Here is a 107,121-nt window from a genome sequence, read left to right as displayed (position 1 = left end):
ATGTCAGCCCCCAAGCAGGGTTTTGGTTGCAGTGGTCGCAGGAGTGCCCAGCGCGCCACCCAGAATCGTGCTCGAGATACCAGCCATCCGCGCACGGCGGCGGCGGTCCTCGTTGAAGCTGTCAACGTTCTGAGCGTCGTTGCTCTCGATGTCCTTCATCTCAGTGGTCTGAGTCTTCGGCGCTTCAGTGGCGCCAAGCACAGCATCACTCAAGCCAAGCGTTGCAACGCTGGCCACCTTCTTGACTACTCCGCCCATGGCGTGTGTCCTCAGCTAAATGGGTCGTACGTGGATTGGTGCGAGCCGCCTTGAGATGGCTTGCACTGGAAACGCTGACGTGCATAGCGCCGCATCATGTAGGCGTAGCGAGACGCCGAGAGGATGTCATCGTTCAACTTAACGATCCTTCCCAGTTCGTCGCGGTGATAGCTCATCTTCTCGTCGAAGAAGTCGCTCAAGTGACTGAACACTTTCCAGCGACCGGTAGTCATACGCTCGTACATCTCGACGAGACCAGCCTCAACGCCAACACCGCCACCCGGCCAGGTCGCATGCTCAGGAAGCATCTGCCAGCCTGCGTCTAGATACGCGGCGCGTTGCTGCACCCCAGACGACTTCTCAGACTGCAAACCGTCGCTCGGCCATGCTGTTGGCACGTGCTGGGCCCAATGCTTCACAGAACCCCATGCAGTGCTAGGCGTGACCTTGGATTTCTTCCAGGCTTGCGCGACATACACAATGTCAGCTTCGAGATCGATCCACAGTTGCACATGCGCCTGCGGGTGATCCCAGCCGAAGTCCATGCCATTGATCACCCAGAAGTGATCTGGGCATGGGAATGGTGCGCACTTGATCTCGTCATCGCCGAAATCGAATATCAGGCCAGTGCCGAGCAATGGTTCGCCTCGTGTGCGCATATCTCTCTGCCAAGCCGGGTAAGCTGCCAACAGTTCGCGCTTGATCTTCTCGGAGAGGTGAGGAGCGTCATCCCACGTTGCGCGCTGGATGTACTGGCCTTCGCCTGGGTCGTCCATGAACTTCACGACAAGTTCAGTTCGCCCGTTCTCGGGGGTGAACGTCAGTATTCCTCGTCCACCACGACCTCCATCACCGGTAGCAGTGCGGGTTATGACCTGCGGGTAAATCTCTTTGTCTTCTGGCTCTTCGTCGATGTGATACCAGTCGACGCTATCGCCCATGATCGCGTGCTGGCCTTGGCTATATGACCAGAACTGGACCGTAGAAATGCCTCCAGTCGCATGCCTGACACGCACCTCACGCATCGCGCCACTGGTTCCAGTTGCAGAGCGCCAGTCAACGATTCTATCAGCGGGGATTAACCCCCCGGTCCATGTACCACCCTGGAACCGACCGAACAACGGACCTTGCAACAGATCCCTAGTCTTCTCCATTGAGTAGCCAAGCAACCAGCACAATGGAGCGTGGTTGAACTTGTGCCCCTCCCAGTCACTGGGATAGTCGCCCAGCAAATGCGCTGCATCAATGGTAAGCCCCGTCCGAGTCTTGCCTACCCGGTTCGCCGCCATCAACATGCACGATGTGTTATCAGCGGTAGCCTTGTTGAACTTACGCTGCCAGTCGTAGAGAGTCTCGAACTGGAGTTTGAATTGTCGCTGCGCCTCTCGCCTGGCTCTTTCCTCAAGTAGCGACAGAAGCTCTAGCTTACGAATCCTCTCGGCTGAGAGCTTCGATTCTCCGCTGGATCTCTTCATCACTCATTTCCGCCATCTTGATCTGGCCAGAATGCTCAAGGTCATGCTTGTCGCGCCACTCATCAGGGCGCCGGTTCTTCAGCCAGAAGATTGCAGCGGTAGTGTCGGGGGCATAGTGCTTGACGATGGGCGTCTCAACGATTGCGCCATCTACAACGCGGATATCCGTGTCGACATGGCTGAATCCCATTGCTCGGTGGTACAACGCATCAACCACTCGAGCGTCAGCAACGTCCTTGCCAATTTTTATGGCATCCGAAAAGGCTTCGTGCTGCACCTTCCACAGATTGAACGTAGAGAGGGAGACCCCGAACGCTTCAGCCATCTCGGCATTAGTCGCGCCCAGCTTTGCCAATGCCCGAGCTGTCTTGACGTACTCGGGCTTGTACTTAGTAGGACGACCGATGCTCATGACTTACTCCCCGGTAGCTTCCGGGCTGGTGGTGGTTTCGGGAGCGGGCTGTACCGGATCAACCGGAGCGTTCACAACCGCAGGAGTGATGCGCATCCACAGGAATTCACGAAACACGCCAACCACTCGCCCGGCATCAGAGTGCAGATGCAGGCCGTTAGCATCGATGAAGTGGGTGGCAGCTTCCGCTTGGTGGACGATGCCATCGGAAGTCTTTACTTCGTACTTGCTCATTGTGCGTGTCCTTTACGGATGTATTCCTGTAGGGCCTTGATCAGCGCTTCTTTTCGCTCAATTCCGGCTCGGAGATCTGAAACAGTTTGTCCATCAGCGGGAGCAAGCTCGGCTCTTCCTGCATCAGAGCCTGGGGCGGCTCCGGGATGCTGCACTGGACAACTGGCTTTGACGTACACCCGGCGAGCACCAGAAGCGATGTCAGCGCGAAGCTGATCGTTTTGAGCGTTTGCACTCTTCACTGCCTCTAGATAGGTGCGCTCGATGGCGTTGCCGGCTTCTACGCGGCGTTGATAGTCACTTGCCTGTGCTTTGGCTTGCTCAGCGGAGGCGCGGTACTGGTCGCGCTCGTTGCTTAGGACGCTCATGCGCCAGGCTGCCGCGGTACCTGCCAGCAAGACAGCCAGCACACCCACTGCAACGAGCAGCCACTTAGTCATCTTTCCCGTCGATGCGACGACCAACCTTGAACATGAACGTTGGCTCTTGGCCGAGCATGGAATTCACGATGCCCTCGATGTAGGAGAAGAGGTCAACGACAAATTCAAAGGGCGCCCACTTGGTGAAAACCAGGGGGCAATCGCTGTCCACATCACCCATCCACATGGGGATGCCGTAATAGCTGCCGTGGTGGGATGCGCCAATCTTTTGCGCCTCGGCCTTAGTGGTAAATCCAAGCATGATCAGCCCTCAACAAGAAATCTTCCCCAGGACGAGCCCGGACACGTGGATCCAGAAGAGAGCCGACCAGCCCAGGACCATCAAGACGTGCCAGATGACTCCACCGACTGACCACTCATCAATAACGAGGTAGGCGTTCCGTGCGATCACAGCGAGGATGAGGATCGCGCCGAGCCATTCCATCACTTCACGTTCTTGAAAAAGATGTGGCCGCCGATCTGCGTTGTCTTGGTCGCAGACTTTGCCCAAGCGGGCTCTTTCACGGCCTTGGGCGCGTAGTAGTGAGTAGCGCCAAGCGTGGGGTCTTTCTCATGCCCTTCTACAGCGGCAATAGCGGCTTCGCGTGCTGCGGTGTACTGATGACCTGGGATAGCCTTGCGGCCTCGCATGTATGGGGCATTCGGATCGTTGGCATTCCAGCACGAGAACTGCCACGGCTTCAGGCATACAGTCTCTATGCTGTTGCCCCACCAGCCGCCAATGGATGCCCGATTGAGGATCACCCAAGCTACGGCGATCATGCCTTCCCTTCCCTCGCCGCGGGCCTCACCCCAAATTGTTTTGGCGAGGGTGTCGAGTGCGGAGGGAGAGATGTTCACTGCTTGTCTACCTTCGAGTTGACGTAACGCTCAGCTACTGCGCGGATCTTCTCCACGCCGAGGAAGCCAACGAAGCCGCCAGCAAAGGCAGCCATGTTTTCCGGCAGATTGAAATATGTCAGGAGAGGAACGATGGTCAGCGTAACGAGGCCACAGAGCGCGCCTTCCATCAGCGCTTGTCGACGAGTTCCACCGCCATAGATAACACGTGTGACCGCGACCACTACCGACAACGCCAGGGCGTAAAGCTGCGGCGACACAGTGGTCAGCCACGCCAATGCCGCTGACCAGAAGTTCGGGTCCTTTTCAGGCATCTTCATAGTCTCGGACTACCCGGTGAGGGGCTACAGGTGAATAAAACGCCCGCGGGGCTGCGGGCAAAGGCGCCGCTGGGGTGCAGCGCTGATGGGGATCAGTACCAGGCGGCTTAAAGCTCAACCTGGCAGCCTCCGAAGAGGACTTTAATTTGGCAGTCACCGGATAAGCCGGCTCACTTGGGTCTTACTGCCATCAGTCCCTAAGAAGGGTGCATGCGGCCGGATCTGAACCCGGCATGAGAGCGTGGTTTTTACATGGGTACGTCGCTCTTCTACCCATCTCATCGCATCAGCTGCGCATTCGCATGCATAAACAAAAAGCCCAGCGCTAGGCTGGGCTCTGAATCTCATGCGGTAAAACCGCAAAATACCCTGTATTTATACCTCTAAGCAGGAAGAGATGCAATATCTACTTGTAAAGATTTCATTATTCCAGAGACCCCGGAGTCTTGAGCAGATTCAACAACGTCTAAGACCAAATCCTCTGCTCTGAACCACTCACCATGACTGTGATACGCCTCAAGCCTCTTATGCAGAAATGCTTCAAGATCACCAAAAAATCTTACACAAGCGAGCAAATTAAGAACTGCTGGAGATCCGCTGCGCAAAGAGCTTAGACGTTTATTAACATCCAAAGCCTGACCTATCTTGATAAGCCTATGCTGGGGCGCAAATATGAAGTAGATGTTGGTAGTCGCACGAATGGCTCGAACCATCCTCATTTTTTGCTCTGGAGTGAGCTTTAGACGTTCTCCATTTTCTGCCCTTGTTTCTAGATCAATCATCTCCTGAAAGTCGCTGAACATTCGCTGAGAAAGCCCATAAAATCTTGAATATCCTTGAATTGATGGGCCTTTGCATATCCAGTTATCGGAAGCAACACTACGCGACATCACGATAGTAGGCCCCCATGAAGTCAGAGATGTAGCGACGAAGCACGGATTTCTCTATGGAGATATCCTGCCAAAGGTAAACGCGCTTGATGATTTTTCGTGTTGACTGATCGCACCGTGAGATAGCTCTGTCGACCGCAAGACCAGTTTCGTCATCAAGAATCGGAGCGCTTCGAACGCTAGCCTTTTTATCTAGGCTCGTTCCCATGAATTCGCTCTTGACCCAGCGCGCCCATTCGATTAGTAGCCAATCAGCGTAGTGGAAGTCACTGTCAGTAATCATGCTGCTTCCCCTTCCAACATGTCAGGACTAACCGTGTGCCGTGCCACTTCGCCGTGCTCTTTGTGTAGAACCACGCACTTCATGTTCTGCCGAGCGCGATAGCCGCCGCTGTGTGCGTAGCTGTCTGCCGGAGCCAAGGTGTTGAACGACTCGACTACACAGCCAGGGAACTCTTTTTTGCTTTCGTGGTGGATGTGGCCGGTGTACCAATAGCGATGGATTGTCTCGCCCCAATCCTTCGCGCGGTCGGTAGCCATTACTCCGGGCAGCACGTGAGCTTTAGCTGTGTGACCGTGATGCATGCCGATGAGAGTCTTGCCCCAGCGGTAGTAGCTAAACACGCTCGGCGAGGTTTCCACCGTCACGCGCGGCTCTTTGCTGTAGAGATGGGCAAACAGCCGGCTGAGCCAGACCGCACCCGTTTCGTCGTGATTGCCGATGACGTGGACGACGTGGACATAGCGGTGTTTCTTGAGCGCCGATTCGACGACCTGACGCATTGCCAGGATCAGCACGTCGACCATCTTGGCATAGCGGCTGTCGGCGTCCAGGTGATGGCCTGAGCGTGGAGTTACCGCAATCATCGAGTCATAGTGCGCGGCATCGCCCAGGTTGATGATCAGCGCGCGCTCGGTCTTCGGCGCAGCATCGACGAGTGCCGCCATGGCCTGGCAGTGAATGCGCTCAGCAATCGACAGATCCCAATCCCTGCCGCATTCGTCGCCCCAGATGTATTCGCCGAAGTGAGGATCACCTATTGGGTATACAGTCATCAGGTGATCGACGTGCTTCCCGCGGGCCTCTTTAGGCACTACGACAGGAAGGTCTTTCACCGCAGCTTTGCAGGACGACTCGAACAGTTCGCGCTGACGCTCCTCGTCCACGGTCGACTTAACCCACTGGAGAACGGGCTTGCCTTCTTTGTAGAGCGTCGATGCACCCTTCAGCATGTACCCGTCCGGAACAGCATGGTGCAGGTCATGCGCAGGACTCCAGCCTTTGCGCACAAGAGCCGCTCGCCGCCGCTCGATCTGCCGCTTGCTGACATCGAAGTGCTTCGCCGCCTGGGAGTTCGTCATGCTCTTCAGGACTTCGATGAGATCATCATCACTGAAACTGCGAGTGGACATCAGGCGTTCTCCTGCTCGAGTGATTCGGCTTTCAATGCTGCATAGGCAACGCAGTCCTCTGCGCTATCGGGATGGAATGAAGGGTTTTGCCACTGCCGCACGTCCTTCAGGATTTGGAGAAGAAGCCAGCCTTCACTTTCCCTAATCGAGTGACCAGTAATCGCGTTGAAGGCTGACACGGCCTTACCCATGGATCGTTCCCCCTCGGGCTTGTCGTACTGCTTTCCACGCTCAACCATGAGAGCTTGTGCTTTCGATAGGTACTCGTCTGCTCGCATCACATGCCCTCCCGGACAAGCTGGAAAAAGTCCTCTGGCTCGATGGCAGCCCAGGATTTGCAAGGCAGCCATGAGTCACTGAGGTCTGCCAAATCGACGTAGACGGTCCAGCCGCGGCGATTCACCTTCACGGCCAATGCCGGCTTCGACTTAGCTCGCTGGGCCTGGTCAAGGGTCTGAGTCCACATGCCGAGCAGTTCTTTGCGCCCAGGCACGTTTGCTCGCGCTTTGATCTCAAGCGCCCAGCCATCCAAGCCGCTCAGATCGTGTCCGCCGTTACGCGATTGTTCGAGGTTGCGCTCGACCTTGATACCGAGGTGTTCGAAGCAAAGCCTAGCGAAGTCCAACTCTACGCGGGCGCCCTTGGCGCGGGAGTTGGTCATGCCCCGTCCTCCGGCTCCAAGACCACGCCGCCATGCTGCAGGTCGGCGATGACCTCCATCATCTTGCCGAGCATCATCCAGGCAGGAACGCCCTTCTCCTGCGCATCTACAACGCAGGCAAGGACGTTACCCTCGAATTCCTCGGCGGCTTCAATCACTGCGTCCGCCTTGCGTTTGAATTGCGCGACTTCGTTCATCCCCGCGCCCTCGCTTTGTGCTTGTTTGCCATAGCCGCTAACCATTGCAGTTCGTGCGGCCTTATGGCCCATGACCATTTGCTTATCGGAGTCTTGATGAGCATTCGCCGCTCGGTTCCTACCAAATGGACATTCCCATCGCTGTACTGAAGCAGCATCCCAGGCTTAACGACGTTGGGTGCCCCCTCGTTCCACTCGACGTTTGTGATCTTCATGCCGCGTCCTCCACGCCAATTAGCTGATGCACCAGCGCAACCAGCGCGGCCTCAGTACCAAAGCGCTCAATGAATCTCTGTTTGTCTTGGTGAATGCTCGGAACTGCCGGATGCATCGTTCCACGATGGTGAGCAGGACATAGTGGTATGCCCCGGCGATGCGCTGAGCGTTGGCCGATCCCCGCCCCGTCACGCGGGTGGTGAATCTCCGCAGGCGTTCCAGGCGTGCCTTGGATGTAGCAAGCGATGCAGCCCAATGCCGAAGCGCTGGAGAGGTATTTCTTGTCGGCCTTGTTCACGCCTCCACCTCCTTCGCCTTCTGCTGCTCGGGATGGAAGTCGCCGCGAAGGGGAAGCAGCCATGACTCGGGGCAAGCTCCGACAGTAACCAGGCGCTCGAAACCAAAGGCTGTAGTGGTGACCAGCCCTTCGTGCTGAATGACCCAACACAAAAGTCGGTTAGGATTTGAAATCTTTGCGCCGCGTCCGCAGTCGATAATCTCTTCAGAGGTTGACTGAAGTAGCGTCACAACCTTCCCAAGGTTCTCCTCATGGTTAGCCTTGATGATCATGGCGGGATCGCCCGCCTTGAACTTGCTCATGCGGCCTCCTGAATCATCAGCGGCCACCCTTGCTCCGCGGCCCATGCTTCGATCTTGGTCATGTAGTCGCCGAACTCAGCGACACTGAGCGTAGTGGTGCTGATCCCGCGCTTCCCGCCACCAGGCAGGTCATCCCAGCCGATAAAGGTCTGCTTGAAGTACTCAGCCCATGCTTCTGGCCCGTACTGGCGCCCATCCAGCCAAGCCACGGCAGACAGATCACGGAGTAGCGCGTGGTACCGCTTGTTCTGCTCGACGGAGCGCTTCGACTTGAGGGGGCGCAGAACCAGTTCGTAGCCACCCTGTGCCTCTTTCATCAGTCCCTGGATGAGGTTCCAGGCCGCAACGAAAGCCGGACGGATGCCAGCGTCGCCTTGGATGCGGAAGGTTCGGTCAGCCATTGCTCACCTCCGGCAGCCAGAAGTCGACAACAGTCACTACGTCGTTTCTCTGGAATCCCGGATATACCCGGCACATCTCGGCAAAGAGGCCTTCGACGGTACGGCAAGACGGATCGTGCTCCTGGCGAAGCATGTGATCGCGCAGTTGATTGAAGTGGTATCTAACCGACTTCAGTTCGACCACAACGCAGGCAGTGCCAATCCGCACGCCAGCCAATCGTTCTTTGCTCCATTTGCTACCGAGCCGAACAGTGGTGTTCCAACCAGAATGAAAGACAGGGTTTTGAAACTGAAGCTCTTTTGGCTGGTTTCCAGCTCTCTCAAGCAAGCTCGACCAGCATTCAGCAGCGGCATCCTCCGCGCTGTCGCCAACGCTTCCCATGTCGAAGTTCGCCAGCATGCTTAGCGCTTCACTGGAAAGCTCGCGCGGCACCAGAACCCATTCGCCTACGCACACAGTCACCTCGGTTTTCTGCGTATCAGCCATAACTCCCCCCCATCCGCTCAATCATCACGTCATTGCGCGCAGTGCAGACCGCCTCAGTCACCGGATCGCAGTCGTACACACCGATCAGTTCGCCGTTTACGATCTCGCCGTCGCGGCATTGCTGCTCGGCTTCGCGCCATGTACTGGCCTCAACTTGCCGACCGTAGGTGCGCATTCCTTCCATGCGCAGGAGTTCGAAGGTCTTCATTCAGAACCCTCCAAAACTCGGTCATGCTTAATCAAGGCCTTTGTCTTGTGCTCTATTCCCGTCTCGCAACTTTTTCGGATTAGGTTCCATCTTGAATCGAGGATGTATCCACGACTTTGAGCAGTAAGCACACCAAGCGCCTTGTAAACACGACTCGGAACGTCACGACCGCACTCTTCCTGGATGTGCATGCAGTTCAGGCAAACTCTTTCTTGGTATGCCTTCCCTGTGCTAGATACCTTGACCTGGAAAGCGAACGCGCACATAGGCGCGCCGCACCGATCACAAATGTATTCAAGCCCCATTACTTAGCCCCTCTTCGCCTGGTACTGCGCCTGCCGGATCTTGCTGCACTTCACGTGGCTTCCATGAGCCCGGGACTTTCCGCAGATGTCGCAAGCGCTCGGGAGTTGCAGGCCTTCGGTAGTGATCTTTCCGTTGTTTGCCTGGGTCATTGGTGACTCCTTGCCAGAGTTGCGCGCAGTTCGTTGAGCGCGGCTTTGCCGATCTCTGGCGTTCTGATCGATACGGATTCGGGTAGAGCTTTCGGGATCTGGCGCAATGGCTGACCGGAGACAATCATCCGAACAGTCGCTTCGTAGTTGCGCTCGAACAGCTTCCTGCTACGCTCCTCGGAGAGGTTCGTCAGTTCGTAGAAGCCGGTCATCGTTGCCGCGTGATACACCGCTTGATGACTCCAGCCTCCAGTGAAAGCTGGGTGTGCCTTCCGGGCAGCTTCCAGATAGGCCTTCTCTACGCTGGGCAGCCCCAGATGTTCAGGACTCGGGTTGCACCACTTTATGAACTTGCCGACGCTGGGCGCGAAGTCGCCGCCAGAGGCCCGGCATTGCTGAATGCCATAGCGGATCTGCTCCAGATTGTTCAGACCTGCGTCCATGAACGCCTTGATCCAAGTGCGCTTTGCCTTGGCAATCGCCTCAGCGGTTGGCCACGCCTGCCGCCAGGCCGGGAAGATCGATTGAAGCTCGGAGAACAACTGGTTCACGACGCTTACGGTTGCATCGTCAAGCTCACGCGGAGCCTGCACCTGACTCGGCGCGGTCGACATTGCTTGCGGGATCAAGCTGCCGGCGCGTTTCATCAGAACAGATCCTGTTCCAGGCCTACGGCCCAGGAGGTGTCATTGGCGTCGTATGCGGGGACCGATTGAGGCCCTGAAAAACTCCGAGTTGAGTTCTTCAGCCAGTCGACTTCTACGGTCTGCCACCCCTTCGACACCATGGTTTCGACCGCGTATTCAGCGGTGAAGCCGGCGTCCTTGCACTTTGCCAGGGAGTTGTTCAGACGCTTCCAGGCCGTAGGGGTTAGCGCGGCACGCTTTGCCTTGCGGGTCGTTATCCAGTCCGCCAGGAGTTGCTCAGGGATGCTATGCGGGTTGTCGGACAGGAGATCGGCCAGACCAAACGCTTTAGCCTTCGCAGGTTTTTCTTCGACAGGCTTCGCGGGCGTAACAACTCCGTTAGGAGTTGTATTGTCTTTACTGTCTTTATAGTGTGCCGAAATTGGCACTACTTTTGTGCCGTTTTCGGCACTCTGTGCCAAATCCTTTGTGCCGTTTTCGGCACACACCTTTTCATCGATCTTCCACTCAGAAACGGGAGAGAAACCGATTGGACCTTTAGATCCTCCAACCCGGTAAATCACACGCTGACGCAGAAGCTCACAGAGCATCCTAGAAACATGCTCACGACGGATTCCGGACATGTCAGCAATCACCGAAGCAGTGATACGAGACTCGTCTTGATTGAACCCAGCAGTTAGGCGATGCACAGCCAAAGCTACTCGAAGTTCACGCCCAGAAAGATCAGCCCCAATGAGGGCCTCGTACAATTCGTTGTCCATCCGGGTGAACCCCCTGGACTTGTCAAGCTGAACAATATTTGTCATCATCGTTTCCGTTCTGTAGTTGAATCAGCCGGGCCGCAATCCCGGCTTTTTTCTGTCTTCAGATAGGGCTTGTCAGGCCCTCTTCAGTCCCTTCGCCGAAATGGCTGGACTGTTCCCCTGGTGTTATTTGGTCTGGTCTTGCGCGCTAGCTGCTGTTCCAGAAAATCCGCCAGGGCCTCTTCAGGGGTGACCCCCTTCTCTTCAGCTAACCTCACCAGGCACTCATAGGCCTTCGGGCTAAGCGTCGTGCTGATATGTGCCATCGGCCCCTCTCAGGGCCTTCAGGCCACGGTTTGTTGTTCGCTATCGTTCTCTGCCAGGCGTTCCAATGCGGCCTCAACAAGATCACGGACCAGAACCGCTTTCTGAGTGCGGTGGAAACGAGCCAGGGCGCCGATGAGTTCGTAGGTCGTCTCATCGACGCGGAGCTTGATTTCCCGGTCCTTCAGGTGGCTAGGGTTGTCGTACATCTGGTGGATTTCCTTATGCGGCCTTGGGTTTTTTCGGCACCTTCAGGGCGCCACGGGTCAGTTTCTCGATCTCGTACTGGCGGAGCAGAGGGATTTCTTCGCCCCACTGTTGAACCGCTGCGTAAGAGATCCCCAGCGCGGCGGCGAGCTTGGATTTGCCGCCGAAGTGGTTGATCGCTTCGGTCTTGGTCATGTGTTTTCTCCTGAAGACACGCCGTTATGAAAGCATACTTACACTATTTTGTGCAAGGCAAAGAAACCATGCTTCTACGGTCTGCTTATAGAGTTCCGGCATGAACATAACCGACCGTATAGAGCTGCTCCTTACGAGCAGAGGTGTGCCCAAGCGACAGATCAAGACGACCTTGAAGGACGTCTGTGGGATCTCATACCCAGCAGTCAGCCAGTGGTTCAGCGGCAAGACGAAGAGCATCCGAAACGAGCACCTCATGGCCATTGCCAAGGCCTACGGGTCGTCTGTCGACTGGCTGATATCTGGGAAAGGAGAAATGCTGGACCCAGGAGCGGAGCGCGGGATAGAAAAAACCACACAGAATAAAAGTGAAATATCCGAGATCAACGTCTACCCTCAGACCTTTACGGCTATCCCTGTAATCAGTTGGGTTTCTGCCGGAAATTGGAGTGAGGCCATAGACTTGTACGCAATCGGCGACGCAGAGGAATGGATGCCCTGCCCGGACAGGATCGGTCCGCGGGGCTTTGCTTTGCGGGTAGATGGTGATTCCATGACGAGCCCTTACCCAGGCTCGGAGAGCTACCCCAAAGGGACAGTGATTTTCGTAGATCCCGACGTCGAGGCGCAGAGTGGTGATCCCGTGATCGCCAAGCTACACCCCGACAACGAGGCGACTTTCAAGATGTTCGTGAGGGAGTCGGGCCGGCTGTATCTGAAGCCGCTCAACCCTCAGTACCCGCTGACCGAGATATCTGAGGATGTTCAGATCATCGGGGTGATCATCGGTTCGTACATAACCAGAAGGTAAGCCGCCCGTCAGAAAGCAGCCCGCTATAAGCGGGCTTTCTTTTGCCCTTAAAAAAATCTGTAAGAGGACTTGCATGTATGTGTAAGCATGCTTATAGTTCACTCAACGCCGCAGAACACCGCGGCAACAAGCCGGAGACTCACCGGCTAGCACGGAGGACGCGAAACCCTCCCCGGCCCCGCAAGGCGAAAGCATCAAGCGGGATCGACCGGCCCCGAAAGGGGAAAACGATTTCTCAGATGCCCTTCGCGAGAGGGGCATCGAAGAAGTCAACACGCCCTGGAGGGCCAGACGATGAGCCTCGAAGAACTGTTTAAAACTGCACAGCAAGCCGGAAACGCCCCGGAGCGTGTTTCTTCCGATAAGCGCGATGCGTTCGTCTACATGGACGTTATCTCTTCTGAGTATCGCAAGCAGGCGGCCAAAGAGAGCCGCCGGTAAGTCAAGCAGGTAATAGCGCCTTCGGGCGCTTTAACAGGAGCTGAGTATGGAATGCGAGAAATGCGGACTGTGTGAAGAGCAGGTGCGACTGGCTCAAGCGAGAGAAAGAGAGGCAATTGCAGAGGCAGCAAAATACAGGACTCTTTGGGAAGCCAGCGCATCATGCCTTTCCGCAAATCAGTCAAAAATAAAACCGCGCGGGGCTGACGAATCGAAGCTGCTGGAAATCGCTAGGCAAGCAGACCACGGTCAATTCTGGAGCGGAAAAACGAAAGGCTGGATCGCCTAACCACCACGCCCCGGTTCGCCGGGGCATCAACGAACACCAGCCTTATGGCTGTATCGGAGAGTGGTCTGGCCGCACAGCGCTAGGGGTATAGCGTGTGCTGCGGGTACTACCTGATTCAGTTCAGAGTCACGCCGCCAGATGACCCAATCCAGCCGGACAGAGACTCAGCACCGGCCAGACCACTCCCCCATACAGCCAATTACCAGCCCCCGGGCAAGAGAGGAATCCATGCCAGACCTTGGCGAGTTCGCAGCGCTGTTCGTTGTCCTGTTTCTGACTATCTATTGGTGAGGTGAGAGATGAGTTACACGAAGAAAGACTATTACGCTGAATGTCTTATTGATGCTTTTGATTCGGCAGGCATTGAGGCAACTAGCGAACAGATCGCTGCGATTGCGCGCGATGTTGAACTCGCGGTAGAGCATCAAGGCATGGCTTTCTACGAGCCACCTGCATCTGATCGCTACAACGAGATAGAGCGCGAGTGGAAGAAAAAGTACGAAGCTCTGGAGAAGGAGTTTGAGCGCTACACACATAACGCAGAAACGGCGGTTCGACTTGCACTTCGTCAGCACCGTGACGCAAATGTCTCCATCGGTGAGTACGGCGAAGTGTACCGCCACGATGGCAGAACAACGCAGATTCAATGACCAAGGCAACCGCCTAACCGCGCCCTGGCGCATACACACACTGGAGGCGAGATGAGCGAGTGGAAAACGATTGATAGCGCTCCAAAGGATGGCACCAAGTTTCTTGGTTATTGCCCAGATTACGGCGTGAGAGAAACTCACATGCGAAAGTACACGGAGGGGAGTATCGGCTATGCGACATGGCAGCGCGGTGATGGCCCCCTGAACGCTGGGTGGGATTGGTTTGATCCAATACATTCATCAATTTTCAACTGGCGCCCAACGCACTGGATGCCACTCCCAGCGCCTCCAGCCGACTGACTTCCCCGGCAAGGACGCCACCCTTCAATGGGGATGAGTATCGCATGCGAATAGCGGTAATAGCTTATTGGCAGTGACCAATTAAGCCGCCGGTGAAACTCCGGCCATCCCCACCCTTTCTCCACCAAACCGGAGGCCGTATGAGCCAAGAGTTCTTCACTGCTGTCTTTCAAGTAAAGGACAGTGAGCAGTTTAAAGAATTAGCAAAACAGATCACTGAGAGTCTTGCAGAAGAAAAAGAACTTAGCGGATCCATTGTTACTGCCGCCGGCTGGGGTGACGAAATGACCGCCGCCGACAACATGCGCGCATGGCTGGATAACCGTGGCGAGGACACTGAGTCCATCGAGCGCGGTGAGGCCTAAAACGTAAATCTAAATGGGGATGAGTAAGCGGGCCTGCCAAGGCGGGCGTACGAATAGCGGCGAGTCGGTGTCTTTCTAGGCGATTCTCCACCGATGACGCCGCTGTCGACGTTTTCCACCGCTTGCCTGGCTGGCATCCAGGCCATCCCCACCCTACCCCTCATTAGCCCGGCAAGTCCGGGCATTTTTTCGCCTGTATGCGCATGCGCCCTGAACGAATCGTCTTCGGGAGCGGGGCTTATGACGAGGCCTACGACTCTTAGGGCGCAGCCGCATGCACGCGAACGCGAGGTGAGACATGAACATAGCAGCACTAGCCAACCGCAAGCCTCCATCAGCAGAGGACCCGATGGAACTCTGGCTCGCCTCGGACGAGTACGCAAACTGGAAGCTCGATGCTGTGGAGTCGCTACTCGGCGACTGCGATGTTGACCTGCACAGCAAGGGATTCTGGAGCAGCAAGTTGAAGGCCGACCTGCTGCGCGAGGAGATTCACAAGATGCTGATCGACTTGTTGCAGAACGACCGAGAGCGCCTGCTGGCTACGGTGATCATGGCCGTAGCCGACCGCCGTCCCTGCGATGCCCTTGCGAACCTGCACAACTTCTTCCCGGAAGGCGATGCAGCCGAAGCCATAAAGGCGCTTGCAGAGCCAATCGCCGCAGGCTACGCAGCAGAAGCCCTTGCACAGTATCAGGAACAGAACATGGAGGACGCAGCATGAGCATTGACTGGAGCAAGGCACCGGAGGGATGTATCGGAGCATTCGCCCGTATCATAGGTAATCAACGAACTGCATTCTTTGTATTTTCTAAGCGTCCATCTGACTATATGAGCAGAGAAGGATACGAGGGAGAAGGCGAGGATGGTTCCTATCACGTGTTCTCTGAGTTTTGGGAATGGATAGATAAACCATGGGACGGCCAGGGCCTGCCGCCGTTAGGCATCGAGGCCGAGGTCATCTGGGACAGCACGGATGTTGCGTACTATCGGGCCAAGATCCTCGCTCACGACGAGGACCGCGTCGTGTTCCGCTGGTGCGAAGGCGAAAGCAAGGGGCAGTACGGGTCATATGCTGTTCTGAACTTCGGAATTCTCCCGACTTTCCGTCCGCTCCGCACTCCCGAGCAGAGCGCCGCCGAGGAGAGGGAGAAGGCGATTAACCAGATGATTTCTGATGCTGGATACGTAGATCCGAAGATTGGCACGTTTGTGGCGATGCGCAATCTCTACGACGCCGGCTACCGCCGACAGGAGTCATCCACATGACCATCACCATCGACCTGACCAAGGCCGCCCTAGTAACCATCTTCGGCGGCTTTTTTGTGGGCAGCGTGTTCATGTTCGCCGTGGCGTTTGTTGAGGTAGCGGGGCTATGAAGCGCGCACCAGTCGATTTACTCCGCAAGGCCATAGAGGCCGCCCAGGTGCTCAAAAATACGGGCGTTCTGTTCGTGCCCATGCCTGTCCTTAGCCAAGAGGACCATGAGCAGCTAACCAGTGAAATGCTGGCTCGGCTGACAAAGCTTGAGGAGGACGAGGAATGAACCCACGCCGCACAGCAATCTTGCTAGGCAGCCTCTTCGGCGGCCTGCTGTACCTCTTCATCCTGGCAGCCGGCCCGATCTGGGGCGGAATCATCACCGCAGAATCTACGCACCTGTCCGCAGCAGGCCCATAGGGGATAACTGCGGCCTCCCCAGCGGGCGGTGGGCGGCATGAAGAAAACACCCGCAGCAGCGGCTTCTAGCGCAACGCTATTCATCCCGCGGGGGTGACGCTGCCGAGTGGCGCCGTAAGCGCCTTTCCCCTTCTACCTGGAGAACGATATGACTCCCGAACAATTCATCAAGCTCGCCATCCTGCAAACCACTGCGCGCTGGGATGGAACTGATATCCCCAGCGACCTGACTGCCGAGCAAGTTGAGGCTCGGTATGAAGAACTGGTTGAGCAAGGCGCTCACTGGGACGCCAAATATGATGTTCGGTGCGGATGTGTTGAGACGAACATTGAGCCCGACTACTCACGTCATTACGAGTCGAAGTCAGTCGCCGCAAAGATTAATGGTCGGTGGGTCGGCTGGACCTACTGGTATGGCGGCGGGAAGCACGGCGAACCAGAAGCTATAGACTGGATGGATCAGGCGTATTTCCTTGACTGCACCGAGGAAGAGAGGGTCGTGACCATCAGAACTTTCAGCAAGCTGGAAGCGCTAACCGCCTAACTCCTCCCTTCACTGGCTGCGCATGCGCGGCCTACTCCTGATACCGAGGTACAACCGATGAGCAACGCAGTTGCACAGCGGCAGGAAAGTGCTGCCGTAATTCAGGCCGGCGAGTCGGCCACCATCCTCCAAGTTATCCAGCGCGCCGCCGCAGACCCTCAGTGCGACATCGAGAAGATGGAGCGCCTGATGCAGATGCACGAGCGATTCCAGGCCAGACAGGCAGAGCAGCAGTACACCGAGGCGCTAGCTGCAATGCAGCAAGAACTGCCCGCAATTGCGGAGCGTGGAGACGCGAATGGCCGCTACAGCTACGCACTCTGGGAGGACATCAACGAGCGCCTAAAGCCGATCCTGGCCAAGCACGGATTTGCCCTGACATTCCGCACCCCGCGCAATGAGAAAGGCGTCGAAGTTGAGGGCGTCCTCAGTCACCGCGGCGGTCACAGCGAGCGAACCTCGATGCTGCTTCCGGCAGACACCAGCGGCAACAAGAACGCCGTCCAGGCCGTCGCCAGTTCCGTCAGCTACGGAAAGCGCTATACCGCGGGCGCTTTGCTGAACTTCACCACGCACGGCGAGGACGACGATGCGTTCACTGCCGCAGCAGCGGAGAACGACTATGAGCGCCTCGTAAAGCAATACCAGGCGAGCGTGGACGCTATCAAGCTGGGGATCATGGAGGGCGACTACAGCACTGCCGCTGAAGAGTGGTTCACCCTGGACGAAGAAACAAAAACCAAGCTGTGGAAGGCGCCCAGCAAAGGCGGATGCTTCACAACGAAAGAACGAGAAATCATGAAGTCCAGCGAGTTCCGCAAGGCTTACTACGGAGAAACTGAAGCATGAGCCAGAAATACGATGTTGTTGCCACCGTTGGCCAGTACGAGAAAGACGGCCAGGTCAAGTACCTGAACCGAAAGGTCGGCGTGATCGTCAGCACGCAGAAAGGGTACCGGCTGAAACTCGATGCGTGCTTCAACCCGGCAGGTTGCCCGCAACGATCAGACGATGGCGGAGTCTGGCTTGCGCTGTTCGAGCCGAAGAAGGATCAGCCTCAACAACAGCAGAGCGCGCCTCGACAAGCTCAGGCTAACGACAGCTTTGACGACGATACCCCGTTCTAAATCAATAAGTTACTCGAAATTAAAGGCCCTCAATAGGGCCTTTTCTTTTGCCCGGAGAAAGCCATGAACACCGATCTTGCACCCGTTGAAATCTATATCCCGGCAGATGCTTGGCTGAAGCCGGTAGCAGTTCCGCACAGCATGACGCATGAGGATATCGACCGACTGGTTTCGGAGTTCATGTCGTCGGGAGGGGCCATTAAGGAAATCCCGGTAGGAGTATCCGGAGACTCGGCTCCAGCAATGTTCAACGGACGTATCCGTTCTATGGGCAAGCAAACCGCCCAGGAGATCAAGGACGAACCTTTTGTTGCTGCTCTGGATGTTCTGCTCGATTGCTGCCCGGACCGCAAGGGAGCCGCCGACGCGCTTGGTATCCGGGATTACGTGCTTCAGCGCCTCCTTTCGAACTACTTCGGGCGAGACAAACGGGCGGACAAGATCCGTGCACCGGAGCGAAAAGACTGCCGCCAACGATTCAAAGTCATCCGAGACGAGCAGTGGAAGCTAGACCACGGGCAGATCGCAAAGATCGACGGCGTGATGGTCAAGCGCTGCTCAGCCTGTCGTGAGACGAAACCTGTTACTGAGTATCACGCGAAGAAGGACTCGCACGCTGGAATCTGCACCCGATGCAAGGCATGCGTCGCAATCGAGAAGGCTGCCAAGAAGCATGGGACGCAAGATGAAAAAGCAGCGGCTTGAGTTCCCCGAATCGACAGACGAATACCGTGAGGGCGTCGAAGCACGCGACCGCGGCGAACGTCTCCATGCCTGCCCATACGGACTGCACATGCTCTATGAGCGGTCACTTTGGCTCGCAGGACACCACGACAGAGACATGGGCATAGCCCCGAGGGTAGCAGCATGAGCATGCACGAACACGGCTGTTTCGCCGACAGCTACCAGGTCCGACATATCAACGCGCAGTGCGTCGTCGGAAAGGTCTTCCGGCACAAGCCAACTAATCGCAGATACATCGCTGTTCTCGAAGCCGGCGGATCAGTTGAGCTTCAAGAAGCCAGCGGGCACAGCACGTACACATCAATCGATGCGCTCGGCAATGCTGAGGTGTGGGAGAGCTTGAAATGAGCATGGAATTGAACAAGGAATCGGTAGAGCAGGCAGAGGCGGAGCGGCCGGAGGTTGTGGCGTACTTCGACCGAAACTATCCAAGCACCGGCGATGCCTTCATCTGGTCGAACTATGAGGGAAGCCCATACGAGCCAGTGATGACCGTCGCCCAGCATGAGCGCATCGTCGTAGCTGAGAAAGGCAAGACCGCAGCGGCAATGCTAGAAAGTCACCGTCAGTTTGTTCGCCAGTTCGAAGAAGGCACAGCCGAGTTGATCGCCCAGCGCGACGCCGCCCTGGCCAGGGTCGAACAGCAAGAACGCACCATCGCCGGCATGAACGAGGCGCATGCGAAGTTGGCGGGTTTGTATGAAGCCGCCCAGGCTCAGCACAGCGTGCCGGCAGCGTGGTACTACGATGCTCCCTCGCAAGTTGAAGCGGCAATCATCGATATCCGCGGCATGTGGGGCGAGGATGACTGCCCTACTTACGAGGACGTGGCTTCCGCATTGCGCCGCCTGCTCGCCGCCGCGCCCGGCAAGGAGGTAGGTCATGAGTGAGGTGAAGAAGATCAGCCCGGTTGGAAATATTTATGGCTGGGAAGAAAGCCAATTCGGGGAGTTCGTCCTTAGCCAGGATTACGACGCCCTCGCCGCAGAGGCCCAGGCGCTCAGGGATGAGCGAGACAGCCAGCAGCGCGTCGCCATCAATGCGATGGAAGAACTGGAAGCCCTGCGCGCAAGGGTGGTGGTTACGCCTGCCCTACGCGATGTAAGCGCGTCTGTCGATCCAGAATACCGAGCATCTGCCACTGGCTATAACTTGGCTTGCGCTGATATGGAAAGCCTCAACGGCCTGACGGTCAGCGAGGGGCTGCTGCGGCGTATCAGCGATCTGTTCCCGGCTGACATGGGAGATGACGGATCAGGCCGCGCCGGTTGGTTTCCGCATGTGCGCGAGACGGTTGCAGAGCTCCGCGCCCTGCTCAACCAGGACAAGGAGAACGGCAATGGCTGACGCACTGAGACCGCTTGCCTGGGCAACTATCTACAGCCGCCCTGGCAAAGAAGATATCGTCGAGATCGGAGATGCAAACCCAGTGCAGGAGCGCATGGCCGATAGCTTGGGGTTGCAGCACCGGAGGGTCCAGCTTGTAGAGATTCCCGCAGGCCATGTGGTGGTCAGCGAGGGGCTGTTGCGCAGGCTGTGTGAGCCACTGCTTTCGCATGCTGATTACGTCGTAGCTCGCAACGAACTCCGGGCCCTGCTGAGCGAGCAAGAGTAACCCTCTGATTTCCCTCCGATGCCGGGATTCCGGCATCGACTCCCAACAACGAAACCAACGCATCCGACCACCGGAGGACCAACCGTGGACAACGACAACGAAACCATATTGGCAGTGATAGTCATCGTTCTCTTCGTCCTGGGAATCTTCCGGGTCGTCGGGGATATGCAGGAACTCTACAGGCAGACCGAGTTGAAAGGACAGGAGTTGAGCAGATGGAGCAAGCAGTGAAACGATTCCCGCTCACAAGAATGCTATTGCGCTTCACCCTCTGGCTGGAGAAGAAGATGCACAAACAGGAAGACTTCTCGCTGAACGACCCAGAGTGGAACGAACTTCAGAACAAGGTCAACGCGATGAAGCGAGACATGAACAAGGCGATCCACTCAGAGGAGTCCTGATCGTGCCTGACATGAGAGACGAGTTTGAAGCGTGGGTTCGGACTCAAGTGCCTGAGCCATCCCTCGCGACGGTTCTTGCGTATAGCGCCGGCAACGATTTGTACCTCAACACGCACATTCAGGGGCGCTACGAAGGTTGGAAAGCCAGCCGCGCGGCTCTGAGGGTGGACCTGCCGAGAGTCATATTCGACGAAGACCTTCAAGCTTATCGAGATGAGTGCGTCGAAGCCCTCCAGCAAGCCGGAATCGAGGTGAAGTGAATGAGCCATCTCGCGAAACTGAAGGCCATCCGAAAGAAGCTGCGACAGAAAGCCTCCTGCGAATGGAAGCGTGTCGGAAACGACACCAGCCATTACGAGGGAACGAAGAAGGGATTGGCCATTGCTTACGACGAGGCATCCAACCTTGTCGATCGACTCATACGGGAGATGGAGGAACAGCCATGACCGACACCAACAAGCTGAAGGAGCTGGCGGAGAAACTGGCTCCGGCCTATCAGGAGCCCTGGGAGAGCCACAGGCACAGCGCTTCAGCCGTGACGGTTGGAGCTGTGGGCGAAGACGGCGAATACAGCGACTTCATCGACGTGCGCATCAGCGATTACTCGGCGTTCGACGAGCATGATGATGAGCTTGGTCAATGGATCGCCGCCGCCAACCCCAAGACCGTCCTCGCCCTGCTGGACGAGATCGACAGGCTCAAGGCGGAGAACGAGGCGCTGCGCAAGTTCTCTGCCGAAGCATATCAAGTGCTCGGCGCTCTGGACGCACCGGAGAATGTACTGGACAACGCTTCCGATGCGGCCAATGGAGTACCGCTGCGACACGAAACGCTACTGCCGTTCTTCGCTGAAGACTATGAGGCGCTGCGCAAGGATGTAGAGCGGTATCGGTGGCTGCGGGAACGCGACCTGGAAACGATCAGCCGCGGCGGGGTATTCGCAGGGATGACCCCGAAAAACATAGTCCTGAATCTGGAAGACCTGGACGCTGAAATCGACGCAGCCATAGAAGGAGCCAAGCAATGATGGAACCTGAAATCATCCATGTCCCTGAACTTGCCAAGCTGCTGGGGCGCACAGAGTCATCAATACGCAGCGCGATCCAGGCGCGCCCCGACTGGTTACCCCCATACTTCAAGCAGGGCATACGGGTATGCTGGAGGCTAGAGAGCGTGCGCAAGTTTCTGCGCGACTACGAGGCTGGAGAGCACAAGGCTCCGAAGGTGGGAAGGCCGAGGCGAGAACCTCCGAGGCTGGCCAAGGTCGGCTAGCCCAGCTTGTCGGCCAGAGCATGAGGCGAAAGGTGGGTGTAGCGTTTGAGCATGGCCAGTGTCTTGTGCCCTGTGATCGCCGCTACCTCCATCATAGAGAAACCCCGCTCAAAGAGGCGCGACGTGGCCTCATGTCGGAGGTCGTGGAAGGTAAGGCCGCTCACGCCCGCGGCCTCGCAAGCCTTGGGGAAGTAGTTGCTAACGGTGTTCGGTGCAAGGCTGAACACCTTGCCATCAATCCGCGCCGGAAGCGACCTGAGAAGTTCTCGAGCGCGTGAGGAAAGGGGGACCGACCGGCGTTCGCCGTTCTTCGTGTCCTCCAGAACCGCAACCTTGTCGCGAATCTGTTCTCGGCGCAGCAGCAGAAGCTCAGACCTGCGCATGGCTGTGTCGGCTGCCAGTTCGATAATCACCGGGAGTTCAGGGTGAAGCTTGGCTGCTTCAGCATAAATCTTGCGTAGTTCTATGGTAGTTGGCCTGCGCTCACGCGCCCTGCTCCCCTTTGGCATACGCAGGTTCTTGCAGGGATTCGTCAGGCCTTCAAGCCTCCACTCCTTTGCCGCAATGGTATAGAGGTGACTGATGATCGCCAGATCTAACCGAACGGTAGACGATGAGGCGCCATCCTTCAGTCGAGAGTCACGATACTCAGCAAGATCAGACGGAGTGATTTCTCCAAGCCCTTTCGCTGCCAGGGGATGTGCCAGCCATCTCCTGATTCGCCCCCTTTCCTGGCTGGCCCCCTTCTTATGCTCAGAAATCTCCCTTTCGTATTGCTCTAAGGCCTTGCCTAGCGTGGTTCGCATGGCTGCCCTGGTGTCGACGAATCGAGAGCGCGACATATCGCCCTCGATCTCGGCTGCCCAGCGCTGCGCCTCAGCCTTGGTGTCGAAGGTAGCGGAAAGAGTTGGATGTCCTTTTCTGCGGATCTGTGCGCGCCAGGCGCTCCCGCGTTTCTCGAAGTAAGCCATGCGGCGAACTTTAGTGGGGGAATGGGGGAATGTCACGCAAAGCTGCTCCCCCAAAATTCCCCCAAAAGAAAAGGGCTCCAGAAGCGTAAACCTCTGGAGCCCTTGTATATGGCGGAGAGATAGGGATTTGAACCCTAGGAGCCATTGCTGACTCAACGGATTTCGAATCCGTCCCGTTCGACCACTCCGGCATCTCTCCGTGCGGCGCGCATGATACCAGCTTGTACGAAGAACGCGAAGCTTTCTTGAAGATTTTTTCGCGTTCTTTCAGATGGTTGCGCGCATTTAGAGGTTAAAGCGGCACGCCCAGGCGCTTGGCTACCTCTTCGTAGGCTTCGATCACATCGCCGAGGCCCTGGCGGAAGCGGTCCTTGTCCATCTTCTTGCGGGTTTCCTTGTCCCACAGACGGCAGCCGTCCGGGCTGAACTCGTCGCCGAGGACGATCTGGCCATGGAACAGGCCGAACTCCAGCTTGAAGTCCACCAGCAGCAGACCGGCATCGTCGAACAGCTTGTTCAGCACTTCATTGACCTTGAAGGAATAGGTCTTCATCTGCGCCAGCTGCTCGGGAGTGGCCCAGCCGAAGGCCTGGACGTGGGATTCGTTGATGAACGGATCGCCCAGGGCGTCGTTCTTCAGGAACAACTCGAAGGTGGGAGGAGTCAGGGCGATGCCCTCTTCCACGCCGAGGCGACGCACCAGGCTGCCGGCGGCGAAATTGCGCACCACGCACTCGACCGGGATCATGTCGAGCTTCTTCACCAGGCACTCGGTATCCGACAGCAGCTTGTCGAACTGGGTCGGAATGCCGGCAGCTTCCAGCTTCTGCATGATGAAGGCGTTGAACTTGTTGTTCACCGCGCCCTTGCGATCGAGCTGTTCGATGCGCTTGCCGTCGAAGGCGGAGGTGTCGTTGCGGAACAGCAGGATGAGACGATCGGCATCGTCGGTCTGGTAAACCGACTTGGCTTTGCCGCGGTAGAGTTCTTCGCGTTTTTCCATGATGGGCTCCGCTTACGGGTAATAGGGCCTAGGCGATCTCGCGCCAATCCAGGCCTGAATGCTGATCGGCCACCTGCAGCCAGCCCGGATCGCACCCGAGGGTGTCGACGAAGGTTTGCCGGGCCAGCTGCGGCGAGTTGTTCTTTTCGCTGAGATGGGCCAGCACCAGGTGCTGCATGCGACCCCAATCCAGCTGCTTCACCAGTTCTGCGGACTGATGGTTGTTCAAGTGCCCTCGCGAACCGCCTACGCGGGCCTTGAGAAAATAGGGATACGGGCCACCGGCAAGCATCGTGCTGTCGTGGTTGGCCTCGACCACCAGAGCATCCACCGCACGATAGCACTCCAGCACCTCGGCCGTGGCCATTCCCAGATCGGTGAGCATGCCGAAGCGCCGCTGCCCATCGGACAGCACGAACTGGGTAGGCTCGCGGGCGTCGTGCGAGACGCCAACCACCTGCACTTCCAGCCCGCGGATCGCCAGGCGCTGGCCGGCCCTCAACAGCTCGGCGGGGTGCACCGGGCGGCGCATGCCGCTCAGGGTACCCGCACTGAGATAGACCGGGATTTGGTAATGCCGCGCCAGCAGTTCGACGCCATGGATGTGATCGGCGTGTTCGTGCGTGACCAGGATCGCGTCCAGCTGCGCGGGGCTCAGCCCCAGGCGCGCCAGACGCTTGATGATTTCACGCAGCGGGAAGCCGCAATCGATCAGTATCCGGGTGTCAGAACTGCTCACCAAGGCCGAATTGCCCCGGCTTCCGCTGCCCAGAACCGCGAACCGCATTGCGCATGCTCTCCTGGAGTTTTTCCAGTACGTTTTGCGCGACATCGGCCGGCGCAGAGGTGTTGATGTCCTTGTCGACGGTGACCTGCACGGCGTCGCTGACGGTGGTCAGGCGGACCTGGTAGCGCTGGGCCTTGGCGTCTTCCTCTTCCTTGGTCTTCTCGCCGCCGCCGAACAGGCGACTGAAGAACCCGGGCTTGTCTTCGTCGGGCTTCTTCGCCCCTTCGGCGATGTTCACGTAGTACACGCCAAGGCTGCGGTTGAGGTCGTCGACGCGGATATCGGCGTTATCCAGGGCACGCCCGACACTGACCCAGGAGCGGTCGAAGTCGGATCGCAAGGTCAGCACCGGGTTGCCGCTGCCGTCCTTGCTCAACTCGAAGGTGCCGGGCGTGTCGTAGATCGAGTTGGCTGCCAGCAGGGAGACCGAGCCGCCCTGCTCGGCGCTGCGCGCCATGCTCGCGACCATCTCGTCGAGCAGCGCCGCGTCGAGGCTCGGCGCCACCGACTTGCTCGGCCAGCTCGGGCTGTTGGTGTCACCGGCGGCGCGGGTCTGGCTGAGCACGTAGACCTCGCTGGTATTGCTTTGCACGCCGGGCTCGATACGCACCCGAACCCGTGCCTGGCCGTCCGGCTCGACACCGCTCACGCGGCTGCTAAGGCGGCGTGCCAGCGGCGCGGAAAGCTGCGACAGCGATTGCCAGTCGGAACTGAACTCGCCGGTCTGCGGGCGCTCGTCGGCGATGCGGAAACCGTTCTCCTCGAAGAACTGCCGGGCCACCGGCCAGACTTCCGCCGGCGGACGCTGGGCCACGACCCAGCGGCTATCACCGCTGCGCTGCAGGCTGTAGTCGCTGATGTCGCCGGCGTTGGCCAGCGGCTGCGGACGCGGAACCTCGTACTCACCCTCTTTTTCGTGGGTGGTGGCGACGTTCAGCGGAATCGGCAGCAGCGGATCGAGCGGCTTGCTGTGCACCCCTTCGGGCAATTGCATGGGAGGCGTTTCGCGGGCGCCGAGGTAGTCGTCACCGCGGTCGCGGAAATAGCCCTCCGGCCCCCACAGCCAGCCGCAGCCGGAAGTGTTGCCGATAACCAGGGCGAGGGCGGTCAGTCCAGCCAGTCGCTTCATTGCGTGGAGCTCCTTGATCAAGCCAATACGCCGGTCTGGCGCATGGCCTGACGCAGCGGCTCGTGGCAACGCGGGCTGAGCCAGGTCAGGGGCAGGCGGATGCCCTCGGGGATCAGACCCATCTCATGCAGGGCCCACTTCACCGGAATGGGGTTGGATTCGATGAACAGCGCCTTGTGCAGCGGCATCAGGCGATCGTTGATGGCGCGCGCGGCTGCGGCGTCGCCGCGCATGGCGGCGGCGCACAGGTCGCTCATGGCGCGCGGCGCGACGTTGGCGGTCACGGAGATGTTGCCCTTGCCACCCAGCAGCATCAGCTCGACGGCCGTGGCGTCGTCGCCGGAATAGACGAGGAAGTCCTTGCCGACGCGCTCGATGACTTCCTTGGCGCGTTGCAGGTCGCCGGTGGCCTCCTTGATGCCGATGATGTTCGGCACCTTGGACAGGCGCTCGACGGTCTCCGGAAGCATGTCGCAGGAGGTGCGGCCCGGTACGTTGTAGAGGATCTGCGGGATCGCAACGGCTTCGGCGATATGGCGGAAGTGCTGGTACATGCCTTCCTGGGTCGGCTTGTTGTAGTACGGCGTCACCAGCAGGCAGGCGTCGGCGCCGCCGCTTTTCGCGGCCTCGGTCAGCGCCACCGCCTCGCGGGTGGAGTTGGCGCCGGTGCCGGCGATCACCGGGATGCGGCCCTTGACCTGGTCGACCACGCGACGGATCACCTGGATGTGCTCTTCCACGTCCAGCGTGGCCGATTCACCGGTGGTGCCGACGGCGACGATGGCGTTGGTGCCTTCCTGCAAGTGGAAGTCCACCAGCTTGGCGAGGCTGTCCCAGTCCAGTCGACCCTGAGCATCGAAGGGGGTGACCAGTGCCACCATACTGCCCGCAATCATGCAACCGCTCCTGCCGCGAAATTAAAGCGGTAATGGTACTGTCGGCGGCAGGCCTTGCACAAGACGAGCGCCACCTCGTCGGAAGCCGCTGACAGGCGGCAGACGTTTCCCTCGGCGGCGCTTTTCGCTACCCTTCCCGCTTTAGGTACGGCCCGTGCCGCCAGCGTATTCCAGGAAAGTTGAATGTCCACCAGCCAACCCCGCGAACAATTCCTTCTGATCAGCGCCCTCGGCCCCAACCCGATGGAGCTGACCACCCTGCTCTGCCGCGCCTGCGTCGAGAGCCGCTGCGCCGTGGTCAGCAGCCGCCTGACCCGCCACGGAGAGTTCAGCGCCCTGGTGCTGCAGATCTCCGGAAGCTGGGATGCCCTCGCCCGCCTCGAGGGCAGCCTGCCGGCCCTCACCAAGCGCGGCGACATCACCCTCAGCATGACCCGCAGCAACGCTCACGTGACCCGCGCCCAGGCGTTGCCTTACGTGGCCTATGTCAGCGCGGTGTATCGCCCGGACATCCTCAACGAACTCTGCCAGTTCTTCATCGACCACAACATCGAGCTGGAGAACCTGACCTGCGACACCTACCAGGCGCCGCACACCAACACCACCATGCTCAACGCCACGATTACCGTGACGCTGCCCGCCGGCACCCAGATCAGTTGGCTGCGCGACCAGTTCCTGGACTTCGCCGACGCCCTGAACCTGGATGCCCTGATCGAACCCTGGCGCCCCCAACACCCCTGAGGAGCCGAGCCATGCCGGTCGCAATCGACAAACCCGTACCCGACTTCACCGCCCCCGCAACCAGCGGCAAGGAGGTGACCCTGTCCGCGCTGAAGGGCAAGCAGGTCGTCCTGTATTTCTACCCGAAGGACAGCACCCCCGGTTGCACCACCGAGGGCCAGGGCTTCCGCGACCAGTACGCGGCGTTCCAGAAGGCCAATACCGAGGTCTTCGGCATCTCCCGCGACGGCCTGAAGTCCCACGAGAACTTCAAGTGCAAACAGGAATTCCCCTTCGAGCTGATCAGCGACAAGGATGAAGCGGTCTGCCAGCTGTTCGACGTGATCAAGCTGAAGAAGCTCTACGGCAAGGAATACATGGGCGTCGACCGCAGCACCTTCCTGATCGACAGGGACGGCGTACTGCGCCAGGAGTGGCGCGGCGTGAAGGTGCCCGGGCATGTCGACGCGGTTCTCGCCGCCGCCCAGGCGCTCAACGGCGCCTGAGCCCCGCCCCGAAAAAAAAGGCCGCATCCGCGGCCTTTTGCATTTTTCATGCGGCCGATGCTATCGCGTGGCTGCCGGAGTCTCGGGAAGGTCCTTGGGCCAGGCATCCAGCACCGCTTTCACCAGGGTCGCCAGGGGGATCGCGAAGAACACGCCCCAGAAGCCCCAGAGCCCGCCGAACAGCAACACCGCGCAGATGATCGCCACTGGGTGCAGGTTCACCGCCTCGGAGAACAGCAGCGGCACCAGCACGTTGCCATCCAGCGCCTGGATGATCGCGTGGGCCACCATCAGGTAGATGAACTGGTCGCTCCAGCCCCACTGGAAGAAGGCGATCATCGCCACCGGTACGCTCACCACCACCGCGCCGATGTACGGCACCACCACCGACAGGCCGACCAGCAGGGCCAGCAGCGCTGCGTAGTTGAGCCCCAGGTAGGCGAAGGCGATGTAAGTCACCGCGCCGGTAATGACGATCTCGATGACCTTGCCGCGAATGTAATTGGCGATCTGCTGATTCATCTCGGCCCAGACCTGTTTCATCAGCCCGCGCTCGCGCGGCAGGTAGCGGTGGAACCAGGTATGGAAGCGCTTCTTGTCCTTGAGGAAGAAGAACACCAGGATCGGCACCAGCACCAGGTAGATCATGACGTTCACCACCACCGGCAGGCTGGCCAGCGACGAGGTCAGCGCCCACTGGCCGATCTGGCCGAATTCGCCGCGCGCGGTCTCGATGGCCTTGAGCACCTGCTCCTCGCTGATCAGGCTGGGATAGCGCTCGGGCAGCATCAGCAGCACGCTCTGCCATTCGCCGAGCATCCGCGGCAGTTCGTTGAACAGGGTGAACAATTGCTGCCAGAGCAGCGGCAGCAGGACCACCAGGAACAGCGCCAGCAAGCCGAGGAACAGGCTGTAGACCAGCCACACGGCGAACAGGTGCGGCACCCGGAAGCGTTCCAGCATGCCGACCACGCCCTGGATCAGGAAGGCGATCACCATCGCCGCCAGTACCGGCGCGAGCATCCCGCCGAAGGCGAGGATGACGCTGAAGCCGAGCACCAGCATGATCGCCAGCACCACTGCCTCCTCGTCGGAGAAGTAGCGCTGCATCCAGTCGCGTAACACCTTGATCATCGGAAATCCTGAATCGGAACGGCGAAGGCTCCGCTAACGCTTGCGCAGCCAGTATCGATAGACGCCTTCGGCGGCCTCTTCGCGCAGCAGTTCATGGCCGGCGAGCTGGGCGAAGGCCCGGAAGTCTCGCTGCGACCCGGCATCGGTGGCGATCACCTTGAGCACCCCGCCGCTGGGCAGGCGGTTCAGCTCCAGCTTGGCCTTTAGCAGGGGCAGCGGACAATTGAGACCACTGGCATCCAGCTCCGCGTCACATACCAGGGGGGATGAATCGTTATCCGTCATGACAGCCTCTCCCGAAGGGCCGACAAGCATACCCAAGCCTATCCGCCGCTGGCCAGTTGAAACGGCGCTCGAAGTCCAACAGCTTCGGGTCTCGGGCAGATACCTAGGCAGTGCCGATAACCAACGGCTAAAGTAAGGCCTTTGCCAACCTGAGCCTCCTGCATGAATGTACTGCGCCCTGCCCTGTTGACGCTCGCCTGCATGCTCGCTTCGCCGGTCATGTCGGACGATCTGCCCTCCCTGGGCGACGCATCTTCCTCGATCGTTTCGCCGGAGCAGGAGTTCCAGCTGGGCCGCGCCTGGCTGAGCATGCTGCGCAACCAGGTCGATGCGATCTCCGACCCGCAGCTCAAGGACTTCGTCGAAAGCAGCGTCTACCGGCTGGCCGAAACCAGCGACCTGCAGGACCACCGGCTGGCCTTCATCCTCATCCGCGACGCACAGATCAACGCCTTCGCCGCGCCCGGCGGCGTGATCGGGGTCAACGGCGGGCTACTGCTCAACGCCCAGACCGAAGGCGAGTATGCCGCGGTGCTGGCCCACGAACTCGGCCACCTGATCCAGCGCCACTTCGCCCGCGGCATCGAGGCACAGCAGCGCATGCAACTGCCGGTGATGGCAGCGATGCTCGCCGGCATCGTCGCCGCGGCCGCCGGCGCAGGGGATGCGGGTATCGCGGCGATCGCCGGGACCCAGGCGGCGGCGATCCAGAACCAGTTGCGCTTTTCCCGGCAGAACGAGCAGGAAGCCGACCGCGTCGGCGTCACCAACATGGTTCGCGCCGGTTACGATCCGCGCTCGATGCCGAACATGTTCGAGCGCCTGGCGCGGCAGTACCGCTACGACGGCAAGCCGCCGGAGTTCCTCCTCACCCACCCGGTCACCGAATCGCGTATCGCCGACACCCGCAACCGCGCCGAACAGTATCCCCAGGGCGGCAAGGAAGACAGCCTGCGCTACCAGCAGATGCGCGCGCGCACCCAGTTGCTCTTCGAGGAAACCCCGGGGATGGCCGGCAAGCGCTTCCGCGCCATGCTCAACGACAATCCCAAGCTGGATGCCGCGCGCTACGGACTGGCCATCTCGCAGACGCGCATCGGCCAGCTCAACGATGCCCGTGACAACCTCAGGCAATTGCTGGCGAAGGCACCCAACGACGTGGCCTACAACCTGGCCCAGGTCGAGCTGGACATCACCGCCAACCGCCTTCCGGATGCCGATCAGCGGTTGAAGAAGATGCTCGCCCAGTTCCCCAGCAGCTACCCGCTGAAACAGGTGCGCGCCGACCTGATGCTGAAGATGGGCAAGCCGCAGGAATCGGAGAAGATCCTCGACGACCTGAGCAAGGCGCGGCCGCTGGACCCGGATGTCTGGAACCGTCTGGCCGAGGTGCGCAGCCTGACCAACAACGCCATCGGCGTGCACCAGGCCCGTGCCGAGTACCTGTCTCTGACCGGCGACTACCAGGCCGCCATCGAGCAGCTCGATTTCGCCAAGCGCCGCGCTGGCGGCAACTTCCAACTGGCTGCGCGACTCGACGCTCGTCAGCAGGAAATTCGCCAGCAGGAAAAGATGGTCAAGGAAATGTTCCGCTGAGCGGCATATCCGAGGAAAAACACCCGGCGAAGCTCATCGAAACAGGGGGTTGGGCGAACAACCGCACCGCGCTTACTCGCCCTACGCAGCGGCACGCCCTCGCCAGGATCAGGCGTTCCCGGCCTGGCGCAGGCGCGCGGCCTGGGTGAAGTCGAGCATGCGCTTCAGCGGACGGACCGCCCTCGGGATCAACGCCGGGTCGACGAAGATTTCCCCGCTGCCCTCGCGCAGGCAGGCCAGGGTCCGCTCGAGCGTGTTCATCGCCATCCACGGGCAGTGCGCGCAGCTGCGGCAGGCGGCGCCGTTGCCGGCGGTGGGGGCCTCGATGAAATCCTTGTCCGGGCACAACTGCTGCATCTTGTAGAAGATGCCGCGATCGGTGGCGACGATGAAGGTCTTGTTCGGCAGGGTCTGCGCGGCCTTGATCAACTGGCTGGTCGAGCCCACGGCATCGGCCAGCGCGACCACGCTTTCCGGCGATTCGGGGTGGACCAGGATGGCGGCGTCCGGGTAGAGCGCCTTCATGTCTTCCAGCTGCTTGGCCTTGAACTCCTCGTGGACGATGCAGGCGCCATCCCAGAGCAGCATGTCGGCCCCCGTCTCGCGCTGGATGTAGCGTCCCAGGTGCTGGTCCGGCGCCCAGAGGATGGGCTCGCCGTTGTCCATCAGGTGTTCGACGATCTCCACCGCGCAACTGGAGGTCACGACCCAGTCGGCGCGTGCCTTCACCGCCGCGGAGGTGTTCGCATAGACCACCACGGTCCGTTCCGGGTGCTGGTCGCAGAATGCCGAGAATTCATCCACCGGGCAGCCCAGGTCGAGCGAGCAGGTCGCTTCGAGGGTCGGCATCAGCACGCGCTTCTCAGGGTTGAGGATCTTCGCCGTCTCGCCCATGAAGCGCACCCCGGCCACGACCACCGTCTGCGCCGGATGCTGGTTGCCGAACCGGGCCATCTCCAGCGAATCGGACACGCAACCGCCGGTCTCCTCGGCCAACGCCTGGATCACCGGATCACAGTAGTAATGCGCCACCAGTACCGCGTTCTGCGCCTTCAGTTCGGCCGCGATCGCCGCGCGATGCTCGGCGCTCTCCTGCTCGCTCAACACACGGGGTTGCTTGGCGGCCAGGTGGGCCTGTACCAGGAGTCGTTCGGAAATGTGCGTCATAGTCGCTACACCTGAAGGCGCAACAGCGCGTCTCTCGATTTTATACCCGGCGGCAGGCTGGACCGCAGGGAACTGACGATTGCAGGTTTCGGGCACGGCACCCGTGTCCCCTTGAGCAAACCCCGGGGATCCGCCTGCAAGGCCGCGGATTCTAACCGCATAGGTCGCGCCAGGGCCATCCCGGCATCCGTACCGGCCTGGCCGGTGGCTACGCTAACAAAAGACATAGGTTTCGGTCGTTAGACCTACGCGACATAATTTTTTCGTTTCTTAGAACCGTCTATAGCTCGGCTCGCTCCACGACCGAACACGACATGCCGGCATGCCAGCGTTAATACTTTGGTATTAGGCCCTTGGTATTAACGTTAAATAACCGGTAAATATCCGGATTTTCTTTTCGTCGAATTTACGAGCAATATGAAACATATTTCGTTGAAATAAGCTCTTCTTTCACATAATTATAAAAATATCCTGAAACAGAGCCGTCATCCCTCACCTCCAAAACGACGACTCCCCGTGCCGTGCACCCGCCGCGCAGAAAGCGAGCCGGCGGCCGATTCCACCCTCGCACGCCAGCCCTTGCGCTTCACTGACCGACGGGAGGTTTCCCCGATGAAAACGTCATCCAGAAGACAAGTTGAAACACTCGGGCGCTATCTATCGAGTCCTCGACGCTTCTTCCACAGTAGCGGCAACCTGACCCGATCAAGGGAAGCGGCACGCGCCACCCAATAAAAGGAATAAGGGATGCCTATTCATAACCTGAATCACGTGAACATGTTCCTCCAGGTCATCGCCTCCGGTTCGATTTCCTCCGCTGCGCGGATCCTGCGCAAGTCGCACACCGCGGTCAGCTCGGCGGTCAGCAACCTGGAAATCGACCTGTGCGTGGAGCTGGTCCGTCGGGACGGCTACAAGGTCGAACCCACCGAGCAGGCGCTTCGCCTGATCCCTTACATGCGCAGCCTGCTGAACTACCAGCAGCTGATCGGCGACATCGCCTTCAATCTCAACAAGGGTCCGCGCAATCTCCGGGTGCTGCTGGACACCGCCATCCCGCCGTCGTTCTGCGATACGGTGAGCAGCGTACTGCTCGACGATTTCAACATGGTCAGCCTGATACGCACCTCGCCCGCCGATAGCCTGGCGACGATCAAGCAGGACAACGCGGAAATCGATATCGCCATCACCATCGACGAGGAACTGAAGATCTCCCGCTTCAACCAGTGCGTGCTCGGCTACACCAAGGCGTTCGTCGTCGCCCATCCGCAGCACCCGTTGTGCAATGCCTCCCTGCACAGCATCGCGAGCCTGGCCAATTACCGGCAGATCAGCCTCGGCAGCCGCTCCGGGCAACATTCGAACCTGCTGCGGCCGGTCAGCGACAAGGTGCTCTTCGTGGAAAACTTCGACGACATGCTGCGTCTGGTGGAAGCCGGCGTCGGATGGGGCATCGCGCCGCATTATTTCGTCGAGGAACGCCTGCGCAACGGTACCCTGGCAGTCCTCAGCGAACTCTACGAACCGGGCGGCATCGACACCAAGGTGTATTGCTACTACAACACCGCGCTGGAATCCGAGCGCAGCTTCCTGCGCTTTCTCGAAAGCGCCCGCCAGCGCCTGCGCGAACTCGGCCGCCAGCGTTTCGACGATGCGCCGGCCTGGCAACCGAGCATCGTCGAAACGGCGCAGCGCCGCTCAGGCCCGAAGGCGCTCGCGTACCGCCAGCGCGCCGCACCAGAGTAGAGCGTTCTCCAGCAGACGCTGGCCGTGGGTGGTGAGAATCGACTCGGGATGGAACTGCAAGCCCAGCTGTCGATTGCGCGGATCGGCCATCGCCATGATCTCGCCATCGGCATCGGCCAGGCAGTCGAAACCTTCCGGCAGGCGACTGACCACCAGCGAGTGGTAGCGCGCGACGCGCAGATCAGCGATGCCGTCGAACAGCGGGTGACGCTGATCGAAACGCAGGGACGTGCTCTTGCCGTGCAGCGGCTTACTCGCCTCGCCCACCGCGCCACCGGCGGCCAGCGCCAGCGCCTGGTGGCCGAGGCAGACGCCGAGCACCGGCAAGCGCCCGCGGGCCCAGGCGAGCAATTCCAGCATGCAGCCGGCGTCTTCCGGCCGACCGGGCCCCGGCGACAGCACCAGCAGTTCGCAACCGTCGGCCAGCAATGCCGCCTGGATCGTCGGCAACGGCGTATCGTTGCGCATCACCCGGACCTCCGCGCCGAGCAGGCAGAACTGCTCGACCAGGTTGTAGGTGAAGGAATCGAAGTTATCCAACAGCGTGATGCGCATCGCGCTCTCCCCTTTCGCGTTCGGCAGCGGCCACGGCGGTCAGCACCGCCAGCGCCTTGTTGCGGGTTTCCTCGGCCTCCAGCCGTGGATCCGAATCCAGCACCACGCCGGCGCCTGCCCGGACCCGGGCGATACCTTCGCGGACCTCGGCGGAGCGGATGACGATGCTGGTATCGAGGTTGCCGGCGCTGTCGAGAATGCCGATCGCGCCACCGTAGCTGCCGCGATAGCCATCCTCGTACTGCCGCAGCAACTGCATGGCACGGACCTTCGGCGCACCGACCAGGGTGCCCATGTTCAGGCAGGCACGGTAGGCATGCAGCGCATCCAGTTCGCCATGCAGTTCGCCAGCCACGCGCGAGACCAGGTGCATCACGTGGCTGTAGCGATCGACCTTGAGCATGTCGCGCACCTGCCGCGTACCGCTGCGGCAGACCCGCGCCAGATCGTTGCGCGCCAGGTCGACCAGCATCATGTGCTCGGCGATCTCCTTGGCGTCCAGGCGCAACTCCGCTTCCAGGCGATTGTCCAGTTCCGCATCGATGGCGCCCCGGGCATCGCGTCCGCGCGGGCGGGTGCCGGCGATGGGATAGAGTTCCACCTCGCGACTCTCCGCGTCGTACTTCAATGCCGACTCCGGCGAAGCGCCGAACAGGCAGAAGTCCTCCGCATCGAGGAAGAAGCGGTACGGGCTGGGGTTGCGCAGGCACAACTGGCGATAGGCCCGCCAGGGGTCCGCACACGGCATGCTGAAGCTGCGCGACGGTACGATCTGGAACACGTCGCCGGCCCTCACGTGGGCCTGCAGGCGCTCTACCTGGCGGGCAAAGCTCGCATCGTCCAGGTCGACCTGGTAGTTGCCGGCCCGTACGCCTGCCACCGGCGACTCGGAAGCCTCCTCCACGGCGCCATGGAATTCGTCGGCACACTGGCGCAGGCTGGCGGCCAACCGGTCGTGCCCGGCCGGATCGTGGACGAACGCCTGCAGCGAAGTCCGGCGCGCCAGGTGATCGATGTCCAGCAGCAACTCCGGCACCAGGAACAGGTAGTCCGGGCAATGCCGCGCAGGTTCGGCCGGCGCCGGCAAGGGTTCGAACTGCTCGGCCAGGTCGAAGCTGAACAGGCCGCCCAGCAGCGCGGGCCCCTCCGCGTCGCCCAGCGTTCCGAGCACGCGGCGCAGCGCCTCCAGGCTGGACAGGCCATACAGGCGTCGCCACTCGTCCACATGCGACTCTTCCTGGGGGAAGCGCCAGTGCAGGGTGTCGCCGTCACGCAAGCAGGTGACCTGGGCCGGACAGGCCTCGCTCAACGGCGCCAGCAAGGCGCGTCCGTTGGAGTTCAACGCCCGCAGCACCACATCGCGCCCCCAGCACTCGATGCGCAGGCAGCTGGAAAGGATCGCCACGCTACGCCGCGCAGCCTTGCTGTCCACGTCGAAGCAGTCGAACAGCATCCGGTTGGCGCCGGCCATGCGCCAGATCGACAGCGCCTCCGGCACCAGCGTGCGGTACTCCAGACTTTCTTCCAGTCGATAGCCAACCCCGCTCACGAGCCACCTCCTCGCGCCCATGGGCGACTGGCCTGCGCGACGCTAGCGCGCAACGGCATGTTCATCATCGGTACCCCCCCTTTTCCCCCAATTGCGACCGCTGCCGTCGGCGGCGATCGCCGCAATGGATGTCCCGTCTCAGTCCAGAGGCAGCGCCTGGCGGGAGAGAATCTCCAGCATCCGGCGCATGCTCCCCAGGTGCAGTTCGCCGGGCAGGAAGTCGACGCTCTGCCCACCCCAGGCGCGGTGCAGCTCCTCGCTCAGTTCGTCGAGGGATTCGCCCATGGACTGGCGCCAGAGCAACCGCCGGCACAGGCGCAGACACTCGGTATAGGCCGACTCGGCCCCATCCGCGGCCAGCCGCCCCCGCAGCAGGCCGCCGTGTCCCGGGATCAGTTGCAGCAGGGTCGGCAGACGCTGCAGACGTTCCAGGGACTCCAGGTAAGCCTCCATGTCGTCGAACACCAGCGGCCGCCACACCCCCTCTGCCTCGTCGAACTCGCCCAGGGCATCGCCGCAGAACAGGCGTCGGCGTCGCACGTCGTAGAAAACCACGTGATCGTCGCTGTGGCCGTGGGCCTCTATGACCTGCAGGCGATGCCGCGGTCCCAGCTCCAGCCACTCGCCGTCGGCCACCGCGCGAACCGGCAGAGCGTCCCAGGCACAGGCCTCGGGCAACCGCTGCTCCGCACGCAACAGTTGCCGGTTCAAGCGCTCGACCACCCGCACCGCGCTTTCCGACTTCCAGGCCTGGCAGGTCCGCTCGGACGCCAGGACCTGTACGTTCGGCAGCCGCGGACACAGGTAGGGCAGCAGGCCGCAGTGGTCGTAGTGCTTGTGGGTGATCAGCCAGTAGTGCACCTGGGACGGGTCGGCGACCCAGCGGCACAGGTCCGCCCAAACCAATTCGGCATCCCGGCTGATCCCTCCTTCAACCAGCGCCCAGCTCGCCTCACCGAGACGCAGCAGGAACACCGGCACCTGGACGTCCCCCAACAGGCACAGGTCATCATCCAGTTGACCGGGAGCCGAAAGCCTCAACATGGCCGGTTCACCTCCTCAGGTTTGCGGTACAGCGCCGCGCCCCAGGTCGCGCCGGAGCCGTAGGTCAGGACCAGCACCCGCTGTCCCGGCTGGATGTCCGGCCAGAACATCGCCAGCGTGACCGGGGTCGAGGCCGAAGCCATGTTGCCCAGACGATCCACGGTCACCGCGAACTTGTGCTGGGGAATGCCCAGTTGCTCCTGCACCGCATCGAGGATGCGCAGGTTCGGTTGATGGCAGATCACATGGTCGATGTCGTCCAGGGTCAGCTCATGGGCCGCGAGCATTTCGCCGGCGATCCGTACCAGGGTCTGGCTGGCATGCTCGAACATCGGCCGGCCGCGCATGAGGAACTCGCCCCCGCCCTCGCGCAGGACATTCTCGTCGAGGAAGGTCGGCGAGGCACTGCCCGGCGCCGCAGTCATCAGCAGGTCGAAGTAGTTGCCGTCGGCGCCCAGGCGCAGGTCCAGCAGGCCGTCGTCGAGGCTCTCGCCGGCGCAGACCACCACTGCGCCGGCACCGTCGCCGAGCAGGATCGACAGGTTGCGGCCGCGGTCCGAACAGTCCATGCGCTTGGACAGCACCTCGCCGCAGACCACCAGGACATGCCGTGCCAGCCCGGCGAGGATCTGCCCGCGAGCCATCTGCAAGCCGTACAGCAACCCGCTGCACTGTGCCCGGATATCCAGCACCGGGATGTGCCGCAGGCCCAGCAGCGGCTGGATCAGGCAGGCCTGGGACGGGTCGTGGTGGTCCGGCGACAGGGTGTTCACCAGCAACAGGTCGATGTCCTCCGGCAGCAGCCCGGCAGCCTCGATGGCCTGGCGCGCCGCCGGCACCATCAGCGCGCTGACCGCCTGTTCCGGCTCGACGTGATAGCGGGTGCGCACGCCGGTACGTTCGACGATGAACTCATCCGACGTATTGATGCGCCCTACCAGGTCATGATTGCTGACCTGGCGTTTCGGCAGGCTGAAACCCAGCCCGGCCAGGATCGGATTACCCATGTGCAGCCCTCCTCGGACACCGTGGTTCAACATGGCGATGCCTCAGCACACCAGCACCTCGCCCAATTGCCAGACCTGGGCGGCGAACCCCCAGCCAGTGGCTGCGCCGGCCATGACGATACGATCGCCGGGGCGGATCTTGCCCTCGCGCAGGCCGGTCATCAGGGTGTACGGGATGGAAACGGAGATCATCACGCCGGTATCGCCCATCGTCAGTTGGTACTGCTCAGGACGGGCACCGATGCCCTCGGCCCAGGCCTTGACCAGGAACGGCGCTGGCTGGTGGAAGACGAAATAATCGATGTCATCGCTGCCCAGGCCGGCCTTTTCCAACGCCCGGCGCATCGCGATCGGCACGTTGGTCGGGACGAAGCTGGCCATCTTGTTCTGGCCGTCGCTGAACAACGAGAAATACAGCCGCGGCTTGGCCTCGCCGGTCGGGTTTTCCGGCAGGCGCCAGCGACCGGTGGCCACTTCATAGAACGTAGCGTCGCTGTGTTCGGCCGAAGCCAGCAGGTCGCAGCTGTCATCGTCGCCGCGGGTCAGCAGGGCCACCGCGCAGCCATCGGCGAACAGGGTCGAGGTACGCGAGGTGAAGTCGAGCAGGTTGGAGATGTACTCGCTGCACACCACCAGCACTTTCTCGGCCTTACCCTGGCGGATCATGCTCGCTGCCAGGCGCAGGTTGAGCAGGAAGCTGGCGCACTCCATCTGCGAATCCAATGGCAGCGCCCGACTCAGGCCGAGCTGCTTGGACAGCACGTTGGCCATGCGCGGGTAGAGACGTCCGCGCAGGTCCGGCAGGACATCGCCGGCGTCGGTCATGATCGGCGAGGAAGCCGAACAGATCAGCATGTCCACGCTATCCGGCGCGGTATCGCTGCTGCGCAGCAGGCGCTCGGCGGCCCGGACCACCAGGCTGAACTCGTTCTCGCCGTTCCGCGGGTCGAAATAGCCCCGCCGATTGACGCCCCAGAATTGCCACCAGGACTCGCTGAGGTCCGGTACCGCGGCGAACACCGGATCGTCGTTTTCGTAGCTGCGAGCCGGAAGTTCACAGGTGATCGCTGCCAGTTTGACCTTATGCATGAGCTTCTCCCGCCAGTTCCAGGGTCACGCCCTCCACCACCATGCCGAACGGATCGAAGCTGATCAGCAGCAGTTCATCCAGACGGTCGCGCTGTGCCGCGCGCAGTTGCGACGCCAGTTCGAACGGCCCCAGGCAACGACCATCGGGCCGTCCCTGGCCGAACCATTCCTCGCGCACCCAGTTCAGTTGCGGGAAGTCCCCGGCCAGACGGGTGAATCCGGCGCGTACCGCTTCGGGCAATCCAGGTTGGGCCGGCAGGTTGAGGTGTCCCTTGACGTCGCCTACCTGGCGAATATCGGTATTCAGCGGAATGCTCAGCGGCAGCCATTCCTGCGCCGGATCACCGCCCAGCGCACCGCGACGGAACGCGGCCTTGCCGGTCGGCCGGCAGAGCAGCGCCAGGGCGCCGTCGGCAAGGGCGAAGCCGGACTCGCTGTCCACTTCCAATCCCTGGCTGGATTCGCCGCGCACGACCAGGACGTTGCGATAGCCCTGGTCGCTGGCGAGGGTATCGACCACGTAGAGGGCGCGGGCCAGGCTCGAGTCGGTGAGGTCGAAGACATGCGCGCGATTCGCGCCGAGGACCTTCTGCAACGGATGGCCAATCTTCGGCGCCATGATGTCGCGGTTCTCGATCAGATGGTCGGGAGACAGGGCGAGACCGACGATCAGGTCGATCTCCTCGGGCTTGATCGCCGCCTCGTCCAGGGCTTCGCGAACCGCCGGCAGCAAGCGCTGCATCAGCATCTCGTCGCCCTGGGCGCGAGGGCGTTCGCCTCCCAGCGGCCCCTCCAGACACACATAGGATGGGGGCAGGTTCACCCCCACAGCCTGAATCAACATGCCCGTTCCTCCGGAAGGTTGTCGTGATAAAGGGTGTCGGCCAGGTGGCGCAGCTCGGCGCGCGCCAACTTGCCGTTGTCGTTGCGCGGCAAGGCCGGCAGCACATGCAATTGGCTGGGCAGCATGTGCGAGGGAATCTGTTCGGCGAGATGCTGGTCGATGCGCTGCGCCAGCAGGATCTGGTTGTCGTCCAGCGGAGTGGCCAGGGTGACGAACAGGGTCGGACGCAAGCCGTCGTGCAGCCGGCAGGTAGGAACCAGAACCGCCTCGCTCACTTCCGGCAGATGACGGCAGATCGCCTGCTCGACCTGGGTCGGCACCACCCAGCGGCCATTCACCTTGAACAGATCGTCTTCCCGCCCACAGTGACGGTAGGCACCCGACTCGTCGCGCTCGAACAGGTCGCCGGTGCGGTACCAGCCACCTGCGAAGCGCGCCTGCTGCTCTTCGCTGGCCCGCCAGTAACCCGGACTCAGCCCAGGGCCACGCACCAACAGCACGCCTTGCCGGCCCGCTTCCTCGATAGTGTGTCCTTCGCGGTCCACCAGCCGGCACTCATAGCCAGGCAACGGCAGCCCGGTGCTGTCGGCACGCGCCTGGCCCGGGCGGTTGGCGAGGAACACATGGCCGACCTCGGTAGCCCCGATGCCGTCGCAGATCTCCAGCCCGTGCGCGGCCCAGAATTCGAACTCGCCACGCGGCAGCGGCGAGCCGGCGGAAAACGCCAGGCGCACGCTGCTCAACAGCTCCCTGGCCTGCGGACGCAGCGAGGCATAGATGGCCGGCACCCCAAACAGGACCCGGGGGCGGAAGGCGACCAGGTTCTCCAGAACCCGCTCCGGGCTCGGCCAGGTATCGTCGAGCAGCGCCGAGGCTCCGCTGAACCAGGGAAAGAACAGGCTGTTGCCCATGCCATAGCCGAAGAACATCTTGGGAATCGAATACAGCCGGTCTCCCGCCTGCAATGCCAGCAACTCCGTAGCGAACGCCCGGCAGAAACCGAGCGTGTTGCGCAGGCTGTGCATCACCCCCTTGGGCGCCCCGGTGGAACCCGAGGTGTATTGCAGGAAACAGGCTGCCGCCGGGTCCTGGCGATGGAAGGCACTCCAATCGAGGTCCGCAGGACCGACCAGCGCGTCCAGCGAGAAATCGTCGAGCAAAGGGCGTCCGGCGGCCGCACGCAGGGTCAACGGCGCCAAAGGACCGCTCAGCGACGGTGCATCGGCTTCACGCACCACCAGGCTGGCCTGGCAGTCGGCAGCGATATCGGCCAGGGCCTGCTCGCGGGACTTGGGATTGATCACGGCGGGAATGGCGCCGACCGCGATGCAGGCCAGGAACAGGCAGGCCAGCGAAGGCGAGTCGTTCAACGCCAGCACCACGCGATCGCCGGGCTTGAGCAGGCGGGCCAGTTGGCTGGCCAGGGAGAGAATGTAGGTCCGGCATTGCAGCCGGCTGAGAGTCTGGCCCCGATAGTGATAAACGGCGGTATCGGGATCGAAATCGAGGCGGAACAGAACCTCGGTCAGGTTGGCCAATGTGGACATGACAGAACGTTCCCTCTTCAGCGATATGCATCCGGATCAGGAGATACCTGAGCCAGAGCGCTTGCTTTGTCAGGAACGGGAAACTAGCGGCGCTGGGCGAAGCGCGATATTCGGAGTCCGAACGAAAAAGTTTCGGGGAGAAGAACCACGGGCTTCGTAGGCCGCGGCAATCGGCGCGATCCAAACCGCGAGAAATTTGGCACACCCACCGGGCTGCGCGGGATCCGAGAACGGCAACCAAGCAAGAAGGGCGGCAGCCTTTTTACGCAAGAGCCCATTGGCCAGACAAAAACCGTTACAACCCTTGCTCGAGGCCTCGTCCGAACCCATGAGATGGCAAACCAATGACAACCCACTTTGCTCGGCAAATCGCCTCCCAGATCTCACAGTTCGAGGCGCTCGGCCTGGGCTCCAAGGGGGCGACGGCATGCCTGGAAGCAGGCGGCCATCCATCGGGCCGATAGCGCTCCGCCCCGCCTCGCCTGCCATTTGCAGGCTTCCCTGTTGAAATCCCATTGCGTAGTACACTGGGCGAGCCTGCCGAAGAGGACACCTACATGCCCCATAGCTACAGGAAAATGGAATCGCCGGTCGGGACACTGACCCTGGTAGCCAGGGACGATGCCTTTCTGGTCGCGATTCTTTGGCAGCATGAGCGTCCCAACCGAGTACCGCTGGACGAGATGCGGCTCTCCGAGGACAGCTCCCTCCTGGCGGAAACCGAACGCCAGTTGCGGGAATATTTTTCCGGCAAACGTTCCCGGTTCGAACTCCCGCTCGACTTCCAAGGTACCGAATTTCAGAAAAAGGTCTGGTCCGCCCTGCTCACCATTCCATTCGGCGAGACCCGCAGCTATACGGAAATAGCCGTGCAGATCGGCAGCCCCAACGCAGTACGGGCGGTTGGAGCCGCCAACGGACGGAACCCACTGTCCATTGTTGCACCTTGCCATAGGGTGATCGGAGCCTCTGGCGGCCTCACCGGTTTCGCCGGTGGGTTGGCCGCCAAGCAGTGGTTGCTGCGTTTGGAAACCCGAGGCAGGACACCAGACCTGTTGAGCATGATCGAGGACGAGTGAGCTGCCGCTTGCCCTCGCGCCCGGTGTTCACCGGAAAAATCCTCGCCTTTTGACTTGACCCGACTGCAGCGGGGACATTTCAGATCGAGGACCGACGGCAACTGAGCGCAACTCGTTCGTAAGTCAGGTCCTTGTTCCTGGGCGGCAACTGATAGTCGACGGAACAGGAGCCATCGCTCCAGCGAATGGACAGGCGCCCCTGGTCCTCGATACCGAACACCAGCAAACGGGACAGGTTGTCGACCATTCCCACGACCCGCTCTTCCTTGTCGTATGCCTGTGCACCGAAGGGAATCTTTCCTCCAGAGTCCATGCTCAGGTCGAACTGCACCCGCCGACCGGACTCCGCGGAGAAACGCTTGGCGATCACGGCGCCCCGGGTCGGCACGGCCATTTGCGTGCTGTCGCTGATCTCGGTATCGCTCCCAAGGGTATTGGTATCCAGGTTCACCCAGTTGTAACGATAGGGTTGCATGTAGGGGAGCACGGCATAGCCACGGCCGTCGGTGCGAACCGAAGAGTAGCCGTCGAGGCCGACGCCGCCGACCTTCGGAACCTCCACCAGGCCGAACGTTTCCCCCACCGGCTGGCCGAAGGTCACTCCCCCCGAATGCACCACTACCGAACCGCTTGCTCCCAGGTTGATCTGCTTGTTGTCGCGCCCCTGGCTGTAATTGGCGGACAACTTGGCCTTGGACGTGTCCCAACCCAGGCCGACGCTGCCGGAGTTGCCGCCGTCCTTGCTGTAGTTGGCCTGTGCGCTGTAGTTGAACGCATTGGCTTCATCCAGGTATCCGGAGATACCGGTGTTCAGACTCGAATCACCATGCTGTGAACTCACGGCATTGGCATATACCTGACTGGAGCGTGCGCTACCGCCCAAGGGGATGCTGACGGAGGCCGTGAACTGGGTATCGGAGCGCCCGAACGAACCCGTCTCCTGGGTACGGGAAACCGCCAGGCTATAGCTCGCGCGCTTGATGCCGCTGCTGAAGCCGAACTGCACGCGACGGCTGCTGCCGGGGCGATTCCAATATGTGGTTTCGCCCGCCGTGAGATAGAGCGAACTGCGTCGGAACAGCGTCTGGTTCACCGTCAGGTCTATGCGGCTCTTCTGCCGACTGGAACTTGAGCCATAGAGGTAGCTCTCTTCGGACATGTCGTCGATATGCTGGCTGAGAGTACGGTAGCCTTCCGTGGAATAGCGATAGCCCACCACGGTAAAGCTGGTTTCGGTGGCGTTGATGGTCTTGGAATAGAGAAGCCGCAGACTCTGTCCCTGGTTGCGCCCACCCCGCCGCGTGCGGGACTGGCTATGGGTCACGTCCGCAGAAAAACCGCCCAGGGGCGTGTTGAAGCCGAGGCCCAGGTTGGTGGCATTGTACTTCTCCGCAGCGAGCAGGCCGCCAAAGCCGGTAACCCTGTCGGACAAGCCATACACAGCCGACCCCTGGAGCAGGTTGACCGACGGCTGGCCATCATTATGGTACTCACCGGCGGCCAGGCCATAGCGCAGGTTCCCCTTGCGGGTCATGACCGGCAGGTAGGAATAGGACTGCTTGAAGGACCGCTGGCGTCCGTCCGCCTCGATGATCTTGACCTCCAGGTCGCCATTGGAGCCGCTGGGATAGATGTCGGTGATCTCGAACGCACCGGGCGGTACATTGGTGGAATAGATCACGAAGCCATTCTGGCTCACCTCGACCGTCGCATTGGTTTCAGCGATACCGCGCACCACCGGGGTATAGCTGATCTCGTTGTCGGGCAGCATGCCGATATCGGATTGCAGTTGCACGCCGCGCATACGCACGCTCTCGAAAGCATCCCCCTGAGCGGAGGTATACAACTCGCCGAGGGACAAGGTCCCCTTCAGGGCACGAATGTCACGTTCCACATAGGTACGGTTGCTACTGAACTTGTTGCGCATGCCGGTACCTCCGCTCAGAGAGGAGTCGTTGCGCAGACGCCAGCCAAACAGGTTGAAGCCGTTGCGCAGGCCCAGGTAGCGATAATCGCTGTTCTGGCCAAAGTTGGTGTTGCGCGTGAAGTTGGCCTGGTAATTGGAAAACAACGCGGTGACACCGTCATCCCAAAGAGAGGGATCCACATAGCCACGCGAGTGCCGCTGTACATACAGCTGTGGAATGCTGACCAGCAGGGAAAGGCTGTTGACGTCGAACTCGATGGATGCACCGGGGATGAGTTCGGCGACATTCAGGGGCGTATTGTTTTCCAGATTATCCGGAATGAGTTTGTCTCGCGTCAGCCGGGCTATATCGACCCCGATCTCCTTGAGCAGCCCTACCCGGACGACCGGACGAACGCTTCCGGTTTCGGGATCGGCACTGAACACGACATCTTCGCGCCGGATCATGATCTGGTTCAAATGAATGTCGACGCTGTAAGTGCCGGGCGACACCGAGTTGCCGTTCTCGAAATACTTCAGTTCAACGGGCGCCCCGCCCTCGTTGTTCAGGAACTCGGCGTTGAATTCCACCGCGAAAGTTACGGCAGGCAAAGCCAATCCCAAGGCCATGAGACAGGAAGACCTGGAATAGACGGACAACTCGAAGTCGAACTTTTTCCTAAATATGGCCACGCGAATATTCCTTGGACTAATTTCCGACAAAACGGAAACACCCATCCATAGGGGAAGTTAAGAGCAGTTCTTCTGCTCTTCTACTCTGCTCTTCTGAGCTTCAGTCGGATAAGGAGCTGGAGTGTTTATCAAGTCCGCCATAGTCATTTACGCTCTGGAACTCGACATTTCCAGAAACGCCGGATGGAGTTCCCTTGATTTCGAATCGGCGACTCGACTTCGGCGCGACCATGTCGGCATCAACAACATAGTAGGCATTGCCAGCTTTTAATTTCACGCTGGCTAAAGAGACATGAAACGCAGTATCGTTGGAAACTTCGACAACCGACTTTCCACCCTGACGGACAAGACGCCAGTTCAACTTTCCAGGCGCTTCGGCGGAAGTTCCCGACAAGTTATCGGGACGGTAGAAGACCTTGATACGCTGGCGCAAAGCTATCTGCAACGTATTAGCCGAGGCAGATTTTTGCGGAATTTCCTGGACGTTCAGGCGGAATACGGATTCCCTGTCGCTCGGCAAGCCCTCCCCTTGAAACAGGATACGCAGGGTTTGCTGCTTGTTGCCTCCCAAACGACTGAGGGCAGGCGTGATGACAAACGGAACCTCACGTTTATCTGCCCCATTATCAGCCTCTACCCAGGATTGAATCATCACGTCCTTGGAAGCCTGGTTCCTGACCAGGATCGCAGCCTCCTTGGCAGGCGCCTGCAGAACGACCCGGGTTCCTCCCAGTGTGATTCCCGCATTGGCCAGGGTGGAAAAAAGCAAAAGGATGCCACCCCAGATAACTCTGGAAGAAAATGGATATTTCATGATGAACTCGCACCTCATGGAACGGGGTATATACATACCCCGCCCACGTAGCAGAACTTAGTTGTATTCCAGGGTGAACGGCAGGGAGCCGTCGGCACTACCAGCCGTAGGAGCTACGGAGCCGGATTTGACATAAGCGGCACGCAGATTCAGCTTGGCACTGTAGACAGTGATGTCATTGCCTTCGCCATCTTTTTGTACCTTGGAATCCAGGGGCGCATCGATGGTCTCGTTCGCCGACAGGTTCAGCAGCTTGCCATCGGATCCATAGATACCGATGCCGACACCGGTGGCGGTGCCGACGGTTTTCAGCAGGCTCTCATTGTTCGGGTCAATAGTGCTCCCAGACATCGGGTTGAACTTCAGCTTGACGGTGGTCAGGCCGGTACCGGTCTTGCCACAGTCCAGGTTCAGGTTCAGGCTGGTACCACCGGCGATGCTGCCGCCCGCGGTGCCGCCCAGCGAGTCGATGCTGATCTTGCCAAGGTTTACGTCGATGGTCTGGTTGCCCGCAGCACCGCCAACGGTGGTGCCGGCACCACCAGTGATGCTGCAAGCGGCCGCGGTGATTTCACCTTTGAAATTGATGGTGCCGTCTGCCGCCATGGCATTGCCGACGACCAGGCTGGCTACTGCGGCAGCCAGAATGCTTTTCATGGAAATGGACACGATTGAGCTTCCTTTTGACAGTGAAAGTGTTGCGATTTTTGAACTCTATAAGAGCCAGCAACATTCTCCGAAAAGCCGAATAGAACGACAACGAAGCACTTCCCAGGCAATCGTGTGAAATCTCCCCAGTGCTTGTATGAAGTTTCCTACAAGCGGAAAAAACCTCGTAGTTAAAAACCCTCCGACACCATAAGCCCGCTACCACTAATAGCCAAACAAAATGAACGATCCGAAAGAAGCGCATCAGCTTCGATAGCGCCTCTTATATAGAAAAATGAAAAACCAAGACAAACCAAAGCAAACCCAGCAGGCTCCCAATTATCCCATTACCCCAGCAGCAGGCGCGGAGCTTACGGGAACGGGAAATCCATGCTGATGAATAGATGCGATTCAGGTTATGGAGAAACCTGAACAGCTTCTGAAACCTCTATCTGGTCCGATCTCTAGAGCTTTGCCAATTCGGTTGAGATACTGATTTCGAACGCACTTAGTTTGCCTTCCAATGAAGAGGCCAGATTGGCTATCCGCTCGGAAGACTCCGATGGGTTCTGGCAAGCCTTTTCAAGGCAGGAACAAGACTCGACCAATAGGCTGCTGCCCACCACCCTCGCAGCCCCTTTTATCCTGTGCGCAAGTTCGGCCACTCCTTGCAGGTCTGCGAGTTCAAGCAATTCCGCCAACCGAGTACGATCATCCCGACTGCTGGCCAATAAAGTTTCCAGCAACCGCTGCAATGCAGCCGGCTCGCCGCCGGTAATGGCCTCCAGTGAACGAATGTCGAAAAGACTTTCCATCGGCGACTCCGAACCAAGCTCTTTCATACAGACTCCATCGATATGCTTAAAGGAAGGTCACTGCGCGTTGCGCTGTCCCGCCTGCGGGACTCCAGGCATCCGTAGAACGACAAGGCCGTACATGCCGTCCGGGCCAGTTATCCGCAAGCAGCATAAGGGAATTGCCTCCGCCTCTGCCGTCCAAACAGGGGAGCATCGCTTGTTGCGTCTCCTCGAACGGACCCAAACGGCCCTGGAAACGCTCATGGCCGGCACGGAGTCTACCTTTGCCAGCCGACCGCAGCCGGCCCGACCGCTCGTTTCGGGGAGGGAAACTCCTACGGTAAGTCTGTGCGAAGAGGCGTCATCGGTTGCGACCGCCTGACGGTTCGAAGCGAACCTGGCGGAGGAGCCATCGCTGCGACAGGCGAGTCTGGGTTACGCGCAGGTCGCGATGAAACAGCGGCATAAGCCACTATTGGCGCACACAGGCATACGAGGAAGACGCAGGGAACACCTGGTTGAAAACCAGCTCTACAGATCATCGAGCGGCGAGGGTTCTATCTATGGCAAATCCATTGGACGGCTTGCACGACGCGGACCACGCGAAGGCCGAAAAAACGGAAGGAAGGATGCCATCGGTCAGCGATCCCAGGGCGCTTGCCCGTCTTCTGGAATTGATACTGTCCACCGCCCAGGCCGGTCTCGCCTTCTCCAAGGACCGCTTCGACATCGGACGCTTTCGCGCGCTCCAGCATGCCGTTGCCGAATTCATCGCCAGCGACCAGGGGGTAGCGTACGAACGGGTCGAGAACTGGATCGCTCTGGACAGCCACTACCCGACCCCGAAACTGGACGTCCGTGCGTTGATCCTCGACTCGCAACAGCGGGTTCTGCTGGTTCGGGAGGCCTCGGATAGTCGCTGGACACTACCAGGCGGCTGGTGCGACGTAAACGAGTCGCCGGCAGATGCGGTAGTTCGCGAAACCCAGGAAGAAAGCGGACTGGAAGTTCGAGCGATACGCCTGTTGGCATTGCTGGACAAGCACAAGCATCCCCACCCTCCCCAACTGCCGCATGCGTTGAAAGCCTTCTTCTTCTGCCACGTCACCGGAGGCAGTCTTCAACAACAAACAGACGAAACGTCGGCGGCCGAGTACTTCCCGGTGGACGCCTTGCCGCCGCTTTCCGAGCACCGGGTACTGGCCTCGCAGATCCAGACGTTATGGCAGCGAATCCACGCGGAAACGCCAGAGGCGCTTTTCGACTAGCCCCCCGACCTCATGGAGTCATCGCGCGGCAGACGGCCTGACCCTAACGACGTCCAGCAGGCGTACCCGGCAGATCGACCGGCCAGTCGACGAGCGCCTGCCGCCCTCCCCCATCGCCGGCAGCTTGATGCCGCCAACAGCGGCGCAGCGTGCCTTCCGAGCAGTAAAGCCGGCCCGTCGTTCTCGTTCGAATGCGTGGCGGAGCGCACCCGAGGCGCCAGCCATCGACCATCCCGAACGTGCCGATGGAGCGAACTCCGAGCGAGTTCCCCCGCTTCGTCCATAGCTCATCCGTGCTAGTCGACCCTCACCTTGGGCTGCACCTATGATTCGTCCCTTGGATGACCCTCCGCGGTCGGGAACAAGACATTCAAGGACGAACTCATGGGCAAACCATTCCTTCACGCTCGGCGCTGGCTGCTGCCGCTCACCTTCATCTGCACGGCAACGACTGCGGTCGCCGAAAGCACCGGCGACTACTGGATCGTCTACGGCAAGGGCGAACGCTACAACAACGAGGTATTCGTCGCCAACGCCACCGGCATCTTGCAGCAACCCAAAGGTATCCAGTCGGCGCAGATCATCCAGCTATTCGAAGACCAGTCGATGCCGACGCTGACGGCCTACGAGGTCCAGTTCAAGTGCAAGGAGCGCAGGGTCCGCTTCGACAACGCACGCGCCATGCGCCGCATCGACAACGTCATCACCAACGTGAAAACCGTCGACGGCTGGATCGACCCGGGGAAATACGATTACTGGCTGCAACGCTCGTTCGCTTTCGTCTGCGCCCCGGCCATCCGCGACAACAACCAGATGTTGCCGCTGGGCAAGATGCCCATTGCGCGCATGGTGCAGACCGTCCAGGCAATGTTCGTCGAACTGCAGGGCGTCCAGGCCAAGAAACAGACCATGCGCGATCTGGATGCGATGCTCGGCAACGAGTAGAAATGAAGGAAGGCGGCTTGCCGCCCTCCTCCGGAGCCCCACGGAGCAGGTCAGCGGCATGCCGCTCGCAGCGTCCTGCCGGCCGTAGCCAGCGCCGCGACGAATAGCCAGAATGTTTCTCTATGCGAGGAGCGCGCGGAGCTGCGCGGGGACCTCCATGACTTCGCGGGTATCCGGGGAGACACAGACCTGCGTCAGGCTCGCAGTGAACGCCACCACGTCCGGCGAAAGACGTCCTTCGACTGAAAACGAGAAAGAATGCGTCCCCACGTTCGACACGCCCACCTGCATCGTGAGCTCGTCGTCCCAGGTGACCGGATGCAGGAATTCCAGGGAGAACGCTCTCGCCGGGGGAAGAATCCTGAACCCCAGGAGGGTTCTGAGCCCCGGGCCGCCCAGCCAGACCCCGAGCGCCTCCTGCACCGCTTCCAGCACAAAGTATGAAAAACGTGGCGTATAGACGATCCCTTCGGGATCACAGTCGCCAAACAGTACCGTTCTCTTTATGAAAACCGGGGTCGGCATCGGGTCACTCATCCGGTCGCCAGGAAAGGAACCTCACTCTATGGGAGTCCCGGTCCGCTGACAAATCCTCGGATAGCCGTGCACCAGTTCACCAGGCTGCGCGGGGTCTGACAGGAACACGCCAGAACGAACGGGAAAGCGGCTGCCAGTACCGATATGACTGGCGGAAGCGCGAAACCGGCCTTCTTCCCGATGTCGATAAGGATAAGAGTTGCGGTGCGCTGGGGATGAGATATCCGGACTGCGGAAACAGAAAAGCCCGCCTTGTCGGGCGGGCTTTTCATATCGACTCGGTCGATTCTGGCCAGTTACCTGGCCAAGGCATACTGCAGCTCCGAAGCTAAAGTTGTGAGCTCTACGGAGATCTACAGAAACTCCTTTCTAATATGGTGGGTCGTGTAGGATTCGAACCTACGACCAATTGGTTAAAAGCCAACTGCTCTACCGACTGAGCTAACGACCCAACGCGAGGCGTATAATACTGATTTCTAACGTAAAAACAACACCCCTCGTGAATTTTTTTCAGAAATATGGCGTCGGGTCGGAAATACCAGCCGCCGCGAAGCCATCCGCACGCAGCCGGCAGCTATCGCATTTGCCGCACGCACGTCCCTGCTCATCGGCTTGATAACAGGACACCGTCAGGCCGTAATCCACCCCACGCGCCACGCCCGCCTGGATGATCTGCGCCTTGGACAGATACTGCAGCGGCGCCTGGATGCGGAAGCCATTGCCTTCCACGCCCGCCTTGGTTGCCAGATTCGCCATGCGTTCGAAAGCCTCGACGAACTCAGGGCGACAATCCGGATAACCAGAGTAATCCACCGCATTCACACCGATGAAGATGTCACGGGCATCCAGGACCTCGGCCCAGCCCAGGGCGAGCGAGAGGAACACCGTATTGCGCGCCGGCACGTAAGTCACCGGTATACCTTCGCTAGGCGACTCGGGCACCGCGATGCTCTCGTCGGTCAATGCCGAGCCGCCCATGCCATTGAGGTCGAGCCCTATCACCTTGTGCTCGATCACGCCCAACTGCCGGGCCACGCGCTCGGCGGCCTGCAGCTCGGCGCGATGGCGCTGGCCGTAGTCGAAACTCATGGTGTAGCAGGCGTAGCCGTCGGCCTTGGCCATGGCGACAACGGTGGCGGAGTCGAGGCCGCCGGAGAGCAGGATGACCGCTTTCTTCTGGTTCATGATGAATTCCTCGTCTCAATGGCCCGGTTCGTCGTTCCAGAGAATCTTGTGCAGTTGCAATTGCAGGCGGACCGGCAGGTTGTCGGCCACGATCCAATCGGCCAGTTCTCGCGCGCTGACCTGATGGTGGCTCGGCGAGAACAGGACTTCACCGGCACGCTGGTCGAGGCGGTACTCGATCAGCTTGGATACCGCCCAGTCGTAGTCCTCTCGCGAACAGACGACGAACTTCACCTGATCGTTGTCGGTCAGCAACGGGATATTTTCGTATCGGTTGCGTCCGACCTCGCCAGATCCCGGCGTCTTGAGGTCGAGAACCTTGCTTACGCGCGGGTCGACCCGTGACACGTCGAGAGCCCCGCTGGTTTCCAGGGAAACCTCGTAGCCGGCGTCGCAGAGCCGTTCCAGCAGAGAGATGCAATTCGGCTGGGCCAGCGGCTCCCCGCCGGTCACGCAGATGTAGCGGGGCTTGTAGGCGGCAACCCGCTCGAAAATGGCGTCCAGGCTAACGACGTCGCCGCCGCTGAAGGCATAGGCGGTATCGCAATAGTGACAGCGCAAGGGGCAGCCGGTCAGGCGCACGAAGACCGTCGGCAAGCCGGCGGTACGTGTTTCCCCCTGCAACGAGTAGAAAATCTCGGTGATGCGCAGGGTCTGTTGCATATTCAGCCACGGGCGTGACGACTGAACAGGTCGTCCGCCTCCGTTGCGGTAAATGAAGGAACGCCACGGGACGTATCCTGTCGTGGCGCTCGAAATCCCGGAAGGTCTCGCGTGGAGAGGCACGAAGATCAGCCGAGCTGAAACCATGCAGCTTCACGGGGGCGCCGATTCTAACGAAAAAACCCGCGACAGGCGCGGGTTTGTTCATCGGGAACGGGATCAGCGAAGGTTCTTGAGATCGCGCTGCGCCAGTTGAGCGGCCGAAGTGCCTGGGTACTGGGAAATGACCTGCTGGAGGATACCCTTGGCCTTGTCGTTGTTACCCAGGCGACGCTCGACGTCCGCCAGCTTGTACAGAGAGTCGGGCACCTTCTGGCTGCTGGGGTAGCTCTGGCTGACCCGCGCGAAGGCCTGGCCGGCACCTTGCAGGTCGCCCTTGGCCAGGTTCACCTCGCCGAGCCAGTACTGGGCGTTGCCGGAGTACTGGCTGTTCGGGTACTTGCGCAAGAAGGCATTGAACGCCTGGCTCGCCTTGTCGAAATCCTTGCTCTTTATCAGGTCGAAGGCCGCATCGTAGTAGAGCTTCTCCTTCGCCGGGTCGCCCGGCTCGCTGCTCGGCGCCGGTGCGTTGTTGCCTGCGGGAGCCGCAGGCGCCCCATTGGCGTTGATGGCGCCAGCGGGTGCGGAATTCTGTGCAGCGGGAGCGCCACCACCGGAAATCCGACGGTCGAGGTCCTGGTAGCGTTCCAGGCTTTCCTGCTTGAGCTGCTGGATCTGGTTCTGCTGCTCCTCGAGCGTGCCACGCAGGCGAGCCAACTCGTCCTGCATCTGCTGGAGCTGCATGAACAGTTCGCCCTGCACGGAGGTGGGGGTTGTCACCCCACCTCCGGCAAAGGCGCCGCCGGCACCTGCCGTGCCATACCCGGAAGGAGGAACGTTGCCGCCATTGTTGGCGGCAACGCCGTCATACACAGGAACTTCCGCCCAGGCCGCTAATGGCAGGCTGAGCGCGAGGAACGTCAGGACACGCAGGTGCTTGGGCATAACGACTTCTTACTTCTTCAGCTCGACGCGACGGTTCTGAGCCCAGGACTGCTCGTCGTGGCCGGTAGCGACCGGACGCTCTTTACCATAGGAAACCAGTTCCAGCTGGGCCGGCGAAACACCCTGCAGCACCAGGTAGCGCTGAACGGCCTTGGCACGACGCTCGCCCAGAGCCATGTTGTACTCGCGGGTGCCGCGTTCGTCGGTGTGGCCTTCCAGCACTACGCGCTGACCGCTGCCTTTCAGGTCTTTCGCGTGTACGTCCAGAGCGCGCATGGCTTCCGGCTTCAGGTCGGAGCTGTCGTACTCGAAGTAGAAGGTGGTGATCGCACGCAGAGCGGCTTCGTCGCTCAGGCTGCCGTCAACGGCACCGCTGTTGGCGCCATAGCCTGCGTTCGGGTCGACGCCGCCATTGGCACCTTCACCGGAAGCATCGCCGCCCTTGGAGGAGCAACCCACAGCCACAGCCATGGCCAGAGCCAGCGCAGCAAATTTGCCGAATTTCAGCATTTCCATCATGTAACTCCTAATGAACCCCAGTGTATAAGTTTGTAACCGTTGGCGACCGTCAGTTCAGGTAAGGGGACCAGGAAGGCTCGCGCACATCGCCCTGAGCGGTAGGGAGAGGTATCCGTACGCGTCCGTTGATGGATACGAGCATCAGCACGCCCCGGTCCTGCTGGCGGGTGGCGTAGATTAGCATGGTGCCATTGGGCGCAACAGTGGGCGAATCGTCCAGAGTGGTGTTCGACAGCACCCGCAGATTGCCGCGCTGGAGGTCCTGGGCGGCGATCTGGAAGTTGGTGTAGCCCTGCTGGCGGTGGACCATTACCAGGGTCTTCTCGTCGGCCGAGAGTTTCGGGTTGGCGTTGTAGTTGCCGATGAAGGTTACCCGGTCCACGGCACCGCTGTTCACGTTCATTTTGTAGATCTGCGGCTTGCCGCCACGGTCCGAGGTGAAGTACAGGGTAGAGCCGTCCTTGCCCCAGAAGGGTTCGGTATCGATCGCCAGGTTGTTGGTCAGGCGGCGCAGGGCGCGGCTGCCAAGGTCCATGACGTAGATTTCCGGGTTGCCGTCGCGCGACAGGACGAAGGCCAGGCGGTTGCCGTCAGGGGAGAATGCCGGAGCGCCATTCAGGCCCTCGAAATTGGTGATCTGCTCACGACGGCCAGTATCGACGTACTGGATGAAGATACGCGGGCGCTTCTGTTCGAAGGAGACATAGGCGATACGGCGGCCATCGGGCGAGAAGCGCGGCGACACGATGGGCTCGCGCGACTGCAGCAGGGTCACCGGGCGGGCGCCGTCGTAGTCGGAGCGCTGCAAGGTGTAGCGGGTGTTGTCGACCGAGAAACGCTCGGCGGTGACATAGAGCATCTTGGTGGAGAACGCGCCCTTGATACCGGTGAGCTTCTCGAACGACTGGTCGGCGATGTAGTGCGACATGTCGCGGAGCTGATCGGTGCTGCCGGTCACGCTGCCGGTCAGGACCTGCTGCTCGGTGCCGACATCGAACAATGCGTACTGCACCTGCAGGCGTCCGCCGGCAGGCACGATGTTGCCGACCATCACGTAGTTGACGCCAACTGCCTTCCAGTCACGGAAGATCACTTCGCTGGCCTGCGCCGGCTGGCTGATCATGTTCTGCCGGGGCAGCGGCTCGAAGTAGCCGGAGTTGCGCAGGTCGTTGCCGATGATATTGGACATGTCTTCCGGCAACACGTTGCCCCCCTGGAAGCCGAACGGCACCACGGCGATGGGAATGGCACGGTCGTTACCGCTGGAGATCACCAGCGGGTCGGCAGCCTGCGCAGCACCTGCCACCAGGGCCAGGGCGAACAGCGCAATGCGAATCAGGGTACTCACAGACTCAAATCCTCCGGTTTAAAGATGATGCGGCGCTGACGATACAGGCTGTCGAAGGTAGCCCGCGGCAATTGCTGCATCTCGGGAATACGGCCGACGTTGCGCACCGCCGCCACCGCCGAACTGTCGAAAGGCTTGTCGCCACTCGAACGGCTGACGCTGGCATTGGTGATGGTACCGTCCGGCAGCATTTCGATCAGTACTTCTACGCTCATTCCATTACGCGCCGATGGAGGACGCCGCCACTGCTGGCTCACCAGGTTGACGATCAGGTCGTCGAGACTGCCGGTGACCTCGCTGCCCACCTCGTCGGCCAGGGCCTGCTGGCGCTCGGTCGTATCCGAAAGCAACTCGGCCAATGCCTGCGCCTTCTTGTCCTCGGCAGCCTTGCGGGCTGCCGCGGCAGCGGCGGCGGCCTTTTTCTTGGCGGCCTCGACGGCGGCTTTCTTCTTCGCCGCTTCCGCAGCAGCCTTCTTCTTGGCCTCCTCGGCCGCTTTCTTCTTCGCGTCCTCGGCTGCCTTTTTCTTGGCGTCCTCAGCGGCCTTTTTCTTGGCCTCGTCCTCGGCGCGCTTCTTGGCTATGTCAGCCTGCTTCTTCTGTTCGGCGGCCTTGGCCTCGGCAGCTTTCTTGGCTTCATCGGCCTTTTTCGCCTCGGCGGCTTTCTGGGCCTCGGCCTTTCGAGCCTCGTCAGCCTTCTTTTGTTCCGCCGCTTTCGCAGCAGCGACCTGCTGCTGTTCCAGCTTTTGTTGCTCGAGTTTCTGCTGCTCGAGCTTCTTCTGTTCGAGCTGCTCGACTTCGTATTGCTTGGAGGCGGTCTTCTTCGCCTCGCCAGCGATCTTCTGGTTGGTCTGTGTCGTCGCCTGGCTCTTCGACTTGAGCTGGTAGAGCGTGGCCTGCACGATCGGCTTGGAGGGAGGAAGCTCCGGAGCAAACGCCCAGCTGACGAACAGCATGGCGAAGATCAGAACGTGCAGGACCACCGCCAGGACGACGGGCCAGAAATAACTCTCGGAAGGCGAGCGTTCGAACTGTTGCTTCAAGATCAGGGGGCCTCGGTAATCAACCCGACGTTGGGCACACCGGCCTGCTGCAAGGCACCCATGGCGCCAACCACCGCACCATAGTTCACCGCCTTGTCGCCGCGGATGAATACCTGGGTGTCCGGACGGGCACTCATGATCTTGGTGACTGCATCGGTCATCTGTTCCAACGACACGGCACTATCGGTCTGTTTTTCAGTATCCACTTCGCTGCCGACGTTCCAGTAATAGGAACCGTCGGCCTTCACCGAAAGGGTCAGGACCTGCTTGTTGTTGTCCTGAGGCAACGCCTCGCTGGACACCTTCGGCAGGTCGACCTTGACCCCCTGGTTAAGCATCGGTGCGGTCACCATGAAAATCACCAGCAGTACCAGCATCACGTCGATGTAAGGCACCACGTTCATTTCCGCGACCGGCTTGCGCTTGTGACGAACCCTTGCCATATCGGCTTACCTCTCAGTCGTCTTAGTCGTCGCTGGTGTGCACCTTGCGGTGCAGGATGGCCTGGAACTCGTCGGCGAAGGTGTAGTAACGACCGATCAGCATCTCAGAACGTGCGGAGAAGCGGTTGTAGGCGATGACCGCCGGGATCGCGGCGAACAGGCCGATGGCGGTAGCGATCAGCGCTTCGGCGATACCCGGGGCGACGGTGGCCAGGGTTGCCTGCTGCACGGTGGCCAGGCCACGGAAGGAGTTCATGATACCCCAGACGGTACCGAACAGGCCGACGTACGGGCTGGTGGAACCGACGGTTGCCAGGAATGGCAGGCTGGCTTCGAGTTTCTCCTCCTCACGGGAGATGGCCACACGCATGGCGCGCGCCACGCCCTCCATCACCGCATCGGGATCGACGCCGGGCTGCTGGCGCAGACGGGAAAACTCCTTGAAGCCGGCACGGAAGATCTGCTCGACGCCGGAGTCCGGGTCCGGATTGCTACCGGCCTGGCGGTACAGCTTGGACAGGTCGATGCCCGACCAGAAGCGTTCTTCGAAAGCATCCAGTGCCTTCTTGGCGGCGCGCATGGCATTGCCGCGCTGGAAAATCATGATCCAGGATGTGACCGAGGCGGCCACGAGGGTCAGCATGACCAGCTGCACCACGATACTGGCGTTGCTGATCAGGCTCCACATGGAGGTATGGTCGACGACGTTCGGTTCCACTTTAATCTCCTGCTGAAAAAGAATCCGGGCTTCCGGCAAAAGCCGCACGCAACGTTTCGGGGATAGCACGTGGCTTCAGGGTGTCCGCTCGCACGCACGCCACCAGGAACCGCCCCTCGCAGAGCAGGACGGAGTCCGACGCTCGACGAACCTGTTGACGAAACTTCAGGCTCGCCCGGTTCAACTCCTCGACCTCGGCGCTGACAAGCAGTTCATCATCGAGCTTGGCCGGGGCGTGGTAACGCGCCTCGGCGGAGTGCACGACGAACAGCAGATTGTCGCCGACCAGTTGCGATTGGGCGAACCCCAAAGCTCGCAGCCGCTCGGTCCGAGCCCGTTCCATGAACTTGAGATAGTTGACGTAATAGACGATGCCGCCGGCATCCGTGTCCTCGTAATAGACCCGGAAACGCTGCTGGAACGGCTTTCCCCCGTGTTGCGCGCGCATACTCTAGAACCAAGTCCCGGCTTTGCCAATCGGCAATCGCCCACAAATGCAATTAATTACCATCTTCAGACGTGAACAGATCCGTCGTCACCCCCGGCCCCAACCTTTTCGGAATATTCAGGCCAAAGTGCAGGTACGCATGGCGTGTTACCACGCGCCCCCGCGGTGTCCGCATGATGTAGCCCTGCTGGATCAGATAGGGCTCCAGTACATCTTCGATCGTGTGCCGCTCCTCGCTCAACGCCGCAGCCAAGTTGTCGATTCCTACAGGCCCGCCATCGAACTTGTCGATCATGGTCAGCAACAGACGACGGTCGAGGTGGTCGAAGCCACGCTCGTCGACATCGAGCAGGTTCAATGCCTTGTCGGCGATCACCCGGGTAATGTCGCCCTGCCCCCGGACCTCGGCGAAGTCGCGTACCCGGCGCAGCAGGCGATTGGCGATTCGCGGCGTACCGCGGGCGCGCTTGGCGATTTCCGCCGCGCCCTGCGGCTCGATCTCCAGGCCGAGAATGCCGGCCGACCGACTGACGATGGTCGCCAGGTCCTCGACGTTGTAGAACTCCAGGCGCTGGACGATACCGAAGCGATCGCGCAGTGGATTGGTCAGCATGCCGGCACGGGTGGTCGCGCCGACCAGGGTGAACGGCGGCAGGTCCAGCTTGATGGAGCGGGCCGCGGGCCCTTCGCCGATCATGATGTCCAGCTGGAAATCTTCCATGGCCGGATACAGCACTTCTTCGACGATGGGCGAAAGACGGTGGATCTCGTCGACGAACAGGACGTCGCCGGCCTCCAGGTTGGTCAGCAATGCGGCGAGATCGCCGGGACGCTCGAGCACCGGCCCGGAAGTACTCTTGATGGAAACGCCCATTTCCTGGGCGATGATATTCGCCAGGGTCGTCTTGCCCAGCCCCGGCGGACCGAAGATCAGCGTATGGTCGAGCGCCTCCTGGCGGCCGCGCGCGGCATGGATGAACAGCTCCATCTGCTCGCGCACGCTGGGCTGGCCGATGTAGTCGGCCAGCTTCAGCGGGCGAATGGCGCGGTCCAGCTGCTCATCGCGTTCGCGACCGGAAACGGCGGATATGAGGCGATCAGGCTCGATCATCGGGCGCCACCTAGACCATGCCCTTCAGGGCCTGGCGGATCATTTCTTCGCTGGACAAATCCTCTCCCGGTACGGCTGCGACGGCACGACTGGCTTCCTGTGGCTTGAAGCCGAGGGCGATCAGCGCGCTGACTGCATCGGCCTCGGCGCTTGAGACTGTAGCGCTGGCACGGGGTTCCATCACCAACGGTGCAATCGTGGGCATGTTTTCCCAAGCCTTGAAGCGGTCCTTCAACTCCACCAGCAGGCGCTCGGCGGTCTTCTTGCCAACACCGGGGATCTTCACCAGGGTGGAGGTGTCCTGTGCCTGGACGCAACGCACCAGTTCGTCCACTTCCAGGCCCGACATCAGCGCCAGGGCCAGTTTCGGACCCACGCCGTTGAGCCGGATCAGCTCACGGAACAGCTCTCGCTCGCGCTTTTCGGCGAAGCCATAGAGCAAGTGCGCATCCTCACGCACAACCAGATGGGTATGCAAGGTCACCGGCTCGCCCACCGAAGGCAACCGATAGAGGGTCGTCATCGGCACTTCCACTTCATAGCCGACGCCATTCACATCGAGGATCAGGTGTGGCGGCTGTTTCTCCGCCAGGGTGCCACGCAAGCGTCCGATCACGAAGAGCTTTCCTTATTCAAAGACGCAGGCGCCCGCCACGTCGGCGTGCGCCCACCAGGCCATGGGGGACCAGACTCTGTTGGGTATGGGCATGACACAGGGCGATGGCCAGGGCGTCGGAAGCATCTATCTGCGGTTTCTGGGTCAGCTTCAACAGATGCATGACCATCATCTGCACCTGCTGCTTGTCTGCACCGCCGGTCCCCACGACTGCCTGCTTGACCTGCGAGGCGGTGTACTCCGCCACGCTCAACCCCTCCTCCATTGCCGCGACGATGGCCGCCCCCCGCGCCTGCCCCAGCTTCAGGGCCGAATCGGCGTTGCGCGCCATGAACACCTGCTCGATGCTCAGGGCCGTCGGGCCATGGGTGCGGATCACCTCGCGGACGCTGCGAAACACCACGTGTAGACGCTCGTGCAAGGGGCCATTACCGGTCCGTATACATCCGGACGCCACGTATTCGCAACCGCGCGCCGTTTCCCGCACCACGCCGAAGCCGGTGATGCGCGAGCCCGGGTCAATCCCTAGAATCAAAGTCATAAGCTGGATACTAAAAGCCGGAAGCGGGGTTCGAACGCATCAAGCGTACCCCACTTCCGGCTTCGCGTTATCGCTCCGATCGGCTCAGCCGAGCTGCGCCATCACGTCGTCCGGGATATCGGCATTGGAATAGACGTTCTGCACGTCGTCCAGGTCCTCGAGCATGTCGATCAGCTTGAGCACCTTCTGCGCGGTTTCCAGGTCCAGGGTCGCGGTGGTCGAAGGGATCATGGTGACTTCGGCTTCGTCGCCCTTGAATCCGGCGGCGGCCAGCGCCTCGTTCACCGAAATGAAGTCGGCGAAGGTGGTGAACACGTCGATGGAGCCATCGTCGTTGACTACCACGTCATCGGCGCCAGCCTCCAGGGCCGCATCCATCAGCGCTTCCTCGTCCACGCCGGGAGCGAAGCTGATCTGTCCCTTGCGCTCGAACATGTAGGCGACCGAACCATCGGTGCCCAGGTTGCCGCCACACTTGCTGAAGGCATGACGCACTTCGGCAGCGGTACGGTTGCGGTTGTCGGTCATCGCCTCGACGATGATCGCTACGCCGCTCGGCGCATAACCTTCATAGGAAAGCTCGACCATGTTGTCGGCATCGTTGGAGCCGACGCCGCGCGCAATGGCACGATCGATGGTATCGCGGGTCATGTTGGCGGTCAGCGCCTTGTCCACGGCCAGGCGCAGACGCGGGTTGTCCGCCGGGACGCCGCCGCCCTGCCTTGCAGCGACGGTCAGCTCACGGATCAGCTTGGTAAAGATCTTGCCTTTCTTGGCATCTTGCCGCTCTTTGCGGTGCTTGATGTTGGCCCATTTAGAATGACCAGCCATAACTCACTCCGTATTGCTCTCTCGGCAGGAGGCGCCGCAAGCGGCGCCTCCGCGGGTTGATTCGAATCACTCGGCCTTCGGCTGCTCGCGCAGGCGAATGTGCAGCTCGCGCAGGGCCTTGCCGTCCACGGAACCCGGTGCCTGGGTCATGACGTCGCCAGCGCTCTGGGTCTTCGGGAAGGCGATCACTTCGCGGATAGACGATGCACCGGTCATCAGCATGACCAGGCGATCCAGGCCGAAGGCCAGGCCGCCATGCGGCGGCGCACCGTACTTGAGCGCGTCGAGCAGGAAGCCGAATTTCTCTTCCTGTTCCGCCTCGTCGATGCCCAGCACACGGAACACCGCCTGCTGCATGGACTTGTCATGGATACGGATGGAACCGCCACCCAGCTCGGTACCGTTGAGCACCATGTCGTAGGCGCGGGAAAGCGCCGCGCCCGGATTGGCCTCAAGCTCGGCCGGGGTGCACTTGGGCGAGGTGAACGGGTGGTGCAGCGCGGACAGCGAGCCGTCGTCGTTCTCCTCGAACATCGGGAAGTCCACGACCCACATGGGCGCCCACTCCCGGGTGAGCAGCTTGAGGTCATGGCCGACTTTGATACGCAGCGCGCCCAGGGCATCGCAAACGATCTTGGCCTTGTCGGCACCAAAGAACACGATGTCGCCGTCGACCGCGCCAACGCGATCGAGGATCACGTTCAGGTTGGCCTCGGGGATAAACTTCACGATCGGCGACTGCAGACCTTCCACGCCCTTGGCGCGCTCGTTGACCTTGATGTAGGCCAGGCCCTTGGCACCATAGATGCCGACGAACTTGGTGTAGTCGTCGATCTGGCTGCGCGGCATGGAGGCGGCGCCCGGCACACGCAGGGCGGCGACACGCCCCTTCGGATCGTTGGCCGGACCGGAGAAGACCTTGAACTCCACTTCCTTCAACTGGTCGGCGACGTCCACCAACTCCAGCGGGATGCGCAGGTCGGGCTTGTCCGAACCGTAGCGGCGCATGGCCTCTTCGAACGGCATGTGCGGGAACTCGTCGAACTCGACATCCAGCACTTCCTTGAACAGCTGGCGCACCATCTTCTCGGTGATGCCGATGATGTCGCTCTCGTCGAGGAAGCTGGTCTCGATGTCGATCTGGGTGAATTCCGGCTGGCGGTCGGCACGCAGGTCCTCGTCACGGAAGCACTTGGCGATCTGGTAGTAGCGATCGAAGCCGGCGACCATCAGCAGTTGCTTGAACAACTGCGGCGACTGCGGCAGGGCGAAGAAGTGGCCCGGGTAGGTACGGCTCGGCACCAGGTAGTCGCGCGCGCCTTCCGGCGTCGGCCGGCCGAGGATCGGGGTCTCGACGTCGAGGAAGCCGTTGTCGTCCAGATAGCGGCGAATGCTGCTGGTGATGCGCGCGCGCAGCTTCAGCTTAGCGGCCATCTCCGGACGACGCAGGTCGATGAAGCGGTAGCGCAGGCGGGTTTCCTCGCCCACATCGGAGTATTCATCCAACGGGAACGGCGGAGTCTCGGCCTGGTTCAGCACTTCCAGTTCGTAGCCCAGTACCTCGATGGAGCCAGACGCCATGTTCGGGTTGCGCGCGCCTTCAGGGCGCAGGCGCACCTTGCCGGTGATCTTCACCACGAACTCGCTGCGCACCCGGTCGGCCTTGGCGAAGGTTTCCGCACGGTCCGGATCGAACACCACCTGGGCCAGCCCCTCGCGATCGCGCACATCGAGGAAGATCACTCCACCATGGTCGCGGCGGCGGTGAACCCAACCGCAAAGGGTGACTTCCTGGCCGTCCAGGCTCTCGTTCAGTTGGCCGCAATAGTGGCTGCGCATCATGGTGTGGTTCGCTTCTCGTAAGTCTTGGATTCTGTGGAGCCGCCGGCTGCCTGGCGACCATTGCCGGGCTCTCGCCGGCCCTGACCGAGCACCGGAACCATCGGTACGCCCCCGGAAGGACATCTCCCGCGCTGCCCGGTGAACGGCAACGGCGAAGCACCCGCATCCGGGCCCACTTCGCATTGAAGGCGGGGATTATAGCCTGAAAAATCCATGGCTTGCAGCCAGCCCCGCCGGCCTGTCACGCGGGAAGCCAGGCCGTTGAACGGAAGCATTTCGCCTCCCCCTGCGAACCATTCGCTTGACCGGGCAGTCGGAATAGATTCTCCCTATCGCCGCCTTTGACATAGACCAAGAGCGCTGGGAAAAACCCTGTGTTAGCCTCACTCCAACTGTTTCGGAGTGCCCCATTCACAAGGCCGACTGAAAGGAGAACGCCATGGAAATCAATATCGGAATCGGCGAACAGGATCGCGCAGCCATTGCCGAGGGCCTGTCGCGGCTACTGGCCGACACCTACACCCTCTACCTGAAAACCCACAACTTCCACTGGAACGTCACCGGCCCGATGTTCAACACGCTGCACCTGATGTTCGAAGGCCAGTACACCGAACTGGCCGTTGCCGTGGACGACATCGCCGAGCGCATCCGGGCCCTGGGCTTCCCGGCGCCCGGCACCTACGCCGCCTACGCCCGCCTCTCGTCCATCAAGGAGGAGGAAGGCGTTCCGGAAGCCGAGGAGATGATCCGGCAACTGGTCCAGGGTCAGGAAGCCGTGGTGCGCACCGCCCGCAGCATCTTCCCGCTGCTGGACAAGGTCAGCGACGAACCCACCGCCGACCTGCTCACTCAACGTATGCAGGTGCATGAAAAGACCGCCTGGATGTTGCGCAGCCTTCTTGCCAGCTGATCGTCGATCGCTCGATAGAAAGCGGGGCCCGCCTCAGGGTCCCGCCCTCCCCCCTCCGGCGCCAACCGCTTGATTTGAGTAGCCTCCTGCTTTCCTGTTAAATAGCCGCCGTGCGTCACGCGCATAGGCCGGCCGTCCTTCCGCACCTTTCGTTTCATGCACCGAAGCGCTGTCCGGCTACTTGATCGTTACCCCATCAAGGTGAACTCATTGACATGTTGAAAATCGTCCTTCTGGTCACGGGCGTCGCCGCCCTATTGCTGTCCTTCATTCCCAGCCTAAGAACCGAAGCCACACCCTTCCTGCAACATCCCGATGCCATCTACCTGGCCATTCTGGGCCTGATCAACCTGCTCTTCGCTCCCGTACTGCAATCGTCACATCCAACCCGCCCGCTGCAGGCCGGCGCAGCCGCCCTGCTGGTCCTGGGCGTCGTCCTGCAGGCACTGATCCTGCTGGCGCCGCTGCCGACCATCGCCGACCAGCCGGCGATCGTCCTGCCCCTGCTAAGCCTGGTGCTGGCCACGGCCCTGCAACTGGCGGGCAGCCTGAAACCCGGCAAACCGGTCTCGCGCAGCGCCAGCGCCCCGGCAGCCCTCGGCGGCAGCCAGGACAGCGGCAACCGGGAGACCGGTACCGTGAAGTGGTTCAACACCTCAAAAGGTTTCGGCTTCATTTCCCGCGATTCGGGCGAGGACATCTTCGTCCACTTCCGAGCGATTCGCGGCGAAGGCCACCGCATCCTCATCGAAGGCCAGCGCGTGGAGTTCTCGGTGGTACAACGGGACAAGGGCCTGCAGGCGGAAGACGTGATCGCCTCCCGCCGCTGACCGCCGCGAAAAACAGAAAACCCGCCGAACGGCGGGTTTTTTGTGCATTCAATAATGGGGAGGAGGCGCTTCGTCTTCCCCCGCCTCGCCCACCAGCCCCTGGACGTCTTCCAGACGCTTGATCAATGCCGCGACCTGAAGCTGCAGTCGCTCGATGCTGCGCTGCTGCTCGACCACCACATCGTTGAGAGCCTGCAAAGTGTCATCCTGGAAAGCCTGGCGGCATTCCAGGTCATCCATGCGCGCGTCCAGCTCCATCTAGGCCTCCCCGGCAAAACGGAAGCCGTCGGTCAGCACCATCCGCAACTTGCCGCGGATCGCCTCGACCTGCTCGGAAGAATAAGGCCGAGCCGGATGGCGCCCCCAGACAGGGCCGGGCCAGGCGTCGTCACCACGTCGCCGGACGATCACGTGCATGTGAAGCTGGCTGACCACATTGCCCAGGTTAGCGACATTCATCTTGTCCGCACGGAAGGTGTCCTTGAGGACCTCTGCCAGCAGCGTGGCCTCGCGCCACAGCGCCTGCTGGTCATCGACATCGAGCTGGAACAGCTCGGTGACATCCTCCCGCCTCGGCACCAGGATGAACCACGGATAGCGGGCATCGTTCATCAGCAGCAGGCGGCTGAGGGGAAAGTCGCCGAGCAACAGGGTGTCCTGCTCCAGCCGGGGATCCAAAGCGAACATACTGACCTCTCCTGTTCGACCGTCGTTCATGGACAGCTTAGCCCCTCCCTCCGGGAAGGGCCCCGCCGTAACTGCCGCGCAGGATACTTCGCCGCCCGGCCAAAGCAAGCCCACACATCCGCCCGCCCCAGCTTGGCGCGCCTCTCCAGCCGAACGCCCCATAAGATGCCGGCCAAATGAATACAGCGCGACGCCGAACATAAGACATGCCGTGGATACAAACGCATTCGCCACAGACAACTCGATGGCAACCAACCCTTGAAGCAGACGGATTACAATCAGGTTTCAAAGCATAATTCGTTTGCTTTCAAACAGAATAGCCTCGCTCTCGAAGAGACCAACTGGAATACATAGGCGAAGCCATTTTCCAATTTGTGCACGGAGTTTGCTTATACCTCTTTCATCACAGTAAGAGGGGCCGTACGGAACATGACATTTTTATTACAAGGCCCCGCCAATCGGGAAAAGCGACTTGAGAAGCGACCTCAACAAGAGTGACCAACCCCGCGACATACGTCATTTTTTCAACTGCGCACCTACGCAGATGCGACATGCGTCATGCAATTTTGCGACAGCACGGTAAAGAATCCGTCGCTTCGGAACCTCAACTATCGCCAAGAAACACTGCGTGCTATAAGTTAGCGCCGACAAGAAGAACTAGCCGTCACTGCGGCACTGTGATGGCAGAGATAATTTCAAAACCAAAGGAGCAATCACAATGAAAGTGATGAAGTGGAGCGCCATTGCACTGGCGGTTTCCGCAGGTAGCACTCAGTTCGCCGTGGCCGACGCATTCGTCAGCGATCAGGCCGAAGCGAAGGGGTTCATCGAAGACAGCAGCCTGAACCTGCTGCTCCGCAACTACTATTTCAACCGTGACGGCAAGGAAGGTCGGGGTGATCGCGTCGATTGGACCCAGGGCTTCCTCACCACCTACGAATCCGGCTTCACTCAAGGCACCGTGGGCTTCGGCGTCGATGCCTTCGGCTACCTGGGCCTGAAGCTCGACGGCACCTCCGACAAGACCGGCACCGGCAACCTGCCGGTGATGAACGACGGCAAGCCGCGCGATGACTACAGCCGCGCCGGCGGCGCCGTGAAGGTGCGCATCTCCAAGACCATGCTGAAGTGGGGCGAGATGCAACCGACCGCCCCGGTCTTCGCCGCTGGCGGCAGCCGCCTGTTCCCGCAGACCGCGACCGGCTTCCAGCTGCAGAGCAGCGAATTCGAAGGGCTCGACCTCGAGGCAGGCCACTTCACCGAGGGCAAGGAGCCGACCACCGTCAAATCGCGCGGTGAGCTCTACGCCACCTACGCCGGCCAGACAGCCAAGAGCGCCGACTTCGCTGGCGGCCGCTACGCGATCACCGACAACCTCAGCGCCTCCCTCTATGGCGCAGAGCTGAAAGACATCTATCGCCAGTACTACCTGAACACCAACTACACCATCCCGCTGGCCTCCGATCAATCGCTGGGCTTCGACTTCAACATCTACCGCACCACCGACGAAGGCAAGTCCAAGGCTGGCGACATCAGCAACACCACCTGGTCCCTGGCGGGCGCGTATACCCTGGACGCCCACACCTTCACCCTGGCCTACCAGCAGGTGCATGGCGACGAGCCGTTCGACTACATCGGCTTCGGCGGCAACGGTTCCGGCGCCGGCGGCGACTCGATCTTCCTCGCCAACTCCGTCCAGTACTCCGACTTCAACGGTCCTGGCGAGAAATCCTGGCAGGCCCGCTACGACCTGAACCTAGCCTCCTACGGCGTTCCTGGCCTGACCTTCATGCTGCGTTACATCAATGGTAAGGACATCGACGGTACCAAGGTCGATTCCAGCTCCTCCTATGCAGGCCTGTACGGCGAGGATGGCAAGCACCACGAGACCAACCTCGAAGCCAAGTACGTGGTCCAGTCCGGTCCGGCCAAGGACCTGTCGTTCCGCATCCGCCAGGCCTGGCACCGTGCCAACGCCGACCAGGGCGAAGGCGACCAGAACGAGTTCCGCCTGATCGTCGACTATCCGCTGTCGATCCTGTAATCGACCGACAGGCAACGAAAAAACCCGGCATCGCCGGGTTTTTTCTTCTTGGCGGCAACGCGCCTATAAAGGAAGGGCGTAGGTACCGGTGACATGGGCCACCAGGTCTTCCTCATTACTCTGCGAAAACACCCCGACCTCGCAGACGACCTGGCGCCGCCCCAGCTTGAGGATGCTCGCCTCGGCCAACAGGTCCTCGGGCCTGGGCTTGCTGAGGAAGTTGATGTTCAGGTTCGAGGTCACGGCCATCTCGACCGCCCCGAGACGCCCGAGAATGACCGCGTACATCGCCGCGTCGGCCAGCGCCATGATGGTCGGGCCGGACAACGTTCCACCGGGACGCACCAGCTTGCCGTGAAAAGGTATGCGCGCCAGCGCATGTCGTTCGTCGAGACGCTCGACACGAAAATCGATGTCCTCGGCCATGGGCAGCCCCATGCGGATCAACGCCTGTACCTGCGCCGCGTTCATTGCCTGCTGACTCCTCATCATCGATGGCCGGCGCCCTGTACGCAGCCAGACCGGCACCGTACAATGCCCAGCCATTCCTCCTGATACAACCGACATAACGGCCAAAGATGCGTACCAGTCAGTATCTGCTTTCCACGCTCAAAGAAACCCCCGCCGACGCGGTGGTAATCAGCCATCAACTGCTGCTTCGCGCCGGCATGATCCGTCGCCTGGCCTCGGGTCTCTACACCTGGCTGCCAATGGGCCTGCGGGTACTGCGCAAGGTCGAGACCATCGTACGCGAGGAAATGAACGCTGCCGGCGCCCTGGAAGTGCTGATGCCGGCGGTGCAGCCGGCCGAGCTGTGGCAGGAGTCGGGGCGCTGGGAGCAATACGGCCCTGAGCTGCTGCGCCTGAAGGACCGCCACGAGCGCGAATTCTGCGTAGGCCCGACCCACGAAGAAGTGATCACCGACCTCGCGCGCAACGAGCTGAACAGCTACAAGCAACTGCCGATCAACTTCTATCAGATCCAGACCAAGTTCCGCGATGAAATCCGCCCGCGCTTCGGCCTGATGCGCGGACGCGAATTCATCATGAAGGACGCCTATTCCTTCCACCTGAGCCAGGACTCGCTGCAGCAGACCTACGACGGGATGTACCAGGCGTACAGCAAGATCTTCTCCCGCCTCGGCCTGGATTTCCGTCCCGTGCAAGCCGACAACGGCTCCATCGGCGGCAGCGGCTCCCATGAGTTCCACGTGCTGGCCAACTCCGGCGAGGACGATATCGTCTTCAGCGACAGCTCCGACTACGCCGCGAACATCGAGAAGGCCGAAGCCGTGCCGCGCGAGAGCGCCCGCGGCAGCGCCACCGAGGACATGCGCCTGGTCGACACGCCCAACACCAAGACCATCGCGGCCCTGGTGGACGGCTTCCAGCTACCGATCGAGAAAACCATCAAGACCCTGGTGGTGCATGGCGCCGAAGAAGGCACCCTGGTCGCCCTGATCGTCCGCGGTGATCACGAGCTCAACGAAATCAAGGCCGCCAACCAGCCGCTGGTCGCCAGCCCGCTGGTATTCGCTTCGGAGGCCGAGATCCGTGCCGCCATCGGCGCCGGCCCCGGCTCGCTGGGCCCGGTCAACCTGCCGATCGCCTGCATCGTCGACCGCTCCGTCGCCCTGATGAGCGATTTCGCCGCTGGCGCCAACATCGAGGACAAGCACTACTTCGGCGTGAACTGGGAGCGCGACCTGCCGCTGCCCGAGGTCGCCGACCTGCGCAATGTCGTCGAAGGCGACCCCAGCCCGGACGGCAAGGGCACCCTGGTGATCAAGCGCGGCATCGAGGTCGGTCATATCTTCCAGCTTGGCACCAAGTACAGCGAAGCGATGAAGCTGAGCGTCCTGAGCGAACAGGGCAAGCCGGTCAACCTGATCATGGGCTGCTACGGCATCGGCGTATCCCGCGTGGTCGCCGCCGCCATCGAGCAGAACCATGACGAGCGCGGCATTCTCTGGCCAAGCGCACTGGCGCCGTTCCAGATCGCCCTGGTACCGCTGAAGTACGAAACCGAGAGCGTCAAGCAGGCGACCGACAAGCTCTATGCCGAGCTGACCGCAGCCGGTTTCGAAGTGCTGCTGGACGATCGCGACAAGAAGACCAGCCCCGGGGTGAAGTTCGCCGACATGGAGCTGATCGGCATTCCCCACCGCATCGTGATCAGCGACCGCGGCCTCAGCGAAGGCGTCCTGGAATACAAGGGCCGCCGCGACAGCGAGTCGCAGAACCTGCCGATCGGCGAACTGATGTCGTTCATCACCGAAAAACTCAGCCGCTGAGCGTAACGATGCCCACCGGAAGACCCCTGCGCCTATTCGCCGCCGCCCTGTGCGGCGGCCTTCTGCTGAGCGGCTGCGCCAACCAGTTGCCGCAGCGTAGCGAGCATGAGGAGCGCGTCGAGCGGAAGCTGCTCGAACACACCCTGCAAGTCGATGTCGGCCAGCCCGATGTGCTCGAACTGCCGCAGCGCCGGGTCCGGATCAACGACCAGAAGTCCTTCGAGGTCACCGAGTTCGAGGTGACGCGCCGTTACGACCGCTATACGCCGTACCAGGCCTGGCGGGAGATCTACGAGATCCCGTTGGGCGCGGTGGCGCTGGTGGCCGGCGTCGGAGCGAACATCGTCAACGTGGTGACCTTCGGCAGCGTACCGGACAACATCACCCACGGCTGGATCAACTACGGACTGGCCGGGGTGAATCCGTTCATGAACGTGGAATCCAACGGTCGCGCCGAACAGAATCTCGCGAGCATCGACGAGAAACAGCGCGACAAGCGCCTGGAATACTCCAGCCTGCCCTGGGCGGAGCGTCCGGTCCTGGTCAGTTCCGGCAAGGAACTCAACGAACTGCTTACCGACCGTCATGGCGTGCTGCGCCTCAACCTGCTCGACAGCCCCTTCGCCGAACAGGACATCAGCCGCATCTCGCAGATACACCTTTCGGTGAGCGACCCACAGGATGGTACCCGCGCCGATGCCAGCCTCCGCGTCAGCCGCAGCCTGCGCGGCAAGCTCCTGGAAGCTCACGCCCTGATCTATGACGACCTGGAAGGCGATGACGTCCACCACTGGGTCCATCGGGTGAAACGCCTCGCGGAGCTGGGCCTGGAAGAAGAAGCCAGCGAACTGGAACAGAGCCTGATCGAGCTCACGCGCAACGACCCCGAACTGCAGCAGCAGTTCATGCATGCCCTGCTCCGGGATGCCGGTCGCCTGGCCGCGGACCCTGGCGAGACGCCCTGACGGCGAACTCGCCTCGTCAGCGACGGACGACGAAGCCAGCGATCCCCTGCAGCGGCATTTGCTCGACCTCGACCGCAGAGACCTCCGCGTGCCGCGGGCCCCGCCCCAGCCATCGCTCCAGGGCTTTCGCCCGGTCCTCCTCACCCTCCCAGACGACTTCGACACGCCCGTCATCCAGGTTTCGCACCCAACCGTCGAGTTCGAGGCGATCAGCCTCTTCCCGGGTCGCCTGACGGAAACCGACGCCCTGTACCCGGCCGCCGACATAGGCATGCAAGCAGATCCTCGCCATCAGCGTCCCTCCCGCAAAGCCTCGAGCTGTTTCAATATGCCATCGGCCGTCTGCTCGCCCAGCAGACGCTGACGCATTTCCCCCCGAGCATCGACGATATAGGTGACGGGCAACGCTTCGCTGCGAGGGAGCTTGAAGCGAGGCGCCGGATCATCGGCCAGCACGGTGAAGCGAATCCCCATGCCATCGGCCGACTTCTTCAACTCGGCATCGCGCAGGCCATCGAAATTCACGCCAATGACGCGCCCGCCCTGCCCTTCCAGCACCTGCGCAAGGCGATTCATCTCCGGAATCTCGGTCCGGCAGGGCGCGCACCAGTCAGCCCAGTAGTTGACCACCAGCCAATGCCCGTCCAACTGCTCCGCAGCGACAGGACGCCCGTCCTGGTCGACTCCGTAATCCGCCGAACAGCCCGCGAGAAACAACACCGCAGCAGCGCCCAGCGGGCGTAGCCAACTCCCCATGTCAGGAACCTCTCGAGTCAGGAAAACTTCGGCCGGACCAGGGCAACCCGGCGCGGCACTATGGCGAGACCTTACTGGAAGCCATCCACCTCTGCAAAACCGAGTGGAGACGAATATGGGAAGAAGAAGCCCCGATACTTCCTACAAGGCACAAAGTGCGAGAAGAGTCACGACGATCGCCGTCGAACCGCACAGTTTGACGCAAAGGACCACCCCTATAATCCGCGTGCCACACACGACACGACGACTCAACCGGCCGTATGCCCAGGCATCGGCAGGATCGACTTGGGGAGAAGTCGAGAGCGACGAGTCCGAAGCCCTTTTAAACGGACACACTGCTGCTTATGAAAGACCATCTGATCGGAAGCGTCCCCGCACACCTGGTGGATGCCGCACGCCCGACCCTGACAGCCCACGAGGGCCTGGTCGCGGACTACAACATTGCCGCCTGGCTACATCTTCCGGATGCCTGCGACCTGCTGGTGTCACTGGTGGTCAGCTATCTGGATGGCGGGCGCCAGCGCGAAGTGGCGGTGGATCACGGACGAATCGACCGCCAGCAACGCATCCTGCTTTCCGGCATTGCCCGCCTGCCCGTACGGCAGAAAGTGGAGAACATGCAGGTACGCCTGAAGTCGGCGACGGCCTTTTCCCGACTGGTCGTGGAGGAGTTCTTCGTACAAGCGGTGGAGCAGGAAAACAGGTCCCAGCAGGTGTCCGAAGCTTGAGCCGGATCGCTCAGCCCTGGCGCACCTGATCGAGCAGGGGTTCGTCCCGCGCTTTCTCAGGCGACGGTTCGCTGACGCTGCGCGCCGGCACCAGCGACTCCGGCCAACTGCTGAACTGCAGCCCGGTAATCCGGTTCAAACGCTCAAGCGCTGCCTGCTCATCCTTGTGATGCAAATGGACGACCTTGTTCGACATTGGGAGCATGAACGGGAACCTCGGCGGAACTACGGAGTGAAACGACTGTCACACGAGGGTTTGCCAGAAGCGTGCCAACAGCGCTTTCCCTGCGCTTGCTGGGGTTCCTCCGGCAGCATGCAGCGCCTCATGCACATCGTTCGCCGCAAACTGACACTTTACGTCACCTTCGCTCCCGAGGTTCCGTCCGCCAGCCAGTGGGCCAGGCTTTCTCCGAACAGCGCCTCCTGCTCCACCTGCAAGCGCTCCATGGCCTGCTGGAACGGCGGATACCACGCCTCGTCCAGATTCGCAGGCATGCGCTCTCGGCTAGGCATGGGCCAGGGGCAGCGATTCAGCAAGCGATGCAGACTGTAGGCGCCAAGATCCCGGCACAGCACCCACTCGCCTCCGCCGGCGCGACAGACGAACTGCTCCTTCTCGAGAAAGTCCAGCAGTTCCTCCCACTCATCCTCGGGCAACAGCCAACCCGCACGATGCAAGTGGGTCAGGCGCAGCGACTGTCCAAGCTGCTGGCGCTGGAGGAACACCCTCAGCACGCCGAGCAGGACGATCAGCTTGGGCAGCGAGCGCCGCCGCCAGAGACGGGAAGAAGAGAGATTGCAGACCAGCACCGCGCCGAACAGAACGATCATCCAGGAAAGATAGATCCACAGCAGGAAGATAGGCACGGTGGCGAAGGCACCGTAGATCAACTGGTAGCCGGGAAACAGGCTTACGTACAGCCCGAACAGGGTTTTCGCGGCTTCGAACAGTACCGCCGTGAACACGCCGCCCATCAGGGCATGGCGCACCGGGACCCGGGCGTTCGGGACCGCCGAATAGAGCAGGGTGAAGGCCGCCACGCTGAACGCCAGCGGCATCAGCCCCAGCAGCGTCTCCGCGCCCGGCAACGCGTCCGGGCCATGGAGCAGCGACAGCGAAGTGATGTAGGTGGTCACGGCGAAGCCGGCCCCCAGCAACAATGGGCCCAGGCTGAGGATCGCCCAGTAGAGGAGGAACCGCCCGACACCGCGGCGTGGCTGGCGAACCCGCCAGATCTCGTTGAAGGCTTTCTCGATGGTCACCAGCATGGTGAAGGCGGTGACTGCCAGAAAGACCACCCCGACCCAGGTCAGGTGCCGGGCCTGGGTGGTGAAACTCTTCAGGTAGGTTTCCACCGCTTCTCCAGCGGAAGGCACGAAATTGCGAAAGATGAAAGTCTGGATCGACTCGCCCATGCCATGGAATGCCGGAATCAGCGAAAGCATGGAAAACATCACCGTCATCATCGGCACTACCGCGAACAACGTGGTGTAGGTCAGCGCCGCCGCGCTGTTGGGAGCCTTGTCGGTGACGAAGCGATGAGCGAGGAAGCGAGCGAACTCGACCCCATCGTTGAAATGTTCGCGCATGCCCTCTCCTTGAAGTCGCGCCGGTTCTTCGCCTCTCGGGGCGGTACTTCGCGCCGACGGGTTCAGTCCTGGTCGACGAGGCGGTTAGAATAGCCGTCACTTCACCGGCCATGCGACCCCTGACATGAGCGAACTGATCCTGTTGCACAATCCGCGCTGCTCGAAATCCCGCGCAGCGCTCGAACTGCTCGAAGCCCGCGGCCTGCAACCGCAGGTGGTGCGCTATCTGGAAACCCCGCCGAGCGCCGCCGAGCTGAAAGCGATCCTGGCCAAGCTCGGCATTCCCGCCCGCCAGTTGCTGCGGACCGGGGAGGACGAATACAAGGCCCTCGGCCTGGATGAGCCCAGTCTTGGCGAAGAGGCCATCATCGAGGCAATGGCCAGGCATCCGAAGCTGATCGAGCGCCCGGTGCTGGTCGCGGGTGACAAGGCGGTGGTTGGCCGGCCTCCGGAAAGAGTCCTGGAGATCCTCGCTTGAGCAGTCCCTACATCCTGGTGCTGTACTACAGTCGCCATGGCGCTACCGCGGAAATGGCCCGGCAGATCGCCCGTGGCGTCGAACAGGGCGGCTTCGAGGCGCGCGTACGCACGGTTCCCGCGGTATCCACCGAATGCGAAGCGGTCGCCCCGGACATCCCCGCGGAGGGGGCGCTGTACGCAACCCTGGAGGACCTGAAGAACTGTGCGGGCCTGGCCCTCGGCAGCCCGACCCGCTTCGGTAACATGGCTTCCCCGCTGAAATACTTCCTCGACGGTACCAGTAGCCTGTGGCTGACCGGCGGCCTGGTCGGCAAGCCGGCAGCGGTCTTCACCTCCACCGCCAGCCTGCACGGCGGCCAGGAGACCACTCAGTTATCGATGCTGTTGCCGTTGCTGCACCACGGCATGCTGGTCCTGGGCATTCCCTACAGCGAACCCGCCCTGCTGGAAACCCGCGGCGGCGGCACGCCTTACGGCGCCAGCCACTTCGCCGGCGCCGATGGCAAGCGCAGCCTCGATGAGCACGAACTGACCCTGTGTCGCGCGCTGGGCAAACGCCTGGCGGAAACCGCCGGCAAGCTGGGGAGTTGAAATGGCCCGCAAGAACAAACCGCTGCCCGAAGTAGTGTGGCTGCAGCCGCGCCTGGCGCTCAGCCGCGCCATCAGCCTGGGAAGCTTCGTCGGCCTGGTCCTGCTCATCCTCATTCGCGACCTGATCTACGCGGACGCCCATGGTGCGGCGAGCTGGGTGCCCTGGCTGGTCCTCGCCTTCAAGCTGCTGCCGCTGCTGGTGGTGGCCCCCGGACTGCTCATGGGCAGCGCGCGCGGGCATGCCTGGGCCTGCTACGTGGTCAACCTGTATTTCATCCTCGGCGTACTCGCCGCCTTCGATCCCACGCAGCGCCTGTTCGGCTGGGCCGAAGTGCTACTCAGCGTGACCTTGTTCTGCGCCGCGCTGCTCTATACGCGCTGGCGATTCCAGTACGACCGACGGGTCGCCGGGGAACGCTGATGGTAAGGCAGGAGCCCCCTCCTGCCCTGCCGACCGCCGGGAAGCCTGCGGACAGCGCTCCAGTATTGCCGGCGCATGGATGGAGAGACGGATAGAAGGCGGTCACTTCCTGCCGCAAGCGAAACCCAAGGACTGCGGCACGGCCATGCGGGAGTTCGCCGACGGACTGTCGACGCTTACCAGCCGAGGGTTTCCTTGAGGAAAGGAATGGTCAGCTTGCGCTGAGCCTGGAGCGAAGCGCGATCCAGTTGCTCCAGCAGATCGAACAGAGAGTTCATGCTGCGCGAACCGCGGTTGAGGATGAAACGACCGACTTCATCGGTCAGATGCAGGCCACGACGGGATGCCCGCAGTTGCAGGGCACGAAGCTTGTCCTCGTCGGAAAGACCGTGCAACTGGAAGATCAGCGCCATGGTGAGGCGGGACTTCAGGTCCGGCAGCTTGACCTGCAGCTCCCGGGGCGACTTCGATGCCGCCAGCAGCAGGCGCCGACCGGTATCACGCAGTCGATTGAACAGGTGGAACAGCCCCTCTTCCCATTCTCGCTTGCCAACCAGCACATCCAGGTCGTCGATGCAGACCAGCTCGCACTGCTCGAGATCGTCGAAGATTTCCGGGCCGTACTGCACCAGATCGGCCATCGGCAGGTAGATGGTTCGCTCTTCGAACTGCTCGAAACGCAAGCAGGCCGCCTGCAACAGGTGGCTGCGGCCGACGCCGTCGTGTCCCCAGAGGTAGATGAGGCTTTCCGCCCAGCCAGCCTCGGCTTCGCACAAACGCTCGACATATCCCAGTGCCGCGGCATTGGCACCGGGATAGTAGTTGGCGAAGGTGGCGTCGTCGCGCAGACGCACACTGAGGGGAAGCTGAATAGGTTTCATGCCAGGCTGGGCGGACAATCCGAAAACGCCGCAGGAGTCACCGTAAAGGCTGCAAAGTTTATACGCCTCGGCAAGGCCGCACAATGAGCAACTAGGCAAGCAAAATCAAAGGTTTGCCGATAGCCGAGGCTCCTTGCCCAGAGCATCGGCCGGTCGCGCGCCGGCCCGCTCCGTTGCATAGAAGCGGATCGGCGCGCCGACTCACTGCCAGCGGAAATTCAGTTGGGTCGACGACGGCACCGCCGCGCTGGGCGCTGCGGGCTGGCCGGAGGCATCCAGCGGTACGCTGTCGGCCGGGATTTCCTGCAACTGCGCCAGGCCCAGCTGGGCACGCAATTGCTCGGGACTGGCCTTCACGGAATAGTCGAGGCGATCGCCCCGCACGCCTACCAGACGCGCGCCGAACGGATCGAGCAGGCGTTGCAACTCGGCATAGCGTGCCAGTGTCGCGCCCTGGACCTGGAGGGTCAGGCCGGTCGCCGCTTCCGGCGTGGCAACGAAACGAGTGGACAGGCGGTTGCCGACAGCCAGCATCACGCTGTCTGCCAACGCGTCGGGCGTAGCGCCTTCAGCCTGGCCTTGCTCTCGCGAATCGCCCATCCACAGCCGCCATTGCGCCTGCCATTTGCCGTCCGCCTCCTTGGCGTCCACTGCCAGCAAGGCATCGGCGGCATAACGCTCAGAGGCTGCGCGCAGGGCATCGGGTTGGGCGGCGGTGAGGTTTTCCGGGGTACCGACGATCTGTTCGTCGAGATCCGCCAGAGGCAGGCGCAACGGCAAGCCGCGGTTCTGCGCCGCACGCTTGAGCGGTTCGGCCGAGGCCTGGTTGTCACCGACCAGGGAGCTGCCATCGGCGCTTTCGTTCAGCCACCAGGCCAGCACCGCCGGCCGGTTGGCGCCCCAGCTCGGCAGGCCGGCGGCCCGCAGCGCATTACCGGTGGCGGTCGGATCGAAATCGACCACCAGCGCCAGCGGCGGACCATTTTCGAAGGCGTACTGGCTGATCAGTTGCTGCGGATCCTTCAGGTACCCCGCCAATGCCGGGTTCTGCGGCGCCTGCGGATTGCCGGTCAGGCGCACCAGCAGGGTCTGCAGGGCTCGCACCAGTCCGGCATCGCGCTCCCCGGGCTGCTGCGACGAAACCGGCTCGTGGACCTGGTAGAGATTGGGGACCGTTGCCGCGAAGACGGGCAAGCCTAGCAGGGAAAAACAGAGAACGAAGAGTCGGGCTATGCGCATGGAGGGCTCTCGACGAACGGATGGGAACGGCGGCGACGAGCTGTGAAGGCCGCGCAAGTGGACCTATACCTTAAACAGCAGTCCGTCCAGCGGCAACCGAGATGGCCGCTGCGTGGCAAGCCTGATAAAATCGCGCGCCTTCAAAACCGGCAAACAGCGTTGCACGCCTGGGCGGCCGGCCGATCTCCGAATTACCCCTATAGGCCTGGATTTATGAGCAGCAAGCAACCCTCGTTGAGCTACAAGGACGCTGGTGTGGACATCGACGCCGGCGAAGCCCTGGTGGAACGCATCAAAGGCGTGGCCAAGCGCACCGCACGCCCGGAAGTGATGGGCGGCCTCGGCGGCTTCGGCGCCCTCTGCGAAATCCCGGCCGGCTACAAGCAGCCGGTGCTGGTATCCGGCACCGACGGGGTGGGCACCAAGCTGCGCCTGGCGCTCAACCTGAACAAGCACGACAGCATCGGCCAGGACCTGGTGGCGATGTGCGTCAACGACCTGGTGGTCTGCGGCGCCGAGCCGCTGTTCTTTCTCGACTACTACGCCACCGGCAAGCTCAACGTCGACGTCGCCGCCACCGTAGTCACCGGCATCGGTGCCGGTTGCGAACTGGCGGGCTGTTCCCTGGTCGGCGGCGAGACCGCCGAAATGCCCGGCATGTACGAAGGCGAAGACTATGACCTGGCCGGCTTCTGCGTCGGCGTCGTGGAAAAGGCCGAGATCATCGACGGCTCCAGGGTCCAGGCCGGCGACGCGCTTATCGCCCTGCCCTCCTCCGGCCCGCACTCCAACGGCTACTCCCTGATCCGCAAGATCATCGAGGTTTCCGGCGCCGACATCGCGCAGGTCCAACTCGACGGCAAGCCGCTGGCCGACCTGCTGATGGCGCCGACCCGCATCTACGTCAAGCCGCTGCTGCAACTGATCAAGCAGACCGGCGCGGTCAAGGCCATGGCTCACATTACCGGCGGCGGCCTGCTGGACAACATCCCGCGCGTCCTGCCGGACAACGCCCAGGCCGTGATCGATGTCGCCAGCTGGAACCGTCCGGCGGTATTCGACTGGCTGCAGGAACAGGGCAACGTCGACGAGACCGAGATGCATCGCGTACTCAACTGCGGCGTCGGCATGGTCATCTGCGTGGCCCAGAGCGACGCCGAGAAAGCCCTGGAAGTCCTGCGTGCCGCCGGCGAGCAACCCTGGCAGATCGGTCGCATCGAAACCTGCGGCGCGGACGCCGAGCGCGTGGTCCTGAACAATCTGAAAAACCACTGATGCCGAAACTCTGCAATGTCGTGGTGCTGATTTCCGGCTCCGGCAGCAACCTGCAGGCGCTGATCGACAGCCTCCGGGACGGCGCCACGCCGGCCCGGATCCGCGCGGTGATCTCCAACCGCGCGGACGCCTATGGCCTGGAACGCGCACGCCAGGCCGGCATCCAGACCGAGGTGCTCGATCACAAGGCCTATGCCGATCGCGAAAGCTTCGACGAGGCCCTGGCACAACGGATCGATGCCCATGAACCGCACCTGGTGATCCTTGCCGGGTTCATGCGCATCCTCAGCGCCGATTTCGTTCGCCATTACCAGGGGCGTCTGCTGAATATCCATCCCTCGTTGCTGCCGCGCCACAAAGGGCTGCATACCCATCAACGCGCCCTCGAAGCCGGCGACCGCGAACACGGTTGCAGCGTGCACTTCGTGACGGAGGAACTCGATGGGGGGCCACTGGTCGTACAGGCAGTAATCCCGGTAGAGTCGCAAGATACGCCGGAACGCCTGGCCAGACGGGTTCACGAGGAAGAACACCGGATCTACCCGCTGGCCATGCGCTGGTTCGCCGAGGGCCGCTTGCGCCTGGGCGAACAGGGCGCCCTGCTGGATGGCCAGGCCCTGCCTGCCACCGGCCATCAGATTCGCACCAAGGAGATTCGCAATGCGTAAAGCCATGCTGTTCCTGCTGACGCTGCTGACCCTGCCGGCCTATGCTTTCGAGCTGAAGCCGTTCACCGCCAGCTATACCGCCGACTGGAAACAGATGCCCATCAGCGGCAACGCCTCCCGCAGCCTGAAGGCTCTCGGCGACGGCCGCTGGCAACTGGACTTCGAGGCCTCCATGCTGCTGGCCAGTCTCAACGAAGTCAGCACCTTCAAGGTCGAGAACGACACCTTCCTGCCGCAGACCTACCGCTTCGCCCGCCAGGGTCTGGGCAAAGGCAAGCAGATCGAACTGGACTTCGACTGGTCGCAGAAGCAGGTGCTCGGCAGCGACCGCGGCGATGCGGTGCGGCAACCCCTGAATCGCGGTCAACTGGACAAGTCCACCTATCAACTGGTCCTGCAGCATGACGTTGCCGACGGCAAGAAGAGCATGAGCTACCAGATCATCGAGGGCGAGGATGTCGATACCTACGACTTCCGGGTTCTCGGCGAGGAAAAGGTACGCACCCAGGCTGGCCTGATCAACGCGATCAAGGTCGAGCGCGTGCGTGATCCGGGCAAGAGCAACCGCAAGACCATCCTCTGGTTCGCCAAGGACTGGGACTACCTGCTGGTCCGCCTGTACCAGATGGAAACCGACGGCAAGGAATACCAGATCATGCTCAAGGAAGGCACCATCGACGGCAAGACCGTCACTGGCGAAAAGAGCTGATCCCCCCTCCCACGAAAAGCCGGGCCATTGCCCGGTTTTTTATTGCCCGCGGATCAGCCGCAGGCCTGGTGCTCGCGGCAGATCAGTTCGGCATCGGCATCGCTCAACGGCTCCCCGGTTAGACCGCAGAAGGGCGAACCCGCACGCCGTTGATGGAACCGGCAGGACCGACAAAGGCCGAAACCAGGCACATCCTCCTGACGCTGGATGACGACCAGAAGATCACGCAACAAGCCTTGCAAGTGTTCGCCCTTCTCGCCCAGTGCCGTGACGGCCTGCTCGAGGAACTGCGGCGGAATCACCGCCTCGATCAGCGCGCGCCCCGCATCGGTCAGCCGCAGATGAACGCTGCGCCGATCCCGCGCATCCGGCAGCTTGCTGATCAGCCCCCGCCCTTCCAGCACCTTGAGCGATTGCGACACTGTGCCTTTGGTCAAGCCGAGGTATTCGGTCACGCCCAGCGGAGTATCCGAATAGCGATTACAACGCGCCAGGTAATGCAACGCGCTCAACTGCACCGGCTGCAGCTCAGCCACCATCGGCTGCTCGCGGGACCAGGCACGCATCAGGCTGGTCAGCCTTTCCAGATAATCGTAAAGGGCGATGGCGGACATGGGATACCTCCTTGCCAATATAGTATCGACTAAAAACATGTTTGACAAAGAGGTCGCGCCTTGTTTAGGCTGAAAACGTATCGTATCGATACTAAATTCCTACAGGAGAATCAGCATGACCAAAGCCATCTACTACCACGCCGCCTGCGCAATCTGTGTCGAAGCCGAACGTTCCTTGCTGCCATTGCTCGATCGCAAGCAGGTGGACATCGAAGTGGTCCATCTCGCCGAACAATCGGCACGCATCGCCGAGGCGGAAAAGGCCGGGGTCAAGTCGGTTCCTGCCCTGGTTGTCGACGGACAGGTACTGCACCTTAACTTCGGTGCGGCGCTCAGCGATCTGAAATAAGGAGAACGGCCATGGAGGTGAAGATCTTCGACACCCATGTGCGAACCCGCGACGGCCGCTACCTGCACTTCGATGTCCTGGTCACGGAGGAACTGGGGGCTCGCGCCGGCGAGTTCGCTCGACGCTGGCTCGCCGGAAGAGGCATAGACGAGGCCGATATCAGCCAGGGGCATTGCAGCTACTGCCATAGCGAGATTGCGACAGCAGAGGTTGCCGAAGCCATTCGGCTCCATGGCCATTACATCCTTCCCCTGGAAGGCTGTTGAGGCCAATGGACAGCTACCACCCGATCGCCTGCGATCTCCATGACTACCTGGAGATCGCCTGCCTCTACCGCTACCGGTTGCTCCTCGAACTCGAGGACGGTGTTCGCTTCGAAGCCGAGGCGCGCACGACGCATACCCGGGCCGTTCGGCCAGGCGGCGGCAAGGAGGAATACCTTGAGGTGGCCGTCGAAGGAGCGACTCTGCTGCTGCGCCTGGATCGCCTGTTGGCGATTACCGCCCTCACGGAAGCGGCCTTGTTCGGCCGCATACGCCTGAGGGAAGAGGCCTGTTCCAGAGCATCCGGCATGCCACCTTCACACCTTGGAAACTGAAAAGGTTTTTCTCAATTCCAGGGCTATTTGATTAGCCTGCTATTGAAATAGGCTGGATTTGCCTTGATGCAGATCAACCCTGGAGCAGAAAAGATGAGTGTGACAGTGACCGAGCGTGACGATGACCACAAATCCCGCGAGCTGCGTGCGCTTGGCCGCCGCTGCTGGGACGTGCATCAGCAGGGACTGCTGGTTGGCGTCTTCCATAACGAGGATGACGCCCACGCCTATCGGATCAAGCTGGAGAAAGAAGAAGAACTGCGACAGATAGGTAAATCGGCCTGAACCATGCGCCCCCGCGTACTTCGGGGGCGCACCTTTGGTCTCAGGTCCCCGAAAGGCTCCGGTCGAGACTGACGACTCCCGGCGGCAGGCTATCTTCCTGTACCCGTTGCCGAGGGGCACGCAACATTGCCCGAACCAGAGCCACCAGCACGCCGAACACCAACCCGCCCAGGAGACCCAAGGCCACCACCAAGGCCTTGCGCGGCTTGATCGGTTTCAGAGGGGTCGAAGCCTTCTGGTCGATCCGCACCAGTTCGATCTTCAGCTCGCTCGCCTTCAGAGTCTTGAGGCGCGCCTGCTCTCCACGCAGCTTGTCGATGTTTTCGAAGAAACGCTCCTCGCCCTTTCGAGCCTGCAGGTATTGCACTTCACGGTTGTTCTCCAGCTGCTTCAGCTCCTGCTGGATCTTCGCCACGCGGGGCTCGGTGAAGTCATCGCCCTTGCGTTTGAGCAAGGTATCGCGCTCGGCGGTCAAGGCATCGACACCCATGAAATACAGGGGTATCTGCTGGTTATTCACCTCGGTGCGGAAAACGCTGCGCGAGCCATCCTGCCCGACCTCTCCCAGTGCGCCCGGGGTCGTCGGCTTGACTATCCCCAGCCGGGTGGCGATCTGGATAGCCTCGTTGAGCTGCTGGATACGCGAATCGCGCACCATCTTCAGCCGCCCGCGCAACGCCTTGAGCTCATCCTCCAGGCCGGCCCGCCGGATGCTGTCCGCTTCCAGCAACCGGGCGATCTTGCCCTCCTTGGTAGCCTGGTAACTGGCACGCTTGCCTTCGATATCCTGCTCGAGGAATTGCAGGCGACCGTCGATACGTGCCTGGAGGTCGTCCAGGATTCGCTGGCGCTCGTTCTCGATGGTCGACGCGAGCATGCCGTTGAGAATGGCGGCACCATCCATGCCTTGGGGATACTGCATGGACAAGCGGAAGAAAGGCGCCGCCTGGGGGTCCTTCTTCAAGTCCGCCTGCTGCATGCTGAAGGCATCCTGGTTGAACTTCCAGAAAGCCTGCTCGGGGGACAGGCCCTCGGCGTTCAATTGCTGGAATAGCTCTGGATGGGCTTCGAAATACTCCACCCTGCCGGAGTAGGCTGCCAGCTCGTTGCCGACGCGATCCAGCGCTTCCCGCGGAGTCAGGGCATACAGCCCCTTGACATTGACAGCCTCCAGGGCCTTGGTCTGGATCGGCCGCAACAGGACATCCACCTGGTAGGTCGGAACGGCCAACAGCGCATAGGCGAGCGCAGCGGCGGTCGCCAAGGCCGCGATCAGCGCTATCAGCCATTTCGACGCCCACAATTGCTGGAACAGCTGAACGAGATCAATCTCCGAGGGCGAAGCCCCCGGAAGCTGTGAGGAAGGCATACCAACGTCCTTTTCGATAGGCGGCTAGCCCACAGATGCACGCAAAGGCAACCGTAGGAGATTTCTGAGGAAAAGCATTATGCTATCGAAACGAAATCATCGGTAGTTATTTTAGAACTGCTTCGCATTCCAGAATTGGTAGTTGACCGGCATCCGTACCGGTCAAGCGACACTCCGGATGCGGACCTCACCACATGAGATCGTCGGGCACCACATAGTCCTTGTAGGGATCGTCTTCGTCCGGCTCCTGGCTCTGTATGTTGAGCAGCACCACCCGCCGCGGATCGCGCTCCTGGATCTTCACCGCCGCATCCCGGGGCACGATCTCGTAGCGTCCGTCATAGCTGACGATAGCCAGGCTGCCTCGGCTCAGCTTGTCGCGGATCAGGTCGTTGACCGCGATCCGCTTGACCTTCTTGGCGTCGACGAAATTGTAGTAGTCGTCGCTTTCCAGCTTGGGCAGGCGCGTCCCTTCGATAAGTTGCTTGATCTGCGCGGCCTTGGCCTTCTTCTCGGCTTTTTCCTGCTGCTGGCGGTTCAATTCCTGGTCGCGCGCCAGCTTTTCCGCCTTGGCCTGCTCCGCCGCCTGGCGCTGGGAGTCGTCCTTGTCGACCTGGTTCTTGTGCTCCAGACGCTGCTGTTTCTGTTTCTGCTTGGTGGCCTGCTTGGCCTGTTTCTCATTGACCAGCCCGGCTTTCAGCAACTGGTCACGCAATGACATGCTCATTCGTCAACGACTCGCTCGCGTGGCACGCCCGGTGGGGTGCGGCATAATCTTCCAGCCGACTGGGGTTCAGCCGGCCCTCGCAGGGGGTATAATCCTCCAGCCTCAGCCGCCTCAACGCAAGTCTCGGCGGCTCGCAAACTGCCACGCATGCCCTGGAGACCCCTCCCTACCGTCCCGAGCACCCGCAGGCACTCCTCCCGGCCCCTGATATCGAAGGCATGGAAAGCAAGGCATGAGCGTTTCTCTCCTGGTAAAAGTCACTCTGGTGGGCCTGTTCGTCGCCAGCGTCCTGTTCGTCCATTTCCGTGGGCGCGCGCGCTTGCCCTTCCTGCGCCAACTGGTCAACCACTCCGCCTGGTTCGCCCCCTACAACTCGCTGATGTACCTGTTCTCCAGCGTTCCCTCGAAGCCCTATCTGGATCGCAGCCGTTTTCCGGAGCTGGACGAACTGAAGAACAATTGGCAAACCATCCGCGAAGAAGCCCTCAACCTGTTCGACGAGGGTTATATCCGGGCTGCCCTGAACAATAACGAAGCCGGCTTCGGCTCGTTCTTCAAGAAAGGCTGGAAGCGCTTCTACCTGACCTGGTACGACGGCCCGCTGCCCTCCGCCCAGCAGCTCTGCCCGAAGACCGTAGAGCTGGTGAGCCGCATCCCCAACGTCAAGGGCGCGATGTTCACCCTGCTTCCCGGCGGCAGCCACCTGAATCCGCACCGCGACCCCTTCGGCGGCTCGCTGCGCTATCACCTCGGCCTGTCCACGCCGAATTCGGACAACTGCCGCATCTACGTCGACGGCCAGCCCTACGCGTGGCGTGATGGCGAAGACGTGATGTTCGACGAAACCTTCGTCCACTGGGTGAAGAACGAGACCGAGCAGACCCGGGTGATTCTCTTCTGCGATATCGAGCGGCCGCTCCGCTCCCGCCTGCTGACCCGCCTCAATCGCTGGATCAGCGGCATTCTCGGGCGTGCGACCGCACCGCAGAACGTCGAAGGCGAACGCGTCGGCAGCATCAACCAGGCCTACTCGGTCGCCATTCGCGGCGGCAATGCCATCGGCGCCCAGGTGAAGCGCTTCAAACGCGCCTACCCGAAGGCCTACCGAATCCTCCGCCCGGTGCTGGCGGTGATCCTGCTGGTCATCCTCTATCGTTGGATCTTCGGCTGATTCAGATGCCGTGGCAGCCCGGCTGCCACGGTAATTTTCCCATTAACAGCCGGGCGCGCTCCTCTCCGCTTTCTTAGCCTCGCCCCAGAGGCTGTCCAGTTCCTCCAGCGAACACTCTTCGGCTTTCCGGCCGGCTTCGCGCAGGTTCCGCTCGATGAACCGGAATCGCCGCTCGAACTTGCCGTTGGCCTGGCGCAGAGCAGCCTCCGGATCGACCTTGAGATGCCGGGCCAGGTTGACCACGACGAACAGCAGGTCGCCAACCTCCTCGCTCACGGCACCCTCGTCACCCTCTGCCATCGCCTCGAGGACTTCGTCCAGCTCCTCGCGAACCTTGTCCACCACCGGCAGCGCTTCCGGCCAGTCGAAGCCGACCTGCGCCGCGCGCTTCTGCAACTTCGCCGCCCGTGACAACGCCGGCAGGGCGACAGGAACGTCATCCAGCAGCGACAACTGCTGCGGCTCCTTGGCCTTGGCGGCACGCTCCTCGGCCTTCAGTTCTTCCCAGCGCTGCTTGACCGCCGCTTCGGCGAGCTTCGCCGCATCGGGCTTGCCATAGAGATCGCCATCGAGGAATACGTGGGGATGCCGACGGATCAGCTTGCGGGTGATGCCGTCCACCACCTCGTCGAAAGCGAAGCGATCCTCTTCGCGAGCCAACTGGCTGTAATAGACCACCTGGAACAGCAGGTCGCCCAGTTCCTCGCGCAATTGCGGGAAGTCCCCCTGCTCTATGGCGTCCGCTACTTCGTAGGCTTCTTCCAGGGTGTGCGGGACGATGGTCGCGTAGCTCTGCTGGAGATCCCAGGGGCAGCCGAATTCGGGATCGCGCAGGCGCGCCATGAGGTGGAGCAGGTCGTCGAGTCGGTACATGGGTATCTCGGGTCTTCAGTGAACGGTCCGGGCATTCTGCCCTTTCCGGAAACGAAAAGGCCACGGGCAGCCTGCGAGCGCCCGTTGCCTGTTTCCGCCTCGCCTCAAGGCGTACGGTTGCGCCGCGCCTCGATGATGTTGGGCAGTTGCGAAACGCGCGCCAGCAGGCGTCCAAGAGCGTCCAGACCGGGAATCTCGATGGTCAGTTGCATGGTCGCGGTGTTGTCTTCCTTGTTCGAACGGGTATTCACCGCCAGAACGTTGATCCGCTCATTGAGCAGCACCTGGGACACGTCGCGCAACAGGCCGGAACGATCATAGGCACGGATCGCGATATCCACCGGATAGGTGCGAACCGGCTCCGGCCCCCAGCTGACCTGGATCATCCGCTCCGGTTCGCGTCCCGCCAGTTGCAGCGCGGTGGCGCAATCCTGGCGGTGGATGGTGACCCCACGGCCCAGCGTGATGTAGCCGACGATGGGATCTCCCGGCAGCGGCTGGCAGCAGCCGGCCATCTGCGTCAGGAGATTGCCGACACCCTGGATCTGCACGTCGCCGCGCTTGCCGTGGCCGATCTTGCTCGGCTTGCGCGGGATCAGTTCGAGTTGCTCGCTGTCGCGGTCCGGCTCGACCAGTTGCTGGGCATAGTTGACCAGGTGCGCCAAGCGCAGGTCGCCGGCGCCGAGAGCGGCGAACATATCCTCGGCGGTACGCACGTTGGCCTTCTCCGCCAGCCGGTCGAAATCCACCGGCGGCAGCGCCAGGCGCGACAGCTCGCGTTCGATCAGGGCCTTGCCGGCAGCGACGTTCTGGTCCCGCGCCTGCAGCTTGAACCAGTGGACGATCTTCGCCCGCGCCCGGGAGGTGGTGACGTAGCCCAGGTTGCTGTTCAGCCAGTCGCGGCTCGGACCGCTGTGCTTGCCGGTGATGATCTCGACCTGCTCGCCGGTCTGCAGGCTGTAGTTCAGCGGCACGATGCGTCCGTTGATCTTCGCCCCGCGGCAGTTGTGCCCGACTTCAGTGTGGACCCGATAGGCGAAATCCAGCGGGGTCGCGCCCTTGGGCAGGTCGATGGCATGGCCGTCGGGAGTGAAGACGTAGACCCTGTCCGGCTCGATATCGACCCGCAGTTGCTCCGCCAGGCCACCGATGTCGCCCAGTTCCTCGTGCCATTCGAGCACCTGGCGCAGCCAGGAGATCTTTTCCTCGTAATGGTTGGAGCTGGCCTTGACGTCGGTCCCCTTGTAGCGCCAGTGCGCGCAGACTCCGAGCTCCGCCTCTTCGTGCATGGAGTGGGTACGGATCTGTACTTCCAGCACCTTCCCCTCGGGGCCAATCACTGCGGTATGCAGCGAGCGATAGCCGTTTTCCTTGGGGTTGGCGATGTAGTCGTCGAACTCCTTGGGAATGTGCCGCCAGAGGGTATGCACGATGCCCAGCGCGGTGTAGCAGTCGCGCATCTCCGGAACGAGCACGCGCACGGCGCGAACGTCGTAGATCTGGCTGAAGTCCAGGCCCTTGCGCTGCATCTTGCGCCAGATCGAATAGATGTGTTTCGCCCGTCCGCTGAGATCGGCCTGTACGCCGGTGGCCGCGAGAGCTTCCTTCAACTGGCTCATCACGTTGGCGATGTACTGCTCGCGATCCAGCCGGCGCTCGTGCAGCAGCTTGGCGATCTGCTTGTACTGGTCGGGCTCGAGGTAACGGAAGGACAGGTCCTCCAGCTCCCACTTGATATGCCCGATGCCCAGGCGGTGGGCCAGCGGCGCGTAGATATCGAAGACTTCCCGGGCGACGCGGTGGCGCTTTTCCTCGTCGGCGTTCTTCACCGCGCGAATGGCGCAGGTGCGCTCGGCCAGCTTGATCAGGGCGACGCGAACGTCGTCGACCATCGCCACCAGCATCTTGCGCAGGTTCTCCACCTGCGCCTGGGTACCCAGCACCATGGAATGGCGCGGATTGAGGCTGGCGCTGATCGCGGCCATGCGCAGCACGCCCTCGATCAGCTTGGCCACCACCGGCCCGAAATGCTTGTTGACCGCTTCCAGGGTGATCTTGCCTTCCCGCACGCCTCGATAGATGACCGCGGCGACCAGGGACTCCTGATCCAGCTTGAGGTCCGCGAGGATCTCGGCGATTTCCAGTCCGGTCTGGAAGCTGGACGTGCCTTCCGCCCAGGAGTTCTGTGCGGCGATCGCTCGCTGCTCGGATTCGCGAGCGAACTCGCAAGCCTCCAGCAAGCCCTGACGATCGAGCCCGGGGACGAGGTTCTGGACGTGGTCCAGCCAGGCCTCGAGGTTGATACTGCCGTCGGTGTTGACCGGCTGGTGCGCTCTCACCTGTACCATCTTGCCTACCCTTTACCACGGTGCGCGTAGCCCACCGATGACTGCGCCAGCCTTCGAACGGGCTGGTCGGATTACGCAGGCATCCTAGCCTGCCTCGAACAAAGCCATGGCCTCGACATGTGCGGTCTGCGGAAACATATCGAGGATTCCGGCGCGCTTCAGACGATAGCCCTGCCTGGCCATTTCGCCAGCATCGCGCGCCAGGGTCGCCGGATTGCAGGATACATAGACTACCCTCCGGGCACCCAGAGAACTCATTTCGCGTACCGCCTCGAACGCGCCGTCGCGCGGCGGATCGAGCAGCACAGCGGTAAAACCTTGCTCCGCCCAGGGCGCTTCGGCAAGCGCTTTGGACAGGTCGGCCTGGAAAAAGTGCGCGTTGCCAAGGCCATTGGCCAGCGCGTTGGCGCCTGCCCGCTCGACCATCGCCGCCACGCCCTCCACCCCGACTACCCGCGCCACCCGGCGCGCCAGCGGCAGGGAGAAATTGCCCAGCCCGCAGAACAGGTCGAGGACCCGCTCGTCGGCGGTCGGTGCCAGCCAGTCAAGGGCCTGGCGGATCATCGACTCGTTCACCGGCGCATTGACCTGGACGAAGTCTCCGGGTCGGTACGCCAGAGTCAGTTGCCAGTCACCCAAGGAGTAGCCCAGTTCGGCGGCCGGCTCCACCGGCAAGGGCTGTTCCGCACCTTGCAGCCAGAGCTGGGCCTGGTGTGCGGAACAGAAAGCGGCCAGGCGCTGGCGATCCTCGTCGACCAGGGCAGTCGTATGCCGCAACAGCAATGCACTGGCCGTGCCATGGAAGAGTTCCACGTGGCCGATGCTTTCCGGCTTGCGGAAGTCCTGCAGAAGAGCAGGCAGGGCACGGGCAATCGTTTGCAAAGGCGGCACCAGGACCAGGCACTCATCGAAGGCGACGATCTCCTGGCTGGCCGCGGCACGGAAGCCGACATCCAGACGCCGCGCCCTGGCATCCCAGCGCACGGCGATCCGAGCGCGGCGCCGATAGCCGAATTCGGGCCCGACCAGGGGGGCGGCCCATTCTTCCGGCTCGATCCCGGCGAAACGCTGCAACTGCTCCTGCAAGGTACGCTGCTTCAGGGCCAACTGCTCGCCGTGTTCCAGGTGCTGCAGGGTGCAGCCGCCGCAGCGACCCGCTACAGTGCAGGGCTCGCGGCGACGCAGGTCGCTACTGCTGAACAGGCGCTCGCTGCGCGCGTCGACCACCTTGCTTCGCGCGCCCAGCACCCGTGCCTCAAGTTCCTCCCCAGGCAGCCCGCCGCTGACGAACCAGGTCATCCCCGCCTCGTGGGCGATACCTCGGCCGTCATGGGCCAGGCGCTCGATGGTCAGGCGCTGCTTCTTGCCTACCGGTATCGCGGGACCGCGCGCACCACCGCTGGGCTGGAAGCGCAGCCCGCCCTTATTTCTGGCCATGGACATGCTCAGCGCGGGTCATAGACGCCGGAAGACAGGTAGCGGTCGCCGCGGTCGCAGATGATCGCCACCAGCACGGCATTCTCCAGTTCGCGGGACAGGCGCAGCATCGCCGCCACCGCCCCGCCGGAGGACACGCCGCAGAAGATGCCTTCCTCGCGGGCCAGCCGGCGCATGATGTCCTCGGCTTCGTCCTGGTGCATGTCGACGACCCGGTCGACGCGACTGGCGTCATAGATCTTCGGCAGGTATTCCTGCGGCCAGCGTCGGATTCCCGGGATGGCCGAGCCCTCCATGGGTTGCAGGCCGACGATCTGCACCGCCGGGTTCTGCTCCTTGAGGTAGCGCGAGACGCCCATGATGGTCCCGGTGGTGCCCATGGAGCTGACGAAATGGGTGATGCTGCCGCCGGTCTGCTGCCAGATTTCCGGGCCGGTGCTGTGGTAATGGGCTTCCGGGTTGTCGCCATTGGCGAACTGGTCGAGGACCTTGCCGCGGCCTTCGCGCTGCAGCTTGTCGGCCAGATCGCGCGCGCCCTCCATGCCCTCTTCCTTGCTGACCAGAATGAGCTCGGCGCCATAGGCGGTCATCGCCGCCTTGCGTTCGGCCGTGGAGTTGTCCGGCATGATCAGGATCATCTTGTAACCCTTGATCGCCGCCGCCATGGCCAGGGCGATGCCGGTGTTGCCGGAAGTAGCCTCGATCAGCGTATCGCCGGGGCGGATGTCGCCGCGCAGTTCGGCACGGGTGATCATCGACAGGGCCGGGCGGTCCTTCACCGATCCCGCCGGGTTGTTGCCTTCGAGCTTCACCAGCAGGGTATTGGAGGTTTCCCCGGGAAGGCGCTGCAGACGCACCAGAGGGGTATTGCCAACGCAGTCGGCGATAGTCGGGTACTGCACGGTCATGGAGGCACTCGTTCGGCACTGACGGTAAAGGCTGAGCATGATACCGGGAAACTGGGGCCGGACCCTAGCACCGCAATATCCGGTCATGCATGCCGATTCAGCCGAAAGACCGCCCGAAACGGCATGCGATGCGATGACCAGAGGCGTCCGAAGAGAAAACCTGGCGTTGGACAGCCGATGCCTGACCAACGCCAAAGAAAGGTCCGACAGGCGTTGCGCCTGCCGGTGAAAGCGCGTTGGCCGCGGCGATCAGAACGAGGTGGTCATCGAAACGTAGTAGGCGCGACCCGGCTCGTTGTAGGTTGCCGCGCCGGCGTCGAAGGAGTTGCCCTGGCGGTACAGGCGCTTGTCGAAGAGGTTGCTTACCCCGCCCCGTACGCTCAGGTTCTCGCTGAAGGTGTAGCCGGCGCTGACGCCCCAGATGCCATAGGTACCCACCTCTTTTCGCGAGACCACCGGCGTGTTGCGGCTGGTGCCATGCTTCGGCGGCTCCTGGCGGCCGTAGATGGTGCTGGTCAGTTGGGTGGAAAGACGCTCGCTGGCCTGCCAGTCCAGGGTCGAGTTCAGGGTGTACTCGGGGATCACCGAAAGCGGGTTGCCGGTGTCCTTGTCCTTGGATTGCAGCATATAGGTCAGGTTGGTGCTCCAGCTCAGGTCCTCGTGCAGGGGGACCAGCAGGTTGCCTTCCAGGCCCTCGACCACTGCTTTCTTCGCGTTGCTCCATTGCAGGATGTTGTTACCGGTCCCGGTCTGTCCCATGACATCCAGCGGCGCGACGATCTTGTTCTTGTAGTCGTTGCGGAAGTAGGTGAGCCCGGCGACCCAGCCATCGCGCCGGAACTCGATGCCCAGTTCCTTGTTTACGCTGGTCTCGGCGTCCAGGTTCTCGTTGCCGACCAGGTAGCAGCCGCCGCTGCTGGTCTGGATCGGGCAACCGTTGCCACGGGTATAGAGCAGGTAGTTCGGGTTGCTCTGGTACAGGTTGGGCGCCTTGAAGGCCCGTGCGATACCGGCCTTGACCGTGAAGTATTCGCCGAGCGTCTGGGAAGCGTTCAGGCTCGGGCTCCAGTTCAGGCCGAAGTCGCTGTGATCGTCCAGGCGCAGCCCGGGGGTGAGCATGGTGCCGGGGCGCAGTTCGATATTGTCTTCCACGTACAGCGCGCGGATCTCCGCCTTGCTTTTCGGGCTTCGCGAGCCGGCCGCGGGGGTCCCCGGCAAGCTATCGCTTCCCACGAAGCCCTGCTTGAGCGAGGACGGGTCGTTGAGGGTTTCCTTGTTCCACTCCGCGCCCACCGTCAGCACCTGCTCGAACAACGCATGCAACGGAAGGTTGAGTTCGCCGCTGAGGCGATAGTTCTCCAGCTTGCTGGTGCTGAACGAACGGTCGGCGCCGATCTGCCCCTCGACGGAACCGGCCAGCCCCTCCTCCAGACGGTTGTTGCGGGTGGAGTCGTACTGGGCGACGAACCTGGAAGTACCGAACGACCAGGTCCCGTTGTGGGTGATGGCGTAGTTCTCGCGATACATGCGGTTGGTCTCCGCACCGTCGTCGGCGAGTCCCTGGGTATTGGCGGTGCCGTTGTTGTTCTGGGTATCGCCGGCATAGATGTTGCCCTGTCGGCTGAAGCCCGCTTCGAAATCGACGACCTGGTCGGGGGTCACCTGCCACGACAGCATCCCGCTGAGATCGCGATTGCGTACCCCTTCGCGTCCGGCCACGGTACGGCTCGGGTTGACGGTATGTCCGAGGTTGATGTCGGTATCGTCCGAATCGGTCTTGTTCGCGCTGCCGTACGCGCGGAAGCTCAAGGCTTCGGTCAGCGGCCCGCTGAGGCTGAAGTTGGCGCGGCGCGTGGCGCCATCCTTGGAGCTTTCCGGAATGTTGGTGAACACCGTCATGGAACCACGCAAACGATCGGTCGGGCGCTTGGTGATGATGTTGACTACCCCGCCCGCCGCGCCGGAACCGTAGCGTGCCGCCGCGGGCCCACGGAGGACCTCGATGCGCTCGACCTCCTCCGGCGGCACCCAGTTGCTGTCGCCGCGGGTGTCGCGTTCGCCGCGCCAGCCGTAGCGCACCGAGTTGCGCGAGCTGACCGGTTTGCCGTCGACCAGGATCAGGGTGTTCTCCGGCCCCATGCCGCGGATGTCGATCTGCCGGTTGTTGCCGCGCTGGCCGCTGGAACTGTTGCCGGTGAGGTTGACCCCGGGCATGGTGCGGATGATCTCGGAGAGATCGTTCACCGGCGGGCGCTTCCTGATGTCCTCGGCGGTGATGATGGATACCCCCGGTGCCTGCTTGAGCTCCTGTTCGGCGGTGCCCAGCACCACCTCGTCACCCAGCTGGACCACCGATTCGGCGCGTTCGTCCAGTTCTTCCAGGCGCTCGTCCTCGGCCAGGGCCTGCCCGCCCAGCAGGCTCGATGAAGCGAAAAGGACGGCAGCGGCGAGATGGCCGCGACGGAATTGGGGGTACATGCGTGACTACTCCTGTCGAGGGAAAACGGGTAGCAGGCGAGCCACGAGGGATACGTTGACGTTTTTTCTGAAGCCTGGGTCGCCGGCGTTGCGCGGGTGACGTCTCGGCACGGGTAGGACAGGGCGCAGACCCGGAACAAGGCCGGCCGAGGAGATCGGCACGGATGATAATCATTCACAAAAGAGAGTAAAGATCATTTACATCTAGACCAAATGTAAAGGTACCTGCGCCTCGCTAGGCAGAAGGCAGCACCAGGCACAGGCGCAGCCCCGGATCGGCGGCTTCCGCCCATAGGCGGCCGCCCTGGAGCACCACGGCGCGACGGGCAATGCTCAGTCCCAGGCCGAAGCCCTTGCCGGTACGTGCCGAAGACAGCCGGGTGAACGGGCGGAAGATGGTCTCCAACTGGTGCTCGGCCACACCCTCGCCCTGGTCTTCCAGGCAAAGCCACCAGCAACTTCCTTCGCGCCGACCATGCAGGCGGATCACGCCGCCTTCCGGCGAATGCCGGATGGCGTTGCGCAGCAGGTTCTCCAGGGCCTGGGCAAGTGCATTGAGGTTGCCACGCACGATACAATCCTCGGGCAGATCGCTGCGGAACCGCTCGGCGGCCCAGCCGCTTTCGAAGCGTGCGTTCTCCACCAGCAGGTCCCATAACGCCGGGATGGAAATGTCCTCCAGCGCCAATACCGGGCGTTCGGTGTCCATCCAGGCCAGCTCCAGGGTGTTGTCCACCAGTTGCTGCATGCCCCGTACCTCCTGCTCCAGGCGCTCGCGCAGGAGCTGCGCGGACAGCGTGCCCTCTGCCGCCACCTGCAGGCGCGCCAGCGGCGTGCGCAGCTCGTGGGAGAGATCGCGGAGCAGTTGGCGCTGCAACACCATGTGCTCGTCGAGTCGCTCGGCCATATGGTCGAACGCCCGCCCCAGATCGCCCAGCTCGTCGCTGCGCCGGCTGATCTCTGCCTGCGTACGCGCCGTCAGGTCGTTGCCGCGCAGGGCATTGGCCTGCGCTCGCAGGCGTCCCAGCGGCACTATCCAGCGCCGATACAGCAACACTCCCAGCAGCAGGGCCAGCCCGGCCGGCACCAGGCCATGGGTGACCAGGCGCTTGGCCGGCGACAAGCCGGGAGGGACGAACTCGGCGGGAAGACGCAGGACCACCCGGCCTTGCTCCGGATGTTCGGGGAAGCGCAGGCTGATGAACGGCCGCGACAACGAGCGGGAGCTCATCGGCCAGTCGACGCCCCGCAGGAAAGTCAGGCGCTCGGCTTCCTCCGTGGTGAGCGGACGACTGCCCAGCGATTGCAGCCGTCCGTCGAGCACGACCACCCAGTCCAGCGCCCGCTGGCGCGGCTCGGCCAGCCAACGGTCGATGCCCTCGCGGCCATCGTCGAGCCAGGCACGTTCGGCTCGCCGCGCATAATCCGCCAAGGCGGAGCGGGCTTCGGCGGACAGGTAGTAACCCTTCAGTTCGGCACTGCGTCCCCAGGTCCAGGACAGCCATACCGATAGCAGGAAGAACGCCACCAGCACCAGGGCCAGGCGCCAGAACAGCGAATGACGGTTGGGCATCATGGCGCCGGTGTCAGGACGTAACCCTTGCCCCAGACGGTATGCAACTGGTGACCGGCGTAACCGAGGCGTTGCAGCTTGCGCCGCAGGTGACTGACGTGCATGTCCAGGCTGCGATCATGCTGGGTATGACCGCGGTGCAGGACATGCTGGTAAAGGAAGGCCTTGGTCAGGGTCTCGCCTTCCGCGGCGAGGAAGGTTTCCAGCAGGCGGTATTCGGTCGGCGTCAGGCCGGCGAACCGCTCGCCAAGGCTGACATCGCAGACATCGGCAGAGAATTGCAGCGAGGGCCGCGCCAGCGGTTCGGCGCAGCGGCCCGGCGCGCCCCCCCGCTCCAGGGCGATCCGACGCAGGATGGCATCGATGCGTACCCGCAGCTCGGCCAGGCTGAAAGGCTTCGGCAGATAATCGTCGGCGCCCTGGCTGAACCCGGCGATGCGGTCCTGCTCGGCGCCCAGGGCTGACATCAGGATCACCGGCAGCGCCTGCTCCTGGCGGAGTTGGCGAAGAATCTCGAGGCCATCGCGCCCGGGCAGCATGATGTCCATCAGGATCAGGTCATAGCCGCCGCTGCGCGCAGCCGCCAACCCCTCTTCCCCGTCTCGGCACCAGGTCACCTCGAAACCGCTGCCATTGAGGTGCTGGAACAGATGTGCACCCAGTGTCGGATCGTCCTCGATGGCCAGCAGTCGGGGGTCGGGCGTCAGGGATGGGAACATGGCAGCCAAATAAGATTGATTAGCAATCGTGCCAGTATTCATGATCTTTCCGCTTCGTCGCAAGCCGAATCCGCCGGGCTGCGCACATCGGTGCAGATTCCCCTTCCGCGACCCGCTAAACTGCGCGGGGTAAACGTATGGCCGGGGAGCGTCGGCCATCCCGATCTGGCTCGACGGAGAGACGTGTGTTCAAGGATCTCGGCATCAAGGGGCGCGTACTGCTGCTCACCCTGCTCCCCACCAGCCTGCTGGCGATGGTGCTTGGCGGTTACTTCACCTGGGTCCAGCTGTCCGACATGCGCGCCCAGTTGATCGAGCGCGGGCAACTGATCGCCGAACAACTGGCGCCGCTGGCCGCCACCGCGCTGGCGCGAAAGGATACCGCCGTGCTCAACCGCATCGCCAACGAGGCGCTGGACCAACCGGACGTGCGCGCGGTGACCTTCCTCGACGCCCGCCAGGAACGCCTCGCCCATGCCGGGCCAAGCATGCTCACCGTCGCCCCGGCCGGCGACGCCAGCCATTTGAGCATGTCCACCGAACTGGACACCACGCACTTCCTGCTACCGGTTCTTGGCCGCCACCACAGCCTGTCCGGCGCCACCGAGCCTGACGACGAGCGCGTACTCGGCTGGGTCGAACTGGAACTGTCGCACCACGGGACTCTGCTGCGCGGATATCGCAGCCTGTTCACCAGCCTCTTGCTGATCGCCGCCGGCCTCGGCGTCACCGCCCTCCTCGCCCTGCGCATGAGCCGCGCGATCAACGCGCCGCTGGAACTGATCAGCCAGGGCGTCGCCCAGCTCAAGGAAGGCCGCATGGAAACCCGCCTGCCACCGATGGGCAGCAACGAGCTGGACGAACTGGCCTCTGGCATCAACCGCATGGCGGAAACGCTGCAGAGCGCCCAGGAGGAAATGCAGCACAACATCGACCAGGCCACCGAGGACGTACGGCAGAACCTGGAAACCATCGAGATCCAGAACATCGAGCTGGACCTGGCGCGCAAGGAGGCCCTGGAGGCGAGCAGGATCAAATCCGAGTTCCTCGCCAACATGAGCCACGAGATCCGCACCCCGCTCAACGGCATCCTCGGTTTCACCAACCTGCTGCAGAAGAGCGAGCTCAGCCCGCGCCAGCAGGACTACCTCACGACCATCCAGAAATCGGCGGAAAGCCTGCTGGGGATCATCAACGAGATCCTCGATTTCTCGAAGATCGAGGCCGGCAAGCTGGTTCTGGAAAACCTCCCTTTCAATCTCCGCGACCTGATCCAGGACGCCCTGACCATGCTGGCTCCGGCCGCCCACGAGAAGCAACTGGAACTGGTCAGCCTGGTCTACCGGGATACCCCGATCCAATTGCAGGGCGACCCGCAGCGGCTGAAGCAGATCCTCACCAACCTGGTCGGCAACGCCATCAAGTTCACCCAGGGCGGCACCGTCGCCGTGCGCGCCATGCTCGAAGACGAAAGCGACGACCGCGCGCAGCTGCGGATCAGCGTACAGGACACCGGTATCGGCCTCTCCGAGGAGGACCAGCAGGCCTTGTTCAAGGCCTTCAGCCAGGCCGACAACTCACTGTCGCGGCAAGCCGGTGGCACCGGCCTGGGCCTGGTGATCTCCAAGCGCCTGATCGAGCAGATGGGCGGCGAGATCGGCGTCGACAGTACGCCTGGGGAAGGCGCCGAGTTCTGGATCAGCCTGAGTCTGCCGAAAAGTCGCGACGACAACGAGGAGCCGGGCGCCTCCTGGGCCGCGGGCCAACGCGTGGCGCTGCTCGAACCGCAGGAACTGACGCGCCGCTCGCTGCACCACCAGCTCACCGACTTCGGCCTGGAAGTGAGCGAATTCGCCGACCTCGACAGCCTCCAGGAAAGCCTGCGCAACCCGCCGCCCGGCCAGTTGCCGATCAGCCTGGCGGTGCTCGGCGTCTCGGCCGCGATCCATCCGCCGGAAGAGCTGAGCCAGTCGTTCTGGGAATTCGAACGGCTCGGCTGCAAGACCCTGGTGCTCTGCCCGACCACCGAGCAGGCGCAATACCACGCGACCCTGCCCGACGAACAGGTCGAGGCCAAGCCCGCCTGCACCCGCAAGCTGCAACGCAAGCTGCAGGAGTTGCTTCAAGTCCGCCCGACGCGCAGCGACAAGCCCCACGCCATGGTTTCCGGACGGCCGCCACGGCTGCTCTGCGTCGACGACAACCCGGCCAACCTGCTGCTGGTGCAGACCCTGCTCAGCGACCTCGGCGCCCAGGTCACCGCGGTGGACAGCGGCTACGCGGCCCTCGAGGTAGTGCAGCGCGAGCGCTTCGACCTGGTCTTCATGGACGTGCAGATGCCCGGCATGGACGGCCGCCAGGCCACCGAGGCGATCCGCCGCTGGGAGGCCGAGCGGGAAGTCAGCCCGGTGCCGGTGATCGCGCTCACCGCACATGCGCTTTCCAACGAGAAGCGCGCATTGCTGCAGGCCGGCATGGACGACTACCTGACCAAGCCGATCGACGAGCAGCAATTGGCCCAGGTAGTGCTGAAGTGGACCGGACTGAGCCTGGGCCAGTCGCTGGCCAGCATGAGCCGTGCGCCGCAGCTCGGCCAGTTGAGCGTGCTCGACCCCGAGGAAGGGCTGCGCCTGGCCGCCGGCAAGGCCGACCTCGCCGCCGACATGCTGGCGATGCTGCTGGCCTCGCTGGCGGCGGACCGCCAGGCGATTCGCCAGGCCCGCGACAACGACGACCGCACCGCTTTGCTCGAGAGGGTCCACCGGCTGCATGGCGCCACCCGCTACTGTGGCGTGCCGCAGTTGCGCGCGGCCTGCCAGACCAGCGAAACCCTGCTCAAGCAGAACGATCCGGCGGCGGCCGCGGCCCTGGACGAGCTGGACAAGGCCATCGAGGCCCTGGCCGACACTGCCTCGGCCACCACCCACCTGTCCTCCACCAGCCTCGACTCCAGCGAACTCTGACCATGCGCATCCTGTTCTTCAGCACCCAGGCCTACGACAGCGAGAGCTTCCAGGCCAGCAACCACCGGCACGGCTTCGAACTGCACTTCCAGCAGGCCCACCTGCAGGCGGACACGGCGGTCCTCGCCCAGGGCTTCGAAGTAGTCTGCGCCTTCGTCAACGACGACCTCTCGCGGCCGGTACTGGAACGCCTGGCCGCCGGCGGCACGCGCCTGGTCGCCCTGCGCTCGGCCGGCTACAACCACGTCGACCTGGCCGCCGCCGAAGCGCTCGGCCTGCCGGTGGTGCACGTCCCGGCCTATTCGCCGCACGCTGTCGCCGAGCACGCGGTCGGCCTGATCCTGACGCTCAACCGGCGCCTGCACCGCGCCTACAACCGGACCCGCGAGGGCGATTTCTCGCTGCATGGGCTGACCGGCTTCGACCTCCACGGCAAACGCGTCGGAGTGATCGGCACCGGACAGATCGGCGAGACCTTCGCCCGCATCATGGCCGGCTTCGGCTGCGAGCTGCTGGCCTACGATCCCTATCCCAATCCGCGCATCCAAGCACTCGGCGGCCGCTACCTGGCGCTCGACGCCCTGCTCGCCGAGTCCGACATCGTCAGCCTGCATTGCCCGCTGACCGCCGACACCCGCCACCTCATCGACGCGCAGCGCCTGGCGACGATGAAACCCGGCGCGATGCTGATCAATACCGGCCGTGGCGCCCTGGTGAACGCCGCGGCGCTGATCGAGGCGCTGAAGAGCGGACAACTGGGCTACCTCGGCCTCGATGTCTATGAAGAGGAAGCGGATATCTTTTTCGAGGATCGCTCCGACCAGCCCCTGCAGGATGACGTGCTGGCACGCCTGCTGAGCTTCCCCAACGTGGTGGTGACTGCCCACCAGGCCTTCCTTACCCGCGAGGCGCTGGCGGCGATCGCCGACACCACCCTGGACAACATCGCCGCCTGGCAGGACGGGACGCCACGCAATCGGGTCCGGGCCTGATGGCGTGGTAGCATGCGCGGCTGATTGGAGGCTCCATGGCTGAACACGATTTCCGTTACACCCTGCTCAACCCGCAATACACCCTCAACGAATGCCGCGCGCTCTCCCCGGGGCGCTACCAGGTCACCGGCACCGGCGGCTCGATCAAGGCCGACGACGTGCTGCTGGTCAGCCTCAAGGGCAGCAAGACCCTGAGCATGCGCCTGACCGTGGAAAAGGTTCGCCACCTGATCAACCCACCCGGCCAGTGGCTGGCGGTCGCCCGCGGCCCGGCATTCCGCGAACTGGCGATCTATACCTGGCAGGTCGACTGCGACCAGTGCCAGGCTCGTCTCGACTTCGAGTTCGCCGTGGACGCCAGTCTCGGTCGCAAGGCCCTGGCGCCGGCCGCCGAAGAACGCATTCACGAACTGGGCTGGCGCAGCCGCGAAGGCAAGCACCTGTGCCCGAAATGCCAGTAGGGCGAACGCCCCGTCCGACCGACGGTCTGTGAACTATCGCCCGTACGAAATGCGCAAAGGAAACGCCATGAAACCCTCTCTCGCCCTCTTCGCCTCCGCCGCCCTGATCCTGGGCGGTTGCGCCAGCCAGGAGACCACCCTGGAAACCGAGCAGGCCTACCAGGTCGACTGGGTCGGGGCACAACCGACGATGGACTACAGCCACATCAGCCTGACCTTCGACGGCCAGGGCCGCGCCTTCGGCAATGGCGGCTGCAACCACTGGTTCGCCAGCTACACCCTGCAGGACGACCTCCTTCAGTTCGGCGCCATCGGCAGCACCCGCCGCCTGTGCGCGGCGGAGATCATGGAGCAGGAACGGCGCTTCCTGGCCCTGCTGCAGAGCGTCCAGCACTGGGACATTTCGCCGTCCGACGAGCTGCGCCTGTGGCCGGCCGAAGGCAAGCCGCTGCGCCTGGTCCCCGAGCACGACTGAAGCCTGAAGCGGCGCTACCCGGCGCCGCCCGTTTACATTTTTTTGACATCCATTTCATTCCCGCTTGACCACCACGTCCCTAGGCTTCCGCATCCTCGCCCGGAGACGCTTGATGTTCGCCCCACCCAGCACCGAGACACTCAACCGCTTCTTTCTGTTGTCGTGGCTGGTGGTGCTCTGGCAGGTGCTGCGCCTGCAGGACGGGATCGTCTTCGACGACGCCTGGCTGCCGCTCTGGAGCGTCGCTGCCAGCCTGAGCTACGCCTTCCTTTATATAGTCCCGGTGTACCTCGCCTGCCGACTGCTCCTGCATTTCCATGATCGCCTTCCCGTGCGCCTCAGTCCGTGGCTGGCAGGCGTGCTGGCCATCGTCGGCAGCGCGGCGGTACAGATACTGCTCTACGCCGACCGCACCCTCTACGACCTGTACGGATTCCACCTCAACGGTTTCAGCATCGGCCTGCTGGTCTCGCCCGGCGGCCTCTCCAGCCTCGGCAGCGGCGACGGCACCCTGCTCAGCGCAAGTCTGGCGGCCCTGGCCCTGCTCTGTCTGCAGGTGCTGCTGTACAGCGCCTGCCAGGTCAGCCGCGAACGCCTTCCCGCGCTCCCTCGGCGCGCCTGGCGCTACCTGTTGGCGGCCTTCCTCTGCCTGGCCCTGGGCGAACGCCTGGCCTATGCGTTCAGCTCCCTGCGCGACTACCGGCCGATCCTGCTGGCCAGCGAACGCTATCCGCTGTACCTGCCATTGACCGTCCGCAGCCTGGCGCGAAGCCTGGGCATCCAGCCGACGCCCACCCAGCGCGAGCTGCTCCAGCAGCAGAGCGACCTGCACTATCCGCTCCGGCCGCTGGAGATCAGCGCCCCGGCGAACCCATTGAACATCGTCTGGATCGTCGCCGAGTCGCTCCGCGGGGACATGCTCGATCCGCGCTACATGCCCAGGCTGTGGGACTTCTCCAACCGGGCGATCCGCCTGGACAACCACTACAGCAGCGGCAACCTGACCCAGATGGGCGTCTTCGGCATGTTCTACGGGCTGCACGGCGGCTACTGGGACGCCGTGCTGAAGGCCGGCCAACCGCCGGTGCTCATGGAGGTACTCAGGCAGCAGAACTACCAGTTCCGGATCAATGCCGCGCAACGTTTCAGCTATCCGCCCTTCGACCGCAGCGTGTTCGTCAACCTGCGCCCCCAGGACCTGCACGTGCTGGATAGCCCGGAGCCTGCCTGGCAGCGCGACGCCCGGAACACCGACGACCTGCTGCGCTTCGTCGATCGCCGACTACCCGACCGGCCGTTCTTCGCCTGCCTGTTCCTCGAGTCGAGCCACGCCAACTACAGCTTCCGCGACGAGACCGCGAAAATCCGCCCCTATCTGGTCAACTTCAACTACCTGACCACCGATTTCCAGGCGCAGATGCCGCTGATCAAGAACCGCTACCTGAATGCCGTGCGCGAAGTCGATACACAGATCGGCCGCCTGCTGCAGCACCTGGAAAACCAGCACCTGCTGGAAAACACCGCGGTAGTGGTGCTCGGCGACCATGGGGAAGAGTTCATGGAACGCTCGCGCTGGGGCCACAATACCGAGTTCAATCGCTACCAGACCGGCACCGTCGCCGTGCTGAGCATTCCCGGACAGGCGCCCCGTGCCGTCCGCGGCATCACCAGCCACATCGACCTGCCCGCAACGCTCCTGCCGCTGCTGGGCGTACGCAATCCGCCCCGCGACTACTCGCTGGGACAGGACCTGCTCGCAGCGGACTACCATCGCGACTATGCGGTGAGCGCCGATACCACGCGCATCGCCTACCTGGGCGAAGGCTTCAAGGTGAGCTTCCCACTGCGTGGCGCGGACCGTCACCACGGTCCGGTGAGCGATGGCGACGACCGCCCGCTCGACGTGGAACAACAGGAAGCCATACGCGGCCCACTCCGTGCAGCACGCCTGGAACTGCTGCAGGATCTCGGCCGCTTCAGCGCCTTGCCGGTAGGGGAAGAGCCGTCGCCGCGGAACCTCGCGACTTCGTTGACGCCATGAGGAGCATCAGAACAGCCTGAGTTGTTCGTGGGCGCCCTGCAGGTCGAGCAGGCGCACGCCGACGCCGATCAGGCGCACCGGACGATTGCCACGGGCAAAGGCCTGGCCGAGCAATTGCCGGTAGCTCTCCAGGTCGCGCCCGGCGCCGGACTGTTCCACCGTGGTCTGGGTGAAATCGTGAAACTTCAGTTTAACGAACGGCTTGTCCGGCCGATAACTGCCATCCAGGCGTTGCAGGCGTCCGTCCAGCTCCTCGAGCAGGGTCGGCAGTTCCTCCAGGCAAGCCGCCAGGTCCGGCAGGTCGCGATCGAAGGTACATTCGACGCTCACCGACTGGCGCCGGCTGTCGACTTCCACCGGTCGCTCGTCGATACCATGGGCCAGTCCCCACAGGCGTTCGCCGAAGCTGCCGAACTCGCGCACCAGGCTCAGCTTGCTGCCCTGGCGCAGGTCGGCGCAGGTGCGGATGCCCATCCTCGCCAGGCGCTCCGCCGTGACCTTGCCGACGCCATGCAACTTGGCCACCGGCAACTCGGCGACGAACCCGTCGACCTGCTCCGGGGTAATCACGAACAGCCCGTCCGGCTTGCGCCAGTCGCTGGCGATCTTGGCCAGGAACTTGTTCGGCGCGACGCCCGCCGAAACGGTGATGTGCAGCTCCTCGGCCACCCGGCGGCGGATGTCCTGGGCAATCCGCGTGGCGCTACCGGCGAAATGGGGCGAAGCGCTGACGTCCAAGTAGGCCTCGTCCAGCGAAAGCGGCTCGATCAGATCGGTATAATCGCGGAAGATCGCATGGATCTGCTTCGACACCGCCCGGTAGACATCGAAACGCGGGCGCACCACCAGCAGATCGGGACACAGCTTGAGCGCCGTGCGCATGGCCATCGCCGAGCGCACGCCATAGGCTCGCGCCTCGTAGCTGCAAGTGGCGACCACTCCGCGCTTGTCCGGCGAACCGCCAACCGCCAGCGCCTTGCCGCGCAGGCTGGGGTCGTCGCGCATCTCGAGGGCGGCGTAGAAACAGTCGCAGTCTATATGGATGATTTTCCGCACCGGAATCTCGCTACAAGCCCCGCCGGGCCTGCCCCGGAGCGCTGAATTCTAACATTGGGCAAGCGCTAAGCATTTGAAGAAAAAACACTTTTTTCGAAAAATCGATTGACAGCCCGACGAGAGTCCGTAGAATGCGCCCACACAGACGCGGGATGGAGCAGTCTGGTAGCTCGTCGGGCTCATAACCCGAAGGTCGTTGGTTCAAATCCAGCTCCCGCAACCACATTCGAAAAGCCCCGGCACTAGCGATAGCGCCGGGGCTTTTTGCATTCCGCCCCTCCTGTTCCACTGCATCGCCTCGCCCTCCGTTCGCTCGCATCATCGCACATTTAACTGTATATTCGTACAGCCAGCTCAGCCTTCGATGAATGCTCGGTAACGGATACGGAAAGGACAGACAGATGCTGAACGTCGAACAATTGAAGCGCAGCGTGAACCGGATGGAACTCGACGACATCCGCCAGGCAGTGGACGAACTGCAGATGGACGGCCTGGTCACCGACGGCAAGACGCCGTTCACCCGCGTGCACTTCAACACCTGCTTCGCCGAGATCGAGGCGCTGTTCCAGCGCGCCGGCTTCCACCGGCCGCTCGATGTGGTCGGCTACCAGGGCGAGATCTATGCGTTGTACGACCCCTCTCGCTGGGAGGCCGTGGAAGTGCTGCGCTGGTTGAAGGAATACCGCGAGGAATCGCGTCACCTGACTCCGGCGTGAGCGCAACGCCTGCGTCAGCGCAACTCGTGTGCCAGGCGCGCGCAGGCCATCCCCACGACCAGCATCACCAGCGGACCGAAGGCCCGCATGGAGATCCGCGCAAGGCTCCAGGACTCTTTCGCAGCGAACAGGCTTGCCGGATTCACCGAATAGACCAGCAGGGAACCGCAGAACAGCCCCAGGCCCAGCAGGCCCAGGCGGCGCAACCAACCGTCGTGGCGGAGCAATACCACCAGCAGGGCGCCGTACAACAGGCAATCGACCCGCGCCACCGAGTCCTTGACCTGCAACGACTGTTCCCAATCCCCCAGCCACCATCCAGCGGCCACGCCCAGCACGACTCCGGCGCCGACATGAATGCCCGCCTGGATCATCGTCACCCTTCCCCCCTCGGAAATGGTCGGACAGTGCAAGCCGCCACTATGCCCACGGCAAGCTGAACCATCGCTGAACGAATACCAGCAAATGGCCTTCGGCCACTTCGCCGACGCAACTCCTGCAAAACCCGGCGGTCTTCTCCCTGTGACAGGACGCCGCCCCGCACAGAAAAAATCTGCTGCGACCACTTGGGAACTCGCCCGAGAGGCCATACTCTGTCGCGCAAATTCCCATGAGGTGGCTGATGCGCACCGACGCTCCCGTTCCAGAACATCCCGCTCCACCCAGCTCTCCCGCGTCCCCACAACGCATCCGGCTGATCGATCGGATTACCGCCTACCGCCAGCCCATCGGCCTGGTCTTCACCTTGCTGCTGTTCGGCCTGGCGCTGGTGGCCTGCTACCACCTGCTACGGGAGATCGATCCCGGCGCCCTCCACGATGCCATCGCCGACGTGCCCAGGCCGGCGCTGCTCGGCGCCCTGAGCGCGACCGCCCTCGGCTTCGTCATCCTGCTCGGCTACGAGTGGTCGGCCAGCCGCTTCGCTGGCGTCACGCTGCCCATGCGCAGCCTGGCCACCGGCGGCTTCAGCGCCTTCGCCATCGGCAATGCGGTAGGCCTGTCGCTGCTTTCCGGCGGCTCCGTACGCTACCGACTGTATTCCCGGCATGGCATCGGCGCTGCCGAAATAGCCCGGATGACGCTATTTGCCAGCCTTTCCCTGGGCTGCGCACTGCCGGTGCTGGCGGCACTCGCCGCACTCTGCGACCTCGACGATGCGGCGTCGGCGCTGCACCTGCCCCGCGCCCTGGTCGCCGTCATCGCGATCGCCGTCCTGTCGCTGGCTGTCGGCCTGGTGGCGTTCCTGGCCCGGCACCGCCTGCCGGGAGAACGGCCGTCCCCCGACAGCCTGCTGGTCCGCCTCGGCCGCCGCAGCCTGCGCCTGCCAGGCCTGCGCCTATCGCTGCTGCAACTGCTGATCACCGCCCTCGACGTCGCCGCCGCCGCTACCGTCCTTTATCTGTTGCTGCCGGAAACCCCACCCTTCGCGGCGTTCCTGCTGGTCTACCTGCTCGCCCTGGCCGCCGGCGTACTCAGCCACGTACCGGGCGGAGTCGGGGTGTTCGAGGCGGTGCTGCTGGCCGCGTTCGCCGGCCAACTGGGCGCCGCGCCGCTGGCCGCGGCCCTGCTCTTGTACCGCTTGATTTATGTGGTGCTGCCACTGCTGCTGGCCTGCCTTTTGTTGCTGTTCCTCGAAGCGCGCCGGTTGTGGGTGACGCGCCAGGCGATTCGCGTCGCCTCGGGTTTCGCCGCACCGATCCTGGCGATCCTGGTCTTCCTCTCCGGTGTCGTGCTGCTGTTTTCCGGCGCCACACCGGCGATCGACACCCGCCTGGAACACCTCGGTTTCCTCATTCCACATCGCCTGATCGATGCCTCGCACCTGGTCGCCAGCCTGATCGGCGTGCTCTGCCTCCTGCTCGCGCAGGGTTTGCGCCGACGGCTGTCGGCCGCCTGGGCCCTGACCCTGGTGCTGTTGCTGGTGGGCGCCCTGCTTTCGCTGCTGAAAGGCTTCGACTGGGAGGAAGCCAGCCTGCTGAGCCTGACCGCCGCGCTGCTCGCCATGTTCCGCCGCTCCTTCTACCGTCCCAGCCGGCTGATGGAAGTACCCTTCTCGCCGCTTTACGTAGGCGCCAGCATCTGCGTGGTCGGCGCCTCGGTCTGGCTGCTGCTGTTCGCCAACCAGGACGTGCATTACAGCAACCAGCTCTGGTGGCAGTTCGCCCTGGACGCCGACGCCCCGCGCGCCCTGCGCGCCGCCCTCGGCAGTTGCCTGCTGCTCCTGGCCCTGGCCCTTGGCTGGCTGCTGCGCGCGGCACCGCCGGCGATCCGCGAGCCGAACGCGGAAGAGCTGCAGCGCGCGGCGCGGATCATCCGCCACTCGGACCAGCCGGATGGCGGCCTGGCCCTGACCGGCGACAAGGCCCTGCTCTTCCATGAGAGCGACGACGCTTTCCTCATGTACGCCCGCCGCGGTCGCAGCATGATCGCCCTGTACGACCCGATCGGCCCGGCCATGCAGCGCGCCGAACTGATCTGGCAGTTCCGCGACCTCTGCGACCTGCACCATGCCCGCCCGGTGTTCTACCAGGTGCGTGCCGAGAACCTGCCGTTCTACATGGACATTGGCCTGACCGCCCTCAAGCTCGGCGAAGAAGCGCGAGTCGACCTGCTGCGCTTCGACCTGGAGAACAAGGGCAAGGAAATGAAAGACCTGCGCTACACCTGGAACCGCGGCCAGCGCGACGGCCTGGCCCTGGAGTTCCATGAACCGGGCCAGGCTCCGCTGGACGAGCTGAAGGCGATATCGGACGCCTGGCTGGGCGGCAAGCAGGTGCGCGAGAAAGGCTTCTCCCTGGGCCGCTTCACCCCGACGTACCTGAACTTCTTCCGCATCGCCATCGTCCGCCACCAAGGCAAGCCGGTGGCCTTCGCCAACCTGCTGGAGACCGACAGCCGCGAACTGGCGAGCCTCGACCTGATGCGCGTGCACCCGGACGCGCCGAAGCTGACCATGGAGTTCCTCATGCTCGGCCTCATCCTCCACTACAAGGCCCAGGGCCACGCGCGCTTCAGCCTCGGCATGGTGCCGCTGGCCGGGCTCCAGCCAAGGCGCGGCGCGCCGTTGACCCAGCGCCTGGGCGCGCTGGTCTTCCGGCGGGGCGAACAGTTCTACAATTTCCAGGGGCTGCGACGCTTCAAGGACAAGTTCCAGCCCGACTGGGAACCCCGCTACCTGGCCGTGCCAGCCGGGCTCGACCCGCTGGTGGCCCTGGCCGATACCGCCGCGCTGATCGCCGGCGGCCTGACTGGATTGGTGAAACGCTGATATGTCTGTCGTGAAACGTCACTGGCGCCGTTTTCTGGTCGCCGCCCTGGTGCTGATCGTCGGTGCCGCCCTGCTGCTCTGGAGCCGACCGGCGGCCCAGGCGAAACTGGAAGCCCTGGACCTCGACGACGGCGGCCACGCCACCCTTGCCGAACCCGG

At 62.1% G+C, this 107,121-nt stretch carries 134 protein-coding genes and 3 tRNA genes (2 of these 137 only partly in view); 56 read left to right on the top strand and 81 right to left on the bottom strand.

The window, feature by feature from the left end; genetic code table 11:
- The 24 genes from FHW81_RS13535 to FHW81_RS13420 form a co-directional block, all read right to left on the bottom strand.
- Positions 1-2, bottom strand: partial view of a portal protein gene (locus tag FHW81_RS13535; RefSeq protein ID WP_429479044.1) — a 2-nt sliver only. 1,687 nt of this gene lie to the left of the window's left edge; only 2 of the gene's 1,689 nt are visible here; only part of the start codon is in view: it crosses the left edge, with 2 bases visible at positions 1-2; its stop codon lies off the left edge, out of view.
- 1 nt (position 3) lies between these two features.
- Positions 4-258: a hypothetical protein gene (locus tag FHW81_RS13530; protein WP_429479042.1), complete on the bottom strand. Its 255-nt coding sequence runs from the start codon at positions 256-258 to the stop codon at positions 4-6.
- An 11-nt stretch (positions 259-269) separates the two neighbouring features.
- Positions 270-1,733 (bottom strand): terminase large subunit domain-containing protein, encoded by a 1,464-nt coding sequence (locus FHW81_RS13525; protein ID WP_429479040.1) that lies wholly within the window; start codon positions 1,731-1,733, stop codon positions 270-272.
- Positions 1,684-2,145, bottom strand: coding sequence for a hypothetical protein (locus FHW81_RS13520; RefSeq protein WP_023102321.1), 462 nt, complete (start codon positions 2,143-2,145; stop codon positions 1,684-1,686). Before FHW81_RS13520 ends, FHW81_RS13525 begins: the two co-directional genes overlap by 50 nt.
- A gap of 3 nt (positions 2,146-2,148) precedes the next feature.
- A complete protein-coding gene (locus FHW81_RS13515; RefSeq protein WP_023085174.1) occupies positions 2,149-2,379 on the bottom strand; it encodes a hypothetical protein in 231 nt (76 codons plus the stop codon).
- Positions 2,376-2,819 (bottom strand): lysis system i-spanin subunit Rz, encoded by a 444-nt coding sequence (locus FHW81_RS13510; protein ID WP_255254915.1) that lies wholly within the window; start codon positions 2,817-2,819, stop codon positions 2,376-2,378. The genes FHW81_RS13515 and FHW81_RS13510 overlap by 4 nt, the downstream gene beginning before the upstream one ends.
- Positions 2,812-3,060 (bottom strand): hypothetical protein, encoded by a 249-nt coding sequence (locus FHW81_RS13505; RefSeq protein ID WP_023113672.1) that lies wholly within the window; start codon positions 3,058-3,060, stop codon positions 2,812-2,814. Before FHW81_RS13505 ends, FHW81_RS13510 begins: the two co-directional genes overlap by 8 nt.
- Before the next feature lie 182 nt (positions 3,061-3,242).
- Positions 3,243-3,659, bottom strand: a complete 417-nt coding sequence (locus tag FHW81_RS13500) for a cell wall hydrolase (protein WP_343475023.1) — start codon at positions 3,657-3,659, stop codon at positions 3,243-3,245.
- Positions 3,656-3,979, bottom strand: a complete 324-nt coding sequence (locus FHW81_RS13495; RefSeq protein ID WP_017001692.1) for a phage holin, lambda family — start codon at positions 3,977-3,979, stop codon at positions 3,656-3,658. Before FHW81_RS13495 ends, FHW81_RS13500 begins: the two co-directional genes overlap by 4 nt.
- A gap of 383 nt (positions 3,980-4,362) precedes the next feature.
- The gene (locus tag FHW81_RS13490; RefSeq protein WP_182375665.1) at positions 4,363-4,761 is read right to left on the bottom strand and encodes a GIY-YIG nuclease family protein; all 399 of its coding nucleotides are present in this window, start codon (positions 4,759-4,761) and stop codon (positions 4,363-4,365) included.
- Positions 4,762-4,858: 97 nt separating this feature from the next.
- Positions 4,859-5,152 (bottom strand): hypothetical protein, encoded by a 294-nt coding sequence (locus FHW81_RS13485; protein WP_182375667.1) that lies wholly within the window; start codon positions 5,150-5,152, stop codon positions 4,859-4,861.
- Positions 5,149-6,282 carry a metallophosphoesterase gene (locus tag FHW81_RS13480; protein ID WP_094776309.1) on the bottom strand — a complete coding sequence of 378 codons (1,134 nt, stop codon included), beginning with the start codon at positions 6,280-6,282 and terminating at the stop codon, positions 5,149-5,151. The genes FHW81_RS13485 and FHW81_RS13480 overlap by 4 nt, the downstream gene beginning before the upstream one ends.
- A complete protein-coding gene (locus FHW81_RS13475) occupies positions 6,282-6,560 on the bottom strand; it encodes a DUF6378 domain-containing protein (RefSeq protein WP_031672652.1) in 279 nt (92 codons plus the stop codon). Before FHW81_RS13475 ends, FHW81_RS13480 begins: the two co-directional genes overlap by 1 nt.
- Entirely contained in the window at positions 6,560-6,943 is a 384-nt protein-coding gene (locus tag FHW81_RS13470; protein WP_429479034.1) for a putative PDDEXK endonuclease, read from the bottom strand. Before FHW81_RS13470 ends, FHW81_RS13475 begins: the two co-directional genes overlap by 1 nt.
- On the bottom strand, positions 6,940-7,212 hold the full coding sequence (locus FHW81_RS13465; protein ID WP_429479032.1) for a hypothetical protein: 273 nt from the start codon (positions 7,210-7,212) through the stop codon (positions 6,940-6,942). The genes FHW81_RS13470 and FHW81_RS13465 overlap by 4 nt, the downstream gene beginning before the upstream one ends.
- Before the next feature lie 139 nt (positions 7,213-7,351).
- The gene (locus FHW81_RS13460; RefSeq protein ID WP_252649613.1) at positions 7,352-7,654 is read right to left on the bottom strand and encodes a Ref family recombination enhancement nuclease; all 303 of its coding nucleotides are present in this window, start codon (positions 7,652-7,654) and stop codon (positions 7,352-7,354) included.
- Positions 7,651-7,956 (bottom strand): hypothetical protein, encoded by a 306-nt coding sequence (locus tag FHW81_RS13455; protein WP_429479030.1) that lies wholly within the window; start codon positions 7,954-7,956, stop codon positions 7,651-7,653. The genes FHW81_RS13460 and FHW81_RS13455 overlap by 4 nt, the downstream gene beginning before the upstream one ends.
- Positions 7,953-8,357: a recombination protein NinB gene (locus tag FHW81_RS13450; RefSeq protein WP_429479028.1), complete on the bottom strand. Its 405-nt coding sequence runs from the start codon at positions 8,355-8,357 to the stop codon at positions 7,953-7,955. Before FHW81_RS13450 ends, FHW81_RS13455 begins: the two co-directional genes overlap by 4 nt.
- Positions 8,350-8,844, bottom strand: coding sequence for a hypothetical protein (locus FHW81_RS13445; RefSeq protein ID WP_429479026.1), 495 nt, complete (start codon positions 8,842-8,844; stop codon positions 8,350-8,352). Before FHW81_RS13445 ends, FHW81_RS13450 begins: the two co-directional genes overlap by 8 nt.
- Positions 8,837-9,052 carry a hypothetical protein gene (locus tag FHW81_RS13440; protein ID WP_429479024.1) on the bottom strand — a complete coding sequence of 72 codons (216 nt, stop codon included), beginning with the start codon at positions 9,050-9,052 and terminating at the stop codon, positions 8,837-8,839. The genes FHW81_RS13445 and FHW81_RS13440 overlap by 8 nt, the downstream gene beginning before the upstream one ends.
- Before the next feature lie 451 nt (positions 9,053-9,503).
- Positions 9,504-10,154, bottom strand: coding sequence for a replication protein P (locus tag FHW81_RS13435; RefSeq protein ID WP_429479022.1), 651 nt, complete (start codon positions 10,152-10,154; stop codon positions 9,504-9,506).
- Positions 10,154-10,960: a replication protein gene (locus tag FHW81_RS13430; RefSeq protein WP_173603271.1), complete on the bottom strand. Its 807-nt coding sequence runs from the start codon at positions 10,958-10,960 to the stop codon at positions 10,154-10,156. The genes FHW81_RS13435 and FHW81_RS13430 overlap by 1 nt, the downstream gene beginning before the upstream one ends.
- Before the next feature lie 281 nt (positions 10,961-11,241).
- On the bottom strand, positions 11,242-11,430 hold the full coding sequence (locus FHW81_RS13425) for a hypothetical protein (RefSeq protein ID WP_015994321.1): 189 nt from the start codon (positions 11,428-11,430) through the stop codon (positions 11,242-11,244).
- Between the two features lie 13 nt (positions 11,431-11,443).
- On the bottom strand, positions 11,444-11,623 hold the full coding sequence (locus FHW81_RS13420; protein WP_023113651.1) for a Cro/CI family transcriptional regulator: 180 nt from the start codon (positions 11,621-11,623) through the stop codon (positions 11,444-11,446).
- Between the two features lie 100 nt (positions 11,624-11,723).
- On the opposite strand from FHW81_RS13420, the gene FHW81_RS13415 reads away from it, so the two are divergent.
- The 23 genes from FHW81_RS13415 (at position 11,724) to FHW81_RS13305 (ending at position 21,862) form a co-directional block, all read left to right on the top strand.
- Complete coding sequence (locus FHW81_RS13415) at positions 11,724-12,434, top strand: LexA family protein (RefSeq protein ID WP_073668184.1); 711 nt, start codon at positions 11,724-11,726, stop codon at positions 12,432-12,434.
- Between the two features lie 294 nt (positions 12,435-12,728).
- Complete coding sequence (locus FHW81_RS13410; RefSeq protein ID WP_395557719.1) at positions 12,729-12,875, top strand: hypothetical protein; 147 nt, start codon at positions 12,729-12,731, stop codon at positions 12,873-12,875.
- A 46-nt stretch (positions 12,876-12,921) separates the two neighbouring features.
- On the top strand, positions 12,922-13,164 hold the full coding sequence (locus FHW81_RS13405; RefSeq protein WP_126475277.1) for a hypothetical protein: 243 nt from the start codon (positions 12,922-12,924) through the stop codon (positions 13,162-13,164).
- Between the two features lie 299 nt (positions 13,165-13,463).
- Entirely contained in the window at positions 13,464-13,814 is a 351-nt protein-coding gene (locus tag FHW81_RS13400; protein ID WP_429479018.1) for a hypothetical protein, read from the top strand.
- 51 nt (positions 13,815-13,865) lie between these two features.
- Complete coding sequence (locus FHW81_RS13395; protein ID WP_071540916.1) at positions 13,866-14,114, top strand: DUF551 domain-containing protein; 249 nt, start codon at positions 13,866-13,868, stop codon at positions 14,112-14,114.
- 140 nt (positions 14,115-14,254) lie between these two features.
- Positions 14,255-14,479, top strand: a complete 225-nt coding sequence (locus FHW81_RS13390; RefSeq protein WP_023980909.1) for a hypothetical protein — start codon at positions 14,255-14,257, stop codon at positions 14,477-14,479.
- A gap of 349 nt (positions 14,480-14,828) precedes the next feature.
- Complete coding sequence (locus FHW81_RS13385; RefSeq protein WP_181860083.1) at positions 14,829-15,203, top strand: hypothetical protein; 375 nt, start codon at positions 14,829-14,831, stop codon at positions 15,201-15,203.
- A complete protein-coding gene (locus FHW81_RS13380; protein WP_429479015.1) occupies positions 15,200-15,748 on the top strand; it encodes a hypothetical protein in 549 nt (182 codons plus the stop codon). The genes FHW81_RS13385 and FHW81_RS13380 overlap by 4 nt, the downstream gene beginning before the upstream one ends.
- A gap of 106 nt (positions 15,749-15,854) precedes the next feature.
- Entirely contained in the window at positions 15,855-16,025 is a 171-nt protein-coding gene (locus FHW81_RS13375; protein ID WP_010792306.1) for a DUF1382 family protein, read from the top strand.
- A gap of 282 nt (positions 16,026-16,307) precedes the next feature.
- Complete coding sequence (locus FHW81_RS13370; protein WP_429479013.1) at positions 16,308-16,703, top strand: hypothetical protein; 396 nt, start codon at positions 16,308-16,310, stop codon at positions 16,701-16,703.
- Positions 16,704-16,760: 57 nt separating this feature from the next.
- The gene (locus tag FHW81_RS13365) at positions 16,761-17,552 is read left to right on the top strand and encodes an ERF family protein (RefSeq protein ID WP_033979615.1); all 792 of its coding nucleotides are present in this window, start codon (positions 16,761-16,763) and stop codon (positions 17,550-17,552) included.
- On the top strand, positions 17,549-17,830 hold the full coding sequence (locus tag FHW81_RS13360; protein WP_429479011.1) for a hypothetical protein: 282 nt from the start codon (positions 17,549-17,551) through the stop codon (positions 17,828-17,830). Before FHW81_RS13365 ends, FHW81_RS13360 begins: the two co-directional genes overlap by 4 nt.
- Before the next feature lie 63 nt (positions 17,831-17,893).
- Positions 17,894-18,535: a hypothetical protein gene (locus tag FHW81_RS13355; RefSeq protein ID WP_017001717.1), complete on the top strand. Its 642-nt coding sequence runs from the start codon at positions 17,894-17,896 to the stop codon at positions 18,533-18,535.
- Positions 18,536-18,697: 162 nt separating this feature from the next.
- Entirely contained in the window at positions 18,698-18,922 is a 225-nt protein-coding gene (locus tag FHW81_RS13350) for a hypothetical protein (RefSeq protein WP_429479009.1), read from the top strand.
- Positions 18,919-19,464 (top strand): hypothetical protein, encoded by a 546-nt coding sequence (locus FHW81_RS13345; protein ID WP_429479007.1) that lies wholly within the window; start codon positions 18,919-18,921, stop codon positions 19,462-19,464. The genes FHW81_RS13350 and FHW81_RS13345 overlap by 4 nt, the downstream gene beginning before the upstream one ends.
- Positions 19,457-19,921 (top strand): hypothetical protein, encoded by a 465-nt coding sequence (locus FHW81_RS13340; RefSeq protein ID WP_429479005.1) that lies wholly within the window; start codon positions 19,457-19,459, stop codon positions 19,919-19,921. The genes FHW81_RS13345 and FHW81_RS13340 overlap by 8 nt, the downstream gene beginning before the upstream one ends.
- Entirely contained in the window at positions 19,914-20,189 is a 276-nt protein-coding gene (locus FHW81_RS13335; protein ID WP_429479003.1) for a hypothetical protein, read from the top strand. The genes FHW81_RS13340 and FHW81_RS13335 overlap by 8 nt, the downstream gene beginning before the upstream one ends.
- A gap of 84 nt (positions 20,190-20,273) precedes the next feature.
- A complete protein-coding gene (locus FHW81_RS13330) occupies positions 20,274-20,420 on the top strand; it encodes a hypothetical protein (RefSeq protein ID WP_023082558.1) in 147 nt (48 codons plus the stop codon).
- Positions 20,405-20,590: a hypothetical protein gene (locus FHW81_RS13325; RefSeq protein ID WP_429479001.1), complete on the top strand. Its 186-nt coding sequence runs from the start codon at positions 20,405-20,407 to the stop codon at positions 20,588-20,590. Before FHW81_RS13330 ends, FHW81_RS13325 begins: the two co-directional genes overlap by 16 nt.
- 2 nt (positions 20,591-20,592) lie before the next feature.
- Positions 20,593-20,850: a hypothetical protein gene (locus FHW81_RS13320; protein ID WP_429478999.1), complete on the top strand. Its 258-nt coding sequence runs from the start codon at positions 20,593-20,595 to the stop codon at positions 20,848-20,850.
- Positions 20,851-21,036 carry a hypothetical protein gene (locus tag FHW81_RS13315; protein ID WP_124183756.1) on the top strand — a complete coding sequence of 62 codons (186 nt, stop codon included), beginning with the start codon at positions 20,851-20,853 and terminating at the stop codon, positions 21,034-21,036. It abuts the gene before it with no gap.
- Entirely contained in the window at positions 21,033-21,617 is a 585-nt protein-coding gene (locus FHW81_RS13310) for an ead/Ea22-like family protein (protein ID WP_429478997.1), read from the top strand. Before FHW81_RS13315 ends, FHW81_RS13310 begins: the two co-directional genes overlap by 4 nt.
- Positions 21,617-21,862 carry a hypothetical protein gene (locus FHW81_RS13305; protein WP_023098780.1) on the top strand — a complete coding sequence of 82 codons (246 nt, stop codon included), beginning with the start codon at positions 21,617-21,619 and terminating at the stop codon, positions 21,860-21,862. The genes FHW81_RS13310 and FHW81_RS13305 overlap by 1 nt, the downstream gene beginning before the upstream one ends.
- Here FHW81_RS13305 and FHW81_RS13300 read toward each other — a convergent pair.
- The 6 genes from FHW81_RS13300 to dapA form a co-directional block, all read right to left on the bottom strand.
- Entirely contained in the window at positions 21,859-22,833 is a 975-nt protein-coding gene (locus FHW81_RS13300) for a tyrosine-type recombinase/integrase (RefSeq protein WP_429478995.1), read from the bottom strand. The genes FHW81_RS13305 and FHW81_RS13300 overlap by 4 nt on opposite strands.
- A 109-nt stretch (positions 22,834-22,942) precedes the next feature.
- Positions 22,943-23,032, bottom strand: a tRNA-Ser gene (locus tag FHW81_RS13295).
- 93 nt (positions 23,033-23,125) lie between these two features.
- Positions 23,126-23,836: a phosphoribosylaminoimidazolesuccinocarboxamide synthase gene (purC, locus tag FHW81_RS13290; RefSeq protein WP_003108622.1), complete on the bottom strand. Its 711-nt coding sequence runs from the start codon at positions 23,834-23,836 to the stop codon at positions 23,126-23,128.
- 28 nt (positions 23,837-23,864) lie between these two features.
- Positions 23,865-24,623, bottom strand: coding sequence for an MBL fold metallo-hydrolase (locus FHW81_RS13285; RefSeq protein ID WP_003123205.1), 759 nt, complete (start codon positions 24,621-24,623; stop codon positions 23,865-23,867).
- A complete protein-coding gene (gene bamC / locus FHW81_RS13280) occupies positions 24,562-25,752 on the bottom strand; it encodes an outer membrane protein assembly factor BamC (RefSeq protein ID WP_070698508.1) in 1,191 nt (396 codons plus the stop codon). Before bamC ends, FHW81_RS13285 begins: the two co-directional genes overlap by 62 nt.
- Before the next feature lie 17 nt (positions 25,753-25,769).
- Positions 25,770-26,648 carry a 4-hydroxy-tetrahydrodipicolinate synthase gene (dapA, locus tag FHW81_RS13275; protein WP_003086270.1) on the bottom strand — a complete coding sequence of 293 codons (879 nt, stop codon included), beginning with the start codon at positions 26,646-26,648 and terminating at the stop codon, positions 25,770-25,772.
- 183 nt (positions 26,649-26,831) lie between these two features.
- Here dapA and FHW81_RS13270 point away from each other — a divergent pair, with 183 nt between their 5' ends.
- Both FHW81_RS13270 and FHW81_RS13265 read left to right on the top strand, forming a co-directional pair.
- Complete coding sequence (locus FHW81_RS13270) at positions 26,832-27,389, top strand: glycine cleavage system protein R (protein WP_003086267.1); 558 nt, start codon at positions 26,832-26,834, stop codon at positions 27,387-27,389.
- Between the two features lie 11 nt (positions 27,390-27,400).
- Positions 27,401-27,874, top strand: coding sequence for a peroxiredoxin (locus FHW81_RS13265; protein WP_003086262.1), 474 nt, complete (start codon positions 27,401-27,403; stop codon positions 27,872-27,874).
- A 60-nt stretch (positions 27,875-27,934) separates the two neighbouring features.
- Here the strand turns inward: FHW81_RS13265 and FHW81_RS13260 are convergent, their stop codons facing one another.
- Positions 27,935-29,008, bottom strand: coding sequence for an AI-2E family transporter (locus tag FHW81_RS13260; protein WP_003108615.1), 1,074 nt, complete (start codon positions 29,006-29,008; stop codon positions 27,935-27,937).
- A 33-nt stretch (positions 29,009-29,041) separates the two neighbouring features.
- The gene (locus FHW81_RS13255; protein WP_003086258.1) at positions 29,042-29,293 is read right to left on the bottom strand and encodes a sulfurtransferase TusA family protein; all 252 of its coding nucleotides are present in this window, start codon (positions 29,291-29,293) and stop codon (positions 29,042-29,044) included.
- 162 nt (positions 29,294-29,455) lie between these two features.
- Here FHW81_RS13255 and FHW81_RS13250 point away from each other — a divergent pair, with 162 nt between their 5' ends.
- Entirely contained in the window at positions 29,456-30,889 is a 1,434-nt protein-coding gene (locus FHW81_RS13250) for a tetratricopeptide repeat protein (protein ID WP_003112546.1), read from the top strand.
- A 108-nt stretch (positions 30,890-30,997) separates the two neighbouring features.
- Here FHW81_RS13250 and nadA read toward each other — a convergent pair whose 3' ends face one another.
- Positions 30,998-32,056 (bottom strand): quinolinate synthase NadA, encoded by a 1,059-nt coding sequence (gene nadA / locus FHW81_RS13245; RefSeq protein ID WP_003112547.1) that lies wholly within the window; start codon positions 32,054-32,056, stop codon positions 30,998-31,000.
- Between the two features lie 747 nt (positions 32,057-32,803).
- Here nadA and mvfR point away from each other — a divergent pair.
- Entirely contained in the window at positions 32,804-33,802 is a 999-nt protein-coding gene (gene mvfR / locus FHW81_RS13240; RefSeq protein ID WP_003108614.1) for a multiple virulence factor transcriptional regulator MvfR, read from the top strand.
- Here the strand turns inward: mvfR and phnB are convergent.
- The 7 genes from phnB to pqsA form a co-directional block, all read right to left on the bottom strand.
- Positions 33,755-34,357, bottom strand: a complete 603-nt coding sequence (phnB, locus tag FHW81_RS13235; protein ID WP_171893898.1) for an anthranilate synthase component II — start codon at positions 34,355-34,357, stop codon at positions 33,755-33,757. The genes mvfR and phnB overlap by 48 nt on opposite strands.
- Positions 34,335-35,927 carry an anthranilate synthase component 1 gene (locus FHW81_RS13230; RefSeq protein WP_031653406.1) on the bottom strand — a complete coding sequence of 531 codons (1,593 nt, stop codon included), beginning with the start codon at positions 35,925-35,927 and terminating at the stop codon, positions 34,335-34,337. The genes phnB and FHW81_RS13230 overlap by 23 nt, the downstream gene beginning before the upstream one ends.
- A 117-nt stretch (positions 35,928-36,044) precedes the next feature.
- Complete coding sequence (gene pqsE / locus FHW81_RS13225; RefSeq protein ID WP_003086247.1) at positions 36,045-36,950, bottom strand: 2-aminobenzoylacetyl-CoA thioesterase PqsE; 906 nt, start codon at positions 36,948-36,950, stop codon at positions 36,045-36,047.
- The gene (pqsD, locus tag FHW81_RS13220) at positions 36,944-37,957 is read right to left on the bottom strand and encodes an anthraniloyl-CoA anthraniloyltransferase (protein WP_009876034.1); all 1,014 of its coding nucleotides are present in this window, start codon (positions 37,955-37,957) and stop codon (positions 36,944-36,946) included. Before pqsD ends, pqsE begins: the two co-directional genes overlap by 7 nt.
- Before the next feature lie 42 nt (positions 37,958-37,999).
- The gene (pqsC, locus tag FHW81_RS13215) at positions 38,000-39,046 is read right to left on the bottom strand and encodes a 2-heptyl-4(1H)-quinolone synthase subunit PqsC (RefSeq protein ID WP_003108612.1); all 1,047 of its coding nucleotides are present in this window, start codon (positions 39,044-39,046) and stop codon (positions 38,000-38,002) included.
- Positions 39,039-39,890 carry a 2-heptyl-4(1H)-quinolone synthase subunit PqsB gene (gene pqsB, locus FHW81_RS13210; protein WP_023131537.1) on the bottom strand — a complete coding sequence of 284 codons (852 nt, stop codon included), beginning with the start codon at positions 39,888-39,890 and terminating at the stop codon, positions 39,039-39,041. Before pqsB ends, pqsC begins: the two co-directional genes overlap by 8 nt.
- Entirely contained in the window at positions 39,884-41,437 is a 1,554-nt protein-coding gene (gene pqsA, locus FHW81_RS13205; protein ID WP_031672695.1) for an anthranilate--CoA ligase, read from the bottom strand. The genes pqsB and pqsA overlap by 7 nt, the downstream gene beginning before the upstream one ends.
- A 557-nt stretch (positions 41,438-41,994) precedes the next feature.
- Here pqsA and FHW81_RS13200 point away from each other — a divergent pair.
- Complete coding sequence (locus tag FHW81_RS13200) at positions 41,995-42,516, top strand: methylated-DNA--[protein]-cysteine S-methyltransferase (protein WP_003086236.1); 522 nt, start codon at positions 41,995-41,997, stop codon at positions 42,514-42,516.
- A 79-nt stretch (positions 42,517-42,595) separates the two neighbouring features.
- Here FHW81_RS13200 and FHW81_RS13195 read toward each other — a convergent pair whose 3' ends face one another.
- The 4 genes from FHW81_RS13195 to FHW81_RS13180 form a co-directional block, all read right to left on the bottom strand.
- Complete coding sequence (locus tag FHW81_RS13195) at positions 42,596-45,115, bottom strand: fimbria/pilus outer membrane usher protein (protein WP_023127929.1); 2,520 nt, start codon at positions 45,113-45,115, stop codon at positions 42,596-42,598.
- 100 nt (positions 45,116-45,215) lie between these two features.
- Positions 45,216-45,929 (bottom strand): fimbrial biogenesis chaperone, encoded by a 714-nt coding sequence (locus FHW81_RS13190; protein ID WP_003120653.1) that lies wholly within the window; start codon positions 45,927-45,929, stop codon positions 45,216-45,218.
- 57 nt (positions 45,930-45,986) lie between these two features.
- A complete protein-coding gene (locus tag FHW81_RS13185) occupies positions 45,987-46,598 on the bottom strand; it encodes a fimbrial protein (RefSeq protein WP_004348355.1) in 612 nt (203 codons plus the stop codon).
- A 443-nt stretch (positions 46,599-47,041) separates the two neighbouring features.
- Complete coding sequence (locus FHW81_RS13180) at positions 47,042-47,419, bottom strand: Hpt domain-containing protein (protein ID WP_003117019.1); 378 nt, start codon at positions 47,417-47,419, stop codon at positions 47,042-47,044.
- 584 nt (positions 47,420-48,003) lie between these two features.
- On the opposite strand from FHW81_RS13180, the gene FHW81_RS13175 reads away from it, so the two are divergent.
- Both FHW81_RS13175 and FHW81_RS13170 read left to right on the top strand, forming a co-directional pair.
- Entirely contained in the window at positions 48,004-48,642 is a 639-nt protein-coding gene (locus FHW81_RS13175; RefSeq protein WP_003120654.1) for an NUDIX hydrolase, read from the top strand.
- Positions 48,643-49,026: 384 nt separating this feature from the next.
- Positions 49,027-49,587 (top strand): hypothetical protein, encoded by a 561-nt coding sequence (locus FHW81_RS13170; protein WP_003120655.1) that lies wholly within the window; start codon positions 49,027-49,029, stop codon positions 49,585-49,587.
- Positions 49,588-49,707: 120 nt separating this feature from the next.
- On the opposite strand, the gene FHW81_RS13165 is transcribed toward FHW81_RS13170, so the two are convergent.
- The 16 genes from FHW81_RS13165 to aspS form a co-directional block, all read right to left on the bottom strand.
- Positions 49,708-50,112, bottom strand: a complete 405-nt coding sequence (locus FHW81_RS13165; RefSeq protein WP_003112559.1) for an acyl-CoA thioesterase — start codon at positions 50,110-50,112, stop codon at positions 49,708-49,710.
- Between the two features lie 387 nt (positions 50,113-50,499).
- Positions 50,500-50,575, bottom strand: a tRNA-Lys gene (locus tag FHW81_RS13160).
- Positions 50,576-50,634: 59 nt separating this feature from the next.
- The gene (queC, locus tag FHW81_RS13155) at positions 50,635-51,309 is read right to left on the bottom strand and encodes a 7-cyano-7-deazaguanine synthase QueC (protein WP_003111415.1); all 675 of its coding nucleotides are present in this window, start codon (positions 51,307-51,309) and stop codon (positions 50,635-50,637) included.
- Positions 51,310-51,324: 15 nt separating this feature from the next.
- Entirely contained in the window at positions 51,325-51,972 is a 648-nt protein-coding gene (gene queE, locus FHW81_RS13150; protein ID WP_003112571.1) for a 7-carboxy-7-deazaguanine synthase QueE, read from the bottom strand.
- A 219-nt stretch (positions 51,973-52,191) separates the two neighbouring features.
- A complete protein-coding gene (ybgF, locus tag FHW81_RS13145; protein ID WP_003120698.1) occupies positions 52,192-53,016 on the bottom strand; it encodes a tol-pal system protein YbgF in 825 nt (274 codons plus the stop codon).
- Positions 53,017-53,025: 9 nt separating this feature from the next.
- Positions 53,026-53,532 (bottom strand): peptidoglycan-associated lipoprotein Pal, encoded by a 507-nt coding sequence (gene pal, locus FHW81_RS13140; RefSeq protein WP_003111417.1) that lies wholly within the window; start codon positions 53,530-53,532, stop codon positions 53,026-53,028.
- A gap of 52 nt (positions 53,533-53,584) precedes the next feature.
- Positions 53,585-54,883, bottom strand: a complete 1,299-nt coding sequence (gene tolB / locus FHW81_RS13135; RefSeq protein ID WP_003086128.1) for a Tol-Pal system beta propeller repeat protein TolB — start codon at positions 54,881-54,883, stop codon at positions 53,585-53,587.
- Positions 54,880-55,923 carry a cell envelope integrity protein TolA gene (gene tolA, locus FHW81_RS13130; RefSeq protein WP_003117096.1) on the bottom strand — a complete coding sequence of 348 codons (1,044 nt, stop codon included), beginning with the start codon at positions 55,921-55,923 and terminating at the stop codon, positions 54,880-54,882. Before tolA ends, tolB begins: the two co-directional genes overlap by 4 nt.
- Positions 55,924-55,925: 2 nt before the next feature.
- The gene (tolR, locus tag FHW81_RS13125; RefSeq protein ID WP_003086126.1) at positions 55,926-56,366 is read right to left on the bottom strand and encodes a protein TolR; all 441 of its coding nucleotides are present in this window, start codon (positions 56,364-56,366) and stop codon (positions 55,926-55,928) included.
- A 22-nt stretch (positions 56,367-56,388) separates the two neighbouring features.
- Positions 56,389-57,084: a protein TolQ gene (tolQ, locus tag FHW81_RS13120; RefSeq protein WP_003086125.1), complete on the bottom strand. Its 696-nt coding sequence runs from the start codon at positions 57,082-57,084 to the stop codon at positions 56,389-56,391.
- Position 57,085: 1 nt separating this feature from the next.
- A complete protein-coding gene (ybgC, locus tag FHW81_RS13115; protein ID WP_003086124.1) occupies positions 57,086-57,532 on the bottom strand; it encodes a tol-pal system-associated acyl-CoA thioesterase in 447 nt (148 codons plus the stop codon).
- Positions 57,533-57,584: 52 nt separating this feature from the next.
- On the bottom strand, positions 57,585-58,643 hold the full coding sequence (gene ruvB / locus FHW81_RS13110) for a Holliday junction branch migration DNA helicase RuvB (RefSeq protein WP_003086123.1): 1,059 nt from the start codon (positions 58,641-58,643) through the stop codon (positions 57,585-57,587).
- 10 nt (positions 58,644-58,653) lie between these two features.
- Positions 58,654-59,259: a Holliday junction branch migration protein RuvA gene (gene ruvA / locus FHW81_RS13105; RefSeq protein WP_003086122.1), complete on the bottom strand. Its 606-nt coding sequence runs from the start codon at positions 59,257-59,259 to the stop codon at positions 58,654-58,656.
- Positions 59,260-59,275: 16 nt separating this feature from the next.
- Entirely contained in the window at positions 59,276-59,800 is a 525-nt protein-coding gene (ruvC, locus tag FHW81_RS13100; RefSeq protein ID WP_003112575.1) for a crossover junction endodeoxyribonuclease RuvC, read from the bottom strand.
- An 84-nt stretch (positions 59,801-59,884) separates the two neighbouring features.
- Positions 59,885-60,631: a YebC/PmpR family DNA-binding transcriptional regulator gene (locus FHW81_RS13095; RefSeq protein ID WP_003086107.1), complete on the bottom strand. Its 747-nt coding sequence runs from the start codon at positions 60,629-60,631 to the stop codon at positions 59,885-59,887.
- A gap of 66 nt (positions 60,632-60,697) precedes the next feature.
- Positions 60,698-62,473: an aspartate--tRNA ligase gene (aspS, locus tag FHW81_RS13090; RefSeq protein ID WP_003123218.1), complete on the bottom strand. Its 1,776-nt coding sequence runs from the start codon at positions 62,471-62,473 to the stop codon at positions 60,698-60,700.
- Positions 62,474-62,912: 439 nt separating this feature from the next.
- On the opposite strand from aspS, the gene FHW81_RS13085 reads away from it, so the two are divergent.
- Together FHW81_RS13085 and FHW81_RS13080 are read left to right on the top strand one after the other, a co-directional pair.
- On the top strand, positions 62,913-63,383 hold the full coding sequence (locus FHW81_RS13085) for a Dps family protein (RefSeq protein WP_003086103.1): 471 nt from the start codon (positions 62,913-62,915) through the stop codon (positions 63,381-63,383).
- 215 nt (positions 63,384-63,598) lie between these two features.
- On the top strand, positions 63,599-64,213 hold the full coding sequence (locus FHW81_RS13080) for a cold-shock protein (RefSeq protein WP_003106665.1): 615 nt from the start codon (positions 63,599-63,601) through the stop codon (positions 64,211-64,213).
- 48 nt (positions 64,214-64,261) lie between these two features.
- Here FHW81_RS13080 and FHW81_RS13075 read toward each other — a convergent pair whose 3' ends face one another.
- Both FHW81_RS13075 and FHW81_RS13070 read right to left on the bottom strand, forming a co-directional pair.
- Entirely contained in the window at positions 64,262-64,471 is a 210-nt protein-coding gene (locus tag FHW81_RS13075) for a SlyX family protein (protein WP_003086099.1), read from the bottom strand.
- The gene (locus FHW81_RS13070; protein ID WP_003159685.1) at positions 64,472-64,900 is read right to left on the bottom strand and encodes an HIT family protein; all 429 of its coding nucleotides are present in this window, start codon (positions 64,898-64,900) and stop codon (positions 64,472-64,474) included. It lies immediately after the preceding gene.
- A 718-nt stretch (positions 64,901-65,618) separates the two neighbouring features.
- On the opposite strand from FHW81_RS13070, the gene FHW81_RS13065 reads away from it, so the two are divergent.
- On the top strand, positions 65,619-66,944 hold the full coding sequence (locus FHW81_RS13065) for an OprD family porin (RefSeq protein ID WP_003107743.1): 1,326 nt from the start codon (positions 65,619-65,621) through the stop codon (positions 66,942-66,944).
- Positions 66,945-67,007: 63 nt separating this feature from the next.
- Here the strand turns inward: FHW81_RS13065 and FHW81_RS13060 are convergent, their stop codons facing one another.
- Entirely contained in the window at positions 67,008-67,415 is a 408-nt protein-coding gene (locus FHW81_RS13060; protein WP_003086091.1) for a PaaI family thioesterase, read from the bottom strand.
- Positions 67,416-67,522: 107 nt separating this feature from the next.
- On the opposite strand from FHW81_RS13060, the gene FHW81_RS13055 reads away from it, so the two are divergent.
- Together FHW81_RS13055 and FHW81_RS13050 are read left to right on the top strand one after the other, a co-directional pair.
- Positions 67,523-69,238: a proline--tRNA ligase gene (locus FHW81_RS13055; protein ID WP_003102377.1), complete on the top strand. Its 1,716-nt coding sequence runs from the start codon at positions 67,523-67,525 to the stop codon at positions 69,236-69,238.
- Between the two features lie 8 nt (positions 69,239-69,246).
- Positions 69,247-70,203 carry a hypothetical protein gene (locus tag FHW81_RS13050; protein WP_003102379.1) on the top strand — a complete coding sequence of 319 codons (957 nt, stop codon included), beginning with the start codon at positions 69,247-69,249 and terminating at the stop codon, positions 70,201-70,203.
- A 16-nt stretch (positions 70,204-70,219) separates the two neighbouring features.
- Here FHW81_RS13050 and FHW81_RS13045 read toward each other — a convergent pair whose 3' ends face one another.
- Positions 70,220-70,495 carry an acylphosphatase gene (locus FHW81_RS13045; protein WP_003102385.1) on the bottom strand — a complete coding sequence of 92 codons (276 nt, stop codon included), beginning with the start codon at positions 70,493-70,495 and terminating at the stop codon, positions 70,220-70,222.
- Positions 70,495-70,959: a TlpA disulfide reductase family protein gene (locus FHW81_RS13040; RefSeq protein WP_003102387.1), complete on the bottom strand. Its 465-nt coding sequence runs from the start codon at positions 70,957-70,959 to the stop codon at positions 70,495-70,497. Before FHW81_RS13040 ends, FHW81_RS13045 begins: the two co-directional genes overlap by 1 nt.
- A gap of 344 nt (positions 70,960-71,303) precedes the next feature.
- Between FHW81_RS13040 and FHW81_RS13035 the strand changes: the two genes are divergently transcribed.
- Entirely contained in the window at positions 71,304-71,687 is a 384-nt protein-coding gene (locus tag FHW81_RS13035; protein WP_003109947.1) for a hypothetical protein, read from the top strand.
- 10 nt (positions 71,688-71,697) lie between these two features.
- On the opposite strand, the gene FHW81_RS13030 is transcribed toward FHW81_RS13035, so the two are convergent.
- Both FHW81_RS13030 and FHW81_RS13025 read right to left on the bottom strand, forming a co-directional pair.
- Positions 71,698-71,883: a hypothetical protein gene (locus tag FHW81_RS13030; protein WP_003112577.1), complete on the bottom strand. Its 186-nt coding sequence runs from the start codon at positions 71,881-71,883 to the stop codon at positions 71,698-71,700.
- Between the two features lie 158 nt (positions 71,884-72,041).
- Positions 72,042-73,277 (bottom strand): YihY family inner membrane protein, encoded by a 1,236-nt coding sequence (locus FHW81_RS13025; RefSeq protein ID WP_016561606.1) that lies wholly within the window; start codon positions 73,275-73,277, stop codon positions 72,042-72,044.
- 124 nt (positions 73,278-73,401) lie between these two features.
- Between FHW81_RS13025 and arsC the strand changes: the two genes are divergently transcribed.
- From arsC to FHW81_RS13010, 3 genes are read left to right on the top strand one after another with little or no spacing between them, the layout of a single operon-like run.
- Positions 73,402-73,755, top strand: coding sequence for an arsenate reductase (glutaredoxin) (gene arsC, locus FHW81_RS13020; RefSeq protein WP_003112580.1), 354 nt, complete (start codon positions 73,402-73,404; stop codon positions 73,753-73,755).
- On the top strand, positions 73,752-74,348 hold the full coding sequence (gene wrbA, locus FHW81_RS13015) for an NAD(P)H:quinone oxidoreductase (protein ID WP_003102394.1): 597 nt from the start codon (positions 73,752-73,754) through the stop codon (positions 74,346-74,348). The genes arsC and wrbA overlap by 4 nt, the downstream gene beginning before the upstream one ends.
- Before the next feature lies 1 nt (position 74,349).
- The gene (locus FHW81_RS13010; RefSeq protein WP_003102396.1) at positions 74,350-74,769 is read left to right on the top strand and encodes a DUF2069 domain-containing protein; all 420 of its coding nucleotides are present in this window, start codon (positions 74,350-74,352) and stop codon (positions 74,767-74,769) included.
- A 176-nt stretch (positions 74,770-74,945) separates the two neighbouring features.
- Here the strand turns inward: FHW81_RS13010 and hda are convergent, their stop codons facing one another.
- Together hda and FHW81_RS13000 are read right to left on the bottom strand one after the other, a co-directional pair.
- On the bottom strand, positions 74,946-75,650 hold the full coding sequence (hda, locus tag FHW81_RS13005) for a DnaA regulatory inactivator Hda (protein ID WP_003102398.1): 705 nt from the start codon (positions 75,648-75,650) through the stop codon (positions 74,946-74,948).
- A gap of 201 nt (positions 75,651-75,851) precedes the next feature.
- Positions 75,852-76,889, bottom strand: a complete 1,038-nt coding sequence (locus FHW81_RS13000; protein ID WP_003112582.1) for a DUF2066 domain-containing protein — start codon at positions 76,887-76,889, stop codon at positions 75,852-75,854.
- Between the two features lie 213 nt (positions 76,890-77,102).
- On the opposite strand from FHW81_RS13000, the gene purM reads away from it, so the two are divergent.
- From purM to FHW81_RS12985, 3 genes are read left to right on the top strand one after another with little or no spacing between them, the layout of a single operon-like run.
- The gene (gene purM / locus FHW81_RS12995) at positions 77,103-78,164 is read left to right on the top strand and encodes a phosphoribosylformylglycinamidine cyclo-ligase (protein WP_003112583.1); all 1,062 of its coding nucleotides are present in this window, start codon (positions 77,103-77,105) and stop codon (positions 78,162-78,164) included.
- On the top strand, positions 78,164-78,832 hold the full coding sequence (gene purN, locus FHW81_RS12990; RefSeq protein WP_003112584.1) for a phosphoribosylglycinamide formyltransferase: 669 nt from the start codon (positions 78,164-78,166) through the stop codon (positions 78,830-78,832). Before purM ends, purN begins: the two co-directional genes overlap by 1 nt.
- Complete coding sequence (locus FHW81_RS12985) at positions 78,825-79,541, top strand: DUF3108 domain-containing protein (RefSeq protein ID WP_003086061.1); 717 nt, start codon at positions 78,825-78,827, stop codon at positions 79,539-79,541. The genes purN and FHW81_RS12985 overlap by 8 nt, the downstream gene beginning before the upstream one ends.
- A gap of 53 nt (positions 79,542-79,594) precedes the next feature.
- Here FHW81_RS12985 and FHW81_RS12980 read toward each other — a convergent pair whose 3' ends face one another.
- On the bottom strand, positions 79,595-80,155 hold the full coding sequence (locus tag FHW81_RS12980) for a MarR family winged helix-turn-helix transcriptional regulator (protein ID WP_121412809.1): 561 nt from the start codon (positions 80,153-80,155) through the stop codon (positions 79,595-79,597).
- A gap of 115 nt (positions 80,156-80,270) precedes the next feature.
- Here FHW81_RS12980 and FHW81_RS12975 point away from each other — a divergent pair, with 115 nt between their 5' ends.
- From FHW81_RS12975 to FHW81_RS12960, 4 genes are all read left to right on the top strand, one after another.
- Positions 80,271-80,504, top strand: coding sequence for a glutaredoxin family protein (locus FHW81_RS12975; RefSeq protein ID WP_121412808.1), 234 nt, complete (start codon positions 80,271-80,273; stop codon positions 80,502-80,504).
- An 11-nt stretch (positions 80,505-80,515) separates the two neighbouring features.
- Entirely contained in the window at positions 80,516-80,770 is a 255-nt protein-coding gene (locus FHW81_RS12970; RefSeq protein WP_003086057.1) for a DUF2024 family protein, read from the top strand.
- A gap of 5 nt (positions 80,771-80,775) precedes the next feature.
- Positions 80,776-81,102: a Rho-binding antiterminator gene (locus tag FHW81_RS12965; protein WP_003086055.1), complete on the top strand. Its 327-nt coding sequence runs from the start codon at positions 80,776-80,778 to the stop codon at positions 81,100-81,102.
- Positions 81,103-81,195: 93 nt separating this feature from the next.
- Entirely contained in the window at positions 81,196-81,387 is a 192-nt protein-coding gene (locus FHW81_RS12960) for a hypothetical protein (protein ID WP_003454532.1), read from the top strand.
- A 40-nt stretch (positions 81,388-81,427) separates the two neighbouring features.
- Here the strand turns inward: FHW81_RS12960 and FHW81_RS12955 are convergent, their stop codons facing one another.
- Entirely contained in the window at positions 81,428-82,756 is a 1,329-nt protein-coding gene (locus FHW81_RS12955) for a Wzz/FepE/Etk N-terminal domain-containing protein (protein ID WP_029610445.1), read from the bottom strand.
- A gap of 187 nt (positions 82,757-82,943) precedes the next feature.
- Entirely contained in the window at positions 82,944-83,483 is a 540-nt protein-coding gene (locus FHW81_RS12950) for a DUF2058 domain-containing protein (RefSeq protein WP_004364066.1), read from the bottom strand.
- Positions 83,484-83,715: 232 nt separating this feature from the next.
- Between FHW81_RS12950 and lpxO2 the strand changes: the two genes are divergently transcribed.
- Positions 83,716-84,654 carry a lipid A hydroxylase LpxO2 gene (lpxO2, locus tag FHW81_RS12945; RefSeq protein WP_003086047.1) on the top strand — a complete coding sequence of 313 codons (939 nt, stop codon included), beginning with the start codon at positions 83,716-83,718 and terminating at the stop codon, positions 84,652-84,654.
- A 42-nt stretch (positions 84,655-84,696) separates the two neighbouring features.
- Here the strand turns inward: lpxO2 and mazG are convergent, their stop codons facing one another.
- The 7 genes from mazG to pirR form a co-directional block, all read right to left on the bottom strand.
- Positions 84,697-85,527 (bottom strand): nucleoside triphosphate pyrophosphohydrolase, encoded by an 831-nt coding sequence (gene mazG / locus FHW81_RS12940; RefSeq protein WP_003163153.1) that lies wholly within the window; start codon positions 85,525-85,527, stop codon positions 84,697-84,699.
- 104 nt (positions 85,528-85,631) lie between these two features.
- A complete protein-coding gene (relA, locus tag FHW81_RS12935) occupies positions 85,632-87,875 on the bottom strand; it encodes a GTP diphosphokinase (RefSeq protein ID WP_003086042.1) in 2,244 nt (747 codons plus the stop codon).
- An 84-nt stretch (positions 87,876-87,959) separates the two neighbouring features.
- Positions 87,960-89,312 (bottom strand): 23S rRNA (uracil(1939)-C(5))-methyltransferase RlmD, encoded by a 1,353-nt coding sequence (gene rlmD, locus FHW81_RS12930; RefSeq protein WP_009315336.1) that lies wholly within the window; start codon positions 89,310-89,312, stop codon positions 87,960-87,962.
- A gap of 8 nt (positions 89,313-89,320) precedes the next feature.
- Positions 89,321-90,220 carry a cysteine synthase B gene (gene cysM / locus FHW81_RS12925; RefSeq protein ID WP_003102419.1) on the bottom strand — a complete coding sequence of 300 codons (900 nt, stop codon included), beginning with the start codon at positions 90,218-90,220 and terminating at the stop codon, positions 89,321-89,323.
- 249 nt (positions 90,221-90,469) lie between these two features.
- A complete protein-coding gene (pirA, locus tag FHW81_RS12920; RefSeq protein ID WP_003117107.1) occupies positions 90,470-92,698 on the bottom strand; it encodes a TonB-dependent siderophore receptor PirA in 2,229 nt (742 codons plus the stop codon).
- A gap of 235 nt (positions 92,699-92,933) precedes the next feature.
- Positions 92,934-94,271 carry a sensor histidine kinase PirS gene (pirS, locus tag FHW81_RS12915; RefSeq protein ID WP_077143912.1) on the bottom strand — a complete coding sequence of 446 codons (1,338 nt, stop codon included), beginning with the start codon at positions 94,269-94,271 and terminating at the stop codon, positions 92,934-92,936.
- Positions 94,271-94,990 carry a response regulator transcription factor PirR gene (pirR, locus tag FHW81_RS12910; protein WP_003102425.1) on the bottom strand — a complete coding sequence of 240 codons (720 nt, stop codon included), beginning with the start codon at positions 94,988-94,990 and terminating at the stop codon, positions 94,271-94,273. Before pirR ends, pirS begins: the two co-directional genes overlap by 1 nt.
- A 185-nt stretch (positions 94,991-95,175) precedes the next feature.
- Here pirR and gacS point away from each other — a divergent pair, with 185 nt between their 5' ends.
- From gacS to FHW81_RS12885, 5 genes are all read left to right on the top strand, one after another.
- Entirely contained in the window at positions 95,176-97,953 is a 2,778-nt protein-coding gene (gene gacS / locus FHW81_RS12905) for a two-component system sensor histidine kinase GacS (RefSeq protein WP_003102426.1), read from the top strand.
- A 2-nt stretch (positions 97,954-97,955) separates the two neighbouring features.
- Complete coding sequence (locus tag FHW81_RS12900; RefSeq protein WP_003086027.1) at positions 97,956-98,945, top strand: 2-hydroxyacid dehydrogenase; 990 nt, start codon at positions 97,956-97,958, stop codon at positions 98,943-98,945.
- Between the two features lie 35 nt (positions 98,946-98,980).
- Positions 98,981-99,406: a hypothetical protein gene (locus FHW81_RS12895; protein ID WP_171893899.1), complete on the top strand. Its 426-nt coding sequence runs from the start codon at positions 98,981-98,983 to the stop codon at positions 99,404-99,406.
- Positions 99,407-99,473: 67 nt separating this feature from the next.
- A complete protein-coding gene (locus FHW81_RS12890) occupies positions 99,474-99,881 on the top strand; it encodes an META domain-containing protein (protein ID WP_003112593.1) in 408 nt (135 codons plus the stop codon).
- A gap of 112 nt (positions 99,882-99,993) precedes the next feature.
- Positions 99,994-101,922 (top strand): sulfatase-like hydrolase/transferase, encoded by a 1,929-nt coding sequence (locus FHW81_RS12885; protein ID WP_003145585.1) that lies wholly within the window; start codon positions 99,994-99,996, stop codon positions 101,920-101,922.
- A 6-nt stretch (positions 101,923-101,928) separates the two neighbouring features.
- Here the strand turns inward: FHW81_RS12885 and dinB are convergent, their stop codons facing one another.
- The gene (gene dinB, locus FHW81_RS12880) at positions 101,929-102,978 is read right to left on the bottom strand and encodes a DNA polymerase IV (protein ID WP_003086018.1); all 1,050 of its coding nucleotides are present in this window, start codon (positions 102,976-102,978) and stop codon (positions 101,929-101,931) included.
- A 146-nt stretch (positions 102,979-103,124) separates the two neighbouring features.
- Between dinB and FHW81_RS12875 the strand changes: the two genes are divergently transcribed.
- Both FHW81_RS12875 and FHW81_RS12870 read left to right on the top strand, forming a co-directional pair.
- Positions 103,125-103,201: transfer RNA gene (locus FHW81_RS12875), tRNA-Met, on the top strand.
- 178 nt (positions 103,202-103,379) lie between these two features.
- The gene (locus tag FHW81_RS12870) at positions 103,380-103,694 is read left to right on the top strand and encodes a hypothetical protein (RefSeq protein ID WP_003086015.1); all 315 of its coding nucleotides are present in this window, start codon (positions 103,380-103,382) and stop codon (positions 103,692-103,694) included.
- A gap of 14 nt (positions 103,695-103,708) precedes the next feature.
- On the opposite strand, the gene FHW81_RS12865 is transcribed toward FHW81_RS12870, so the two are convergent.
- Entirely contained in the window at positions 103,709-104,068 is a 360-nt protein-coding gene (locus tag FHW81_RS12865; RefSeq protein ID WP_003104747.1) for a hypothetical protein, read from the bottom strand.
- A gap of 248 nt (positions 104,069-104,316) precedes the next feature.
- Here FHW81_RS12865 and mprF point away from each other — a divergent pair, with 248 nt between their 5' ends.
- Together mprF and FHW81_RS12855 are read left to right on the top strand one after the other, a co-directional pair.
- The gene (gene mprF / locus FHW81_RS12860; RefSeq protein WP_010793889.1) at positions 104,317-106,962 is read left to right on the top strand and encodes a bifunctional lysylphosphatidylglycerol flippase/synthetase MprF; all 2,646 of its coding nucleotides are present in this window, start codon (positions 104,317-104,319) and stop codon (positions 106,960-106,962) included.
- Between the two features lies 1 nt (position 106,963).
- Positions 106,964-107,121, top strand: the beginning of a protein-coding gene (locus tag FHW81_RS12855) for a virulence factor family protein (protein ID WP_023084941.1). The gene runs 1,126 nt beyond the window's last position; the window shows 158 of its 1,284 coding nt (coding positions 1-158); its start codon is at positions 106,964-106,966; its stop codon lies beyond the right edge, outside the window.

This window comes from Pseudomonas sp. RC10-4-2, assembly GCF_050433085.1.
GTDB classification, from domain to species: Bacteria; Pseudomonadota; Gammaproteobacteria; order Pseudomonadales; family Pseudomonadaceae; genus Pseudomonas; species Pseudomonas aeruginosa.
This window is presented reverse-complemented; position numbering and strand designations above follow the sequence as displayed.

Bases quoted from the DNA above. Each gene is read 5' to 3' on its own strand.
- FHW81_RS13530 (WP_429479042.1), bottom strand. From the start codon at position 258: ATGGGCGGAGTAGTCAAGAAGGTGGCCAGCGTTGCAACGCTTGGCTTG.
- FHW81_RS13525 (WP_429479040.1), bottom strand. From the start codon at position 1,733: ATGAAGAGATCCAGCGGAGAATCGAAGCTCTCAGCCGAGAGGATTCGT.
- FHW81_RS13520 (WP_023102321.1), bottom strand. From the start codon at position 2,145: ATGAGCATCGGTCGTCCTACTAAGTACAAGCCCGAGTACGTCAAGACA.
- FHW81_RS13515 (WP_023085174.1), bottom strand. From the start codon at position 2,379: ATGAGCAAGTACGAAGTAAAGACTTCCGATGGCATCGTCCACCAAGCG.
- FHW81_RS13510 (WP_255254915.1), bottom strand. From the start codon at position 2,819: ATGACTAAGTGGCTGCTCGTTGCAGTGGGTGTGCTGGCTGTCTTGCTG.
- FHW81_RS13505 (WP_023113672.1), bottom strand. From the start codon at position 3,060: ATGCTTGGATTTACCACTAAGGCCGAGGCGCAAAAGATTGGCGCATCC.
- FHW81_RS13495 (WP_017001692.1), bottom strand. From the start codon at position 3,979: ATGAAGATGCCTGAAAAGGACCCGAACTTCTGGTCAGCGGCATTGGCG.
- FHW81_RS13490 (WP_182375665.1), bottom strand. From the start codon at position 4,761: ATGATTGATCTAGAAACAAGGGCAGAAAATGGAGAACGTCTAAAGCTC.
- FHW81_RS13485 (WP_182375667.1), bottom strand. From the start codon at position 5,152: ATGATTACTGACAGTGACTTCCACTACGCTGATTGGCTACTAATCGAA.
- FHW81_RS13480 (WP_094776309.1), bottom strand. From the start codon at position 6,282: ATGTCCACTCGCAGTTTCAGTGATGATGATCTCATCGAAGTCCTGAAG.
- FHW81_RS13475 (WP_031672652.1), bottom strand. From the start codon at position 6,560: ATGCGAGCAGACGAGTACCTATCGAAAGCACAAGCTCTCATGGTTGAG.
- FHW81_RS13470 (WP_429479034.1), bottom strand. From the start codon at position 6,943: ATGACCAACTCCCGCGCCAAGGGCGCCCGCGTAGAGTTGGACTTCGCT.
- FHW81_RS13465 (WP_429479032.1), bottom strand. From the start codon at position 7,212: ATGGGCCATAAGGCCGCACGAACTGCAATGGTTAGCGGCTATGGCAAA.
- FHW81_RS13455 (WP_429479030.1), bottom strand. From the start codon at position 7,956: ATGAGCAAGTTCAAGGCGGGCGATCCCGCCATGATCATCAAGGCTAAC.
- FHW81_RS13450 (WP_429479028.1), bottom strand. From the start codon at position 8,357: ATGGCTGACCGAACCTTCCGCATCCAAGGCGACGCTGGCATCCGTCCG.
- FHW81_RS13445 (WP_429479026.1), bottom strand. From the start codon at position 8,844: ATGGCTGATACGCAGAAAACCGAGGTGACTGTGTGCGTAGGCGAATGG.
- FHW81_RS13440 (WP_429479024.1), bottom strand. From the start codon at position 9,052: ATGAAGACCTTCGAACTCCTGCGCATGGAAGGAATGCGCACCTACGGT.
- FHW81_RS13435 (WP_429479022.1), bottom strand. From the start codon at position 10,154: ATGAAACGCGCCGGCAGCTTGATCCCGCAAGCAATGTCGACCGCGCCG.
- FHW81_RS13430 (WP_173603271.1), bottom strand. From the start codon at position 10,960: ATGACAAATATTGTTCAGCTTGACAAGTCCAGGGGGTTCACCCGGATG.
- FHW81_RS13425 (WP_015994321.1), bottom strand. From the start codon at position 11,430: ATGTACGACAACCCTAGCCACCTGAAGGACCGGGAAATCAAGCTCCGC.
- FHW81_RS13420 (WP_023113651.1), bottom strand. From the start codon at position 11,623: ATGACCAAGACCGAAGCGATCAACCACTTCGGCGGCAAATCCAAGCTC.
- FHW81_RS13415 (WP_073668184.1), top strand. From the start codon at position 11,724: ATGAACATAACCGACCGTATAGAGCTGCTCCTTACGAGCAGAGGTGTG.
- FHW81_RS13410 (WP_395557719.1), top strand. From the start codon at position 12,729: ATGAGCCTCGAAGAACTGTTTAAAACTGCACAGCAAGCCGGAAACGCC.
- FHW81_RS13405 (WP_126475277.1), top strand. From the start codon at position 12,922: ATGGAATGCGAGAAATGCGGACTGTGTGAAGAGCAGGTGCGACTGGCT.
- FHW81_RS13400 (WP_429479018.1), top strand. From the start codon at position 13,464: ATGAGTTACACGAAGAAAGACTATTACGCTGAATGTCTTATTGATGCT.
- FHW81_RS13395 (WP_071540916.1), top strand. From the start codon at position 13,866: ATGAGCGAGTGGAAAACGATTGATAGCGCTCCAAAGGATGGCACCAAG.
- FHW81_RS13390 (WP_023980909.1), top strand. From the start codon at position 14,255: ATGAGCCAAGAGTTCTTCACTGCTGTCTTTCAAGTAAAGGACAGTGAG.
- FHW81_RS13385 (WP_181860083.1), top strand. From the start codon at position 14,829: ATGGAACTCTGGCTCGCCTCGGACGAGTACGCAAACTGGAAGCTCGAT.
- FHW81_RS13380 (WP_429479015.1), top strand. From the start codon at position 15,200: ATGAGCATTGACTGGAGCAAGGCACCGGAGGGATGTATCGGAGCATTC.
- FHW81_RS13375 (WP_010792306.1), top strand. From the start codon at position 15,855: ATGAAGCGCGCACCAGTCGATTTACTCCGCAAGGCCATAGAGGCCGCC.
- FHW81_RS13370 (WP_429479013.1), top strand. From the start codon at position 16,308: ATGACTCCCGAACAATTCATCAAGCTCGCCATCCTGCAAACCACTGCG.
- FHW81_RS13365 (WP_033979615.1), top strand. From the start codon at position 16,761: ATGAGCAACGCAGTTGCACAGCGGCAGGAAAGTGCTGCCGTAATTCAG.
- FHW81_RS13360 (WP_429479011.1), top strand. From the start codon at position 17,549: ATGAGCCAGAAATACGATGTTGTTGCCACCGTTGGCCAGTACGAGAAA.
- FHW81_RS13355 (WP_017001717.1), top strand. From the start codon at position 17,894: ATGAACACCGATCTTGCACCCGTTGAAATCTATATCCCGGCAGATGCT.
- FHW81_RS13350 (WP_429479009.1), top strand. From the start codon at position 18,698: ATGAGCATGCACGAACACGGCTGTTTCGCCGACAGCTACCAGGTCCGA.
- FHW81_RS13345 (WP_429479007.1), top strand. From the start codon at position 18,919: ATGAGCATGGAATTGAACAAGGAATCGGTAGAGCAGGCAGAGGCGGAG.
- FHW81_RS13340 (WP_429479005.1), top strand. From the start codon at position 19,457: ATGAGTGAGGTGAAGAAGATCAGCCCGGTTGGAAATATTTATGGCTGG.
- FHW81_RS13335 (WP_429479003.1), top strand. From the start codon at position 19,914: ATGGCTGACGCACTGAGACCGCTTGCCTGGGCAACTATCTACAGCCGC.
- FHW81_RS13325 (WP_429479001.1), top strand. From the start codon at position 20,405: ATGGAGCAAGCAGTGAAACGATTCCCGCTCACAAGAATGCTATTGCGC.
- FHW81_RS13315 (WP_124183756.1), top strand. From the start codon at position 20,851: ATGAGCCATCTCGCGAAACTGAAGGCCATCCGAAAGAAGCTGCGACAG.
- FHW81_RS13310 (WP_429478997.1), top strand. From the start codon at position 21,033: ATGACCGACACCAACAAGCTGAAGGAGCTGGCGGAGAAACTGGCTCCG.
- FHW81_RS13305 (WP_023098780.1), top strand. From the start codon at position 21,617: ATGGAACCTGAAATCATCCATGTCCCTGAACTTGCCAAGCTGCTGGGG.
- FHW81_RS13300 (WP_429478995.1), bottom strand. From the start codon at position 22,833: ATGGCTTACTTCGAGAAACGCGGGAGCGCCTGGCGCGCACAGATCCGC.
- purC (WP_003108622.1), bottom strand. From the start codon at position 23,836: ATGGAAAAACGCGAAGAACTCTACCGCGGCAAAGCCAAGTCGGTTTAC.
- FHW81_RS13285 (WP_003123205.1), bottom strand. From the start codon at position 24,623: ATGCGGTTCGCGGTTCTGGGCAGCGGAAGCCGGGGCAATTCGGCCTTG.
- bamC (WP_070698508.1), bottom strand. From the start codon at position 25,752: ATGAAGCGACTGGCTGGACTGACCGCCCTCGCCCTGGTTATCGGCAAC.
- dapA (WP_003086270.1), bottom strand. From the start codon at position 26,648: ATGATTGCGGGCAGTATGGTGGCACTGGTCACCCCCTTCGATGCTCAG.
- FHW81_RS13270 (WP_003086267.1), top strand. From the start codon at position 26,832: ATGTCCACCAGCCAACCCCGCGAACAATTCCTTCTGATCAGCGCCCTC.
- FHW81_RS13265 (WP_003086262.1), top strand. From the start codon at position 27,401: ATGCCGGTCGCAATCGACAAACCCGTACCCGACTTCACCGCCCCCGCA.
- FHW81_RS13260 (WP_003108615.1), bottom strand. From the start codon at position 29,008: ATGATCAAGGTGTTACGCGACTGGATGCAGCGCTACTTCTCCGACGAG.
- FHW81_RS13255 (WP_003086258.1), bottom strand. From the start codon at position 29,293: ATGACGGATAACGATTCATCCCCCCTGGTATGTGACGCGGAGCTGGAT.
- FHW81_RS13250 (WP_003112546.1), top strand. From the start codon at position 29,456: ATGAATGTACTGCGCCCTGCCCTGTTGACGCTCGCCTGCATGCTCGCT.
- nadA (WP_003112547.1), bottom strand. From the start codon at position 32,056: ATGACGCACATTTCCGAACGACTCCTGGTACAGGCCCACCTGGCCGCC.
- mvfR (WP_003108614.1), top strand. From the start codon at position 32,804: ATGCCTATTCATAACCTGAATCACGTGAACATGTTCCTCCAGGTCATC.
- phnB (WP_171893898.1), bottom strand. From the start codon at position 34,357: ATGCGCATCACGCTGTTGGATAACTTCGATTCCTTCACCTACAACCTG.
- FHW81_RS13230 (WP_031653406.1), bottom strand. From the start codon at position 35,927: ATGGGCGCGAGGAGGTGGCTCGTGAGCGGGGTTGGCTATCGACTGGAA.
- pqsE (WP_003086247.1), bottom strand. From the start codon at position 36,950: ATGTTGAGGCTTTCGGCTCCCGGTCAACTGGATGATGACCTGTGCCTG.
- pqsD (WP_009876034.1), bottom strand. From the start codon at position 37,957: ATGGGTAATCCGATCCTGGCCGGGCTGGGTTTCAGCCTGCCGAAACGC.
- pqsC (WP_003108612.1), bottom strand. From the start codon at position 39,046: ATGCATAAGGTCAAACTGGCAGCGATCACCTGTGAACTTCCGGCTCGC.
- pqsB (WP_023131537.1), bottom strand. From the start codon at position 39,890: ATGTTGATTCAGGCTGTGGGGGTGAACCTGCCCCCATCCTATGTGTGT.
- pqsA (WP_031672695.1), bottom strand. From the start codon at position 41,437: ATGTCCACATTGGCCAACCTGACCGAGGTTCTGTTCCGCCTCGATTTC.
- FHW81_RS13200 (WP_003086236.1), top strand. From the start codon at position 41,995: ATGCCCCATAGCTACAGGAAAATGGAATCGCCGGTCGGGACACTGACC.
- FHW81_RS13190 (WP_003120653.1), bottom strand. From the start codon at position 45,929: ATGAAATATCCATTTTCTTCCAGAGTTATCTGGGGTGGCATCCTTTTG.
- FHW81_RS13180 (WP_003117019.1), bottom strand. From the start codon at position 47,419: ATGAAAGAGCTTGGTTCGGAGTCGCCGATGGAAAGTCTTTTCGACATT.
- FHW81_RS13175 (WP_003120654.1), top strand. From the start codon at position 48,004: ATGCCATCGGTCAGCGATCCCAGGGCGCTTGCCCGTCTTCTGGAATTG.
- FHW81_RS13170 (WP_003120655.1), top strand. From the start codon at position 49,027: ATGGGCAAACCATTCCTTCACGCTCGGCGCTGGCTGCTGCCGCTCACC.
- FHW81_RS13165 (WP_003112559.1), bottom strand. From the start codon at position 50,112: ATGCCGACCCCGGTTTTCATAAAGAGAACGGTACTGTTTGGCGACTGT.
- queC (WP_003111415.1), bottom strand. From the start codon at position 51,309: ATGAACCAGAAGAAAGCGGTCATCCTGCTCTCCGGCGGCCTCGACTCC.
- queE (WP_003112571.1), bottom strand. From the start codon at position 51,972: ATGCAACAGACCCTGCGCATCACCGAGATTTTCTACTCGTTGCAGGGG.
- ybgF (WP_003120698.1), bottom strand. From the start codon at position 53,016: ATGCCCAAGCACCTGCGTGTCCTGACGTTCCTCGCGCTCAGCCTGCCA.
- pal (WP_003111417.1), bottom strand. From the start codon at position 53,532: ATGGAAATGCTGAAATTCGGCAAATTTGCTGCGCTGGCTCTGGCCATG.
- tolR (WP_003086126.1), bottom strand. From the start codon at position 56,366: ATGGCAAGGGTTCGTCACAAGCGCAAGCCGGTCGCGGAAATGAACGTG.
- ybgC (WP_003086124.1), bottom strand. From the start codon at position 57,532: ATGCGCGCGCAACACGGGGGAAAGCCGTTCCAGCAGCGTTTCCGGGTC.
- ruvB (WP_003086123.1), bottom strand. From the start codon at position 58,643: ATGATCGAGCCTGATCGCCTCATATCCGCCGTTTCCGGTCGCGAACGC.
- ruvC (WP_003112575.1), bottom strand. From the start codon at position 59,800: ATGACTTTGATTCTAGGGATTGACCCGGGCTCGCGCATCACCGGCTTC.
- FHW81_RS13095 (WP_003086107.1), bottom strand. From the start codon at position 60,631: ATGGCTGGTCATTCTAAATGGGCCAACATCAAGCACCGCAAAGAGCGG.
- aspS (WP_003123218.1), bottom strand. From the start codon at position 62,473: ATGATGCGCAGCCACTATTGCGGCCAACTGAACGAGAGCCTGGACGGC.
- FHW81_RS13085 (WP_003086103.1), top strand. From the start codon at position 62,913: ATGGAAATCAATATCGGAATCGGCGAACAGGATCGCGCAGCCATTGCC.
- FHW81_RS13080 (WP_003106665.1), top strand. From the start codon at position 63,599: ATGTTGAAAATCGTCCTTCTGGTCACGGGCGTCGCCGCCCTATTGCTG.
- FHW81_RS13075 (WP_003086099.1), bottom strand. From the start codon at position 64,471: ATGGAGCTGGACGCGCGCATGGATGACCTGGAATGCCGCCAGGCTTTC.
- FHW81_RS13070 (WP_003159685.1), bottom strand. From the start codon at position 64,900: ATGTTCGCTTTGGATCCCCGGCTGGAGCAGGACACCCTGTTGCTCGGC.
- FHW81_RS13065 (WP_003107743.1), top strand. From the start codon at position 65,619: ATGAAAGTGATGAAGTGGAGCGCCATTGCACTGGCGGTTTCCGCAGGT.
- FHW81_RS13060 (WP_003086091.1), bottom strand. From the start codon at position 67,415: ATGAACGCGGCGCAGGTACAGGCGTTGATCCGCATGGGGCTGCCCATG.
- FHW81_RS13055 (WP_003102377.1), top strand. From the start codon at position 67,523: ATGCGTACCAGTCAGTATCTGCTTTCCACGCTCAAAGAAACCCCCGCC.
- FHW81_RS13050 (WP_003102379.1), top strand. From the start codon at position 69,247: ATGCCCACCGGAAGACCCCTGCGCCTATTCGCCGCCGCCCTGTGCGGC.
- FHW81_RS13045 (WP_003102385.1), bottom strand. From the start codon at position 70,495: ATGGCGAGGATCTGCTTGCATGCCTATGTCGGCGGCCGGGTACAGGGC.
- FHW81_RS13040 (WP_003102387.1), bottom strand. From the start codon at position 70,959: ATGGGGAGTTGGCTACGCCCGCTGGGCGCTGCTGCGGTGTTGTTTCTC.
- FHW81_RS13035 (WP_003109947.1), top strand. From the start codon at position 71,304: ATGAAAGACCATCTGATCGGAAGCGTCCCCGCACACCTGGTGGATGCC.
- FHW81_RS13030 (WP_003112577.1), bottom strand. From the start codon at position 71,883: ATGTCGAACAAGGTCGTCCATTTGCATCACAAGGATGAGCAGGCAGCG.
- FHW81_RS13025 (WP_016561606.1), bottom strand. From the start codon at position 73,277: ATGCGCGAACATTTCAACGATGGGGTCGAGTTCGCTCGCTTCCTCGCT.
- arsC (WP_003112580.1), top strand. From the start codon at position 73,402: ATGAGCGAACTGATCCTGTTGCACAATCCGCGCTGCTCGAAATCCCGC.
- FHW81_RS13010 (WP_003102396.1), top strand. From the start codon at position 74,350: ATGGCCCGCAAGAACAAACCGCTGCCCGAAGTAGTGTGGCTGCAGCCG.
- hda (WP_003102398.1), bottom strand. From the start codon at position 75,650: ATGAAACCTATTCAGCTTCCCCTCAGTGTGCGTCTGCGCGACGACGCC.
- FHW81_RS13000 (WP_003112582.1), bottom strand. From the start codon at position 76,889: ATGCGCATAGCCCGACTCTTCGTTCTCTGTTTTTCCCTGCTAGGCTTG.
- purM (WP_003112583.1), top strand. From the start codon at position 77,103: ATGAGCAGCAAGCAACCCTCGTTGAGCTACAAGGACGCTGGTGTGGAC.
- purN (WP_003112584.1), top strand. From the start codon at position 78,164: ATGCCGAAACTCTGCAATGTCGTGGTGCTGATTTCCGGCTCCGGCAGC.
- FHW81_RS12985 (WP_003086061.1), top strand. From the start codon at position 78,825: ATGCGTAAAGCCATGCTGTTCCTGCTGACGCTGCTGACCCTGCCGGCC.
- FHW81_RS12980 (WP_121412809.1), bottom strand. From the start codon at position 80,155: ATGTCCGCCATCGCCCTTTACGATTATCTGGAAAGGCTGACCAGCCTG.
- FHW81_RS12975 (WP_121412808.1), top strand. From the start codon at position 80,271: ATGACCAAAGCCATCTACTACCACGCCGCCTGCGCAATCTGTGTCGAA.
- FHW81_RS12970 (WP_003086057.1), top strand. From the start codon at position 80,516: ATGGAGGTGAAGATCTTCGACACCCATGTGCGAACCCGCGACGGCCGC.
- FHW81_RS12965 (WP_003086055.1), top strand. From the start codon at position 80,776: ATGGACAGCTACCACCCGATCGCCTGCGATCTCCATGACTACCTGGAG.
- FHW81_RS12960 (WP_003454532.1), top strand. From the start codon at position 81,196: ATGAGTGTGACAGTGACCGAGCGTGACGATGACCACAAATCCCGCGAG.
- FHW81_RS12955 (WP_029610445.1), bottom strand. From the start codon at position 82,756: ATGCCTTCCTCACAGCTTCCGGGGGCTTCGCCCTCGGAGATTGATCTC.
- FHW81_RS12950 (WP_004364066.1), bottom strand. From the start codon at position 83,483: ATGAGCATGTCATTGCGTGACCAGTTGCTGAAAGCCGGGCTGGTCAAT.
- lpxO2 (WP_003086047.1), top strand. From the start codon at position 83,716: ATGAGCGTTTCTCTCCTGGTAAAAGTCACTCTGGTGGGCCTGTTCGTC.
- mazG (WP_003163153.1), bottom strand. From the start codon at position 85,527: ATGTACCGACTCGACGACCTGCTCCACCTCATGGCGCGCCTGCGCGAT.
- relA (WP_003086042.1), bottom strand. From the start codon at position 87,875: ATGGTACAGGTGAGAGCGCACCAGCCGGTCAACACCGACGGCAGTATC.
- rlmD (WP_009315336.1), bottom strand. From the start codon at position 89,312: ATGGCCAGAAATAAGGGCGGGCTGCGCTTCCAGCCCAGCGGTGGTGCG.
- cysM (WP_003102419.1), bottom strand. From the start codon at position 90,220: ATGACCGTGCAGTACCCGACTATCGCCGACTGCGTTGGCAATACCCCT.
- pirA (WP_003117107.1), bottom strand. From the start codon at position 92,698: ATGTACCCCCAATTCCGTCGCGGCCATCTCGCCGCTGCCGTCCTTTTC.
- pirS (WP_077143912.1), bottom strand. From the start codon at position 94,271: ATGCCCAACCGTCATTCGCTGTTCTGGCGCCTGGCCCTGGTGCTGGTG.
- pirR (WP_003102425.1), bottom strand. From the start codon at position 94,990: ATGTTCCCATCCCTGACGCCCGACCCCCGACTGCTGGCCATCGAGGAC.
- FHW81_RS12900 (WP_003086027.1), top strand. From the start codon at position 97,956: ATGCGCATCCTGTTCTTCAGCACCCAGGCCTACGACAGCGAGAGCTTC.
- FHW81_RS12895 (WP_171893899.1), top strand. From the start codon at position 98,981: ATGGCTGAACACGATTTCCGTTACACCCTGCTCAACCCGCAATACACC.
- FHW81_RS12890 (WP_003112593.1), top strand. From the start codon at position 99,474: ATGAAACCCTCTCTCGCCCTCTTCGCCTCCGCCGCCCTGATCCTGGGC.
- FHW81_RS12885 (WP_003145585.1), top strand. From the start codon at position 99,994: ATGTTCGCCCCACCCAGCACCGAGACACTCAACCGCTTCTTTCTGTTG.
- FHW81_RS12870 (WP_003086015.1), top strand. From the start codon at position 103,380: ATGCTGAACGTCGAACAATTGAAGCGCAGCGTGAACCGGATGGAACTC.
- FHW81_RS12865 (WP_003104747.1), bottom strand. From the start codon at position 104,068: ATGATCCAGGCGGGCATTCATGTCGGCGCCGGAGTCGTGCTGGGCGTG.
- mprF (WP_010793889.1), top strand. From the start codon at position 104,317: ATGCGCACCGACGCTCCCGTTCCAGAACATCCCGCTCCACCCAGCTCT.